The sequence below is a fragment of the Pseudomonas sp. RA_15y_Pfl1_P11 genome (assembly GCF_963970975.1).
Classification (GTDB): Bacteria; Pseudomonadota; Gammaproteobacteria; order Pseudomonadales; family Pseudomonadaceae; genus Aquipseudomonas; species Aquipseudomonas tritici.
In genome coordinates this window covers 56,348-171,690 of the sequence record NZ_CAXAOY010000002.1, presented here as the reverse complement: position 1 = coordinate 171,690, position 115,343 = coordinate 56,348, and the positions used below count along the sequence as shown (strand labels likewise).

The window sequence follows — 115,343 nt, the reverse complement described above, 5'->3', positions numbered from 1 at the left end:
GAAGTGCTGGTGGCTGCGCGTGAGCGCCTGGCCAATGCGCCGGCACCGGTACTGGCTGCGCTGGACGATGTGCTGGCGATTGCCGAGCAGTTGTCGTCACGGTTCCCGCAGCTGCCGCTGTATTTTGACCTGGGTGAGTTGCGCGGCTATCACTACCACACCGGTGTGGTGTTCGCGGTGTTTGTACCAGGGGTCGGCCAAGCCATCGCCCAAGGCGGTCGTTATGACGATATCGGCGCCGATTTTGGCCGTGCGCGCCCGGCCACCGGCTTTTCCACCGATTTGAAAACCCTGGTGACCCTGGGGCGTGCTGAGGTCGAGCTGCCGTCTGGTGGCATCTGGATGCCCGACAGTACGGACGCAGCACTCTGGCAGCGGGTTTGCCAGTTGCGCAGTGAAGGTCAGCGCGTTGTCCAGGCCTTGCCTGGTCAGCCATTGGCCGCCGCCCGTGAAGCGGACTGCGACCGGCAATTGATTCTGCAGAACGGGCTTTGGCAAGTATCGCCACTGGCTTCTTGAGTTTTCCTGCCGGCCATCGCCGGCACCAAGTTTGCGCGAATGAGGACAAGTGTTATGGGTAAGAATGTCGTAGTCCTGGGCACCCAATGGGGTGATGAGGGCAAAGGCAAGATCGTTGATCTGCTGACCGAACATGCTGCCGCCGTAGTGCGCTACCAAGGTGGCCACAACGCTGGCCACACCCTGGTCATCGATGGCGAAAAAACCGTTTTGCACCTGATCCCGTCGGGTGTGCTGCGCGAAGGCGTGCAGTGCCTGATCGGCAACGGCGTGGTGGTTGCACCTGACGCCCTGTTGCGCGAGATCACCAAGCTGGAAGAGAAAGGCGTGCCGGTGCGCGAGCGCCTGCGTATCAGCCCGTCCTGCCCGCTGATCCTGTCCTTCCACGTAGCGCTGGACCAGGCCCGTGAAAAGGCCCGTGGCGAGCTGAAGATCGGTACTACTGGTCGCGGCATCGGCCCTGCGTATGAAGACAAGGTGGCTCGTCGTGGCCTGCGTGTTGGCGACCTGCTGAACATGCCGCGCTTCGAAGACAAGCTGCGTGAGCTGGTGGATTACCACAACTTCATGCTGGTGGGTTACTACAAAGAGGCGGCCATCGAGTTTGAAAAGACCTTGGCCGAGTGCAAGGAATACGCTGAGCTGCTCAAGCCGCTGATGCTGGACGTGACGGCTGAGTTGCACGACCTGCGTCGCGCTGGCAAGGACATCATGTTCGAAGGCGCCCAGGGTTCGTTGCTGGACATCGACCACGGTACCTACCCGTACGTGACCAGCTCCAACACCACCGCGGGCGGCGTTGCGACTGGCTCGGGCGTTGGTCCTATGTTCCTGGACTACATCCTGGGCATCACCAAGGCTTACACCACCCGTGTAGGCTCAGGTCCATTCCCGACTGAGTTGTTCGACGAAGTCGGTGCGCACCTGGCCAAACAAGGCCACGAGTTCGGCGCAACCACCGGCCGTGCTCGTCGGTGTGGCTGGTTCGACGCCGTTATCCTGCGTCGCGCTATCGATGTGAACAGCATCTCGGGCATCTGTCTGACCAAGCTGGACGTACTCGACGGCTTGGAAACCATCAATATCTGCATCGGCTATAAAGATGCAGAAGGCAAGGACGTTGCCCCGACTGACGCTGACAGCTACGTGGGCCTGCAGCCTGTGTACGAAGAAGTGCCGGGCTGGACCGAATCGACCGTGGGTGCCAAAACCCTGGAAGAGCTGCCAGCTAACGCTCGTGCCTACATCAAGCGTGTTGAAGAGCTGATCGGAGCACCCATCGACATTATTTCGACAGGTCCGGACCGCAACGAAACCATCGTTCTGCGTCACCCGTTCGCTTAATAAGCTGTTGATGTAAAAAGCAAAGGGCTCCTAATGGAGCCCTTTGTCGTTTCTGTCGCCTTAGCGGCACGACCTTTGCTTTGGTTCTCTCTTTCGCGGTGCTATCAAATTAATGGCACCCGTGGTCGAGGGATTCCCGATGTCTGCCGTTCTCTCATTGTTACAAAGCCGTCTGTTGCGGCCGGTGTTCGTTACCCTAGGTATCGCTCTTTTGGTGCAAGTGCTGGTAGCGGTTGCTCTCACACGCAGCACGGTCACGGCGCTGGAGGCTGATCTGGGCAATCGCCTGGGCATCGATAGCCAGAAACTGTCTGGTGAACTGGCGCAGGCTGGTAAAGAAGTCACGTCCAGTCTGGATAGCTTGTCTACCAGCACCCGTCAGCGCCTGACAGCAGGGCTTTCGACCCGCCTGCAAGAAGAGCAGAAGCAGCTGCGTGCGACCCTGGAAAAAGACCTGCAAGACTCTGCCAATGACATGGCGCAACTACTGGCCTCTGTAGCGCCTCGCGCCATGTGGGACAGCGACGTGCCGACGTTGTCGGAGTTTGCGCGCCGTGCGCAGCGCAATCCCAACGTACTATTTGTAGTTTATGACGACGCCGCGGGTGAGCATTTGACCCGCTACCTGAATCGCGAGAATCCGATCAACCAGGCGCTGCTGGCCAAGGGAGTGGGTGATCGCGCATTGGATAAGGTGCTCGACGCTGCCAAGAACGACCCTTCCGTGTACTACGTCGAGGCGTCTATCAGCCCCAATGGGGTAGAAATTGGCAAAGTCCGCATGGGCGTTTCGACCGTGTCGGTTGAAGCCGACCTGCAGGCACTGGACAAGCGTTTCGCGGCGCTGATTGCCAGCGGCGATCAACTGGTCGGCGACAGCCTCAAAGGCGCGTCGGCTGATAGCGCGGCCGCCATGGGCGCCCGCCTGCAATCCGCGCAAGCTACGGCCACCCAGATGACGGCCAATACCGCCAGCGCCGTTCAGGAGGCTGCTGGCACCTTGCGCTGGCGCATCGGCATGGGGCTCGCGCTGGTCGGTCTTGGTGTATTGCTGCTGATCGCCATCGTGTTGGGGCGCCGTGTCGTCAACCGCTTGAAGCTGCTGATCGCAGCCATGGATGACCTGGCGGCGGGTGAGGGCGACCTCACCAAGCGTGTGCAGATCAGCAGCAAGGATGAAATCGGCGACATGGCCTCGGCGGTCAATCGCTTTGTGGATAAGTTGCAGCCTATCGTCCGCGAGGCGGGGGATGTGGCCCAGCGTACTGGCGTGGAAATCGGCGCCATGACCTTGCGCAATGCCGGTGCTGATGCGGCGGCGGGCTTGCAGCGTGATGAAGTGGCCGAGAGCTTGCGCGCGCTGTCGCAAATGGCAGACGAAGCGCAAGCCGAAAGCCATGCGATGCAGGCGGCGCTGCAGCAGGTGGTGGATATTCGCCAGGCCACGGATGAGAACTCGCGGACTTCGGCGCAGGTCGGCAGTTTGATCGAGGCGCTGGCGGGCCAGGTGCAGGCAGGCTCCCAAGTGATTGAGCGTCTGGCCCAGCAAAGCGAGCAGATCGAGGTGGTGCTGACCGTGATTCACGGCATCGCCGAGCAAACCAACCTGCTGGCGCTCAATGCGGCGATCGAAGCGGCCCGCGCGGGTGAGACCGGTCGCGGCTTTGCCGTAGTGGCAGACGAGGTGCGCGCGCTTGCGAGTAAAACCCAGAGCTCCACCGGTGATATCCAGGCGCATATCGTGGCGTTGCAGCAAGGCGCTCGTGAGGCGGTGGAAACCATCGGCAAGGCCGGACGCCAGGCTGATGAGGGTTTGCTGGTGCTGCGCGATAGCGTGCGCTTGCAGCAGACGGTGCAGGCCTCGGTGGAGCAGGTCCATGCGGCGATTGGCTTGGCGACGCGCGCGGCTGAGCATCAGGCGCAGGGCGCGCATGCGGTGCGTGGTCGCGTTGAAGTGATCCATGCCCAGGCTGAGCGTGCTGCGCAGGCGGTGGTGGAGACGACGGCCAGTGGCAAGGTGCTGGATGGGTTGGCGGCGCAATTGAAGGCAAGCCTGGGACAGTTCCGGGCCTAGCGTCGCCTGTTCCGGCGTCATCGCGAGCAGGCCTGGCTCCCGCCTTGGAATGCATTCCAAATGTGGGTGTCGGGCTTGCCCGCGATAGCGGTCTCAGCGGCTCAGATACATCCGGGTCGTCAGCAGGTACACCGGCAACCCCGACACCAGTATCAACAACGCCGCATATGGCGCCGCCGCTGCAAACTCGACATTCGAAGTGTGCGCCCACACCGCCGTCGCCAATGTATTCAACCCGGTCGGGCTCAGCAGCAACGTCGCCGTCAATTCCTTCATCGCATCCAGAAACACCAGCGCAAACGCTGCACCCAATGCCGGGAAAATAATTGGCAACGTCACTCGGCAAAACGCACTGAGCGACGACGCCCCCAGCGTACGTGCGGCCTCTTCCAGCTGCGGCGCGGCCCTGTTCAGTGCTGTGCGAATCGGCGCCTGGGCCAGTGGCAAAAACAACAACGCATAAGCGATCAACAACAGTGCCGATGTCTGATACAGCGCCGGCACGTAATGCAGGGCGAAATACACCAGCGTCAGCGCAATCACAAGCCCGGGCAGGGCGTGCAACAGATACGGCAGGCGCTCGGCCCAGATTGCCAGTTGGCCTTTGTAACGCACCACTAGCAGGCCCACTGGCACCGCCAATACTAAGCACAGTGCCGCACCGCCGAGAGAAAGTGCCAACGAAGACAACAACGCTTCACTGATCTCATCCACCGGGAATGCGGCGGAAGAGCCCACTGCCAACCAGTAACCGAGCATCCCCAGTGGTATGCCGCTGCCGATTATCGCCAGTACCAGGCAATACGCCTGGCCCAGCGGTGCCCACTTACCTAGTCGAACCTGCTCGGCGTGCCGCGCTGCGCCTTGGCCTATGCGCACATGTCGGCCGTTGCCGCGCACGCGCAACTCCAGCCACAACAGCGTCAGGCACATCACCAGGAGCACTGCCGAGAGCATTGCGGCGTTGGCATTGCTGAATTCCAGTTCGAATTGCTGGTAGATCGCGGTGGTAAAGGTCTGCAGTCCGATAATCGAGAGCGCGCCGAATTCCACCAGCATGTGCAGCGCGATCAACAGTGCCCCGGCCAGCAGCGATGGCCATAGCAAAGGCAATGTGACGCGCAAGAACACGCTCCAGCGATTCAGCCCCAGAGTGCGGGCCGACTCTTCCAGTGAGGGATCAAGGTTGCGCAGCGTCGCCGCCACTGGCAAAAACACCAGCGGGTATTTCGACAAGCTCATCACCAGGATCGCGCCGCCGAGCCCTTCGAAGTTGGCGCTCAGCGAGACCCAGGTAAAGCTGCTGACAAATGCCGGCACCGCAAATGGCAGGCATAAAATCACGCCCCATATGCGTCGTCCCGGCAGGTTGCTGCGCTCCAGCAGCCAGGCCAGTGACAGGCCGATCACGCCGCATGCCAGCGTCACGCCGACCATCAGCGCCAGGGTGTTGCGCAGCAGCCCGAACACGTACGGGCGCCACAGCAGGTGCACCGCTTCCGCCCAGCCGGCCTGCCATGCCTTCAGCCCGACATACGCCAGCGGCAGCAGGCTCAGGCCAACCAGCAACAGCACGGGCAGTAACAGCCAGATAGAAGGGCGCTTGCGCTTTGGGCTGAACCCCCTGCGCGTGGCAGGGGCGGATAGCGATGGGTTCATCAGTTCAAGCCAACGTCACGTTCCAGTTCCAGGGCTTCTTCGGCGTTGCCCAAGTCGGCAGGGGTGACTTTCGGAGGTTGCAGCTCACTGAAAGGCTTGAGTCCGCGCTTGGATTCCATGCCTTTGCGCAGCGGGTACTCAGCCGAGGTGTTGGTGATCACGCGTTGGCCTTCTTCGCTGGCCATAAACGCCAACAGTTGCTGCGCTTCCTTGGGGTGCTTGCTGGATTTCAGCGCTGCAGCCGAAGACACGGTGATCAGGCCGCCCGCATCGCCATTGGTGAAGTAGTGCAACTGGGAGTCCAGGTTGGTTTTTTCTTTCTTCAGCGCGAACCAGTAGTAGTTGTTCACCAGCACCGTGGCCACTTCGCCGTTCTCCACGGCTTTGAGGGCGACCATATTATTGCTGTACACCTTGCCGAAGGCACGCAGGCCGGTCAGCCATTCTTCGGCGGCTTCGCGACCGTGCAACTTGATGATCGCCACGGCCTGCTCCTGGAATGCGCCACTGGTGGGCACGAAGCCAACCTTGCCTTGCCACTCGGGGCCGGCGAAATCCAACACCGATTTCGGCAGGTCTTTTTCAGCAATCAGTTTTGGGTTAAAGGCCACGACGCGGGTGCGTGCGGTCACGCCCATCCAGTCGCCATTGGCGCCGACATAATCCTTGGGCAATACGTTGAGGGTGCTCGCGTCGATTTTGGCCAGCAGGCCTTGTTCGCCGAGTTTGTTCAGTGGTGGCGATTCTTCGGTGTAGATCACGTCGGCAGGGGAGCGGTCACCCTCTTCGACGACCTGGCTGGCCAGTTGGTTGCTGCTGCCTTTGCGTACGTTGACGTGAATGCCGGTCTTGGCTTCGAAGGCCTTGGCGAGTTCATCACCGACTTCTTTGTGCTGGCCGTTGTACAGGGTCAGGGAGGCCTTATCGGCGGAATAGGCGGTGGGCGAGAGCAGGGTCAGGCCGAGCAGAGTGATGGTCAGGCCACGCAGAAGGGATGTCTTGAGATGGGTATCGCGGATCATCATCCGGGTTGTTCCTCACTTGTATTCAACAAATACTTACAAGGATAAACGATAAAACTTCTCAAGTGCGGGCGAGGGGGGAATCGCTGGGGAAGTTTCCACGCTAATGTTTTCAATCCCCGGAAACGAAAAAACCCGCTTTCGCGGGTTTTATCTGAATTTGGTGCCCAGGAGAAGACTCGAACTTCCACGACCTTGCGATCACCAGCACCTGAAGCTGGCGTGTCTACCAATTTCACCACCTGGGCATTATCAAGCAACGTTGCCGCTGTCGATGGGGCGAACTATACGGCGGGGTTTTTGATCTGTAAACCCCTGATTCGAAAAAATAAATCGGGTTTTGCTTTAAAAATCAAAGGCTTGAAACGAAAAAACCCGCTTTCGCGGGTTTTATCTGAATTTGGTGCCCAGGAGAAGACTCGAACTTCCACGACCTTGCGATCACCAGCACCTGAAGCTGGCGTGTCTACCAATTTCACCACCTGGGCAGCATCAACAACGTTGCCGTCGTCGATGGCGCGCACTATACGGAGTGGTATTTGTACTGTAAACCCCCGCTATCAAAAAAAACTGGAAAATATCACCGCCGGGCGTGCAAGCTGCATTTCGGAAGCTGTAAAGTGCTTTTAACGGCTTGTTCGTGCCTGAAATTTCCCGTTTCAATACGCGTATGCCAAACTAACCCGTATATAGACAAGGTGAAAACTCTCTAATGGCCGATTGGCAGTCCCTCGATCCCGAGGCCGCTCGTGAAGCGGAAAAATATGAAAACCCTATTCCTAGCCGTGAACTGATCCTGGCGCATCTCGCCGATCGGGGTTCGCCTGCTAGCCGTGAGCAACTGGTTGAAGAATTCGGTCTGACCACCGAAGACCAGCTCGAAGCCCTGCGCCGCCGTTTGCGTGCCATGGAGCGCGACGCTCAACTGATCTACACCCGCCGTGGCACCTACGCGCCTGTGGATAAGCTCGACCTGATCCTGGGCCGCATTGCCGGCCATCGTGACGGCTTCGGCTTCCTGATCCCGGACGACGGCAGTGATGACCTGTTCATGAGCCCGGCGCAAATGCGCCTGGTGTTCGACGGCGACCGTGCCTTAGCCCGCGTTTCCGGCCTGGACCGTCGTGGTCGTCGTGAAGGTGTGATCGTTGAAGTGGTGTCCCGCGCCCACGAGTCCATTGTCGGTCGTTACTTCGAAGAAGGCGGTATCGGCTTTGTTGTGCCGGATAACCCGAAGGTCCAGCAAGAAGTGCTGATTACCCCGGGCCGCAATGGCGCTGCCAAGGTCGGTCAGTTCGTGGAGGTGAAAATCACCCACTGGCCAACCCCGCGCTTCCAGCCACAGGGCGATATCGTTGAAGTGGTCGGCAACTACATGGCGCCGGGCATGGAAATCGACGTTGCGCTGCGCACCTACGATATTCCTCACGTCTGGCCTGACGCTGTGCTGAAAGAGGCCGCCAAGCTCAAGCCGGTAGTTGAAGAAAAAGACAAAGAAAAACGCATCGACCTGCGTCATCTGCCGTTTGTCACCATCGACGGCGAAGATGCCCGCGACTTCGACGATGCGGTTTACTGCGAAGCCAAGCCTGGCAAGCTGCGCCTGTTCTCGGGTGGCTGGAAGCTGTTTGTCGCCATTGCCGACGTGTCCAGCTACGTGAAAATCGGTTCGGCCTTGGACAACGAAGCCCAGGTGCGCGGCAACTCGGTGTACTTCCCTGAGCGCGTGATCCCGATGCTGCCTGAGCAGCTGTCCAACGGTCTGTGCTCCCTGAACCCGAAAGTCGACCGTTTGGCTATGGTGTGCGAGATGACCATCTCGAAAACCGGCGAAATGACCGACTACCAGTTCTATGAAGCGGTGATCCACTCCCAGGCGCGCCTGACCTACAACAAGGTCAGCACTATCCTGGAAACGCCGAAAACCAGCGAAGCCAAGGCCCTTCGTACCGAGTACGCAGGCGTGGTTCCGCACCTCAAGCAGCTCTATGCGCTGTACAAGGTGTTGCTGGGTGCCCGTCACGTACGTGGCGCGATCGATTTTGAAACGCAGGAAACCCGAATTGTCTTCGGTTCCGAGCGCAAGATCGCCGCGATCACCCCGACCACGCGTAACGATGCTCACAAACTGATCGAGGAATGCATGCTGGCGGCCAACGTGGCCACTGCTGAATTCCTGAAAAAGCACGAAATTCCTGCGCTCTACCGGGTGCACGACGGTCCGCCGCCGGAGCGTCTGGAGAAGTTGCGTGCATTCCTCGGTGAGCTGGGCCTGTCCCTGCACAAAGGCAAAGATGGCCCATCGCCGAAGGATTACCAGGCGTTGCTCGCGAGCATCAAGGACCGTCCGGATTACCACGTGATCCAGACCGTGATGCTGCGTTCCCTGAGTCAAGCGGTGTACAGCGCTGATAACCAAGGCCACTTCGGCCTGAATTACGAAGCCTATACCCACTTCACCTCGCCAATTCGACGTTACCCGGACCTGCTCACGCACCGTGCGATCCGTAGCGTGATCCATTCCAAGCAAAACACCCCGCACGTCAAACGTGCCGGTGCGATGACCATTCCGAAGGCGCGGATCTATCCGTACGACGAAGCGGCGCTGGAACAGTTGGGCGAGCAATGCTCCATGAGCGAGCGCCGTGCCGACGAAGCCACTCGCGACGTAGTGAACTGGCTCAAGTGCGAGTTCATGAAGGATCGCGTGGGTGAGTCGTTCCCGGGTGTGATCACTGCGGTGACTGGCTTTGGTCTGTTCGTTGAACTGACCGATATCTACGTCGAGGGTCTGGTGCATGTCACCGCCTTGCCGGGTGACTACTACCACTTTGACCCTGTGCATCACCGCCTCGCGGGCGAGCGCACCGGTCGTAGCTTCCGTTTGGGTGACACGGTTGAAGTGCAGGTCATGCGCGTCGACCTTGACGAGCGCAAGATCGACTTCGGTATGCCTGAGAAGCCTGCCGAGGCGCCGGGCAGCCGTAAAAAACGTGGCAGCGAACCTACTGCGCCAGCCGGCAAAGGCAGGGGCACTTCCGCGAAAGCGGCAGCCGCCGAGCCTGCGCCAGCCAAGGCGGGTCGTCGCTCGTCTACCAAGGAAAAGGCTCCTGAGGCCTACCGCCCAAGCGACGCAGCGGCGAAAAACGCCGAATTGCGCAAAAGCCGCGAGTTGAAGCAGCAGTTGCTCAACGAAGCCAAAAGCGGTGGTAAAGCGGTGTCTGGGGGAAAGTCTCGCGGGGACGAAAACCCGTCGAGCAAACCAAGTAAGCACCGTAAAGGCCCGCCCAAAGCGGGTTCGACCCCCGCGAAAAGCGGTGGGTCGCGCAAACCTAAGGCCAAGTCATGAGTCTGGAAAAAATCTACGGCGTGCATGCCGTAGAAGCACTGCTGCGTCACCACCCTAAGCGCGTCAAGCAAGTGTGGCTGGCAGAAGGTCGCAGCGAGCCACGCGTGCAATCGCTGGTCGAGCTGGCCACCCAAAACAAGGTGGCTATCGGTCAGGCTGAGCGTCGTGAAATGGACGTGTGGGTTGAGGGCGTTCACCAAGGCGTGGTTGCAGACGTCAGTCCGAGCCAGGTCTGGGGCGAAGCCATGCTCGACGAGCTGCTTGACCGTACCGAAGGTGCCCCGCTGTTGCTGGTGCTGGACGGCGTGACCGACCCGCATAACCTCGGCGCTTGCCTGCGTTCGGCGGATGCTGCCGGCGCGCTGGCAGTGATTGTGCCTAAAGACAAGTCGGCCACCCTGACGCCAGTCGTGCGTAAAGTGGCCTGCGGCGCGGCGGAAGTGATTCCGCTGGTGGCTGTGACCAACCTGGCGCGCACCCTGGAGAAACTCCAGCAGCGTGGCCTGTGGATCGTGGGTACGGCAGGCGAGGCTGAGGTCAGCATTTATGACCAGGACCTCACCGGCCCGACCATTTTGATCATGGGTGCCGAGGGTAAGGGCATGCGTCGCCTGACCCGTGAGCACTGCGATTACCTGGTGCATTTGCCGATGGCGGGTAGTGTCAGCAGTCTGAACGTGTCGGTTGCTACCGGCGTGTGCCTGTTTGAAGCCCAGCGCCAGCGTGGCGCCAAGGCCAAAACCAAGCCTAAGAAATAACCAAGTCTGGCGCAGGTCGAAAATGTGGGAGCGAGCAAGCCCGCTCCCATATCTGTTTTAGGGTGTTTGGAGGATTGTTCAAATAATCACCAATCACCTTGCGCCGTTCCTCCCCCTTCTCTACAATTGCGCCCCTTGCCTTCCTGGCGGGCACCGATGTGCCTCCCTTTGGCAAGATCCATAAGTGTCATTCACTCCTTGTCTGACCGTTTTTGAGCGGCAGGCTACAACCCGTAAGGAGCATTCATGCGTCATTACGAAATCATCTTTTTGGTCCACCCGGATCAAAGCGAGCAAGTCGGCGGCATGGTAGAGCGTTACACCAAGCTGATCGAAGAAGACGGCGGCAAAATCCACCGTCTGGAAGATTGGGGCCGTCGTCAACTGGCCTATGCAATCAACAATGTTCACAAGGCTCACTACGTGATGCTGAACGTTGAATGCACTGGCAAGGCCCTGGCCGAGCTGGAAGACAACTTCCGCTACAACGATGCAGTGATCCGTAACCTGGTCATCCGTCGCGAAGAAGCCGTTACCGGCCAATCCGAGATGCTCAAGGCTGAAGAAAACCGCAGTGAGCGCCGTGAGCGTCGCGACCGTCCTGAGCACGAAGGCGCTGATAGCGCTGATAGTGATGACAGCGACAACAGCGATAACGCTGACGAGTAATCCACGGACCTTTTAAGGAGCCTATCAAATGGCACGTTTCTTCCGTCGTCGTAAATTCTGCCGCTTCACCGCTGAAGACGTGAAAGAGATCGATTACAAAGATCTCAACACTCTGAAAGCCTACGTATCCGAGACCGGCAAAATCGTTCCAAGCCGTATCACCGGTACCAAAGCACGTTATCAGCGTCAGCTGGCCACCGCTATCAAGCGCGCCCGCTTCCTGGCCCTGCTGGCCTACACCGACAGCCACGGCCGCTGAGACCGGGCAGTCGACAAGTAGTAAGGGATTGAATGCATGCGCGCCTTAGCTGAGTTCATCATGCGCGGTCGTGTGCAGGCCACTCTGGTAGTGGCTGGATGTGCAGCATTGCCGTTGTTGTATTGGTTGGGTGCTGCCGCTGGATGCCTTGTGCTCCTGCGGCGCGGTTTGCAGGGCGCCGTTGGCGTCCTGGCCCTGGGAGTGTTGGCCGCCTTGATCTGGTGGCTGCAACTGGGCGAACCCAAGGTGCTTCTGGTGCTGCTGGGGTCGTCGAGCCTTGCGTTGGTGTTGCGCGCAAGTGAGTCCTGGGTCCGCACGCTGCTGGTCAGCGTGGCATTGGGGTTGGTGTTTTCGGTGTTGATTGACGCGGCTTTCCGCCCGCAAATCGAGGCGCTGTCGCAAGAGATCGTCAAGATCCTGCCGATGGCCCTCGGGGAACTCTACCAGCAGCTGTCGGTAGATGAGCGAGCGCGACTGGCAACACTGATTACGCCGGCCCTGATCGGCCTGATGGCGGTAATGATGCAGATCGTCAGCTTGTTGAGCCTGATGCTTGGGCGATATTGGCAGGCGTTGTTGTACAACCCGGGTGGTTTTGGTCGCGAGTTTCGCAGCATCAGAATTCCCGTGGGCCCAGCGATGTTGCTGCTTGCACTCATGGTTATCGGACCGAACCTCGGTTCGCAGATGGCCTTGATGGTGCTGTTTTGCAGCGTACCGCTGATGTTCGCCGGACTGGCCCTGATTCACGGGCTGGTCGCGCAGAAGCGCCTGGCCAAGTTTTGGCTGGTGGGGTTGTACGTAACGATGTTGCTGTTCATGCAGCTGATCTATCCGTTACTCGTGGTTCTGGCCATTGTCGACGGCCTGATTGATTTTCGCGGTCGTCTGGCGCCGAAAGACGCCGATAACGCGAACGGTGAAGGTTAAAAGTTAGAGGATTTTCACATGCAACTGATCCTTCTGGAAAAAGTCGCCAACCTGGGCAACCTGGGCGACAAAGTGAACGTTAAGGCCGGCTACGGTCGTAACTACCTGCTGCCATACGGCAAAGCCACCGCTGCAACCGCTGCCAACCTGGCTGCGTTTGAAGAGCGTCGTGCTGAGCTGGAAAAAGCAGCAGCAGACAAAAAAGCTTCGGCCGAAACTCGCGCTGCCCAACTGGCTGAGCTGGAAGTGACTATCACTGCCACCGCCGGTGACGAAGGCAAGCTGTTCGGTTCGATCGGCACCCACGACATCGCTGATGCACTGACCGCCTCCGGCGTTGAAGTGCAGAAGAGCGAAGTTCGTCTGCCGAACGGCACCATCCGCAACGTAGGCGAATTCGACGTAGCCGTGCACCTGCACGCCGAAGTTGAAGCCACCGTACGCGTTGTCGTGGTAGCAGCTTAAGCAAGACCCAACTGGCTGGCACCTTGCGTGACAGCCGGTTAACATCGGGCACGATCCTGTTTACAGGTCGTGCCTTTTGTTTTTTTACACACCCCTAATTCCAAGTGGCCATGAACGATATTTCAGCTCCCGAGCAATACGATCTGCAAACCGCTGCCCTGAAGGTGCCGCCGCACTCCATCGAGGCCGAACAGGCCGTGCTCGGTGGTTTGATGCTGGACAACAACGCCTGGGAGCGCGTGCTGGATCAAGTCTCGGACGGTGACTTCTATCGCCATGACCACCGCTTGATCTTCCGCGCCATCGCCAAGCTGGCCGATCAGAACTCCCCCATCGACGTCGTGACCCTTGCCGAGCAGTTGGACAAGGAAGGTCAGACCTCACAGGTGGGCGGTCTCGGCTACCTGGGTGAGCTCGCAAAAAACACCCCGTCGGTCGCCAACATCAAGGCCTATGCGCAGATCGTCCGCGCGCGGGCAACGTTGCGTCAATTGATCGGCATTGCCACTGAAATCGCCGACAGTGCCTTCAACCCGGAAGGGCGTACAGCCGAGGAAATCCTCGACGAAGCCGAGCGACAGATCTTCCAGATCGCCGAAGCGCGGCCGAAAACGGGCGGCCCGGTCAGCGTCAACGACCTGTTGACCAAAGCCATCGACCGTATCGATACCCTGTTTAACACCGACAACGCGATCACCGGCCTGTCCACTGGCTACACCGACCTCGATGGCATGACCAGCGGCCTGCAACCGTCTGACTTGATCATCGTTGCGGGTCGTCCGTCGATGGGTAAAACCACGTTCGCGATGAATCTGGTGGAAAACGCCGTTCTGCGCAGTGACAAGGCGGTGCTGGTTTACTCCCTGGAGATGCCAGGTGAATCGCTGATCATGCGGATGCTTTCATCCCTGGGCCGCATCGACCAGACCAAAGTACGTGCCGGTCGCCTGGAAGACGATGACTGGCCGCGCCTGACCTCGGCGGTCAATCTGCTCAACGACCGCAAGCTGTTCATCGATGACACCGCCGGTATCAGCCCGTCAGAAATGCGCGCGCGCACCCGACGCCTGGTGCGTGAGCATGGCGACATTGCCCTGATCATGATCGACTACCTGCAGTTGATGCAGATCCCCGGCTCCAGCGGTGACAGCCGAACCAACGAGATTTCCGAGATTTCTCGCTCGTTGAAAGCCCTGGCCAAGGAATTCAACTGCCCAGTGGTGGCGCTGTCCCAGCTCAACCGTTCCCTGGAACAACGGCCCAACAAGCGCCCGATCAACTCCGACTTGCGGGAATCCGGAGCGATCGAGCAGGATGCTGACGTGATCATGTTCGTGTACCGCGACGAGGTGTATCACCCGGAAACCGAGCACAAGGGCATCGCCGAGATCATCATCGGCAAGCAGCGTAACGGCCCGATCGGCACCACGCGCCTGGCGTTTATCGGTAAATACACCCGGTTCGAAAACCTTGCGCCAGGCAGTTACAACTTCGAAGACGAGTAAATGAACGCCTCCAATTCCGACTGCAAAGGTCGGAATTGGTCAAATTTTGTGCTATATTCCGCGCCCGCGATTTTTCATCTCAACACCGGTCACCGTCATGCAAACAGCCAAGCCGTTATTTGACTATCCCAAGTACTGGGCCGAATGTTTCGGTCCTGCGCCATTCCTGCCAATGAGCAGGGAGGAGATGGATCAGCTTGGCTGGGATTCCTGCGACATCATCATCGTCACCGGTGATGCCTACGTTGATCATCCGTCGTTCGGCATGGCGATCATTGGCCGGCTGCTGGAGTCTCAGGGCTTCCGCGTCGGGATCATTGCGCAGCCGAACTGGCAGTCCAAAGACGACTTCATGAAGCTCGGCGAGCCGAATCTGTTCTTTGGCGTCGCGGCCGGCAACATGGACTCGATGATCAACCGTTACACCGCCGACAAGAAAATCCGCTCCGACGACGCCTACACCCCCGGCGGCATGGCCGGCAAACGCCCGGACCGCGCCAGCCTGGTGTACAGCCAGCGTTGCAAGGAAGCCTACAAGAACGTGCCGATCGTGCTCGGTGGCATCGAAGCCTCCCTGCGCCGCATCGCTCACTACGACTACTGGCAGGACCGCGTTCGTAACTCGATCCTGATCGACGCCGCCGCAGACATCCTGTTGTACGGCAACGCCGAGCGGGCCATCGTCGAAGTTGCCCAGCGCCTGTCGTGGGGCCACAAGATCGAAGACATCACCGACGTGCGTGGCACTGCGTTCATTCGCCGTGACACCCCGGCTGGCTGGTACGAAGTGGACTCCACGCGTATCGACCGTCCGGGCAAGATCGACAAAATCATCAACCCGTACGTGAACACCCAGGACACCCAGGCTTGCGCCATTGAGCAGGAAAAAGGTCCGGTTGATGATCCGGACGAAGCCAAGGTTGTGCAGATCCTGGCCAGCCCGCGCATGACCCGCGACAAAACCGTGATCCGCCTGCCGTCGGTGGAAAAAGTCCGTGGCGACGCAGTGCTCTACGCTCACGCCAACCGCGTGTTGCACCTGGAAACCAACCCAGGCAACGCCCGCGCTCTGGTGCAAAAACATGGTGAAGTGGATGTGTGGTTCAACCCGCCGCCCATTCCCATGACCACCGAAGAAATGGACTACGTGTTCGGCATGCCTTACGCACGTGTCCCGCACCCGGTGTACGGCAAGGAAAAGATTCCGGCCTACGACATGATCCGCTTCTCGGTGAACATCATGCGTGGCTGCTTTGGCGGCTGTACCTTCTGCTCGATCACCGAGCACGAAGGCCGCATCATCCAGAACCGTTCCGAAGAGTCGATCATTCGCGAGATCGAAGAGATCCGCGACAAGGTCCCGGGCTTTACCGGGGTGATCTCCGACCTCGGCGGCCCGACCGCGAACATGTACCGCATCGCCTGCAAGAGCCCGGAAATCGAATCCGCGTGCCGCAAGCCGTCGTGCGTATTCCCTGGCATTTGCCCGAACCTGAACACCGACCACTCGTCGTTGATCCAGCTGTACCGCAGCGCCCGTGCGTTGCCGGGTGTGAAGAAGATTCTGATCGCCTCCGGCCTGCGCTACGACCTCGCCGTCGAGTCGCCGGAGTACGTCAAGGAGTTGGTCACCCACCACGTCGGTGGCTACCTCAAGATCGCCCCGGAACACACCGAGGAAGGTCCGCTCAACCAGATGATGAAGCCGGGCATTGGCAGCTATGACAAGTTCAAGCGCATGTTCGAGAAGTACACCAAGGAAGCGGGCAAGGAGCAGTACCTGATCCCGTACTTCATCGCCGCCCACCCCGGCACCACCGATGAAGACATGATGAACCTGGCCCTGTGGCTCAAGGGCAACGGCTTCCGCGCCGATCAGGTGCAGGCGTTTTACCCGTCGCCGATGGCCACCGCCACCGCGATGTACCACTCGGGCAAGAACCCGCTGCGCAAGGTCACCTACAAGAGCGACGCGGTGACCATCGTCAAGAGCGAAGATCAGCGCCGTCTGCACAAGGCGTTCCTGCGCTACCACGACCCGAAAGGCTGGCCGATGCTACGTGAAGCGCTGACCCGCATGGGCCGTGCCGACCTGATCGGGCCGGGCAAGGAGCAACTGATCCCGCTGCATCAGCCGAGCACCGACAGCTACCAGAGCGCGCGTCGCAAGAACTCGACGCCGGCCGGCAGCCACAAGGTTGCGAAGGAAACCACCACCAAAATCCTCACCCAGCACACCGGCTTGCCACCGCGCGGCAGCGACGGCAGCAACCCGTGGGATAAACGTGAGCAAGCCAAGGCTGCGGCCATGGCGCGTAATAAGCAGGCGGCCAAAGAACGCACCGATGCGGCGAAGGGCAAAGGCAAGAAGCCTGCGCGCAAGCCGGTCGTGCCGCGTTGATCGCAGCCTGAATATGCAAAACGCCAGCCTCGTGCTGGCGTTTTGCTTTCTAGCGGGTGGGTAAGCTGTTTGTTAAGGTGGCGCGCATTAGATTGCTATCGCAGGCAAGCCACCTCCCACAGTGGACTGCCTTCCAATGTTGAAACCCGGTCAACTGTGTGCGGGCTTGCTCGCGAAGGCGTCAGTTCAGACACCACCTATTTCAAGGAAGATCACCCCATGGGTAACCCCCTGCTCGACATCGGCATGGACTTCAACCGCTCGCAATTCATGGCCCGCCAGCGCATTGAAAGCCAGATCAACCTGCCACGGCTGTTTGCGGCCATCGACGCTGACCCCGGCATCGTCGGCGCAGGTGTCGTGTATATCGACGCCGACTTCAATGTCGTGACGCTGCGCGAATTCAAGCCCATCTGCAGCATCAAGCCCAAGCGCATCATTCTTCGTGAAGCGCAGAAGTACATAGCCCCCGCACAGTTTGCCGATCAGGTGACCAACAATCCGCGTGAGTCTCGACTCGTGGGGGAGGCCGTCAATACGACCTTGTCTTGTGCCGGTGCGATTCTGGGCTGGATTGTGGTGTTCAGCGGCACTGTCGCCGTACCGTTCACGGGTGGCGCGAGCCTGGTAGTGGCGGGCCTCGGCGCCACCGCTGCGGCGGCCAGTACCGCGCAGTGCGTGGTCGGAGGCATGAGAACGTTCAACGAACTCAACGACCCGACCGCCAACGACGATATGGACAACGAGGAATGGTATCGCTATGCAATGCCGGTATTGGACGCGGCTTCGCTATTGGGCGTCGGCGCCTCTACCCTGACAACTGTTCGACTGTTGCAGGCTCGAAAAGCAACGACGGGTAGAAGCTGGTACGAGTTGTCCAAGGGCTTGACCCGGCAGCAACGTAAGGCGCTCACCAACGAGTTGCTAAGCCTGAAAGACCCACGCCTGAGCAATAAGCTGTTGAAGTTGCGCCAGCGCTCCGGTGAGTTGGTGAAGCGCTATTCGGCGACGCAGATCAATCACGCTACCGTTACGCAGATCAGGGATTCCCTCGGTGCCGCCATTGGTTTCACCGGGAGTGCCTTGTCCGGCAACATTCGAACCATTGCAGTAGGGTTATACGAGGAGCTTGAGTGATGGTGCGCCAAGTCTCGTTAAAAGCTTTTTTGGCTGAGTACTTCCCTGCGTTTATTTGCGCATTTTTCCTTGCCTGTTTTTCCCTATCCGCTGCCATTTCATTGGCATCGAGTACCTTTTTTCGCGGTGAACCAGAGCGAGCGCGTTATTCCTTTGTGGCGGCGGTTGTCTTGGGGCTGCTCTTGGCGTTCAGCCACTTCGTCATGATCAGGGGGAGAGCCTGGGGCGTTTGGGCCATCGTCGCCTTCTACGTGGTGTGCTTTTTGATCGTATTACCAACCTATGGCTATCGGCCGCATATGGCTGCCTATGTCATAGGGTTACTGTTCCCAATGCTTGGACTGTTGTTGCTGAACAGTAAACGCCATCGGGAAATGCGCCGTCAGCTACTGGAGATCCGCCACCTGCGCGAAGCCATGATCGCCAAGCACAAAGCCCGCTGACGGGGTAGCGTCACCACCTAGACTCATACGCACGCCACACATCAGCGCATGCACCGTTGCACTGACGACGGCGCCGTTTAGAACTCGACGCCAGCCGGCAGCCACAAGGTCGCCAAGGAAACCACCACCCAGATCCTCACTCAGCACACCGGCCTGCCGCCACGTGGTAGCGACGGCAGCAACCCGGTCGTGCCGCGTTGATTGCGGCCTGAACATGCAAAACGCCAGCCTCGTGCTGGCGTTTTGCTTTCTAGCGGGTGGGTAGGCTGTTTGTTAAGGTGGCGCGCATTAGATTGCTATCGCAGGCAAGCCTGCGATCGGGCCGGCCCGGCCACCGTCACTTTCAAGGAAGAACACTTATGAGCAACCCCCTGCTCAGCATCGGCATGGACTCCAACCGCTCGCAATTCATGGCGCGCCAGCGCATTGAAAGCGAACTTAACCTGCCGCGGATATTTGACGCCATCGACGCCGACCCCAACATCGTCGGTGCAGGCGTGGTGTATATCGACGCCGACTTCAATGTCGTCACCCTGCGTGAGTTCAAGCCCATCTGCAGCATTCAGCCCAAGCGCATCATTGTGCGTGAGGCGCAGAAATACGTCGCACCGGCGCAGTTTGCAGACCAAGTGATGAACAATGCGCGCGAGTCACGGTTGATCAGCGAAGCCTTCAACACCACCTTATCCTGCGGCGGAGCGGTGCTGGGTTGGCTGGTGATGTTAAGCGGCACCATCGCGGTACCGTTCAGCGGTGGCGCCAGTTCAGTCATCACGGTCATTGGCTACACCAGCGCCACCGCCAGTACGGCGTCATGCCTGATGGGGGCATTTCGCACCCGCAATGAGATCGTCAACCCTGGCATGAATGACTATCTGGATAATGAGGAGTGGTACCAGGCCGCTACCAAGATCATGGATGGCGCCGCCTTGGTTGGCGTGGGCGCGTCTGCGCTGACCACGGTCAAATTGGTCAATGTGGCCCGTGCGTCCACCGGCAAAACCCTGCGCCAAGTGCTCAAAGGCCTGAACGGCCAGGAGCGGGAAAAGCTGACAAAAGAGCTGCTGAAAATCGCCGACCCACAGATGTCGACCAAGATGCGCAAGCTGCTGCAACTGCGTGGCGATTTGCCCAAGCGTTTTACCCACACTCAGCTCAAGCACGCCACCATCGTCCAGCTCGGCGACGCCTTCAGTGCAGGGCTGAGCGTCTGGGGGCTGGTGCGCTCGGACAACCCCAAACAGCTCAAAACCTTGGCGATAGGGTTGTACGAGGAGCTTGAATAATGAATGGCGCTCCATCGTTGAAACCATTTTTGCTGGAACATTTCCCCTCGTTCATCGGCGTGATTCTCGCTGGCTGCCTTGGCGGCTCCGGCGCAATTTCTCTGGCAGCTGCCACCTATTTTGCCGACGTGCCCATGGCCACCAATGCCACCGTGTCCTGGTTCGTGGTGATCTTCGCGGCCTTGTTCGTGGTCAACAGCAACTTCCTGGTCGTGCGCGGGTACGCCTGGGCGGTGTGGGGCATGGTCAGCTTTTTTGTGGTGTGCCTGCTGGTGGTGCTTCCGACGCTGCAATTTCACCCTCACTGGTTTATCTACAGTGAAAGTCTGTTCTGGCCATTGCTCGGGTTGTTGCTGATCAACAGCAAGGGCTATCGGGCGATGGTCAGGAAGTTGGTTGAGGTGCGGCGCCTGCGGACGGCGGCCAAGGCTGCTTGACTGGGTAGATTCCCCACCCTCCTTCACGTCGGCGCCACAAATATGTGCGTCACTTGCACCACGGCATGCCCTTTGGCGCCGTTTTGGTGCTGTACTGCACCGGGTCCCACGATAAAGCGCAATGACGGCCGCTCTGGCATAAGTCTTGCGCGCTTTGTTTCCATGCCCTGGCTCGCAGGAGGCCGCCGTGTCGATTCATGTCGCGTTGCACCACGTTACGCATTACCGCTACGACCGCGCGGTCGAACTCGGCCCGCAGATTGTGCGTTTGCGCCCGGCGGCCCATAGCCGCACGCGGATTTTGTCCTACGCGCTGAAAGTGCTGCCCGAGCAGCATTTCATCAACTGGCAGCAAGACCCCCAGGGCAATTACTTGGCGCGGTTGGTGTTTCCGGAAAAGACCGATGAACTGCGCATCGAAGTCGATCTGGTCGCCGAGATGGCGGTGTTCAACCCGTTCGACTTTTTCCTTGAGCCTTACGCCGAAAAAATCCCTTTCAGCTACGCCGCCGATGAGCAGCGCGAGCTGGCGCCGTACCTGGAAACGCTGCCGCTGACGCCGAAGTTTGCCGCCTACCTGGCCGGCATCGACCGCACACCGTTGCCTGCCGTGGATTTTCTGGTCGGCCTCAACCAGCGTCTGGCGGCCGATATCGGCTACCTGATACGCATGGAACCAGGCGTGCAAACGCCGGAATTCACCCTGGAAAACGCCTCCGGCTCCTGTCGCGATTCAGCGTGGCTGCTGGTGCAGTTGCTGCGCAACCTCGGCTTGGCAGCGCGGTTTGTGTCCGGCTATTTGATCCAGCTGACCGCCGACGTCAAAGCCCTCGATGGCCCGTCCGGTACTGAGGTGGACTTCACCGACCTGCATGCCTGGTGCGAAGTGTATTTGCCCGGCGCCGGTTGGATCGGCCTGGATGCCACCTCCGGGTTGTTTGCTGGTGAAGGTCACATACCGTTGGCCTGTAGTCCCGATCCCTCTTCAGCGGCACCGATCAGTGGTCTGGTGGAACCATGCGAGTGCGAATTCACCCACGAAATGTCCGTAGAGCGGATTTGGGAAGCCCCGCGCGTTACCAAGCCCTACACTGAAGAACAATGGCTGGCGATCCAGGCGCTTGGCCGGCAGATCGACGGCGACCTGCTCAAAGACGATGTACGCCTGACCATGGGCGGCGAGCCGACCTTCGTCTCGATCGACGACCCCGACGGCGCTGAGTGGAACACCGCCGCGCTCGGGCCGGACAAGCGTCGCCTGTCCGCCGAGTTGTTTCAGCGTATGCGCAAACACTACGCGCCCAAGGGGCTGGTGCACTTCGGGCAGGGTAAGTGGTACCCCGGCGAACAACTGCCGCGCTGGTCACTCAACTGCTACTGGCGCCGTGACGGCGTGCCGATCTGGCACAACAGCGCGTTGATTGCCGATGAACAAGAAGATTACGGCGCGGACGGCGTCATGGCCGGGCGCTTCCTGGCCAGTGTCGCCGAGCGCCTGAAGCTGCCGGCGCGCTTTGTGTTCCCGGCCTTCGAAGACAATTTCTATTACCTGTGGCGCGAAGGCGCGCTGCCGCAAAACGTCACCGCCCAAGACCCGCGCCTGAGCGACGACCTGGAGCGCGAACGCCTGCGCAAAGTGTTCAGTCAGGGCCTGGATAAAGTCATCGGCCAAGTGCTGCCGCTGGCGCGTACGGCAGCTAATGATCGCTGGCAGAGTGGTCGTTGGTACCTGCGCGATAACCATTGCCGCCTGGTGCCCGGGGATTCGCCGCTGGGCTATCGCCTGCCGTTGGCCTCGCAGCCTTGGGTCACGGCGGCGGAATATCCGTTTGTGCATCCAACCGACCCCAACCAGGATCAGCCGACGCTGCCGACCACCACTCAGCTGCAAAGCCACGGCGAACCCGCTCCCAGCGATGAGCGCGTGCCGAAGGTCGACGAGTCTGCCGATTGGCTGACCCGAACCGCCCTGTGCGCGGAGGCTAGGGACGGGCGCCTTTATCTGTTCATGCCGCCGCTGGAGCGCGCCGAGGACTACCTGGAACTGGTGGCCGCCATCGAGGCGACCGCCGAAGAGCTGCATTGCCCGGTATTGCTGGAAGGCTACGAGCCGCCGGCTGATACACGCTTGAGCAACTTCCGCGTCACGCCGGACCCAGGTGTGATTGAGGTTAATGTGCAGCCGTCCGCCACGTGGGATGAGCTGGTAGAGCGCACCGAATTTCTCTACGAGGAAGCGCGGCAAACCCGCCTCACCACCGAGAAGTTCATGATCGACGGGCGCCACACCGGCACCGGCGGCGGTAACCACTTTGTGCTCGGTGGCGCGACGCCCAAGGACTCACCCTTCCTGCGCCGGCCCGACCTGCTGCGCAGTCTGATCAGCTACTGGCATAACCATCCCTCCTTGTCCTACCTGTTTTCCGGGCTGTTTATCGGCCCGACCTCCCAGGCGCCACGGGTGGACGAGGCGCGCAACGACGCGCTGTACGAACTGGAAATCGCCTTCGCGCAAATGCCGGAGCCCGGCGAAGAGTGCCCACCATGGTTGGTGGACCGCCTGCTGCGCAACCTGCTGATCGATGTGACGGGCAACACCCACCGCGCCGAATTCTGCATCGATAAACTCTACTCGCCGGATGGCGCCACCGGCCGCCTGGGCCTGCTGGAATTGCGTGCATTTGAGATGCCGCCCCATGCGCGCATGAGCCTGACCCAACAATTGCTGCTGCGCGCCTTGGTCGCGCGTTTCTGGCGTGAACCCTATGCGCCGCCGAAACTGGCGCGCTGGGGCACCGAGCTGCACGACCGTTTCCTGTTGCCGCACTTCATCGAGCAAGACTTTGCCGACGTGATCGTCGAACTTAACGCCGCCGGTTACCCGCTGCGCGCCGAATGGTTTGCGGCGCATCTGGGGTTCCGTTTTCCCAAAGTCGGCGACTATGCCGTCAGCGGTATCGAACTGGAGCTGCGCCAGGCCCTGGAACCCTGGCATGTGCTGGGCGAGGAGGGCGCCGTGGGCGGCACGGTGCGTTATGTCGATTCGTCCCTTGAGCGCCTTCAGGTGAAATTGACCGGGCTGCCGCCGCAGCGCTACCTGCTCACCTGCAACGGCATTCCGGTGCCCTTGCAACCCACCGGGCGAGTCGGCGAGTTTGTGGCGGGCGTGCGTTACCGTGCCTGGCAACCGGCCAACTGCCTGCAACCGACCATCGCGGTGCATGCGCCGTTGGTGTTCGATTTGCTGGATACCTGGATGCAACGCTCGCTGGGTGGCTGCCAGTACCATGTCGCCCATCCGGGCGGGCGCAATTACGACAGCTTGCCGGTGAATGCCAATGAAGCGGAGAGCCGGCGCATGGCGAGGTTTTTCCGGTTGGGGCATAGCCCTGGGAAGCTTCCGGTGCCGGCAGTCGTCATTAACGATGAGTTGCCGATGACCTTGGACTTACGGCGTTTCCCCAATAAAAATGACTAAACGCCGGTCCTGATGTGGGAGCGGGCTTGCTCGCGAATGCGGTAGATCAGCCGATACAGGTATTGACTGACCCTCCGCATTCGTGAGCAAACCCGTTCCCACAAGGGGATTTGCAGTGTTTGTTGAGTTAATCTGAGCCCCCTTGCCTCTGCCGAGCGTTCCATGTCCGATTTGCTCGACCGTTACCCGCTGACCGCGGGCACCTATCATGAACTGCTGGACGACAGCGGCGCGGTGCGTGCCCATTGGCAGCGCCTGCTCGACCACCTGAAACGCAGCACACCCGCGCAACTGGCCCAACGCCAGGCGCTGCTGACCCGGCAGATCCAGGAAAACGGCGTGACCTACAACGTCTACGCCGACCCCAAGGGCGCCGACCGCCCATGGGAACTTGACCTGTTGCCCCACGTGCTCGCAGCCGATGAGTGGCAGCACCTGTCGGCCGGTATTGCCCAGCGTGCACGGCTGCTCAATGCCGTGCTGGCCGATCTCTATGGCCCGCAGCGCCTGATCAAGGAAGGCTTGCTGCCGGCCGAACTGGTGTTTGGGCACAACAACTTCCTGTGGCCGTGCCAGGGCATCCAGCCGCCGGACGGTGCTTTCCTGCACCTGTACGCCGTGGACCTGGCGCGCACCCCGGATGGCCGCTGGTGGGTCACCGCCGACCGCACACAGGCGCCGTCGGGTGCTGGTTACGCGCTGGAGAACCGCACCATCGTGTCCCGCGCGTTCCCGGAGCTGTACCGTGATCTGCAGGTGCAGCACCTCACGGGGTTCTTCCGTACGCTCCAGGAAACATTGGTCCGACAGGCGCCCGGGAATGATCAACAGCCACTGATCGTTCTGCTCACGCCGGGCCGATTCAACGAAAGTTACTTTGAACACCTCTACCTCGCCCGCCAACTCGGCTACCCGCTGGTGGAAGGCGGCGACCTCACCGTGCGTGACAGCACGGTGTTCCTGAAAACCCTCAGCGGCCTGCGCCGGGTGCACGCAATCATGCGTCGTCTCGACGACGACTTTTGCGACCCACTGGAGCTGCGCACCGATTCAGCCCTCGGCGTCCCCGGCCTGCTCGATGCGGTGCGCCAAGGCAATGTGTTGGTGGCCAATGCCTTGGGCAGCGGTGTGCTGGAGTCGCCCGGTTTGCTCGGCTTCCTGCCGAAGATCAACGAATTTCTGTTCGGTGAAACACTGATCCTGCCGTCCATTGCCACGTGGTGGTGCGGTGAAGCGCCGGTGCTGGCCGAGGCTCTGGAAAAGTTGCCGGAGCTGCTGATAAAGCCGGCTTTCCCGTCGCAAAGTTTCGCGCCGGTGTTCGGCCGTGACCTGAGCGACGAAGAGCGCCAAGCCCTGGCCGAACGCATGCGCGCGCGGCCTTACGCCTACGTCGCCCAGGAACTGGCGCAATTGTCCCAGGCACCGGTGTGGCACACCGTGGATGACCACCTGCAACATCGCGCCATCGGCATGCGTGTTTATGCCGTGGCCAGCGCCGACGGTTATCGCGTGCTTCCCGGCGGGCTGACCCGCGTGGCCGCCGAGGCCGATGCCGAAGTGGTGTCGATGCAACGCGGAGGCGCCAGCAAAGACACCTGGGTGCTCGGCGAACGCGCAGCCGGTAGCGAACACTGGCGTGCGCAACGCGCCATTGGTGCCCATGACCTAGTGCGCCGCGATCCGTATCTGCCGTCGCGGGTAGTGGAAAACCTGTTCTGGTTTGGTCGTTACTGCGAGCGCTGTGATGACAGCGCTCGCTGGTTGCGCGTTGTGCTGGCGCGGTATGTCGATGGCGATGACGCGCTGGCCTTGCAGGCGGCCGTCGAGTTGGGCGAAAACCTGCGCCTTCTGCCGGAAGAGGGCGAATTGCCGGAGCGCCTGCTCGCGGCCTTGCTCGGTGATGACTGGCCCTCGAGCCTGCGCGCCAACCTGCAACGCTTGCAGTGGGCGGCGTCCCAGGTGCGCGGCAAGCTATCCCGGGAAAACTGGCAGGCCCTGGTGGAGCTGCAGCGCGAAGCCCTGGAACTGGAAAGCGAGACGCCGGACTTTGGCGAATTGCTGGATTTCCTCAACCGCCTGGTGATGTCCCTGGCGGCGCTGTCCGGGTTTGCCCTGGACGACATGACCCGCGATGAAGGCTGGCGCTTTTTGATGATGGGCCGGCGCATCGAGCGCCTGCAATTTCTTAGCAGCAGCCTTGCCGCCTTCCTGCGGGGCGTGGCGGTGTTCGATCAGGCCGGGCTGGAGTGGTTGTTGGAGCTGGGCAACAGCAGCATCACCTATCGCTCGCGCTACCTGGCGGTGCCGCAGTTGATCCCGGTGCTCGACCTGTTGCTGCTGGACGAGCAGAACCCGCATGCGGTGTTGTTCCAGCTCAAGCTGGTGAGCCGTACCCTGCGGCGTCTCAACGACGATTTCGGCGTACCCCGGGAAACCGGTCTCGCCCCGTTGGTGGAGCGCCTGTCGCGTTTCGACCTGGGCTGCCTGGAGAACCCGCTGTTTGGCGAATCCAGCGTGCGTGCCGCGTTGGACGGCCTGGCCGACCTGCTGCAAGCGGTGGCCGATGAAAGTGGGCAAGTGTCGGATCGCCTGGCCTTGCGCCACTTTGCCCATGTGGATGATGTCAGCCAACAAACGGTGTCGGTGTGATGAGTGCGCGCTACCAGATTTTTCACGATACCCATTACCACTACGACAGCCCGGTGTCCCTGGCCCAGCAGTTGGCGCACCTGTGGCCACGGCCGTGCGCCTGGCAGCGTTGCAGCTCGCAGCAGCTGGAGATCAGCCCGGAACCAACGTCGCGCCGTGATGAGCTGGATGTGTTCGGCAACCCGATCACCCGTCTTGCGTTCGAACGTCCCCATGACGAATTGCTGGTGAATGCCGGGCTGACCGTGGAAGTGCTGGCGCGACCGGTGCTGGATTTCCAACAATCGCCGGCCTGGGACCAGACCCGCGACAGCCTGACCTACAGCAGCCATCCCATGTCACCTGAGCTGATCGAAGCGTGCCGCTACCGCTTCGAATCGCCCTACGTGCACTTGAAGCAGACCTTCGTCGAGTTCTCCGAAAGCTGTTTCCCGCCTGGCCAGCCTTTACTGCTGGGCGTGCAGGCGCTGATGGAAAAGATCTTCAGCGAATTCACCTTCGATGCCGAAGCCACCCAGGTCGCGACGCCGTTGGTGGAAGTGCTGGAGCGCCGGCGCGGTGTGTGCCAGGACTTTGCTCACCTGATGTTGGCGTGCCTGCGCTCACGGGGCCTGGCGGCGCGCTATATCAGCGGCTACCTGCTTACTCAGCCACCACCCGGCCAGCCACGGCTGATCGGCGCCGATGCATCCCACGCGTGGGTCTCGGTGTATTGCCCGGTATCAGGTTGGGTGGATTTTGATCCGACAAACAATGTGCAGCCGGCTCTAGAGCACATCACCCTGGCCTGGGGCCGGGATTTTTCCGATGTGTCGCCGTTGCGAGGGGTGATTCTGGGGGGAGGGAGTCATGACCCGGAGGTTCGGGTGACGGTGATGCCGCTGGAGTAGAGGTGGATTGTGCCGAGCCGGTCGCGCCGATCGGGCCGGCTCAGCACAAAGGAAATTATTCAGCCGGATCTTTCGGTGTTTCCGTTTCGTCTACTGCCACTTCACCTTCCGCATCCGGGCTCAGTGCGCCCGCTTCTTCGTCAGCAGCGGCTTTCTTGCGTTGCAGTTTTTCCTCTTTCTTCTGTTCCTTGGCCAAGTCTCTCTGACGTTTGGCGAAGGAGTAATTAGGTTTGGCCATGGGCGATCCTCTAGGGTCGAAGGTGAGGGTGGGCGGCGGGCAGCTGCCTTGGGTCGCTATGGTAGCAGCTTAGCAGCGCGCTTGTGCCTCACTTACCGCAGGCGTAGGCAGCCAGCAGGCCGTTGAACAGTTGGTTGAGGTGCATGGCGTAGGCTCCAGGGGGGAATGAGCCGATCATAAGCAGGTGCCGGTACTTTGGCTGGTAGATTGTGTTGATAGGTCTGATAGCCTAAAGTTGTATACAATCTGTTGATTCAGATCATAAGCATTTCGGCCTGCTTCAGGCACCCTAGTCGCAATACGCGTTTTTAAACCCTGCCTTGGAGATTCACATGTTTGCCAAACTCGTTGCTGTTTCCCTGCTCACTCTGGCGAGCGGCCAGTTGCTTGCTGCAGAGTGCAAGGTCACCGTCGACTCCACTGACCAAATGTCCTTCAACACCAAAGCCATCGAAATCGACAAGAGCTGCAAGACCTTCACCGTCGAGCTGACTCACTCCGGCAACCTGCCGAAAAACGTCATGGGCCACAACTGGGTGCTGACCAGCGCCGCCAACATGCAGCCAGTCGCCACTGACGGCATGGCCGCCGGCATCGACAAAGACTACCTCAAGCCAGGCGATGACCGCATCATCGCCCACACCAAGATCATCGGTGCTGGCGAGAAAGACTCGGTAACCTTCGACGTGTCGAAGCTGGCCGCCGGTACTGATTACGCGTTCTTCTGCTCGTTCCCAGGCCACATCTCGATGATGAAAGGTACTGTGACCGTTAAGTAAGCCGACTCCGGTCGAAAAAAAGCGCCCCGAAGGGCGCTTTTTTGTGGGCGGTCAGTTGAACCGAGTCATCGTTCATCGCAGGCAAGCCAGCTCCCACATTCAACCGCATTTTCATGCTGGAACCCGGTCAACTGTGGGAGCTGGCTTGCCTGCGATAGCGGTCTGACAGTCAACACAAGCCTATCTGGCTCACCTCACGGCGCAAACGGCATCACCCGTTTGTGCTCAGTCTTGCGATACGTCTCACAGATAATCCGGAACGCTTCCTCACGCACCGGCTCGCCGTGCAGGAATGCATCTATCTCGGTGTAGGTCACGCCATGTGACGCTTCGTCCGGCTTGCCCGGCGACAGGTCTTCCAGGTCCGCCGTCGGCACTTTCTCCACCAACGATTCCGGCGCACCAAAGTGCCGTGCAATTGCGCGCACCTGGTTCTTCACCAGCCCGCTCAATGGCGCCAGATCGCACGCGCCATCACCAAACTTGGTGAAAAAGCCCATCACCGCTTCTGCTGCATGGTCGGTGCCAATCACCAGGCCCCCGGCCGCGCCGGCGATGGTGTACTGCGCCACCATGCGCATGCGCGCCTTGGTGTTGCCCAGCACGAAATCGCGGGATACGGCAGCCTTGCCTTCAAACGCCGCCACTTCATTGGCCAGGGCTTTCACTGCCGGGCCGATGTTCACGGTGTGGCGCTCGTCCGGTTCGATAAAGTCCACCGAGGCCTGGGCGTCGATTTCATCGAACTGGGTTTCGTAGGGCAGGCGCACGGCGATAAAACGGTAGGCGTCATCACCGGTGCTGGCGCGCAGTTCCTGCATCGCGCGTTGGGCCAACAGGCCGGCGGTCAGGGAGTCGACGCCACCGCTGATGCCCAGCACCAACGCTTTGAGCCCGGCATTGCGCAGGCAGTTCTGGATAAAGGTCACGCGCCGGGAGATTTCGGCCTCGAGGGCGGCCTGGTCTTTGAACGGCGCTTGGACCTTGAGCTGTTCAGCAATCTCACGCTGTACGGCTTGCATGATTCACTCCTTGCTAGAGATGGCAGGTACTTTGAAAACATGACGCAAGTAGGCGACAAAATTCGGGTCGGTGCAGTGGGTCTTGCCCGCTTCATCGGAGATCTTCGCGACGGGCTGGCCATTGCAGGCGGTCATTTTAAGCACGATGCTCATCGGCTCGACACCTGGAATATCGCAGGTCAGGTTGGTACCAATGCCAAAGCTCACATTGATCCGACCCCGCAGTGCGCGGAATATCTCCAGGGCCTTGGGCAGCGACAGGCTGTCGGAGAACACCAGGGTCTTGCTCATCGGCTCGATGCCCAGCTTATGGTAATGGGCGATGGCTTTTTCCGCCCATTGCACCGGGTCGCCGGAGTCATGGCGCAGGCCGTCGAACAACTTGGCGAAGTACAAATCGAAGTCGCCGAGGAACGCGTCGGTGGTGATGCAATCGGTCAGGGCAATGCCCAGCAGCCCACGGTATTCGCGGACCCAGCAATCGAGTGCGGCGATCTGGCTGTCGATCAGGCGTGGGCCGAGTTGCTGGTGCGCCATGATCCATTCGTGCGCCATGGTGCCCAGCGGCTTCATATCGAATTCACGGGCCAGGTGCACGTTGCTGGTGCCGACAAAACGCCCGGGGAAATCGTGCTTGAGCACACTGACCACTTCCTCCTGCACGCGGTACGAGAAGCGCCGGCGCGTGCCGAAGTCGGCCACTTGCAGTTCCGACAGCTCATCGCTGCTGGCATTCGCCGTCAGCCAGTCGAATTTGCGATACAACTGCTCGCGGGCCTGTTCGATGATCACGGTCTGGTAGCGGTAGCGGTTACGCACCTCGCTGACGATGGCCAGCATTGGCACCTCAAACAGGATCACATGCAGCCACGGCCCACGCAGGCGGATGAACAACTCGCCGTTCTCGATGCCGGTTTGCACGTAGCGCAGGTTGAAACGGAACAGGCCGAGGAAGCGCAAAAAATCCGGCTTCATGAAGCTGATGCGTTCCAGGAAACCCAGCTGGTCCGGGCTCAGGCTCAGTTCGGCGAGGCGTTCGATCTGGTAGCGGATCTCCGCCAGGTACGGGCGCAGGTCTTCGCTGTTTCGGCAACGAAACTCCCATTCAACTTCCACGTTGGGGTAGTTGTGCAGCACCGCCTGCATCATGGTCAGCTTGTAGAAGTCGGTGTCGAGCAAGTTCTGCACGATGCGATCGGCAAACACACTCTCGCTCATAGCGGGAATCTCCAGACGGGTCGGCAATGGGCGCCGACCTTTACGCACAATTAGGGAAGAGGGCTAGTGGCGCATAGACCTGTGTTGTTTTGCCAGTGATTTTTTCGGTAAGGCCACTGGCGCCATCGCAGGCGCTATAGCACCTGCTCCATCATCCACTTCACAAACTCACGCACCTTGGGCACTTCCGCCGAATGTTCGGGGTAGGCCAAGTAATACGCATCCTGGCTCGGCAGCGCATGCTGCCAGGGGATCACCAGCTTGCCTTCGGCCAACTCTTCTTCCACCAGAAAGCGCGGCAACAACGCCACGCCACAGCCCACCTGCGCTGCACGAATACACATATAGAACGTGTCGAATCGTGGCCCGTGGTAACTGTGCTCTGTCTGATAGCCCTGGCTGGCGAACCAGTCATGCCAGCCCTGCGGCCGTGAGGCGTTTTGCAGCAGGACCAGATCGCTGAGTTGCGTGGGATCGGTGAACGGCTGCGCGGGCAGGCTTTCCGGTGCACAGACAGGTACAAGCTCTTCGCTGAACAGCTTCAGGCTCTCGGTGCCGGGGCGTGAGCCCTGGCCAAAGTAGAAGGCCATGTCGGCCTTGCCTTGCAAAAGCTCGTCCGGCGCCTGCTCATTACACAGGTCTAGATGGATCTGCGGGTGACGCAGCCGCCATCCCTTGAGGCGCGGTACCAGCCAGCGCGCGCCGAAGGTGTAGGGCGTAGACACCCGCAACACTTCGGTCTCGCCGCCGTAGGAACGCAGGTAGTGGGTGGACATCTCCACCTGCGTGAGGATCTTGCGCACTTCCACCAGGTACAGGTCGCCCGCTGGCGTCATCTGCAAGCGGCGGCGCACCCGGCGAAACAGCAGGTGTTGTAACAACTCTTCCAACTGCGCCACCTGCTTACTCACCGCGCTCTGCGTGAGGTTCAGTTCCTCGGCGGCGCGGGTGAAACTCAGGTGGCGGGTGGCGGCTTCGAAGCACTGCAAGGCAGTGATCGAGGGCAAATGTCTTTTATTGAGCACGGCACGCCTCTTTTTATTCTTTGCATGAATAAACGGAATGATATCTCGCCTAATCGTCGTTTGTTGGCACGTCTTGGGCCAGCTACAAATAAGCTCTGGATCGCCGTGTCTGTCGGCGGCGCTATTTTCTGTTTTGAACATTGAAGGAGTGACCCATGGTTGCCGCATTGCTTGATCGTCTCGGGGTAAACCCGGCGCTGTACCAGTCTGGGAAACAACCCGTGCATTCGCCGATCGATGGCAGCCGTATCGGCAGCGTGAACTGGGAAGGCGCCGCCGAGGTAGAGCAACAGGTCAGTCGCGCTGAGCATGCATTCCAGGCCTGGCGCAACGTGCCCGCACCGCGCCGCGGCGAACTGGTGCGTCAGTTCGGTGATGTGTTGCGCGAGTACAAGGCCGATCTCGGCGAACTGGTGTCCTGGGAAGCCGGCAAGATCACCCAGGAAGGCCTGGGCGAAGTGCAGGAAATGATCGACATCTGTGACTTCGCCGTCGGCCTGTCGCGCCAGCTGTACGGTTTGACGATCGCCTCCGAACGCCCGGGCCACCATATGCGTGAAACCTGGCACCCACTGGGCGTGGTCGGCGTGATCAGCGCCTTCAACTTCCCGGTCGCCGTGTGGGCGTGGAACACCACCCTGGCGCTGGTGTGTGGCAACGCGGTGATCTGGAAACCCTCGGAAAAGACCCCGCTTACCGCCTTGGCCTGCCAGGCGCTGTTCGAGCGTGTGCTGAAGAAATTCGACGGCGCTCCCGAGTACCTCAGCCAAGTGATCATCGGCGGCCGCGACGCCGGCGCCGTTCTGGTGGATGACCCGCGCGTCGGGTTGATCAGCGCCACCGGCAGCACCCGCATGGGCCGCGAAGTGGCACCGAAAGTCGCCGCACGTTTTGCCCGCAGCATCCTGGAGCTGGGCGGCAACAATGCAATGATCCTCGGCCCAAGCGCCGACCTGGACATGGCCGTGCGCGCCATCCTGTTCAGCGCCGTCGGCACCGCCGGTCAGCGTTGCACCACGCTGCGCCGACTGATCGCCCACGAATCGGTGAAGCAGGAAATCGTCACCCGCCTCAAGGCCGCCTATTCCAAGGTGCGCATCGGCCACCCGCTGGAAGGCAACCTGATCGGCCCACTGATCGACAAACACGGCTTCGAGAACATGCAGGATGCCCTGGAGCAAGCCTTGAGCGAAGGCGGCAAGGTGTTCGGCGGCAAGCGCCAACTGCAAGACACATTCCCTAACGCCTACTACGTGTCGCCGGCCATCGTCGAAATGCCCGAGCAAAGCGACGTGGTGTGCACTGAAACGTTTGCGCCGATTCTTTACGTGATTGGCTACACCGATTTCGCTGAAGCCCTGCGTCTGAACAACGCCGTGCCGCAAGGTTTGTCGTCATGCATCTTCACTACCGATGTGCGCGAAGCCGAGCAGTTCATGTCGGCCGTGGGCAGTGACTGCGGCATCGCCAACGTCAACATCGGCCCGAGCGGCGCGGAAATCGGCGGTGCGTTTGGCGGTGAGAAAGAGACGGGCGGTGGGCGTGAATCGGGCTCGGATGCGTGGCGCGGGTATATGCGGCGGCAGACCAATACGGTGAATTACTCGCTGGAGCTGCCATTGGCCCAGGGTATTACCTTCGACTGATCTCTCAGTCGGAGTGAGGTCAAAATGTGGGAGCTGGCTTGCCTGCTCCCACAGTTGATTGGGTTTACAACCCTGAAATGGTTGTTTGTTAGGTCTCATCGGAGTCTGGCAATGGCACTGCGCGAAACATGTTTGTGGGAACACCTCACCCCTGGCAGGCCGGATCGCGTCGCGCTCAAGGGCGAGGTCAACGTGGATGTGTGCGTGATCGGCGCCGGGATCACAGGGCTGTCGGCGGCCGTTCACTTGCTGGAGCAGGGTAAAAGCGTTGCCGTGCTGGAAGCCCACCGCACCGGCCATGGCGGCTCGGGGCGTAACGTCGGGCTGGTCAACGCCGGCCTGTGGATCCCGCCGGACGAGATCGAAGCCGGTTTCGGCGAGGCGGTGGGCAGCCAGCTTAACCGCATGCTGGGCGCGGCGCCGTCGCTGGTGTTCAGCCTGATCGACACATACAACATCGATTGCCAATTGCGCCGCGAGGGCACGTTGCACATGGCGCACAACGCCCGTGGCGAAGCGGATTTGCGCAGTCGTGAAGAACAATGGAAGCGCCGGGGCGCGCCGGTGGAATTGCTCACCGGCCAGGCATGCGAGCAAGCCACTGGCACTCAGAAAATCGCGGCAGCCTTGCTGGATCGGCGCGCCGGCACCTTGAATCCAATGGCTTACACCAGTGGTTTGGCGAATGCGGCTGTCGGCCTAGGCGGACAGTTGTTCGACCATTCCCCGGTCACCCAACTCGAGCGCCAAGGTGCGCACTGGTCGGTGCAGACGGCCCAAGGCTCAGTGCAGGCTGGACAGGTGGTCATCGCCTCAAATGCCTATACCGAAGGCGAATGGACCGAACTGCGGCGCAATTTCTTCCCCGGTTACTACTACCAGGTCGCGTCGGTCCCGCTGACGGGGGACGCCGCCCAGCAAATCCTTCCCGGCGGCCAAGGCTCGTGGGATACGCGCCAAGTGCTGAGCAGCATTCGCCGCGATGCCGATGGCCGCCTGTTGCTCGGTAGCCTGGGCAACGGAAACCAGAAACCGGCTTGGTTCCTCGAGGCGTGGGCCGATCGGGTGCAGCGGCATTACTTCCCGTACCTCAAATCGGTGCAGTGGGACTATACCTGGACCGGCTGCATTGCCTTCACACCGGACCACTTGATGCGCCTATTCGAACCCGCCCCTGGCCTGGTGGCAGTAACGGGCTATAACGGACGCGGCGTGACCACCGGCAGCGTGGTCGGCAAAGCGTTTGCCGACTACTTGTGTCACCAGAATCCACAGGCATTGCCGATTCCCTTCGCGCCCATGCAACCGCTGGCCGGGGTCGGTCTGCGCAGCTGTCTTTATGAGGCCGGTTTTTCGCTGTATCACGCAGGCCAATGTCTGAGGATCGTGATCTGATCAGCGAAGTACCGCTCAAAAGCCTGCATTTTCTTAGTCGGCTACTAATCTGTATTGGTGCAAGTCGTAGCAGTCACGCACTGTAAATGTGCAGTTCCGTTACGTCATTTGTTACAGCTGTAGGAACTGTCGTTTATCGGGTTGGTTGCAGGTGCGACCTGCCGAGGTTGTACTTTTTCGATCCGCTGGTTGCACCTTGTGATGCTAGACGGTTGCACGTCCTTGCGAATGGCGCTGAAACACCTGCAATAACAATGACACCGTGTCTTTTTGAAGAATAAAAACGTAGTGGCACGCGCCTTGCTCTGAGCTTTCAGTGAAAAGTTTGAACGCAAGTTGTCGTGCCAAAAATCAAAAATATCGGAGCACTACTCATGTCCCAGACGTTTTACAAGAAAGGTTTCCTGGCCCTCGCCGTTGCAGCGGCGCTGGGTGTTTCTACGTTTGTTCAAGCTGATGTGAAGATTGGCGTTGCGGGGCCGATGACTGGCGCCAACGCCTCATTCGGTGAGCAGTACATGAAGGGTGCCCAAGCGGCAGCCGATGCGATCAACAAGGCCGGCGGCATTAACGGTGAACAGATCAAGCTGGTTGCCGGCGACGATGCCTGCGAACCCAAGCAGGCCGTAGCCGTCGCCAACCGGCTGGTCGACCAGGACAAAGTGATCGGCGTGGTCGGGCACTTCTGCTCGTCGAACACCATCCCGGCGTCCGAGGTGTATAACGACGCGGGCGTGATCGCCATCACCCCAGGTTCCACCAACCCACAAGTGACCGAGCGCGGCATGAGCGCAATGTTCCGTATGTGCGGGCGTGACGACCAGCAAGGCATCGTCGCCGGCGATTACATCGTCGACGTGCTCAAGGGCAAGAAAATTGCCGTGATCAATGACAAGGACACCTACGGCAAAGGCCTGGCTGACGCCACTGCTGCCCAGTTGACCAAGCGCGGCGTCAAGCCGGTGCTGGAAGAAGGCCTGACCCGTGGCGAGAAAGACTTCAGTGCGCTGGTCACCAAAATCCGTTCTACCGGCGCTGATGTCGTGTACTTCGGCGGCCTGCACCCGGAAGCCGGTCCGCTGGTTCGCCAACTGCGTGAAGCCGGCCTGAAAGATGTGAAGTTCATGTCCGATGACGGCGTAGTGACCGACGAATTGGTCACCACCGCAGGCGGCAAGCAATACGTGGACGGCGTCTACATGACCTTTGGCGCCGACCCGCGCCTGTTGCCCGAAAGCAAGGCCGTGGTGGAAGAGTTCCGCAAAGCCGGCTACGAGCCTGAAGGCTACACCCTGTACGCCTACGCTTCGCTCCAGGCCCTGGCCGCCGGCTTCAACGGCGCCAAGTCCGACAAAGGCGAAGACGCCGCCAAGTGGCTCAAGGCCAACCCTGTGAAAACCGTGATGGGCGAGAAGACCTGGGACGCCAAGGGCGACCTGAAAGTCTCCGACTATGTGGTTTACCAGTGGGACAAGGAAGGTAAATACCACCAGTTGGAAAAGCAGAAGTAAGGCTAGTCAGCACCTAACCAATGTGGGAGCGGGCTCGCTCGCGAAAGCGGTCTGTCAGGTAGCAAATGTGCTGACTGATACACCGCATTCGCGAGCAAGTCGAAGCGTCGAACCGCCGCTTCCACAGGGGAGTGGTGTCGTGATCGATATCTGTCTTTTCCTCCAGAAGCGCCGCACACCCACCGGTGTGCAGGTGCTCACCGCGTGAGATTGCGTTATGGATGGTATTTTCCTGCAGCAACTGGTCAATGGCCTGACCCTCGGGTCGGTCTATGGCCTGATCGCCATCGGCTACACAATGGTCTATGGCATCATTGGCATGATCAACTTCGCCCACGGCGAGGTTTATATGATTTCCGCTTACCTCGCGGCGATCAGTCTGGCACTGCTGGCTTACTTCGGCATCGAATCCTTTCCGCTGCTCATTCTTGGCACCTTGGTCTTCACCGTCGTCGTCACCGGCGTTTACGGTTGGGTCATCGAGCGTGTCGCCTACAAACCGCTGCGTAACTCCACCCGCCTGGCACCGCTGATCAGCGCCATCGGGATCTCCCTGATCCTGCAGAACTACGCGCAGATCGCACAGGGCGCCAAGCAACAAGGTATTCCAACCTTGCTGGCAGGCGCCTGGCGTGTCGACATCGGCACCGGGTTCGTGCAGCTCACGTACACCAAGGTGTTCATTCTCGTGGCGGCGTTTGCCGGGATGGCGTTGCTGACCTACATCATCAAGTACACCAAGCTCGGCCGCATGTGCCGCGCGACCCAGCAAGACCGCAAGATGGCCTCGATCCTCGGCATCAACACCGACCGGGTGATCTCCTATGTGTTCGTCATCGGTGCCGCCATGGCGGCCCTGGCCGGCGTGCTGATCACCCTCAACTACGGCACCTTCGATTTCTATGCCGGCTTCATCATCGGCATCAAGGCGTTTACCGCAGCGGTACTCGGCGGCATCGGCTCCCTGCCAGGGGCGATGTTGGGCGGGATTATCCTGGGTATCTCCGAGTCGCTGTTCTCGGGGTTGATCAACTCTGACTACAAAGACGTGTTCAGTTTCTCCCTGCTGGTGGTGATTCTGATTTTCCGTCCTCAGGGCCTGCTTGGTCGCCCACTCGTGGCTAAGGTGTAAACATGTCTGCTGCCAAACCAATCGATATCAAGAAAAGTGTGGTCGATGCAGTCCTTGCCGGGCTGATTTCGCTGATCATCTTCGGGCCCATCGTCGGTGTTGTCCTCGATGGCTACAGCTTCAACCTGGAACCGGCCCGCGTCGGCGTGATGGTCGCGATTGTAATGCTCGGCCGGTTCGCCATGAGCCTGTTCCTGCAAACGCCCAAGGGTATAAGAATCCTGCAGGGATTAGAGAGCAGCGGCTCCGGCGTGCACGTGCAGAAACCGGACTATAAATCGCGGCTGCGCTGGATCATTCCGGCACTGATCGTGATCGCCATCGTGTTCCCGATCTTCGCCAACAAGTACCTGCTGACCGTGGTGATCCTCGGGCTGATCTACGTGTTGCTCGGGTTGGGCTTGAACATCGTGGTAGGCCTGGCTGGCTTGCTCGACTTGGGCTACGTGGCGTTCTACGCCATCGGTGCCTACGGCCTGGCGCTGGGTTATCAATACCTGGGCCTGGGTTTCTGGACGGTGCTGCCACTGGCGGCCATCGCGGCGGCGCTGGCGGGGTGCATCCTCGGGTTTCCGGTATTACGAATGCACGGTGACTACCTGGCTATCGTGACCCTGGGCTTCGGTGAGATCATCCGCTTGGTGCTTAACAACTGGCTGTCGTTTACCGGCGGTCCGAATGGCATGCCCGTGCCGTCACCGACCTTCATGGGGTTGGAGTTCGTGCGCAAGGCCAAGGATGGTGGGGTGCCCTTTCATGAGTTTTTCGGCATCGATTACAGCCCTAATTTCAAGTTCATTTTTATCTACATCGTGTTGTTCATCGTGGTGATGCTGGTGCTGTACATCAAGCATCGTCTGACCCGCATGCCGGTCGGCCGTGCCTGGGAAGCGCTGCGCGAAGATGAAATCGCCTGCCGCTCCATGGGCCTGAACCACGTACTGGTCAAGCTCTCGGCGTTCACCATCGGCGCGTCTACCGCGGGCCTGGCCGGGGTGTTCTTTGCCAGCTACCAGGGCTTCGTCAACCCGTCGTCATTTACCTTCTTTGAGTCGGCGTTGATTTTGGCCATCGTGGTCTTGGGTGGCATGGGTTCGACGGTCGGCGTGGTGATTGCGGCCTTCGTATTGACCGTCGCGCCTGAACTGCTGCGCAGCTTCTCCGAATACCGCGTGCTGCTGTTTGGCGTGTTGATGGTGGTGATGATGATCTGGCGACCACGCGGCCTGATGCGGATCAGCCGTTCCGGTGTGACGCCACGTAAGGGGGTAGCGCCATGAGCAAGGAAGTCGTCCTCCAGGTGGAACACCTGATGATGCACTTCGGTGGCATCAAGGCTTTGAGTGATGTGAGCCTCAAGGTCGAACGCAACTCGATCTTCGCCCTGATCGGCCCCAACGGCGCAGGCAAGACCACGGTGTTCAATTGCCTCACCGGCTTCTACAAAGCCAGCGGCGGCAAGATTGAACTCAATGTGCGTGGCAAGCAGACAAACGTGATCCAACTGCTCGGGGAGCGCTTCAAAGCCGTCGACTTTGTCTCGCCGAAGAGCTTCCTCAGTCGGGTCTACTACAAGATGTTCGGCGGCACCCATCTGGTGAACCGTGCTGGCCTGGCGCGAACCTTCCAGAACATTCGCCTTTTCAAGGAAATGTCGGTGGTGGAAAATCTGCTGGTCGCCCAGCACATGTGGGTCAACCGCAGCATGCTCGCCGGTATTCTCAACACCAAGGGCTACCGCAAAGCCGAAAGCGATGCCCTTGACCACGCCTTCTACTGGCTGGAGGTGGTGGACCTGGTGGACTGTGCCAATCGCCTGGCCGGCGAACTCTCCTACGGCCAGCAGCGCCGCCTGGAGATCGCACGTGCCATGTGCACGCGGCCGCAGATCATCTGCCTCGACGAACCGGCAGCAGGCCTCAACCCCCAGGAAACCGAAGCCCTCAGCGCGATGATTCGCCTGCTGCGCGACGAACACGACCTCACGGTAGTGCTGATCGAACACGACATGGGCATGGTGATGAGTATTTCCGACCACATCGTGGTGCTGGATCACGGCAACGTGATCGCCGAAGGCGGGCCGGAAGCGATCCGAAACGACCCGAAAGTGATTGCCGCCTACCTGGGCGCCGACGAAGAGGAGCTGGTATGAGCGGACCTATCCTCGAAATGAAGGACCTGGACGTGTACTACGGTCCGATCCAGGCCCTCAAAAAAGTCTCGCTGCATATCAACGAAGGCGAAACCGTCAGCCTGATCGGCTCCAACGGCGCGGGCAAGTCCACGCTGCTGATGTCGATCTTTGGCCAGCCACGGGCCGAGTCGGGGCAGATCCTCTACAACGGCGTCGACATTACCCACAAGTCATCGCACTACATCGCCTCCAACGGCATTGCGCAGTCGCCGGAAGGGCGGCGGGTGTTCCCCGACATGACCGTCGAGGAAAACCTGCTGATGGGCACCATCCCGATTGGCGACAAGTTCGCGCAGGAAGACATGCAGCGCATGTTCGAGCTGTTCCCACGTCTCAAGGAGCGGCGCAACCAGCGCGCTATGACCATGTCGGGTGGCGAACAGCAAATGCTCGCCATCGCCCGCGCGTTGATGAGCCGCCCAAAGTTGTTGCTGCTGGACGAGCCAAGCCTGGGGCTGGCGCCGATTGTGGTGAAGCAGATCTTCTCGACCCTGCGCGAGTTGGCGGCGACCGGGATGACTATTTTCCTGGTGGAGCAGAACGCCAACCATGCGTTGCGTCTGTCGGATCGGGCGTATGTGATGGTTAACGGTGAGATTCGCCTGACGGGTACTGGTAAGGAATTGTTGGAAAACGAGGAAGTGCGCAACGCCTACCTCGGCGGGCACTAATCTAAATAACGACGCAGCACCCACTGTGGGAGCCCACATAAAAGCGGCTCCCGCAGTCTTTTTAGTGCTATCCACAGACGGTTCTGGAAATTGTGGAAAACAAATCCAGCCGCCCTCTAAAGCGCGACATATAGCCGCCACAAATCCCTGTTTTGTCACAGTTTTGACTTGTCCCCACCCACTGTGGAACCGGCTGTGGGTAACGTGGTAGTAGCTGGCTGAAAGCCTTTAAAACCGTGACTTGCAGCGAGTCGCTTGTTTTTTGATCAGCGGCTTTTTCTCAACCGCCCGAGGGCTTTGTCAACCTGTTTATAGACACAGGTATATGACCGAAATATGTCCCGCCAGCCTGTGGATAAGTCTGTGACTAAACTCTGGAAAGACGGCCGCAGAGGCCGGAATGACTGGCCTGGAGCCATCGTTCTGCTTTCCGGCCTGTCGGTGGGTCTACATACGCCCCGTCTAAGGTCAAGCAAAAAACTTTCTAAACCCCCTTGTAACCCTTGTGTATAGAGGCCTGGGGCTTTTTGCACTTGCCCCCAAAGACTGTGGGCGCAGTTGTGGATAACCTGCGCGTATATGGCTGCAAGCCACGGTTCATGAGGCTTTGCGCGCAATGGTTAAAAAGTGATCAGTCGCGCATGAAGTTATGCGCTTAGCGGTTGCCGCCACTGCGGCGTCAGGGCATTCTGCTGGCTGATTTTTTCCCGATGCCCGCAAGGAGAACACCATGTCCGACACGCTGTTTATTACTGGCGCAACCTCAGGTTTCGGCGAAGCCTGTGCTCGTCGTTTTGCAGACGCCGGCTGGAAACTGGTGCTGACTGGCCGGCGTGCCGACCGCCTGAATGCGCTGGTCGAAGAGCTTTCAAAGCAGACCGAAGTGCATGGCCTGGTGGTGGACGTGCGTGACCGCAAGGGCATGGAAGACGCCATCGCCAACCTGCCGCCGTCGTTCGCCAAGCTGCGCGGGCTGATCAACAACGCCGGCCTGGCCGTGGGCACTGACCCGGCGCCCAAGTGCAGCCTCGACGATTGGGAAACCATGGTCGACACCAACATCAAGGGCTTGTTGACCACCACCAGCCTGCTGCTGCCGCGCCTGATCGCGCATGGCCGTGGCGCCGGGATCATCAACCTGGGCTCCATCGCCGGCAGCTACCCGTACCCAGGCAGCCATGTGTATGGCGGCTCCAAGGCGTTTGTTAAGCAGTTCTCGTTGAACCTGCGTTGCGACCTGCAAGGTACCGGCGTGCGCGTGACCAACATCGAGCCCGGCCTGTGCGAGAGCGAGTTTTCGTTGGTGCGCTTTGGTGGTGACCAGGCGCGGTATGACGCGACTTATGCTGGTGCCGAGCCGATTCAGCCGCAGGATATTGCTGACACGATTTTTTGGGTCATGAATACGCCGGCGCATGTGAATATCAACCGGTTGGAGTTGATGCCGGTGAGCCAGACTTGGGCTGGGTTTGCGATTGAGCGCGGGGCCAAGTAAAGCTCTAGATAGCGCCGCCTGCTTTGCGAGCAAGCCCGCTCTCACATTCGCCTGCATTCCAAAGGTAGGACGCGGTCAAATGTCGGAGCGGGCTTGCTCGCGAAGAGGCCCTGAAAGTCAGGCCAGATACCGGGTCAGACCCTGATAGCACGTTGCCAAATGATAAGGCGTAGTCGACGGCATATCCCGTCGACTCACGACGCCCTCGGCATCCAGGCATTCATTCCAACCCTTCTCATGCAGAAAATGCTGTTGCAGCGCCAGCAATTGGCGCTGTAGCACCGCTTCGCTGTCCGGCCGCAAGGTCAGTGCCCGCAGGTATTCGGCCTGGGCCCAGATACGTTGGGTGCCGTCACGCATCGTGCCGTCCAGCGCCAGCATGCCGCTGACTGCGCCGCTGACGTTATCCACACCCTGTTGCTCGGCGTAGGCGAAAGCCCGGGTCAGCGACGCATGCAGCGGCGTACCGCGCAGTACATCTGAAGATTCCAGCAAGAAGAACCACTCGAACTGGTGTCCCGGTTCGAACCAGTTATCCACAGCGCCCAGCGGTTTTTCCATCATCACGCCGTGCTGGCGGTCGATGAAACGCTGTTGCATGGCTGTCGCCAGTGCCAGCAGGGCTGCCTGCACGTGGGCATCTTCACGCACCGCGAGGGTGGCGAGGAAACCTTCGGCCAAGTGCATCAACGGGTTTTGCAGCGGGCCGGATTTAAGCGATGACCAGTTGCGCTCCAGCACGGCTTCATACAGGCCGTCGCCTGTGGAAAACCGCTCGGCGACCACTTCCAGGGCCGCATTGAGCACCGATTCCACCAGCGGCGCACGCACCTTGGCCCAGTAATGGGCGCAGGCGAAGATGATGAAGGCGTGGGTGTACAGGTCTTTGCGCTTATCGAGCGGCTGGCCGGTGGGATCGATGCTGTAGAACCAGCCACCGTGCTCGGCGTCGTGGAAGTGCTGTTGCAGCGAACGGAACAGAACAGCTGCGCGCTCCTCGGCGAAGGCTGCGCCAGGCTCGTCGATCAGACTGGCAAACAGGTACAGCTGCCGCGCGCAGGCCATGGCGCGGTAGCGTTGTGGGGGCAGCGGCCGGTGATCGGCATCCAGCGCCTCATAGGGCAGCGCCAGCTCGGCGTTCCAGCCCGGGCCTTGCCAGAGCGGGACGATCAGGCTGTGGAAGTGCGTGAGCACGGTGTTCAAGGAGGGTTGGGAAGCGCTGGGCATTGGCTGGCGTCGTCACGGCAGGGGTGTAGGCGCGCATGGTAGCAGAGGGGCAGTTGTAAGTTGTGAGCTACAAGCTGCAAGTTGGCGCAAATCGGCGTCTACTTGCAGCTTGTAGCTTGCGGCTTTTAACTGGCAAGCAACCAAACCCCAGTCGCCGCCGACGCCGCCCCCGCAACCCGTACCAACGGCGCCGCAGCCGCCGGCAGGAAACGCACTACCGCATAACCCGCCGCGTGCAACACTGCCGTTGCGCCCACAAACCCAGCCGCATACGCCCAAGGGTTGGACATGTCCGGCAGCTCCAATCCGTGCGCTACGCCGTGGAACAGCGCGAACAATGCTGTCGCCCCCACCGCCACAAACAACGGCAGCCGCACCGCCAGCGCCACCGCCAGGCCCAGGGCCAGCACCGATGCAGCAATCCCGCTTTCCAGCGCTGGCAGTGCCAAGCCTTCAAAACCCAGCACGCCGCCAATCAGCATGGTGCCCACGAAGGTGCACGGCAATGCCCAGCGGGCGGCGCCTTTTTGTTGGGCGGCCCACAAACCGACGGCCACCATGGCCAACAAGTGGTCAATGCCACCCAAGGGATGGCTGATGCCGGCCACCAGGCCGTTGTCGCCGTGGCCCGGGTGAGCGAAGGCGAGGGCAGGGGCCAGCAGCAGGGCGGCGGCGGTGAAGAGTTTCTTGAGGCTCATAAACAGGCTCCTTGAGGGTTGGTCAGGCGGCGGTCAGCAGGCCTTGGCGTTCGATAAAGGCGACGATGTCATCCAGGCCGACACCGGTTTTCTGGTTGCTGAACACAAAGGGTTTACCGTTGCGCATGCGCTGGGTGTCGCTGTTCATCAGCTCCAGCGAGGCGCCCACCAGCGGTGCCAGGTCGATCTTGTTGATCACCAGCAGGTCGGATTTGCAAATACCAGGCCCGCCCTTGCGTGGCAGCTTGTCGCCGGCAGACACATCGATCACATAGATGGTCAGGTCCGACAGCTCGGGGCTGAAGGTGGCCGAAAGGTTGTCGCCGCCGGACTCCACCAGGATCAGGTCCAGGCCGGGGAAACGGCGGTTGAGCTGATCCACGGCTTCGAGGTTGATCGAGGCGTCTTCACGGATCGCCGTGTGCGGGCAGCCGCCGGTTTCCACGCCGATAATGCGCTCCGGCGCCAGGGCTTGGTTACGCACCAGGAAATCGGCGTCTTCGCGGGTATAGATGTCGTTGGTGACCACTGCCAGGTTGTAGCGATCACGCAGCGCAAGGCACAGCGCCAGGGTCAGGGCCGTCTTGCCGGAGCCCACCGGGCCGCCGATGCCAACACGTAAAGGTTGTGAGTTCATGTCTGTGTTCTCCTAGGAACGGAACAGGCGGCTGTACTGGCGCTCGTGGGCCATGCACGCCAGGGACAGGCCGAAAGCGGCGCTGCCGAAATGGGTAGGGTCGATGCGGCTGGCGTCCTGCTGGGCTTGTTGCAGCAGCGGCAGCAGTTCGCTGGTCAGGCGCTGGGCGGCTTGCTGGCCGAGGGGCAGGGTTTTCATCAGCACGGCCAATTGGTTTTCCAGCCAGCTCCACAACCACGCCGCCAGGGCATCAGCGGGGCTGATGCTCCAGGCGCGAGCGGCCAGGGCCCAGCCCAGGGCCAGATGCGGCTCGGCGCACCGCTCAAGAAATGCGCGGGCGGCGTCGTCCAGTTCCGGCAAGCCGCTGAGTAATTGCTGCAGCGAGTAGCCCATCTGCCGGCTCTCCTGATACAGCTCGCGGGTCTCGCGGCTGGCGCGATGCTCATCACACCATTGCGCCAGGCGCGGCCAATCCTCATCAAAGGCCGCTTGGCAATGTGCGAGCAGCAACGGTGCTTCGAAACGCGCAAGGTTGAGCAGCAACTGATCGCTGATCCAGCGTCGTGCAGTGGCCGCATCATTGACACGACCGTTCTCCACCGCCATTTCCAGGCCCTGGGAATAGCTGTAGCCGCCAATCGGCAATTGCGGACTGGCCAGACGCAACAGCGCCCAGGCTGGGTTCATAGACGCACGCCGAACTGATGCAGCTTGGGTGGGTAGTTGAAATCTTCATCGCCATGGCGCGAGTGATGGTGGCCGCCGCCGTAAGCACCGTGCTCCGGCTGGAAGGGCGCTTCAATGGTTTCGGTCTGCGCACCCAGCTGTTCGAGCATGGCCTTGAGCACGTAGTCGTCTAGCAGGCGCAACCAGCCGTCCCCTACCTGCAACGCCACATGGCGGTTACCCAGGTGATACGCCGCGCGAGTCAGTTCAAATGCGCTGCTGCAGGTGACGTGCAGCAGATGTTCAGGTCGGGCGCATACGCGTACGACGCGTCCGTCTTCAGCCTGTAGGAATTCGCCATCGTGCAGCGGCGGCTGGCCGCGCTCCAGGAAAAGGCCAACGTCTTCACCGTCGGCACTGAAACAGCGCAGGCGACTTTTGCTGCGTGCTTCGAAATTCAGCAGCAACTCGGCGGCCCAGAGGGCTTGAGGGGCTATTCGGCGGTGGATCACCAGCATCAGGAAGCTTCCAGCTATGAGCGATAGCACAGCTAGAGCAAGGGCCTTGCCAATGTCGATAGAGAGTAGGAATTGCCTGTAGGCAAGGGCGGTAGCGCCACTAAATGGAGCGAGGAAGGATTCTCTGCGTGCGCCAAAGTGGTGCGCGATTTTACTGATTGCACGCGCGATGGGCGTTTTCAGATTTTCCCTACAGGGCATGAGGATTCGGCATTCATCCGGTTACCTGCGAGATCATTAGTCTGTGCGCCGTGTTTACTCCACTGCGACGTTCATCATGTTCAAGTCATTTTGTTGCCTGGTTATTGTCAGTCTGTCTTTCGCCCTTTCATCGGCTTCGGCCAACCTGAAAGGCCATCCCCCTTTCAGCGCTTCACACAAAAAAGCGACTATCGACGATGTGGTCGACCGCGCCCACGAACTGCTGGGTACGCCTTACAAATGGGGTGGCACCTCGGCAGAGCAGGGCTTCGATTGCAGCAGCCTGCTGGTGTATCTGTTCAAGACTCAAGCCAACATCCGAATACCGCGCACCACAACGGCAATGCAACGTTCGACGGCTGCGACGGTCAAGCGCAACGCGCTCCAGCCCGGCGACGCGGTGTTTTTCAGAGGAAACGGAAGCGGCCAGGTCAGCCATGTGGGCCTTTATATAGGCGAGGGTAAATTTATCCATTCACCGCGCAGCGGCAAAAACATCCGTATCGATTCACTGAGCAACCGCTATTGGAACAAGCACTACACCATGGCCAAGCGTTTCCATTCGGCAGGCTGATTGCGTTATTCGGTGCTGCCCAGGCCTTGCCAGTGCTTCAAACCGATAAAGATAAAGCGCAATTGTTGTGTGATTTTCGCCTGCGGCGTGAGGTGGGCGGGCAGGGCTTGGGCTGGCGGGTCGATGATGTCGGGAAGGGTGGCGAACACACTTTTGACGATCAGGTCGGCCATCACGTGCAAGCCTTCGGCGTCCAGGTGCTGCAGTTTGGGCATGAAGGTGAGGTCAGCCGCCAGGTCGCGAGTGATGTCTTCGCGCAACGCCGCGATGGCTTGGCGCACGGCCAGGCAGCCGCCGTATTGCTCGCGGGCCAGGAACAGGAATTGCGAACGGTTGGCCGAAACCACATCGAGAAAGATCCGCACGGAGGCATCGATAATGCCGCCCATCACGAATTCGTTGTGGCGCACCAGGCGGATCGTAGCGCGAAAGGTCTGGCCGACCTCACTCACCAACACAAGCCCAAGCTGGTCCATATCGGCAAAGTGGCGATAAAAACCGGTGGGCACGATGCCAGCTGTCTTCGCCACTTCGCGCAGGCTCAGGCTGCCAAACCCACGGCCACATTCCATCAGATGGCGGGCTGCGTCCATCAAGGCGAGGCGGGTCTGTTGCTTCTGTTCGGCGCGGGGCAGCATGGGCGGGCAGACTTTGTTGGCAAGTACAGCGACGCACTCTAGCAAAACAGCTTTGCCGGCGTCGAACTTGGCGCGGGAAGTACGTGACGCGATCTACAGGAAAGCAAAAGCCCGATCGACAGATCGGGCTTTTTTCTGGGCCACCACAGGGTCAGCTCTGTGCTTGATGCAGTTCTTGCAAACGGTCAGCACCGCCTTCAACCAGGCCTTTCTGTTCCAGGCGATCACGGCCACCTTCGGCGACAGCATTACGTTCCAGCAGGCGATCAGCACCACCTTCAACCAGGCCTTTCTCTTCCAGGCGGTCGCGGCCGTTTTCGGTCAGGCCTTCGGTGTAAGCGCGTTTGTTGGCTTGCTCCGAACCATTTTCAGCAACAGCGCCTTTGGCGTAGTCACGGTTCTCTTCTTCTTGCGAGCCGCTGCGAGCGACGGTCTGGCTGAAATGAACGGCATCGGCTTTGACTTGTGGGGTGGCCTGTTCAACGGCTGGCAGGGCAAAGGCACTGGAAGCCAGGATGGATAACAGGACGGTAGCGAGTACTTGGCGTTTCATGATGGGTTGCTCCTTGGGAGGGCGATAAACTGGGTACAGGGCTAATGCTACTCTCGATAAGTCGATATAAAAGTTCATAAACGCAATGGTAATAATCAACAGAATTGATTGTTCTGAGCGGAGGCTCTAGGCCGGGCCTCTCAAGCCCGCGGTTTTGCACCGGTGTGGGTATTTTCGACACGCCCGTGGGTAACAATGGTGCGCTGTCGTAGGTGGATTCTGTCGAAGTGGTCAGAAATTGATGTTTTTCCCGGCAAGTGACCGATTGGGTTAAACCCCCAGACGGTTTGCCAGTCGTAGTCGTATAAGCTGTCCATAAAGGCTGTGAACCAGCCAGTCGTATTCAGGAGTCCCGTGCAATGACGCGCACTCGTAAAATCGTCGCTTGGAGCTGCGCCAGCGTCGTTCTGTTAATTGCCGGGGTGGTATTGGTTCTGGTGTTCTTTGACTGGAACCGCATCAAGCCGCCCCTCAATGCCAAGGTTTCCGAAGAGCTGCATCGACCTTTTGCCATCAACGGCAACCTCGCGGTGGTGTGGGCACGTGAGCCCGATGAAGGTGGTTGGCGCGCCTGGGTGCCGTGGCCCCATGTGATTGCCGAAGACCTGACCCTGGGCAACCCCGACTGGTCGAAAACCCCGCAGATGGTCACGCTTAAAAAGGTCGAACTGCGCATTTCGCCGCTGGCGTTGCTGGTGCAGCGCGTGGTGATCCCGCGCATTGACCTCACTGAGCCGAGTGCGCAATTGCAGCGCCTGGCCGACGGCCGCGCCAACTGGACCTTCAAGTTCGACCCTAAGGACCCGAACGCCGAACCCTCCAACTGGGTGGTGGACATTGGCGCCATCGGCTTCGACAAGGGCCACGTGACCCTCGACGACCAGACCCTCAAGACCCAGCTGGATGTCATCATCGACCCGCTGGGCAAACCCGTGCCCTTTGGTGAAATCGTCGGCGACGCCGATGCCAAGAAGGCTTTGGAAAAGGGCTCGGCGCCGCAGGACTATGCGTTCGGCCTCAAGGTCAAAGGCCAGTACCACGGCCAGAAACTCGACGGCACCGGAAAGATCGGCGGCCTGCTGGCGTTGCAAGACGCGGCCAAGCCGTTTCCTTTGCAGGCTCAAGTCAAGATTGCGGACACCAGCATCGCCCTGGCCGGCACCCTCACGGATCCGCTGAATCTGGGGGCCCTGGACCTGCGCCTGAAACTCGCAGGTTCCAGCCTGGGCAACCTCTACCCACTGACCGGCGTGACCTTGCCGGATTCGCCGGCCTATTCCACCGATGGCCATCTGATCGCCAAGCTGCACGAAGCCAACGGCGCGTCGTTCCGCTACGAAAACTTCAACGGCAAGATCGGTAACAGCGATATTCACGGCAGCCTTGGCTACGTTGCCAGCCAGCCGCGCCCCAAACTCAGCGGCGCGTTGGTGTCCAACCAACTGCTGATGACCGACCTCGCCCCCCTGATCGGCGCCGACTCGAATGCCAAGCAAAAAGCCCGTGGCGGCGATAGCAAACAACCCGCGACCAAAGTGCTGCCGGTGGAAGAGTTCCGCACTGAGCGCTGGCGTGTCATGGATGCCGATGTGGCGTTCACCGGCAAGCGCATCGTGCACAGTGCCGATCTACCCTTCACCGACCTCTACACCCATTTGGTGCTCAATGACGGCGAACTGAGCCTGGAGCCCCTGCGTTTCGGCGTGGCCGGCGGCAAGCTGGATGCACAGATTCGCCTGAACGGGCGCACCGCACCGATGGAAGGTCGTGCCAAACTGACTGCGCGTAACTTCAAGCTCAAGCAGCTGTTCCCGACATTCGAACCGATGAAAACCAGCTTTGGTGAACTCAACGGCGACGCCGAGATTTCCGGTCGCGGCAACTCCGTGGCGGCATTGCTGGGCACCTCCAACGGTGACCTGAAGATGCTGATCAACGACGGCGCCATCAGCCGGGGCCTGATGGAAATCGCCGGGCTCAACGTGGGCAACTACGTGGTGGGCCGATTGTTTGGCGACAAGGAAGTGAAGATCAATTGCGCCGCGGCGGACTTCGGCATCAAGACTGGCCTGGCGACGACGCGGTTGTTTGTGTTTGATACCGAGAACGCCATTATCTATATCGATGGCACGGCGAACATGGCCACGGAGCAACTGGACTTGACCATCAACCCCGAATCGAAAGGTTTTCGACTGTTCTCCCTGCGTTCACCGCTGTACGTCAACGGGCCGTTTATCAAGCCGAATGCCGGTGTGAAAGCCATTCCTCTGGCGCTGCGTGGCGCGGGCATGGTGGCGCTGGGTGTGATCGCGGGGCCTGCGGCCGGTTTGCTGGCACTGATCGCACCCAGCGCCGACGCGCCTAACCAGTGCGCACCTTTGCTGCAACAGATGCGCGAAGGCAAAGCACCGAAAACAGTCAAAGGGTGATTGCTGAAAATCACCCGCTTGCCCATTAATCAAACGATGTGTCGCAACAGCGCTAGCGAACATTCTGCGCCAGCGCTGTTGCGACCCTAGGCAACCTGGGTCGCAAACCTGCCCACCGCATCGACCACTCGTTTGGCGCCATCCTGAATCTCAACAATGACGTGGCCAGCCTGGGTGGCGAGTTCAAGGCCTTGCTCTGCTTGGGATTTGCTGTTTGCCATCTCGGCGACGGTCTCATCCACCAGCTTCTGGTTCTGCAAGACAACCGATGCAATTTCTTCGGTAGCCGTGCTGGTGCGCCCAGCCAATTGCCGAACTTCATCCGCCACGACCGCAAAACCGCGCCCCTGCTCACCTGCGCGCGCAGCTTCAATCGCAGCGTTCAATGCCAGCAAGTTGGTTTGCTGGGCAATACTACTGATCGTCTGAATGATCGAGCTGATCAACAATGACTGCTTGCCGAGCGCTTCAACGCCGCCAGAGGCCGCCTGCATATCAACAGCGACTTTGCGCATGGTGTGCATCGTGTCGTTCACCACGACGGCGCCGCGCTGAGCCGTCACGTCAGTCTGCTGGGAGATTTCAAATGCAGTTTGGGCGGCTTCACTGACGGCTTGTTCACGGGCCACTTGGTCGGTGACAACCGTCGCAAACTTAACGACCTTGCAGAGTGTGCCTTCGGTGTCGTACACCGGGTTATAAGTCGCCTCCAGCCATACAGTCTGACCGCGACTGTCAATTCGTTCGAAGCGGCCAGCAACAAATTCACCCTTGTTCAACGTTGACCAAAAATCCTTGTAGTTCTGCGACGAGATTTCTTCTGGCTTGCAAAAAATACGGTGGTGACTGCCTTTCGCTTGGCTCAAGTTGTAGCCCATGGCTTTTAAGAACTGATCATTCGCGGTGAGCACATGCCCGGATAGATCGAACTCGATCACCGCCGTCGAACGCAGCAGCGCGTCAATGAACGAGGCGTTTTCCGAGGCTTTTTCTACGCGGGACGTAATGTTGGTCGCATAGCAAGCGATATGACTTAACAGGCCAGTCGCATCGGTTATCGGCTGCCAATGAGCATGAATCCACACTAACGAACCGTCAGCATGCAGGTAACGGTATTCGTCAGAGATCGATTTACCTGCGGCGATGGCGGCTCGAAAGTTGTGAAAGCACGGCAGCTTGGAGACGTACTGGGGGACGATATCGGCCATGGCACGGCCCAGAAGCTGATTCTGGGTATAGCCCAAGGCCTGTGCGAAGTTGTCGTTGCAGGCGGTAATTTTAAATGTCGAATCGATACTCAACGTCAGCATTTCATGGCTGAGTCCATCACGCAGTTGTCGCAGCTGCGCCAGCTCGGCTGTCTGAGATTGAAGCTGGTTCTTGATTTTGGTATTGAACATGGGGAAACCGCCTGTTGGGTCTTGATAAGGCTATCGGCAAAGTCAGCAGCTTGTTGAGTCCTTTGTGACGCCTAAGCAGCGCTGAAAAACGCAACTTTCGCAGTAAGGCGATCCGCCAACTGCGCGAGTGCCATGCTCGCCGTTGCCACTTGGCGTGAGCCGGTGGCGGACTGCACGGTGGAGCCGTGAATACGGTTGATGTTTTGCGCCACGTCTTCGGCCACGCTGTTCTGCTGCGAGGAGGCACTGGCGATTTGGGCGTTCATGTCCCTGATCGCACCCACCTGCTCGCTGATCTTGGCTAACGCACTCTGCGCCCTGCGGGTTTGCGCCACGGTTTGGCTTGCCAGCTCGCAGCTGTCACGCATGGTTCGCGAGGCGGTTTCAGTGCCCACTTGCAGCGTGCTGATCATCTCCCGAATTTCCTCGGTCGACCGCTGAGTCCGGTTGGCCAGCGAGCGCACCTCATCGGCGACTACCGCAAACCCGCGCCCATGTTCTCCAGCCCGCGCAGCCTCAATGGCGGCGTTCAGGGCCAGCAAGTTGGTTTGCGCAGCGATGGCGTTGATAACATCGATCACTGACTCGATCTTTTCGCTGTGTTTGGACACCTGGTTCACGGTGCCTGTGGTCTGCTCCAGCGTGACGGCCAGTTGTTCGATGGCCTGTGTGGTGCTAGCCACCAATCGATTGCCGCTTTCCACTTCTATATCAGCCAACCGGGACGCCTCAGCTGCCTGCGCGGCATACCCTGAGACTTCATTCACCGTTGCCGCCATTTGCGTGATGGCGGTGGCCACCTGCTCGGCTTCACGGGTTTGCAGGCTGATCTGGTCATTGTTGGCCGATGAGGTGGCAGACAATTGAGTCGACGAGTGATTGACCTCTTGGGCCGCCCTGCGCACTTGCTGGATAGTCTCTGCCAGGTGGCTAAGTGCGTCTTTTAATACGCCCATCACGCTATTGGGGTACTTCGTGGCAATCGTCTGATTCAGATCACCCGCAGCCAACCGCGCGATGGCTAATGCAACTTCCGTAGGCTCTGCGCCCAGCGTGGAGTTGACGAAGCGAATAATCACCGCCGACAACATAATGCTCAACAACAGGGCAATGCCGGTCGCGATGATCATCAGCGTACTGAACTGGCTGGCAGTGGCTTGCACCGCGCCAAGCTTCGCCTTGATCGACGCCTCTTCATAGTCGATCAGCGCATTCACGCGCTTGAGCCACTCGCTGTATTCCAAAGACGTTTGACGCATCAGCAGCGCTTGGGCTCCCGGAATATCGCCCGCTTGGCGCAGGGAGATTATCGCCTGGGTAGATGTCAGGGTTTGTTGTTCGATGGCCTTGATGGCGCTCAGCAATCGAACCTCTTCGGCGGTCACGCTGGTGCCTTTGAACAGCTGGTCCATAGGGGCCGCCGAGTCGGAGTAGGCCTTTTCCAGGGCTCGAATCTCATCCAAGTGTTTTTCCAGGTCCGCTTTGTTCGCCACCAGCACCGCATCCCGGATCGCAATGGCACGGTTATGCACGCTGCCACGGAAATTGATTGCGTAGCGCTGTACCTTCGCGGCGTTTTCGCTGACGTCGCCCAACGTGGAATCAATAAACGCCACGCGCTGAATGCCGATGGCAGTGATCACTACGAGAAGCGCCAGTATGGCCGCGAAGCTCAGCCCTATACGTGTGGCCAACGAAAGCGTTTTTTTCATGGCTAGCTCGGAAATTCGCCCTGCACTGGGCTGAGTTGATGCGAGTGGCACTATTAGCCACTCACGTTGAGTTCATTGACGATACGTCGACGCAATAGGGTCCATCCAGTTAGCAATACTCACTGCATTGATAGCTATGTGCTATCAGGCGAGGCCGCCGAGCTGGCTCCATCAAAAAACTAAATTCGCAGCGGTGTGGGTGCCCGTTGTCAGCGATGGATTTTGAGCATATCGTGCTATAAAACTTATACAGGAAGCGACTCATTGTACAAGAATTCGCGGTGGCCACTGACGCTTTATTTTGAGGGCGAGTGCCCACTTTGCGCTCGAGAAATCAAGCTTCTGAGTGCGCGCGCTACACCCGAACGCCTTCTATTTGTGGATATCAGCGATGCTGCCTTCGACGCCAACGCGCTGGGGTTCACGCGTGCACAAATGGAGGCATCACTGCACGCCAGGTTTGACGATGGAACCTGGGTCACCGGGCTGGACGCTACGCTCTGGAGCTGGCGAGCAGCGGGGCTCGGTATCTGGGCAGCACCGTTATCGTGGCGGTTGACCCGGCCATTTTTTAACGTGGGCTATCGTCTTTTTTGCCGCTGGCGTCCGCATTTGGCCTGGCTGCCTCATCCGGATGGCAGCGTTCGCTGTCGCAGTGGGCGCTGTGCAGTGCCAGCCCCCCAACCCCCACCTGGCAGCCGGACGCCGCCGGTCAGAGTTATTGATGAAGAACGCTAACCGTTTGTGCCTGATCTTGGGTGATCAGCTATCGTTCGATCTCGCCTCATTGCAGGGCTTGGATGCCCAAAGCGATACCGTGCTGCTTGTCGAGGTGATGGAGGAAGCCAGCCATGTCCCTCATCATCCGCAAAAAATCACCCTGATCTTCAGCGCCATGCGCCATTTCGCCGAGGCGCTGCAGCAGCGGGGCGTTCGCGTGCAGTACGTTGCGCTCGATGATCCAGACAACACGGGGTCAGTGCCGAGCGAGTTACAGCGGTGGCAGGCGCTGATGCAAGCAGACGAAATACACATCACCGAATGCGGCGACTGGCGCTTGGAGCAATCGCTCAGGGACTGTGGCTTAGGCATAACGTGGCATTGCGACAGTCGTTTTCTCTGCACACGCACCGAGTTCTCCAATTGGGCACACGGCAAAAAGCAGCTGCGCATGGAATTCTTCTACAGAGAAATGCGGCGCAAGAGTGGATTGTTGCTCAAGGGTGATGGCAGCCCGGTCGGAGGTGCCTGGAACTTTGATGCAGAAAACCGCAAGGCGCTACCGAAGGGGGTTAGGCCTCCCTCACCCGCCCGATTTGCGCCCGACCCGATCACCCAGGAAGTGATGGCGTTGGTGGGCAAACATTTCGCCAGTCACTACGGCTCCCTCGACGCATTCGACTACCCGGTCACCCACGCCGACGCCCAGGCCCTGTGGGAATACTTTCTCGACTGGGGCTTGGCAGCCTTCGGCGACTATCAAGACGCCATGGCCAGCGACGAGCCTTTTCTGTTTCATGCCCGTATCAGCGCTGCGCTGAATATTGGCCTGCTCGATCTGCGTCAGTTGTGCGGCGATGTGGCGTCAGCCTACGAGTCGGGCAGCATTGCACTTAACGCTGCCGAAGGCTTTATTCGACAACTGATCGGCTGGCGAGAATATGTCCGAGGCGTCTACTGGCTGAAGATGCCTGACTATGCCGATGGCAATGTGTTCGGCAACACACGCTCGCTTCCAGCGTTCTACTGGACAGGCGAGACACAGATGAACTGCATGCGCCAAGCAATCAGCCAAAGCCTTGAGCATGCCTACGCTCACCATATCCAGCGGCTGATGGTCACCGGCAATTTCGCTCTGCTCGCCGGCATCGCACCGAGTCAGATTTGCGAATGGTACTTGGCCATCTACATGGACGCCTTCGACTGGGTGGAATTGCCCAATACCTTAGGCATGGTGATGCACGCCGATGGCGGTTACCTGGGCTCCAAACCCTATTGCGCAAGTGGCCAATACATCAAGCGGATGTCCGACTATTGCCGGGGCTGCGCCTACAAGGTGAGCGAAAGCACCACCGACGATGCTTGCCCTTTCAACGCGCTGTATTGGCACTTTCTGATGCGTCACGGTGACCGCTTACGCGGCAATCAACGCATGAGCATGATTTATAAAAATCTCGACCGTATGGCTGAATCCAAACAGCAGGCACTTTGGCAGCGTGGCCAGTGGTTGCTAGACACATTGGACGCCGGTGAGTCATTTTGAAAAAAACCAACGCTGACTCACCGCCGCCCACACAGACAAAAAGGGCGCGCTGGTTATCCAGCGCGCCCTTTTTGGTATTCCGGTTTTTTGGTATTACAGGCTTTCGAGAATATCCGCCATGTCGTCGGCGTGCTCTTCTTCCTGGGCCAGGATCTCCTCGAAGAGACGGCGCGTGGTCGGATCTTTGTCACCGATGTACTGGATGATTTCACGGTAGCTGTCCACCGCGATCCGTTCGGCCACCAGGTCTTCGTAGACCATTTCCTTCAAGCTGTTACCTGCCACGTATTGAGCGTGGGAGTTTTTCGACAGCAGATCCGGGTTGAACTCCGGTTCGCCGCCCAACTGCACGATGCGCTCGGCGAGTTTGTCGGCGTGCTCGGCTTCCTGAGTGGCGTGCTCGAGGAATTCTTCTGCGGCTACATGGGCTTTGACGCCGCTGGCCATGAAGTAATGGCGCTTGTAGCGCAGTACGCAGACCAATTCAGTGGCGAGCGAGCCGTTGAGCAAGCGGATGATTTCTTCGCGGTCGGCGTCGTAGCCTTCGGTCACGGCACCGTTTTCGACGTTCTGGCGGGCGCGTTGGCGCAGGGTTGCTACGTCAGTCAAGTTTGCTTCAGTCATCTCAATCTCCTGGTGCTAATCCGGTTTTACGCCACGCTCTACCGGCGTGATCGCTCCACGTTGTGAGTGTTGGCTGAAGCAAAAAGTTTTATCGAATTTACCCTGGGCTTCATCTACATGACTTGAGGTTGGCCTACGCTGCAGGGCAACTGCGCATTTTCGAGGCCGTTCGCACCATGCCGAAGTCGTTAGCCACGTGTTACCCGTTGGTGCTAGTACCCGGCATGCTCGGTTTTGTGCGCCTGGGACTGTTTCCCTATTGGTACGGCATTGTTCCTGCACTACGCGCGGGGGGCGCCCAAGTGTATCCAGTGCAGGTGGCGCCGCTCGATTCCAGCGAAGTGCGCGGCGAGCAATTGCTGGTGCAGATCGAGCGCATCCGCCGCGAAACCGGAGCCGCCAAGGTCAACCTGATCGGCCACAGCCAGGGCTCGCTCACCGCGCGATATGCGGCGGCCAAGCGACCGGAGTGGGTGGCGTCGGTGACGTCGGTGGCTGGGCCTAATCATGGTTCGGAGCTGGCCGACCATATCCACACCCATTATCCCGTCGACGGCGCCAAGGGCCGGATCATGAGCGCGCTGTTTCACCTGGTTGCCTGGGTGATGGGCGTGCTGGAAACCGGCTATCGCGGTCCGCGCTTCAAGACGGATCTGCAGGCGTCCCATAGGTCCCTGACCAGCGCGGGTGTGGCGCTGTTCAATCAGCAATATCCACAAGGATTGCCCGAGACCTGGGGCGGGCAGGGCGCCGAAGAGGTCAATGGGGTGCGCTATTACTCGTGGTCCGGCACCTTGCAGCCGGGCATCACTGACCGTGGTCGTAACCTGTTCGACGGTACGCACCGCAGTTGCCGTTTGTTCGCCCGCAGCTTTGTGCGGGAAAAGGGTCAGTGCGATGGCATGGTAGGGCGCTATAGCTCACACCTGGGGTTGGTGATCGGTGATGACTACCCCTTGGACCATTTCGATATCGTCAACCAATCGCTGGGCCTAGTGGGAAAGGGGGCCGAGCCTATTCGGTTGTTTGTCGAGCATGCACAAAGGCTCAAGGCTGCTGGGGTGTAGCTGTGAGAGCAGGCTGTGTTCAGGCATTACTGACGGGGGTAGTCCATCGCTCCGACAAAATCACCCCGCCCAACGTCAGCAAACCGCCCACCAGGTGGTACAGCGCCAACTTTTCCTTCAACACCGCCGCCGCAATCAGCGCGGTGATCAACGGCAGCAGGTTGAAAAACAGCGTGGTGCGGCTCGGGCCCAAGGTCTTCACTGAATGCATCCACGCCAGCGGCGCCAGCATCGAGGCCAGCAGGCACGCATACAGCACCAGTGGAATATTCGCCCAGCCAAGGCCGGCTTTTGCCGAGAACAGGAACAGCGGAAACAGCACCACCACGGCCACCAGCACCTGCAAATACAGCAACACCAAGGGTGGCAAGCGCAGTTGCCATTTTTTCAGCAGGGTGCTGTAGACCGCGTAGGCCAGGGTGGCGACCAGCATCATGCCGTCACCCAGGTTGACCCCGTGTTGCAGCAGTACGCCCAGGCTGCCCGCCGACACCACCACGACTACGCCGGCAAACGACAGCACAGCACCGGTCAGTGCGCCGTAGGTCAGGCGCTGGCCAAGGCTGATGATGGCCGCCGTCAGTGCCATCAACGGCATCAGCGACAGGATAATGCCCATGTTGGTGGCGCTGGTCAGCGTAGCGGCGTAATACGCCAGGCTCTGGTACACCGCCATGCCCAGCACGCCGAGGATGAAGATCTTGCCCAGGTTCGGGCGGATCAACGGCCAGTTGGCAATCACCGGCTTGAGCATGAACGGCGTAAACAGCAGCGCGGCCAGCAACCAGCGGTAAAAACCGATTTCAGCGGGAAAGATCGAACCCACCGCCAGTTTGTTGACCACGGTGTTGCCGGCCCAGATAAAAATGGCCAGCAGGGGATAAGCGTATTGCATCGAAAGAAACCAGGCGTGTTGATGAGGCAGGATTATCCCTTGTCTGGATTGAAGCTTATACTTCGATCCAGACAAGTGACCGCTGTATCCAGACAAAATGGCCAAGCACAACGTACGCCTTCAGGATTTCCCCCAGCTGCCGAGCCCGGTGTACTTGCGCTATTCTGATTTCGCCCCGGACACTGAATGCACCCCGCACCAGCATTTCTGGGGCTCGCTGGATTACTCCGCCAGCGGCGTGATGCGCATGGAAGTGGGCGGCAGCCGCTTCATGTCACCGCCGCAATACGCGGTGTGGGTGCCGCCGCACACCGAACACAGCTCCTACAACGCCGAGGCGATTGTCTACCACTCGGTGGGCCTTGCCCCGGAACTCTGCGAGGAGCTGCCGCAACAGCCTTGCACCCTGGCCATCAGCGATATCCTCAAGGCCATCCTTCGCGACTTCGCACAGCGCGACGTGCATATGCCGCAGACCGCATCCGATATCCGCCTGGCCCAAGTGCTGGTGGACCAGCTCAAACAGGCGCCGATCCACGAGTGCTTCCTGCCCTACGCCCGCCACCCCGGGTTGCTCGCAGTATTGGAAGGCATGCAGACCGACCCCGCAGACAACCGCCCCCTGGCACATTGGGCCGAGCAGATACACGTGAGCGAACGCACCCTGGCGCGTCAGTTTGTGCGCGAACTCGGCATGAGCTTTGGTGAATGGCGCCAGCGCCTGCGCTACCTGGCGGCCATCGAAGCCCTCGACAGCGAGCGCAGCGTGCAACATGTGGCATTCGACTTGGGCTACAGCACCGCCTCGGCTTTTATCGCCATGTTCCAACGCCAGGCGGGTTGTACCCCGGAGCATTATCGGCGCACGCATATACGCAGTCGGTGAAGATGTAGCAGGTTTTGACTACACTGCTGGAAGGCCGTGCTCTCCGGCACGGTAACAGGGAGAAAACTCCATGAAGATGCTGCGAATTCCGCTGTTGATGATGGGCCTGCTGTTGTGTTCCCAGGGCTTTGCCGCCACCGCCCAGCAAAACAAAATGACCACCTGCAACGCTGAAGCCTCCACCAAGACGCTCAAGGGCGACGAGCGCAAGGCCTTCATGAAAACCTGCCTGTCCGCCCCGGCGGCCAACGACGCCAAGACCCTGACCCCGCAGCAGCAGAAGATGAAGGATTGCAATGCATCGGCGAAAACCAAGACGCTGACGGGCGATGCGCGCAAAACCTTTATGAGCACTTGCCTGAAAGGCAGCTGAGTACGCGAATCTCCTGTGGGCTTGCTTTCGAAAGCCGTTTTTCGTTCAACACATCAGTGACTGAACCACCGCCTTCGCGAGCAAGCCCGCTCCCACACTGGCCGTGTTCACAACACTAAGACCTCTCGCTTGATTTCCCCAAGGCTGGCAGACTGCCCATCCTTTAACGCCGTTCGTTTTGAGGCTGTATGCCAACGTTTTCTCAGCGTCATGTGTTGTTGCAGGCCAGCTACATCATCATTTTCGGCGGATTGCTGCTGGTACTGCCGCTCAAATTGCTGCCCAGCCTGCTGGCCGGCCTGCTGGTCTATGAGCTGGTCAACATGCTCACCCCCCAACTGCAACGGCTGATCGAAGGTCGGCGCGCGCGTTGGCTGGCGGTGGCTCTGCTTGGCACCCTGATCGTCAGCGTACTGACGCTGATCTTTGCCGGCGCCATCAGCTTCCTGCTCCACGAAGCGGAAAATCCCGGAGCTTCCCTCGACAAATTCATGGGCGTGGTCGACCGCGCGCGCGGCCAACTGCCGCCGTTTCTCGATGCTTACCTGCCCGCCAGCGCTGCCGAATTCCGCGTGGCCATCGGCGATTGGCTGAGTAAACACCTGAGCGAACTGCAGCTTGTTGGTAAGGATGCCGCGCATATGTTCGTCACCCTGCTGATCGGCATGGTGCTCGGCGCGATCATCGCCTTGCAGCGCGTGCCCGACCTGACCAAACGCAAACCCTTGGCCGCCGCCCTGTTTGATCGCCTGCACTTGCTGGTCCAGGCCTTTCGCAACATTGTTTTCGCCCAGATCAAAATCGCCGCACTCAACACCGCATTCACCGCTGTATTCCTAGCCGTGGTGCTGCCGCTGTGCGGGATTCACCTGCCGCTGACCAAAACCCTGATCGTGCTCACCTTCCTGCTCGGCTTGCTGCCGGTGATCGGCAACCTGATGTCCAACACCCTGATCACCATCGTCGCGCTGTCGCTGTCGATCTGGGTGGCGGTGGCGGCGTTGGGGTATCTGATTGTTATCCACAAGGTCGAGTACTTCCTCAACGCGCGGATCGTGGGTGGGCAGATCAGTGCCAAATCGTGGGAGTTGTTGCTGGCGATGCTGGTGTTTGAAGCCGCGTTTGGTTTGCCGGGGGTGGTAGCGGGGCCGATTTATTATGCGTATTTGAAGAGTGAGCTGAAGCTGGGCGGGATGGTTTAGGGGCAGTTGCGAGTGGCGAGTTGCAAGCGGCAAGCGGCAAGCGGCAAGCGGCAAGCGGCAAGTAAAAGCGGGTTTGCGTTTGCTTGGGGCCAATCGCACCCATCCCGCAACAGTTGTGCGAAGTCGTGGAGCGCTACGGCGTCACTACTGAGTAGGGGGGAAGATGTACGCAGGTCAAAATGTGGGAGCGGGCTTGCTCGTGAATGCGGTGGATCAGTCAGAGCAGCTTTGACTGACACTTCCCTATTCGCGAGCAAGCCCGCTTCACACATTTGAACCGCAGTGTTTCAGCAGCCGTATCGCTTGCTCGCCTCAATCGCCAGCCCGCTGCCGATGCTGCCAAAGATATTCCCTTCCACATGCCGCGCATTTGGCAGCATGGCCGAGATGCTGTGACGCAGTGCCGGAATCCCGCTGGAACCGCCGGTAAAGAACACCGTGTCTACCTGCGCCACACTGACCGATGCATCGTTGAGCAACTGCGTCACACTGCCGCGCACGCGCTCCAGCAAGCCGTCGATGGCCGACTCGAACAGCGCCCGGCTCAGCTCCACGCTCAGCCCCGGCTCAACCCGGTCCAGCGCCACATGGCGGCTGTCTTCATGGGTCAGCTGGATCTTGGTTTCTTCCACTTCCATCGCCAACCAGTGCCCGGCGCGCTGTTCGATCAGCTTGAACAGGCGATCGATACCACCGGTGTCCTCGATGTCATAGCGCATGCTGCCCAACGCCAGCTGGGATTTCTGCGAGTACACCGAGTTGATGGTGTGCCAGGTGGCGAGGTTCATGTGATGGCTGGTGGGCATGTAGGCGCCACTTTTCATGCGGCTGCCGTAGCCAAACAACGGCATCATGCCTTGCAGGCTCAGTTGTTTATCGAAGTCGGTACCGCCGATGTGCACGCCGCCGGTGGCGAGGATGTCGTCGTGGCGGTTGTCGTTGTGACGACGGTCCGGCGACAGGCGCACCAGCGAGAAGTCTGACGTACCCCCGCCGATGTCGACGATCAGTACCAGCTCTTCCTTCTCGATGGTGGACTCGTAGTCGAAGGCGGCGGCAATCGGTTCGTACTGGAACGAGATGTCCTTGAAGCCGATCTTGCGCGCAACGTCGACCAGGGTGTTTTCCGCTTCCTGGTCGGCCATCGGGTCGTCATCGACGAAAAACACCGGGCGGCCCAGCACCACTTCTTCGAACTCACGGCCGGCGTTTGCTTCGGCGCGGCTCTTGAGTTGGCCGATAAACAGCGCCAGCAAGTCGGTGAAGGGCATTGCGGTGCCGAGCACGCTGGTGTCGTGCTTGATCAACTTGGAACCCAGCAGGCTCTTGAGCGAGCGCATCAGCCGGCCTTCGTAGTTTTCCAGGTACTCATGCAGGGCCAGGCGGCCGTAGACCGGACGACGCTCCTCGAAGTTGAAGAACACCACCGACGGCAGGGTGATTTTGTCGTCCTCCAGCGCGATAAGCGTTTCCATGCCGGGACGGATCCAGCCGACGGTGGAGTTGGACGTGCCAAAGTCGATACCGCAGGCACGGGCTGGGGATGGGTTTTTCATGTCTATCAGGTTCCGGTCGAAAAACGGCCGCGCAGTGTATGCGAGTCGAAGGCGGATGCGTAGGCCGGCCATCCGTTTAATCAAGCTTGAAACCTGGGGATTTGCCCCAATATCTGCTGCATACGGCAAGTGCCGAAAACATTTTGACGCACCCCCAGGCCACAAGACTCTACAGGTGCAATACAGCGCACGTTGTGCCCCGGGCTGTGCGATCTCGATTTAGGAGGGTGAACCGCCGATGGATTTCAAAGACTACTACAAGATTCTGGGTGTCGAGCCGACGGCCGATGACAAAGAAATCAAGGCCGCGTATCGCAAACTCGCGCGCAAATATCACCCGGATGTGAGCAAGGAGAAAGACGCCGAAGCCAAGTTCAAGGACGCGTCCGAAGCCTATGAAGCGCTTAAAAGCGCCGACAAGCGCGCCGAGTACGACGAGCTGCGCAAATACGGCCAGCATGGCCAGCCATTCCAGGGGCCACCAGGCTGGCAGAGCCGTGGTGGCTATGGCGGTGGTGGTGGCGGTGAGGATTTTTCGGACTTCTTCAGCTCCATCTTCGGCTCCCGCGGCGATGCCTTTGGTGGCGGCCAGCGTCGCCCTGCCGGGCGCAAGGGCCAGGATGTGGAGATGCAGCTCACGGTGTCGCTTGAAGAGACGCTGTCGACCGAGTCCAAGCCGATCAGCTTCCAGGTGCCGCAATACGACGCCTCGGGCCGGCATGTGAGCAATACCACCAAGAGCCTGAACGTGAAGATCCCCGCCGGCGTGGCCGACGGTGAGCGCATCCGCCTCAAGGCGCAAGGCGCGCCGGGTATTGGCGGTGGGGCCAATGGCGACCTGTACCTGATCATCAAGTTTGCGCCGCACCCGAAGTTTGAAGTGGAAGGTGAAAACCTGATCATCAACTTGCCGCTGGCACCTTGGGAGCTGGCGCTGGGCACGGAAGTGGCAGTCCCGACCCTCACCGGCAAGATCAACCTCAAGGTTCCAGCCGGCAGCCAAAATGGTCAGCGCGTGCGCGCCAAGGGGCATGGCTTGTTGAACAAGGCCGGGGAGCGCGGCTTCCTGTACATACAGCTCAAGGCCGTGATGCCCAAGCAGGCGGATGACGAGACCATCGCCCTGTGGCAGGAATTGGCGAAAAAAGCTGCGTTCAATCCACGAGAACACTTCTAAACCTTCATCGCTACATTTATCTACCGTCGAACGCCCGAGTGGGCATGATGTGCTGACGCTCCATTTCACAGGAGCGACATCATGCCCGACCTCTCGGCGACGCAGCCGGCTACTCAGAGCCTGCACCGCACCTTTCTTGAGCAATCAAGCCCCGCCTGGTTGATCAACGCCACCCCCGAACGTCGCACTGCCCTAAAAGCAGCCCCGGCCGCACTGCCCGACTTCTATCGCCAGGCATCGGCGTCCCAGCGCAAGACCGTGCGCGCGTGTTTCACTCAGCGCTTTGCTGCACAGACCGCGCTCGACAAAGCCATGTCGACCCTGCAAGACATCGACACCTTTGCCGCCCCCTTATTGGCCAAGGCCTTGAAAGACACCTACAAGGTCGAACTGGACCTCAACACCACCTTGTTGTGCCTCAATAAACCGATCGAGGTCGGCATACTCGCTATCGAGATCAGCCGTTTCGAGGTGTCGCGCCTGCCCTTGTTGCAGGCGGCGCTGCACAGTTTTGAAGCCCGTGAATGCGAAGCGGGCGCCTTTCATCATTCGTCGGGGTTTCTGGTGCCGGGGGCGACGCCGGGCCACTTCGAAACACTTGCCACCCCGCTGACGGTGACGCAGTTCATCCGTCTGTGCCGCACGTTGGACGTGGGTGCGAAATATCAGCGCTACCTGAAAAACTACCTGCAACCTGCCGAGCCGGGCGCGGAGCAAGCGTTGCGCGACACATTCATCAGCGCCCAAAAAGCGGCCCTGGCTGCCGCAGCCGAGCAGGCACTGCTGAGCAACGATATCGAGCCTGCCGATTACCGCTTGATGCAGAGCGTGATCGAAGGGTCGCTCAACCCCAAAGTCAACGGCAAGCCCGTGTGGTTTCGCGACCTTGGCTTGATGAATAAGCGCATGACCGGCTGCCTCGCCTTTGTCATCTGCGAAAAATATCGTTACAGCGACGACGTCATTCTCTACATCCCCAACGACCCGCAGCACCCGCTCAAGCGCTTTACCTGGGCGCAACTGACGGCCACCTTCAAGCAGCGCTTTACTGCGCGCGACGCCACAGCCCCAGATGACGGTAGCCCGACGGCCTACCAGCGGTTTTTCAGCCAGTTCGTGGCTTACAGCGACCGACCTGCGTATTTCAGCCAATTCACGGAAGACGCACCGGCCCGCTCTTTTGGCGAGGCCCTGTTACCTCATGTATCGTTGTTGACGGAGTTGGCCCAGGGCTTCAATCCCTTTCGCGTATTCACCGATATCAAGGAACTGCCACCCGGCCCACCGCCTGTCAGGGAAGCCAACCCTGACCCCTTTCTCGCGCCCACCGCGTTGACGCGCGCGGGCCACGGCATTTGGGCGGCCAACGTCGACCTGTGGCACTACCTCTTCGAGCAACACCGCGACAAAATGATCGGCGACGCGCGCAGCCATGCCGTCCCCACGGCAGACGTGGACGCGCGGGTGCGCTCGGAGAAGCTGGCGCGCTTGCTCAACATCGGCATGCTGGTGTTGAACACGGTCTCGATGTTCGTCCCGGTGCTGGGCGAAGTGATGATGGGGGTGATGGCGGGCCAGTTGTTGTACGAAACGCTTGAAGGTTCGTTGGAATGGAGTGAGGGGGATCGCCAGGCTGCCAAGGTCCACCTGGTGGACGTGGCCGAAAACCTGGCACTGCTCGGGGCGATGGCGGCAGGCGGTAAAGTCGCGGGCAAACTGCTTGCGGCCAAACCCGAACCGGTGATCGAAGCGCTGGCACCGGTGACCTTGCCTGGGGGGCAGGGGCGGCTGTGGAAACCTGCATTCGACGGCTACGAAAGCCCTGACGTATTGCTCGCGGATGCCGCGCCCAACGCGGCGGGCCAGTATCATCAGGCGGGCAAGACCTACATCCGTCAGTCGGGTAAGGTCTACGAAAAAACCTACGACGAAAGCCTGCAACGCTGGCGGATCAAGCACCCTGCCGACCCCGACGCCTATCAACCGCCACTCACGCACAATGGCGCCGGGGCCTGGCGCCTGACCCATGAACAGCCGTCGAGCTGGAACCGGGTCACGCTGTTGCGCCGCATGGGGCCGGTGACGGACGGTTTCACCGATGACCAATTGTTGGCCATCGCCGACATCGCTGGGGCCGGCGATCACACGTTGCGCAAAATGCACTTGGACAACCAACCGCCGCCGCCTGAAGTGGCAGACGCCTTGCGGTTGTTCAGCGTGGAGCGGGATGTGGCACAAGTGATCGAGCAAGTGAGCAGCGGTCGGGCGGTCGATGGCCGTTATCTGTATGTATTGCCACTGGTCACCGAGTTGCCGCGCTGGCCTGCGGGCAGGACGCTGCGCGTGTTTGACGGGCCGGGCCTGAGCGGACGCTCACAGACCTATGGTGTAGAACGCATCAACAATGCCTTGAAGCAGCGACCGACGATTCGCATCAGCCGTGCCGACGTACTGAACGGTCAATTACCGTCGCATATCCTGGCGGCGCTGGATGAGTCGGAAGTGGTCGACCTGCTTGGCAGCGAGCCGGCGCGGGTGCGCGATAACCGCGCATTGGAGTTCAGCAAACAACTGGCTGACTACGCCCGCACCCGCCAACCGGCAATATTCGACAGCTTGTACACCGGCACCCGGCGCACGCCGCCGAGGGTGGCCAAACTGCAACGGCTTTACCCTGGCCTGAGCGAATCCGCCGCGCATACCCTGCTCGACGAAACCGACACCGAACAATTGATCCGCCTGCACGACACCGGGCGCGTGCCGTTGGAGATGCAAGAGCGCGCGCGCTGGTATGTGCGCCAGGGCCGGGTCGGCCACGCGTTTGCTGGCCTGCACATGGAAAACCTGACCTCGGCCGACAGCAAGCGCTTGGCCTTGCACACCCTGGGACACTTGCCGGGCTGGTCGGGCCAACTGCGACTTGAGGTGCGCGAAGGCAGCATCGACGGCGCTTTGCTTGACAGCATCGGCAGCGAGACCGCCGCGCAACGCAAATACTTGGTCAAGAAAGGGCCGCGCTACCAAGCATTCAACGCGCGCGGTGAGGCCCTTAACAGCCTCACGCAGCACGGTGATAGTTTTTACGATTCGATCATGCACGCCTTGCCGGATGATGCGCGTCAGGCGCTGGGTATGCCGCAGGTCAGCCAAAGCCTGGCGTTACGTCGAGCAATCATCGACTACGCGGTGGAGCATCGCCAGGCGTCGGCGCAGATCGTTGAAGGCCATGTGCGAGGTCAACCTTGGTTCAAACCGCCGCAGCGGATTTCGCCGAGGCTGATCGGCTACCCCGCCAGCGGTCGCGGCGAGGGCATGATGGCGTCGTTGGCCAGCCGGGTGCGGGCGGTTTATCCACAACTCACGGAGGACGAAGCCAATGGATTCATCCTCAGGCGCATGACCGCAGGAGACGACGAATCGCAAATCTACAACCTGCTCAATAATCGTATGCGCGAATGGCAAACGCTGGAGAGTACCCTCGACCAATGGGCCGGCGCGCCTTCGGCCGAATTGATGCAGGGATTTTTCGCGGCAATGGGCGGCAAGCGACAGGTCGTTCAGGCGATCAAAGCCTGCTGGCGGCGTTCGCCCCTGGCCGAACGAGCGCGTTTTGCCGAACTGGAGATATTTACCGATGAGCCCTTACCGGCGTTAACCGCAGACTTTTCCCATGTACGCACCTTGACCCTTAGCGGTCGCGGGATCACCAATGCCACGGTTGAGCAGGTGCTCGGCTATTTTCCGCAGATTGAAACCCTCAGGCTGGTGGCCAACACTCCCGATCTGAGTGCGGTTCCCGCGGCGCTGGAGCACATGCCGCACCTGACGAATTTGAGCACCGCCTCGAATTTTCCGTTGGAACAGATGCAGGTAATGCGCCTGGGCAATCTCACCGGTTTGCGGGAACTCAGCCTGGAGTGTGCGTTGACGTCCGGGCAGGTGCTGGATGTCAGCCGTCTGAGCCAACTGCGCAGGTTAAAACTCGGCAGGGCCTTCCAGTGGAGGTTCCCGACCGGCGTATTTCAATTGCCTCTGCTGGAACGTCTGGACTTTTCCAGCTCATCGATCAGTACGCTGCCGCCCGAGATGTTCCAGCCGGGGCGTGAGCGGCTGTGGTCGGGGCTGACCATGAATTGGTCGCACATCAGCCGAGAGCAGTTCCTACCGGCGTTCGCCTACGTGACCCGTCACGCCGAACACCTGTTGGACCTGGAGCAAATGGTCCGCAGTTACTGCGAGGGCGAACTGAGCCGGCTGCAATGGCAGGGCCACGACGAACTGAGCTATATGGGTCTGATGGAGCAGCGTCAGGCATTGTTCGAAGCGTTCAAGGCACAGGTGAGCGGCTTTCAGGCGCGGTTTAATGCCATGGAAGCCTTGAGCACCGAATACGCCGAATTGAACCGCACACTGGATGACTGGAGCCACACCCTCGACACCTCGGGCGAAGGCATGCGGCGCTCCAATTTGCGCTTCACTTTGCGGGCGTGCTGGTACAACGGCCTGCTCAAGCGCTTCGGTACCGCGCAACGGTCATCAAAATTGGTCGTGCGCGCGTTGGCCGTGAGCGAACTGCCCGAGTTGGCGCCCGAGGGCTTTGCCCATGTCGAGACGTTGCAACTGATCGGTGCACGCGTGCCGCCTGCACAGTTGGCCCGTTTCATTCAGAATTTTGCCAACGTGCGCACACTGGACCTCAGCAATTGCGCCCTCGTCGAGTCGCCGCTGACGCCGGGTGCGCTGCCGTCGCTTGCGCACCTCAACCTGGCAGATAACCCGATCATCGCGCTGGATGTGAGCGCCATGCCGGGTTTACAAGCGCTTAATCTTAGCCGCACAAAACTGCAGAGTTGGCCGATCGGGGCGCAAAACCTGACGCAACTGTCTTGGCTGGATTTGCGTGATAGCCAGCTCACCCACGTGCCGCAGGTCGCTCTGGACCGCGATGGATTGGTCATTGCCAGCAACCTGACCGGGGCGCCGCTGGACCCCGCCACCCAGTCGGCATTCGCGGCGGCGCAGCAGCGGGTTGAGGACGCTTACGGTCTGGCGCATGGCGCCCTGGGCCGGTTTGCCTTGGAGGACGTTCCGGACGCGTTTCCACCGATCGAGACCGGTATGACGGTTATCCAGCGGTTACTGCCTCTGCCATCGGACGCCGCAGGCCGCGCGCTATCGGTTGAGCAGCGCCTGCAACGCCTTAACCCTGCGCTGCAACCTGACGCCTTGCACGCCTGGGCACAGCATCTGCAGGCCGATGGCGCCACCGAGCTGAGCATTCACTTGCGTGTTCTGGAGTGGGAGCGTTCGTCGCAGACGTTGACCCGTGAACTGAATGATTGGATGTTTATCCGCGAAGCCCACGGTCACGGCTGGCGGGTTTCGTCCCAGACACGCCGATGGGCGGCGCAACGCATTCTTGAGTCCTGGCGCAGCAGCCTGTTGCCGGGCGAGGCCGTTGAGCGCGCGCTGGTACTGGAGGGCGTCCAGGTCGGCGATTTGCCTGGATTGCCCACCGGCTTCACCCACGTTGAAAGCTTGAACCTGACGGGCGTCAGGTTGACCGAGGACGGCTCCAACGGTTTTCTGCACGCATTTCCTCAGCTGCGTACGTTGATGCTCAACGGCAACCTGCTGGTGGAGGTGCCCGAGGCTGTCAGCCGCATGGAACATCTGCAGCGCCTGGAACTGTCGACCAACCCACTGATAGACCCCGCGCGCCTGTACCGCGCATTGGCCACGATGCCACAACTGCGGTGGCTGGATCTCAGCCATTGCAACCTGGAAACGTTCGATATGCAGGCGTTCCCGCATCTGCAAACACTCGATATTGCCAGTAACCGACTGACAGACTGGCCCGCAGGCGTCTTGCAGCATGCGGCCTTGAACCGACTGAATCTGAGCCTCAACGAAATCGATGTAATTCCGCCCCTGGCGCTTGAGGGTGGCCATGACGCATTGATGTTCGGTACCGATCTTTCCGGCAACATGCAACTGCCGCGCGAGGCGCTGGAGCGGCTGCAAAACTATGCCGAGCGCACCGAGCGCACTCATGCGCTGGGCTTTTCCAGGCGCGAGTTGCGGCAAATGCTTGAGCAACTTGACAGCCCGACGAGCAGCGAAGACGAGGACGCGCCGGCCGAACCCGATGAAGTGCTTGAACCGGTGCAAGCCACGCCAGCAGAGCGCGATCCGTGGTTTGAAACACTGGAATCTGAAACGCTGCAAGAACATCGCGGGCTTTGGGATCAGTTAGAGGCGGAGCCGGACAGCGCGGCGTTTTTTAATCTGCTGAAGATGTTGCAGGACACCAAGGAATTCAGGGTGGCTCGCGCCGACCTGACACGACGCGTATGGCGGGTACTCAAGGCCGCGGGCGCTGACACTGAGCTGCGGCAAACCCTATTCGGCATCTCTAATACTCATGGCACCTGCGTCGACGGACGTATTCTTACCTTCAGCGGGCTGGAGGTGAAGGTTTACGAGCACGACACTCTGTTTGGGATCGACCCGTCGCGGCTGGATCTCAAGGGGCCGGCGCTGTTGAAGCTGTCCCGGCAATTGTTTCGTCTAGGGCAGGTTGAAGCGTTGGCGTCCGCAGAAATTGCACGGCGTGCCCACCCTGACGAGGCCGAGATTCGCCTGGAATACCGTGTGGGATTGCAGTCCAGACTGGACCTGCCGGCCCAGCCCGCGCATATGAACTATGGCATGCCGCTCCCGAGGCAGCAGCTGGAGGCTGCGGTCCAGAGCGTATTGGCCGCGGAGAGCACCCAGGCGTTTTTCCACGAACTGGTCGCGCGTGGCTACTGGGTTGATTACTTACAGCAGAAATACCCCGAGACGTTCGCGCAGTGGCAGCGCAGCCGTGACTCGAGGCTGGATGCACTGGAAAGCGCCCATCCACAGTTCGATCAGGATTACACGAATGCCTTGAACGCGCTCTACAGTCAGGTGGAGGAGGAGCGCTATCAAACCCTGCTCGACTTGTCGCAACGTGAGGTGGTGGCCCAGGCCGGGGACCAGCCCGGCCCATCGCGGGCTGAAGTGCAGCCGCTGGGCTGACGTTCAAAACAGGAAATACCGCTGGGCCATCGGCAGCACGTCCGCCGGTTCACACCACAGCAGCACGCCGTCGGCCTTGACCTGATAAGTTTGCGGGTCCACTTCAATATCCGGCAGGTAATCGTTGTGGATCAAGTCGGTTTTCTGCACGTCGCGGCAGCCCTTGACCACGGCGATCTGCTTTTTCAAACCCAGGGCTTCGGGCAATCCGGCGTCCTGCGCGGCCTGGCTGATAAAGGTCAGGCTGGTGGCGTGCAACGAACTGCCGAAGCTGGCGAACATCGGGCGGTAGTGCACCGGCTGCGGCGTGGGGATCGAGGCGTTGGCATCGCCCATCAGGCTTGAGGCAATCGCGCCGCCCTTGAGGATCAGGGTCGGCTTGATGCCAAAGAATGCCGGGCGCCACAGCACCAGGTCGGCCCATTTGCCGACTTCGATGGAACCGACGATATGGCTGAGGCCGTGGGTGATCGCCGGGTTGATGGTGTACTTGGCGATGTAGCGCTTGGCGCGGAAGTTGTCGTTGCCGGGGCCGTCGCCGGGCAGGGCGCCGCGCTGTTTTTTCATCTTGTCGGCGGTCTGCCAGGTGCGCGTGATCACCTCGCCCACGCGGCCCATGGCCTGGCTGTCGGAGCTGATCATCGAGAATGCGCCGAGGTCGTGCAGGATGTCTTCGGCGGCGATGGTCTCGCGGCGGATGCGGCTTTCGGCGAAGGCCACGTCTTCGGCAATGCTCGGGTCGAGGTGATGGCAGACCATCAGCATGTCCAGGTGTTCGTCGATGGTATTGCGTGTGAACGGCCGCGTCGGGTTGGTGGAACTGGGGAGCACGTTGGGGAAGCCGCAGGCCTTGATGATATCCGGCGCGTGCCCCCCACCGGCACCCTCGGTGTGGTAGGTGTGGATGGTGCGGCCCTTGAGCGCGGCCAATGTGGTTTCGACAAAGCCGGACTCGTTGAGGGTGTCGCTGTGGATCGCCACCTGCACATCGTATTGGTCGGCGACGCTCAGGCAGTTGTCGATGCTCGCGGGCGTGGTGCCCCAGTCTTCGTGCAGCTTCAAACCGATGGCGCCGGCCTTGACCTGTTCGATCAACGGCTCCGGCAGGCTGGCGTTGCCCTTGCCGGTAAAGCCGATGTTCATCGCAAACGAATCGCTGGCCTGGAGCATGCGCGCCAGGTGCCAGGGCCCGGAGGTGCAAGTGGTCGCGTTGGTGCCGGTGGCCGGGCCGGTGCCGCCGCCGATCATGGTAGTGACGCCGCTGGTCAGTGCTTCTTCGATCTGCTGCGGGCAGATGAAATGCACATGGCTGTCGATGCCGCCGGCGGTGAGGATCATGCCCTCACCGGCGATCACTTCGGTACTGGCGCCGATGGCCATGGTCACGCCGGGCTGGATGTCCGGGTTGCCGGCCTTGCCGATGGCGTGGATGCGCCCGTTCTTCAGGCCCACATCGGCCTTGACGATGCCCCAGTGGTCGATGATCAACGCGTTGGTGATCAGTGTGTCGACGACTTCATGGGCGAGTAATTGGCTTTGACCCTGACCGTCGCGGATGACCTTGCCGCCGCCGAATTTGACTTCTTCGCCGTAGACGGTGAAGTCCTGTTCGACTTCCACGAACAGGTCAGTGTCGGCCAGGCGGACCTTGTCACCGACGGTGGGGCCGTACATGTCGGCATATGCCTGACGGATGATTTTCATAGCCTCGGTCCTCGGATATGAGCTGCGAGCTTTAAGCTGCGAGCTTCAAGAAAAAGCAGGTGTGGCGCCACAAGCTGCTCTTTCTTGCAGCTTGCAGCTTGATGCTTGCAGTCGACCTAAAGCTCGCCCATGACTCTTCCCGCAAACCCATAAACTCGCCGCATTCCGCTCAGGTCGACGAGTTCGACAGTCCTCGCCTGCCCCGGCTCAAACCGCACCGCCGTTCCCGCCGGAATATTCAAGCGCATGCCACGGCTTGCCGCGCGGTCAAACGTCAGCGCGTCATTGGTCTCGAAAAAATGGTAGTGCGAACCCACCTGGATAGGCCGGTCGCCGCTGTTGGCCACACTGAGGGTGACGGTGCGCCGGCCCACGTTGAGTTCGATGTCGCCAGGCTGGATCTGATATTCGCCAGGAATCATGCAGGTTGCCCCAGGGTCTTGAAGTAGATAGCGGTCGGGCTGTAGCGCCCGTCCGGGCGTTGGCAGTAGTCGGGCAGTTCGCCGATCTTGGTGTAGCGCAGCGACTGGTAGAAGGCTTCGGCGCCGGAGCCAGCCTCGGTGTCCAGGTACAGCAGGCCACGTTTGTGCTGGCGGGCAGCGAGTTCCAGGGTGTTCATCAGTTGCTGGCCCAGGCCATGGCGCCGTGCGCGGCTGTGCACCAGCAGTTTTTGTACTTCGGCGCGGTTCAGGCCGTTGGCTTTCTGGCACAGCGCCAACTGCACGCTGGCGATGACCTGCTCGTCGCGCACCACCACCCACAGCAGCAGGCTGGCGTCTTCAATACTCGCCTGCACGCCGTTCAGATACGCACGCGCTTGAGCCTCATCGAAATCGGCCATGAAACCCACTGAAGCGCCATGCTTGACCGCGTCCAGCAACAGCTCGATCAAGCCCAGGCGGTAGTGGGCAAAACTTTCAGTATGGACTCGACGCAGTTGAGCCGCGTTCATCGATGTCACTCCTGGGGCGGTTCTGCGCCCGGATTCAAGGCAAGCTGCATAAAGGTGAGGTCGAGCCAGCGGCCAAACTTGATACCCACTTGCGGCATCTGCCCGGTGGTGATGAACCCCAGGCGTTCATGCAGGCGGATCGAGGCCTGGTTGCTGCTTTCGATGGCGGCGACCATCACGTGTTTGCCGCAGGTGCGCGCGCGTTCGATCAAGCCTTCCATCAGGCGCGGGCCCAGGCCCTTGCCGCGTTGGTCGCTGCGCACATACACCGAGTGTTCGACGCTGTAGCGGAAGCCCTCGAACGGGCGCCAGTCGCCAAACGCGGCGTAGCCCGTGACTTCGCCGTTTTCCACCGCCACCAGGACCGGATATCCCAGAGCCTGGCGCGCGCTGAACCAGGCTTTACGGTTGGCCAGGTCCACCGGTTGTTCGTTCCAGATCGCCGTCGTATTCAGCACCGCATCGTTGTAGATGTCGCGAATCGCAGGCAGGTCCTGCTCGGTTGCATCACGAATCATGGCCGGCCTCTTACGCAATGGGTTGGTGGACGGTGACCAGCTTGGTGCCGTCGGGGAAGGTGGCTTCGACCTGGACATCCGGGATCATTTCCGGGATGCCTTCCATCACCTGCTCGCGGCTGAGCAGGGTGGTACCGTAGTGCATCAGCTCGGCCACGGTGCGGCCGTCGCGGGCGCCTTCCATCAAGGCGGCGCAGATGTAGGCGATGGTTTCCGGGTAGTTGAGCTTCACCCCGCGCGCCAGGCGGCGCTCGGCTACCAGGCCGGCGGTGAAAATCAGCAGTTTGTCTTTTTCCCGTGGGGTCAGGTCCATGGTTCAAGGTCTCTCTTAGGCAGCATTCTTATCAACAATGGAGATCCCGTGTGGGGGCGAGCAAGCCCGCTCCCACATGTTTGATCTTCATGTGCTCCAGATTCTCGGTGATACCGCTTCCCTGCCTAATACGGCCGGGCGCAACACGCGCCATAAATCGATCAGCCACCCCCGTGCCAGCAGCGCTTCGCTGGCCAAACAACGGGCCACCAGCAAGCCGGGCAATTGGGTGAGGTCGCCGCGTACCGCGTTGGGCAGGGCGCGGCAGGTTTCCAGTAATTGAGGGTCAATATCGGCGGTCAGCAACAGCGTGGCAAACACCGGTTGCCCGTCCAGGCCGATAGGTGAATCGAGCAAACCGTCGGCGCCCACAATGCGCTGGCGCTCATGCCAGAGCAACTGGCCGTCGCGGCGTATATCCAGGTGCGACTGGAAGTGGCCCAGGTCAAAACGCTCGCCACTGGCCGGGCGACCGAGGGCGACCACGTCCCAGTAGAACAGCCGCGCATCGCCTTGCAGCTCAATGCGCGTGGTGAGTTCGGCCTGGGCGGCGCTGAATACAATGGTTTCCTGGGGCAGCCACTCCAGCGTCGCGCCGGCTTCGACCCTGAGGTCGAGCTGCTGAAACGCCGGCCCGTTGGCGCGGTACCACTTGGCCGCGCCGGGGCTGGTCAGCTGCGCCCAGGCACCGGCACCGACGTGGGCGCTGATGTCCAGGCGATCGCCACCGGCAATCCCGCCCGGCGGGTGCACGATGATGTGCTGGCACACCTCGGGGCCTTCGGCGTACAGGTGTTTTTGCACGCGCAGCGGGCCGAGGTGGCGACGCATCACCGGGCGCGTGGTGTCGCCGAAACGCGCGTAGCCGAGTTCCAGCTCGGCGTGCCAGCTGGGGGTGAACAGGGCGCAAGTAAGGGGCAGGTTCATGGTGTGTGCTTATCGTCAGGACGCTACAGGTTAGATCGTAACCAGGCCGCGTACACCCTCGTTTTCCATATTTTCACCACGGCCCTGCTGCACGATTTCACCCCGGGACATCACCAGATACTGGTCGGCCAGTTCCGCGGCAAAGTCGTAGAACTGCTCGACCAGCAGGATTGCCATATCGCCACGCTCAGCGAGTTTCTTGATCACCGCGCCGATCTCCTTGATCACCGACGGCTGGATGCCTTCGGTGGGCTCATCGAGGATCAACAGGCGCGGACGGCTGGCCAGCGCCCGGCCGATGGCCAGCTGTTGTTGCTGGCCGCCGGACAGGTCACCGCCACGGCGATGCTTCATTTGCAGCAACACCGGGAACAATTCGTAGATGAAGGCGGGCACTTCCTTGGCTTCTGAGCCCGGAAAACGCGAGAGCCCCATCAGCAGGTTTTCTTCCACTGTCAGCCGGCCAAAAATCTCCCGGCCCTGGGGCACGTAGGCAATCCCGGCATGCACACGCTGATGCGGCTTGACCCCGGTGATGACCTTGCCTTCCCAATTCACCACGCCTTCCTTGGAGGGCAGCAGACCCATCAGGCATTTGAGCAGAGTGGTCTTGCCTACGCCGTTACGGCCCAGCAGGCAGGTGACTTCGCCGATCTTCACGTCAAAAGACAGCCCGCGCAGGATGTGGCTACCGCCGTAGTATTGGTGCAGGTGTTGTACTTGTAGCATTGGAACTCCGTTAGTTAGGCTTCAAGCGGCTTGCGACTCAAAGCTGGCCGATTTATCTGCCCAAATACACCTCAATAACCCGCTCATCGGCCTGCACCTGCTCCAGCGACCCTTCGGCCAGCACGCTGCCTTGGTGCAACACGGTCACGTGGTCGGCAATCGAACCGACAAAGCCCATGTCATGTTCCACCACCATCAGCGAGTGCTTACCCGCCAGGCGCTTGAACAGTTCGGCGGTGAATTCGGTTTCGGCGTCGGTCATGCCCGCTACCGGCTCGTCCAGCAGCAACAGTTGCGGGTCTTGCATCAGCAGCATGCCGATCTCCAGGAACTGCTTCTGGCCGTGGGACAGCAAGCCGGCCGGGCGCTGTGCCGACGCGGTGAGACGGATGGTGTCGAGCACTTCATCGATACGGTCCTTCTGCTCGCCGCTCAGGCGTGCGCGCAGGCTGGCCCACACCGATTTATCGGTCTTCTGCGCCAGCTCCAGGTTTTCAAACACGCTCAGGGCTTCGAATACCGTGGGCTTCTGGAACTTGCGCCCAATGCCAGCCTGGGCGATCTGCACTTCGCTCATACCGGTGAGATCGAGGTTTTCGCCAAACCAGGCGGTGCCATGGCTGGGGCGGGTCTTGCCGGTGATCACGTCCATCAGCGTGGTCTTGCCCGCGCCGTTGGGGCCGATGATGCAGCGCAATTCGCCGACGCCGATGTACAGGTTCAAATCGTTGAGTGCCTTGAAGCCATCGAAGCTGACGCTGATGTCTTCCAGGGTCAGGATGGTGCCGTGGCGGGTGTTCAGGCCCTTGCCGGCGGCCTGGCCAATGCCGATGGCATCGCGGCCGCTGCCTGCGTCGAAAATAGGTTCAAGCATGACGTTCCTCATTTCTTCAGCAGACCGATAACGCCCTTGGGCAGGTACAGGGTGACGATGATGAACAGCGCCCCGAGGAAGAACAGCCAATATTCCGGGAAGGCCACGGTGAACCAACTCTTCATGCCATTGACCACCCCTGCGCCCAGCAGCGGGCCGATCAACGTCCCGCGCCCGCCCAAGGCCACCCACACCGCCGCTTCGATCGAGTTGGTCGGCGACATTTCACTGGGGTTGATGATGCCCACTTGCGGCACATACAACGCCCCGGCCAACCCACACAACACCGCGCTCAACACCCACACGAACAGCTTGAAGCCACGTGGGTCGTAGCCGCAGAACATCAGGCGGTTCTCGGCGTCGCGCAGGGCGGTCAGCACCCGACCGAACTTGCTCTTGGCCAGGCGCCAGCCGATGTACAGGCTCGCCACCAGCAGCAGCACCGTTGCCACAAACAACACCGCCCGCGTGCCCGGCTCTGTAATCCCAAAGCCGAGAATGCTGCGGAAATTGGTGAAGCCGTTGTTGCCGCCAAAACCGGTCTCGTTGCGGAAAAACAGCAGCATCCCGGCGAAGGTCAGGGCCTGGGTCATGATCGAGAAATACACGCCCTTGATCCGCGAGCGGAAGGCGAAGAAACCAAAGACCAGTGCCAGCAGACCGGGCGCCAGCACCACCAGGCACATGGCCCAGAGGAAGTGCTCGGTGCCGACCCAGTACCAGGGCAATTCGGTCCACGAGAGGAAGGTCATGAACGCCGGCAATTCATCGCCGGACGCCTGGCGCATCAAGTACATGCCCATCGCATAGCCGCCCAGGGCAAAGAACAAACCGTGGCCGAGAGACAACATACCGGCATAGCCCCACACCAGGTCCAGCGCGAGGGCGACGATGGCGTAGCAGAGAATCTTGCCCACCAGCGTCAGCGTGTAGGCCGACACATGCAGCGGGTGTTCCGGCGACAGCAAGGAACACAACGGCAGCGCCAGCAGCAGGGTCAGGATCACTGCGCCGACGGCAACCGTCACCTTGGGGCCGGCCTTTTGCGCGGCCGTAAGCATCAATGGCTGGTTCATCAGTCGATCACCCGTCCTTTCAGTGCGAAGAGTCCCTGCGGGCGTTTCTGGATAAACAGAATGATCAGCGCGAGGATCAGGATTTTGCCGAGCACGGCACCGATCTGGGGTTCCAGGATCTTGTTGGCGATGCCCAGCCCGAAGGCGGCCATGACACTCCCGGCCAACTGGCCGACGCCGCCGAGCACCACGACGAGGAACGAGTCGATGATGTAGCTCTGGCCCAGGTCCGGGCCGACGTTGCCGATCTGACTCAGCGCCACACCGCCCAACCCGGCAATGCCGGAACCCAGGCCAAACGCAAGCATGTCCACGCGGCCTGTCGGTACGCCGCAGCACGCGGCCATGCTGCGGTTCTGGGTCACGGCACGCACGTTGAGGCCCAGGCGGGTTTTGTTCAGCAGCAGCCAGGTCAGCAGCACCACGCACAAGGCGAAAGCGATGATCACAATGCGGTTGTACGGCAGCACGAGGTTGGGCAGCACTTGAATCCCGCCCGACAGCCATTCGGGGTTGGACACTTCGACGTTCTGCGCGCCGAACACCAGGCGCACCAACTGGATCAGCATCAGGCTGATGCCCCAGGTGGCCAGCAGGGTTTCCAGCGGTCGACCGTACAGGTGACGAATCACCGTGCGCTCCAGCGCCATGCCGATGGCAGCGGTGACAAAAAACGCCACCGGCAGCGCGATCAGCGGGTAGAACTCGATGGCTTGCGGCACGTAGCGCTGCATCAGCATTTGCACAACGTAAGTGGAGTAGGCGCCGAGCATCAGCATCTCGCCGTGGGCCATATTGATCACGCCGAGCAGGCCGAAGGTGATCGCCAGGCCCAGGGCCGCCAGCAACAGAATCGAGCCCAGGGACATGCCGCTGAAGGCCTGGCCGAGGAGCTCGCCGACCATCAACTTGCGTTTGACCTGGGCCAGGCTGGTTTCGGCGGCGGTGTGCACGGCGGCATCGGTTTCGACGCCTGGGGCCAGCAGCGCCTCAAGGCGGGTGCGGGCCAGCGGGTCGCCGGTGTTGCCGAGTAAGCGCACGGCGGCAAGGCGCACCACGGGATCGGGGTCGACCAGTTGCAGATTGGCCAACGCCAGGCTGAGTGCCGTGTGCACGTCCTCGTCTGTTTCGGCGGCGACCTGCTTGTCGAGGAATTTCAGCTGCGCAGGTTGCGCGCTTTTTTGCAGGGTTTGCGCGGCGGCGAGGCGCACCTTGGGGTCGGCGGCGAGCAGTTGCTGGCTGGCCCGTACGTTGTCGATCAAGCCGCGCAGACGGTTGTTCAGGCGGACGGTTTTGATCTCGCCGTTGACGGTGAGTTGGCCTTGTTGCAAGGCGTCCACCAACTCGATACGCGCCGGGTCAGGCTGCGCAGCCCAGTCCTTCAGGAGCTTGGCTTGTTGGGTCGGGTTGGCAGACAGGAAGTCTTCGGCGTCGCTGGCGTGTGCGGCCAAGGGCAGCAACAGCAGCGCGGCGAGAATGAAGCGGTAGAGGGCAGTGGGCATAACAAAGTGTCCTGATCATGCGCGGTCTAACTGTGGGAGCCAGCTTGCTCGCTCCCACAGTTAGACCGGGTCGGGCTTAGTTACTTTTCACCGCATAATCCGGCTTCTTGTCATTGCCAGGGATATACGGGCTCCACGGCTGCGCCCGGATCGGCTCCTGGGTCTGCCACACCACCGAGAACTGCCCGTCAGCCTGGATCTCGCCGATCATCACGGGTTTGTGCAGGTGATGGTTAGTCTTGTCCATGGTCAGCGTGAAGCCGGACGGCGCAGCAAAGGTCTGCCCGGCCAGTGCTTCACGCACTTTGTCGACGTCGGTGGACTTGGCTTTTTCAGCCGCCTGCGCCCACATGTGGATGCCCACGTAAGTGGCTTCCATCGGGTCGTTGGTCACGGCTTTGTCGGCGCCCGGCAGGTTGTGTTTCTTCGCGTAGGCTTTCCAGTCGGCGACGAATTTCTTGTTGACCGGGTTCTCCACCGACTGGAAGTAGTTCCAGGCAGCGAGGTTGCCCACCAGCGGCTTGGTGTCGATGCCGCGCAGTTCTTCTTCACCCACGGAGAACGCCACCACCGGTACGTCGGTCGCTTTCAAGCCCTGGTTGGCCAGCTCCTTATAGAACGGCACGTTGGAGTCGCCGTTTACGGTGGAGATCACCGCGGTCTTGCCGCCCGCCGAGAATTTTTTGATGTTGGCCACGATGGTTTGGTAATCGGCATGGCCGAACGGGGTGTAGACCTCTTCGATATCTTTATCCGCTACGCCTTTGGAATGCAGGAACGAGCGCAGGATTTTATTGGTGGTGCGTGGGTACACGTAGTCGGTGCCCAGCAGGAAGAAGCGTTTGGCGCTGCCGCCTTCTTCGCTCATCAGGTATTCCACTGCCGGAATCGCCTGCTGGTTCGGCGCCGCACCGGTATAGAACACGTTTGGCGACATCTCTTCGCCCTCGTATTGAACCGGGTAGAACAGCAGGCCATTGAGTTCTTCGAACACCGGCAATACCGACTTACGCGACACCGATGTCCAGCAACCGAACACCACGGCGACCTTGTCCTGAGTCAGCAACTGGCGGCCTTTCTCGGCGAACAGCGGCCAGTTCGACGCCGGGTCGACGACCACAGGTTCGAGCATTTTGCCGTTTACCCCGCCCTTGGCGTTGATCTCGTCGATGGTCATCAACGCCATGTCTTTGAGCGACGTTTCGGAGATCGCCATGGTGCCGGACAGCGAATGCAGGATGCCGACCTTGATGGTCTCGGCAGCCTGGATCGTCCAGGTCATGCCCATGGCGGCAATGGATGCCGAAAGAGTGAAAGCCTTGATCAAGCTGCGACGCTTCATGGTGCGATCTCCGTGACCGATATTTTTATGGGTGGCAGATGAGGGACGTTGCACAGGTGATAGCAAGGGGTGTGCCGAAGTCGCAAAAGCCTTGAACAGACGGCGTGGAGGGGTAGCGCAAGGGTGCGTAGCGCACCAATGTGGCTCCCGGTTGCAGCGGTTGGGCACGCGTCTGTGCCGTAATGGTGCGCTGCCAACGCCCGGACAACGGTGAGCGCTGATCCCGGTGGCTACTTATCTACCGATTGGAAGACGCCCCCCGCCGCAAGAATGAGGGGCCGGGCGCTATGCCCAGGCATTCTTTCAAGGAGTTGAAATGGCTATCAGATTGTCACGTGAAGAACGCGCTGCGAGTTCGAACCGGGGGGCGGCCACGTTGCCGCCGCTGAGCCCTGCGTTTGTGAATGAGGCGGACGCCGCCTACTGGGCACACCAGGCAATCGGCGACCGGCGCGACGTCGAATACGGCGGGGTGATTGTGCGCAACCCCGCCGGTGACTATTTCGCGACTCAGCCGGTGCCGGGTGGGGGGATGCAGTTTGATCTGCGCGCGGTATTGGGCATCGGTGCCGATGGCTACTATCTTCAGCCAGCGGGCTATACCTGTGTCGCCAGCTACCATTCGCACCCCGCGCAGCACGCTGCGATTCTGCAGAAAAACCCCAGTTTTGATGAGCGCATGGCCAAGGCTTTCCTGGGGTTCTTGTCTGGAGTGGACTTTTACCGGGATGTGCATGACCGCGATTTTTTCCCGTCATCCTACTTGTCCGGCCCGGATGGTTCATTGATTTGCCATACCCCCGCCGGTTCACCGGCGGAGTTCAGCTTTGCGTTGTGGGTGCAGGCTGGAAAACCGCCCAACAACCCGGTTGGGGTGTATGGCAGCTTTGATCAGTTCGTCAAAAAAGTTTCCAGCTTCGGCTCGTTAAGCCTGGTTGTGCCTACCGCATTGTGGGGTGGCTCCGTGGGCCGAGTGCCGGCCGATTGGGTGGTTTTCGAACCCTTTACGTCATCAGCGCTGACCGAGCAGCCGTTGTTCACTGCCGTCTTCGACCAGGTGCCGTTGGCGCTGGCGGCGGCGCTCTCTACACCGTCGGCACAGCCTGCGGAGCCGCACGTTGGCGTTGTGCTCAAGCACATCAGCAAGGACCGTTATATCGCGACCCTCGCGTCGCCCAAGCGTGAGCCTTTGTTTGCGCTGGATGCGTTGTTTCCAAAGGGGCCTGGCGGAGCGTTGGTGTTGCCTGCCCAGTATCGTCTGGAGGCCATTTACTTCAATGACTGGTACGAGAAGGATGCCGTGGCGGCGAAAGAGCGCTGGCTGGCCAGCGCGTTCTTTTCTCCTGCACAGGTGGTGGCCGCTATTCGTCAGGGGCACAGTACGCTGGCCCTGCAAAACCCCAGTCGCGGTCTTGACCTCTACATGCGTGCCCATGACGACGCGTTGCTTAAACTCAAGGTGCCGTCGACAGCACGGGTTACCGAACTGTTCAAGTCAGATAGCGACGGCGTAATCAGTGACAACGGCGCCCAGGCTGCACTGGTCGCCGGTACGCTGACACCGCGCAACTATTTACGCAGGGTGATCGAAGCCACTGAACTGTGGGTGGTGCAGGCGGGTAAGTTATGGCGTGATGTCGGGCGCGTGGATACGCACTCGCCGCTGTTGGCCCCGGAGTATCCGCCGGCCTTTGGCCGCTCGTTTCTCAGTGCTCGTGATGCGGCTCTGCACGCCCATGAACAAATCGGCAGCCGACGCAGCCTCTATTACGGCGGGTATGTGCTCAAGGGGGTAGACGGCCGTTTCGTGGTCACGCCGCCCCTGGAAAGCATGGGACATCCGTTTTCGTCCACGCTGTTTTTTCCCGCGGGTGACCAAGGGGCGCTGATCCCGATGGAGGGTTATGAGCTGCACGCCCGCTACGGCTCGCATGTGGCGCTGTCGATGGTCCATCCGAACTGGGTTATGCGACGTGGCTGGACGCAGGAAGAAGCGCTGATCAACCTGCAAGTGTTTTCCGATGACGAGATGTACTCGATCATCTCGGATGAAAGGGTGGCCTACCTGTCCGGGGCGCAAGATTGTTTGTTGGAGTTCGCCCCGAATCATTCGCCTCAGGAAAAGTTGCTGCTGGCCAATATTGGCCCGCTGGCTGGGGAGAACCGACTCGGGCGGCGACTCGATCGCGGTGATATCAGGCCGGCCGATTGGGTGCGGAGACTGGCGGTTGCAGGGGAGTTCAAAATCATCCAGGGCAACAAGTTGTGGGGCCCACGTGGGGCCGTCTACAGTGATTGGTCGCCCAACTTCACCTATGCAGCCAGGTTCGGACCACTCGATTACGTCCTCTACAGTGCCGTGTTCTCCAGTGGCGATGATGCTGCGCGTAACCTGCATGCGCGTTTGCAGGGACGCACAGTTCCCGAGCCGGCCTGCTATGCGTACATCCTTAAGCATAAAGACCTGCCGCAGTACATTGCGACCGAAGCGGTAGGCGCCGTCAACGCAGGTGAGCTGTTTAAGTTCAATCGCTTGTTCTCTCGCAACCTACGTAATGAGCCGATATTGCCCGAGGGCTATGAGATGCACGCCTTGTTCCGGTCGCAGCATTGGTCGCCGCCGTGGCTGAAGGGGGCGAATGCGTGGTTGACGCTGTATTTTGTAAGGCCGGGAGTATTGCTGGCCGCGTTGACCGAAGGCCTGCGCGATAGAGCGCAGAGTCTGCCGGTTTACTTTTCCAACTTGGACGGTGCGCTTTTGCGCTATCAGCCATCATTGATCGACGTGAAAGTCGGTGGCCTGGCGGACAACCTGCTGGGGCTCGCAAGCATGCAGTTGGAGTCCGGCAAGAAAACGGCGTTGGAGTTTGTCCGGGAATGGATCGCCAAGGGCATGCTTTACGTGGTGCGCGGCAGTCAGCTCTGGGATACGAGCGGGCAGGTCAAGCCGACGTGGAGCGGCTATGAAACGCTGGCGCCTCGACGCCTGAGCCCGGCGTTTGCCTCAGCGGATGATGCGGCACGCCATGCCGCGGTTGCGGTTGGCAGCAGGCAACGCCGGACCTACGGCGGCGTCATCCTCAGGCTGACCAATGGCCTGTTTGTGGCGACTGAACCGTTGGTGGTCCCGGCTCAAGGCCCAACACTTGACTGGATCTACCCTGACCCTGTGATTGCGACTGGGCTCTATCCAGGGGGCGCGACCCTTGCGGCTTTCTATCAGTCCCGGATGGAACAGGAGGTGCAGATACTGTTGTCGGCGTCTCAAAAAGCCCTTTATCAAAGCATGATCCCCACGGCGGTTTTGTGCAGGCTGCTGACCCGTGAAGCGCACGTTAAACGCCAGTATGTGTTCGGGCCAAATGGCACGATCCTCAGTTACCAGTTGACGAACGATGTCGAGGAAACGCTGTTGAGAAACAAGTTGGCCGCTACATCCCCTGGCGCTGGCGACTTGAGTGATAACCCTATCGAACGACAACTGCGCAGTGGAGCACTGCTACCGCAGGCATTTATCGATCAGGCGGCACGGGCCGGCGATTTGCGTGTGGTGGAAGGCAATGCAGTGTGGGGCAGTCCCAGGCGGATACAAATCGGGTTTGTGCCGAATCAGTACCGCGCTGCCCCATTGGAGGTGCGCGATGCTGGAGCCGACTCACCGTGCGGCCCGATCTTTACTCGCGCACTCGATGCGGTTCGGCATGTCTACCGTAATTGGAACGCACAGGCTCAGGTTGCCGTCGGTTATGTGCTCAAGGCGTTTGGCAAGGAGTTGTACATGACGACCCTGCCGCTTGTCAGAGACCGTTATGACGATTTGAAACCGGTCTTTGTCAAGGGCCAACTCCCCCAAGGCTATGTGTTGGCGGGTTTGTACCTGTGTGCGTCGACCGAAACCATCGCTGCCGCCGACGATGAAATGGCTCAGCACTTCTTTGCCCCTCCGGTCATCTCCAAAGCGTTGTCATTCATGACGACGCCACGCAACGGCGAGGCATTGCCGCTGTACCTGCTATGCGCTGACCGTGCACTGCTTTGGTATACCGTGCCCAAGACCGCGCCCGTGTCCGAATGGGCAAGGAATGTGAGCCACGATTCGGCGCGACTGCGCGATGGCTCATTAACCGTACGCGACTATGTGCGCCGGCTGGCAGCCATGGGGGAGTTGCGTATCCGGCTCACCAGTGAAATATGGGGCCGCAAGGAGCGGGTCACGACGCGATGGTGGCCCAAGCGGTCGCCGCATTCGTTCACTGCCGACCCCCATTTCCATTCATTCTGCGGGCCGTTGTTTTTTTATGCCGATGACGCAGCCCGTTACGCTCAGCGATTGATCGCGCCCTTTGCCGGTAAATCGTATTTAGGCGCGGTGTTGATGCCTGCGAAAATGACCGGGTTTGTCGCGATCGATCCCGTGGAGGACCGGTCCGGTTTTGGTAACAGTACGCTGGAGTTGCTGTTCTGGAAGGGGCATGCCGGGTTCGACGTGCCGGCTGAGAATGTGCTGCGTAATTACAAAGTTGCGGCGGTGCATGCCTTCTACAAGTCAATCCCGTCGAGGCCCAACCTCAAGCCGCTTGACCTCGTCCTGTTACCTAATTTTATCTCCCACGACGTACTGAACAGCTACCTGTCTGTGGTGCTGAGTAACCAGCCCGACGCCGGGCGTATTTACCTGTCCTGCCAGGGGGGGGCCCTACTCAAGTACATACCGGCGCTGACGGCGGCCGAGTCGATGATGCTCAGCGCCCGGCCCGCGCCTTCCCCGAGTGCGCTGGTCAGTCGTTTGAGGCGACTGGGCAGCCTGTCGGTGCTGGTCACTGATGCTTTCTGGAGAAAGCGTGGGCCGTTGGGTGATGAATGGGCAGCGATAGATCCGGATGCAGGCGAGCTCTGGTATGGCCATCAAAAAGATGAGCTTTGATGACGGCGTTTGTGCGCTTCATCGTGAACCTGAGACCGGTTGATGCTGGCCAAAAAAGCGTGACAGCACCAGGCGGTCCAGCGCCCACACGACGATCAGCGATGCACCCACCAGCGGAAAAATGATCGCCAGCCCGAGCATGATCACCATCGCGGTTTTCCATTTCGGCAGGTCATGGCGTAACGGCGGAACTCCCAGGCCACCCTGTGGCCGACGCTTCCACCAGATCACCACACCGCTGACGGCGCTGAGCAGGATCATCAGGCAGATCAGCAACACGATGATCTGGTTGATCGGGCCGAACATCTTGCCTTCGTGCAGCATCACGCCGGTTTCGGTGGCGCGGGCGACCAGGTTGTAGTGCGCCCAACGCACATCGGCGAGTACCTTGCCGGTGTACTGGTCCACATGCAGGGTGGCGTCGTTGCGCGGGTCGTTGGCGAACACCGCAAGGGTGAACACGCCTTCGGCGGTGGTAGGGAAGGTGATGCTGTAGCCGGGCTCGACCTTGCGCGCGGTGGCCAGGTCGACCACCTGTTGCAGGCGCAGGGTCGGCGCTGCCGGCGCTGAGTGCATCGCGCCGTGGTTCATGTGCTCGGCGTGGTCGCCGGACATGGGCATCGGGGTGTTTTCCAGGGCCCAGGGCACGGTCTGTTGAGTGGCGGTGTTGAGCACGCGCGCCTGTTGATCGGACTGCGGCACGTCGTTCCACATGGCCGCCGGGAATGTGTTCCACAGGTCAGCGTATTGCTTGCCCCAGAAGCCGGTCCAGGTCATGCCGCTGAGCAGCATCACCAGCAACAGTGACGCGCCCCAGAAGCCGGTGACCGCATGCATGTCGCGCCAGAACACCCGGCCACGACGGCTGAAACGCGGCCACAAAACGCCTGCCGAAGACTTGCCGCGCGGCCACCACAGGTACAGGCCCGATACCACCAGCATCACCCCCCAGCCTGCGGCGAGTTCCACCAGACGGTCGCCGACGGTACCGATCATCAGCTCGCCATGCAGCGCACGGGCGATGGCTTGCAGGTTGTATTTCGAGTCCTGCTCACCGAGCACGGTGCCGCGATACGGGTCGACGAAGACCGTTACTTCGCGGCCGCCGTTATGCATCACGAACTGCGCGCTGCTGGTGGCGTTGGCCGGCGGCAGGTATTTGCTGATTGAGCCCTGAGGGTAAGCGGCCTTGGCGCGTTGCAGTTGTTCGTCGGCGCTCAGGGCATGTTCGGCGGCTGGCACGGTGAGCAGGTTGCCGTACATCAGCGGGTCGAGCTGGGGTTTGAACAGGTAGATGATGCCGGTGAGGGCCAGCAGCACCATGAAAGGGGCGACGAAGAGGCCGGCGTAGAAGTGCCAGCGCCAGGCCAGGTTGTAAAAGGAGATTTTTTGAGTGCTCATCAGGTGCTCCGCAAAGGCTTTAAAAGTTTTTGTCAGTTGTGCCGCCTTCGCGAGCAAGCCCGCTCCTACATTTGAAATGCATTCCAACTGTGGGAGCGGGCTTGCTCGCGAGGCTTTTAGAAGCTCATGTCCACCTTGGTCCACAGGGTACGACCAGGCTCCTTGATGGCCTGCGGGTCATTGGCCGGGTAGCCGAACCCGGCGTTGCCGGCCAGGTTCAAGTGCTCGGCGTAGGCCTTGCCAAACAGGTTGTCGACGCCGGTGCTGACCTTGAAGTGCTTGTTGATGCGGTACGTCGCGTTCAACGAGAACACGCCGAAACCGCCGCTCTTGTCGAAGTCCTTACCGACCACGTTGCCCTTGTTCTGGTCGATGCGATTTTGCGCGGCGACCACGCGCCACAAGGCGCCGGCACTCCAGTCATCCTCGCTGTAGGTGAGGCCCAGACGTGCGTCCAGCGGCGGCATTTGCGGCAGCGCCTTGCCGTCGCTGCTGTTCTTGCCCCAGGCGTAGGCGAGGGTGGCGTCGGCTTTCCAGTTGCGTGTCAGCTTGTACGCCGCGCCCAGTTCGCCGCCCATGATGCGGGCGTCGACGTTGCGGGCCTGGGAAGTCGTGCCCATCATCCCTGGCCGGTAGTCGAACAGGATGAAGTCCTGCACCCGGCCGATGTAGCCCGAGGCCCAGGCTTCAAGCGCCTCGGCTTTGTATTGCGCGCCGAAGTCGAGCTGGGTGGTTTTCTCCGGCTTCACACCGTCAAAGGCATTCGCCGAACCAGCCGCGCCGGTGTTGGGGGAAAACAGCTCCCAATAATCCGCAAAACGCTCCGAGTGGCCCAGGCCCGCGTAGAGGGTGGTGGGGCTGTCGGCCAGGTCGTGTTCATAACGCACGAAGCCCGATGGCAAGGTGTCAGCGCGGGTGTCGTCGGCGGTCGGATTGGCGCGAGTGCTCATGCCGGAGCCTGTGGTTTGCCGGAAGTCCTTGGCCGAGGCACGATCCAGGCGTGCGCCAGTGATCAGGCGGTCGCGGTCGGCGGCGTACCACGTGAGTTCGCCGAACACGCCGTAGTTGTGGAAGTTGGCATCCTTGACCTTGGGCAACTCCTTGTAGGTGTCGATGCCCATGCTGCTGCGCTGGCGGTGTTCGTTGGTCTGCGCGTCCAGGCCGCTGATCAGTTGCACATCGGCCCAGCGCCAGGTGGCCTTGATCCGCGCGCCGAGGGTACGCCGGTCGACGTTGGAGGCCATCGGCCCGGCCATCATGCCGGTGCCCGACGGTGTGCGCAGGCTGTAGTTGTCCATCACGTGGTCAGCGTAGTTGTAGTAGACCTGGGCCTCGACCTTATCCAGCACCTCGCCGATGTTGGATTTTTCGAAACGCAGCCCCAGGCTTTCGCGCAGGAACTGCGAGCCGTCCATGCCGCGCCCGGCGTAGCGTGCCTCGCCATCGCCACGGCCGGCGGTGAGTTCGAGCAGCGTGTCGGCGCCGGGGGTGAAACCGACCGCTACATCACCGTTCCACTTGTCATAGCGCGAGGCGACGGTGTCGTTATTGCCGTCCTTGTAGTCATCGGCATGCGCCTGGTTGCCGACCACGCGCACATAGCCCAAAGGCCCGCCGGCAGCGGCATCGATGACCTTGTCGAAGCGTCCGTTGGCGCCGGCCAGCACACTGGCATTGAGGCGCGTGCCCAGCTCGCCGAATGTCTCCGGCTCGCGCTCGAACAACACCGTGCCGGCGGATGCGCCGGGCCCCCAGAGTACGGTTTGCGGGCCTTTGATCACGGTGAGCTTGTCGTAGGTTTCCGGCGAGATGTACGAGGTCGGCGCATCCATGCGGCCGGGGCAGGCGCCGAGCATCATGCTGCCATTGGTGAGGATATTCAGGCGTGAGCCGAACATCCCGCGTAGCACCGGGTCGCCATTGGTGCCGCCGTTGCGCACCAGCGCGAAGCCTGGGATGGTCTTGAGGTAGTCACCGCCGTCACTGGCGGGCACGGGTTGGCGCGGGTCCTTGGGGTTGGTGACCACGGTCAACGGTGAGCTGGGAGCGATTGCGGTGATCACGGTGGGGCTGAGCTCGTGCTCAGCATGCTCATCGGCATACGCCTGTGGAGCCAGGAGTGCGCCGCATAGAACGGCGAACACAGGCGTGCTTCCCAAACGGGTGTCAGCAGAAAACCTGGACATGACAAATTCCATCAATCAATCGTAAACAACACGGCCAGCAGCCTGCGGCTGTCTGTCTAAAGTCGGCCGGGGTGAAGTAACGGTGTGAAGTGCTTACGAAGCGATGGGCGGCGCGCGGCTGCGGGCGCCGGGGAAGATGCTCTGCCGGGCGTGGCCCAGGCGCGTTGCGGGGACAAGGGCGTTGGCTGGCGGCGGGGTGCCTAGGGTGACGTGGGAAACGCTGCCGGGCAGGGCGGGGCAGCTGAAGAGCAGGTCGCAATAGCCGCACTTTGCCCAGAGTGCGTGGTGTTCGTCAGGGGCCTTTTTGTGATGGGAATCGCCATGGTCGCCTGGCATCTCCATCGACATGCTCATCGACATACCGGCGTGATGATCCATCGGCATCGCTTGGGAAATCAGCGGACCGATAAAGATCATCAGCATGGCGAACAGGCTGATCCAACTGCCGCGCATTACGCGGTGGCGTGGAGACAGCCTGGCGCGAGGGGCGCCCATCTGGAGTCTGCCTATTGGGCGTGTTTATGCGCGTGTGTGGCCATTGGCGGCACTTTCTGTACCGACACTTGCACCTCGACCTTGCCGGCCTTTTCGAAGGTCAGGGTCAGCGGGAATTGCTTGCCGTCGGCCAACAGGCTGCGATCCTTAAGGCCCAGTAGCATCACGTGATACGCCATCGGCGCAAAGGTCAGCTCGCCCTTGGCGGGGACGGCGACGCTGGGCACCTGCTGCATCTTCATCAAGTCGCCCTGCATCACATGCTCATGCAGCTCGGCCTTGTCGGCCACCGGCGTCTCGACGCTGAGCAGACGGTCCGGGGTCACTCCGGTGTTATGAATCACGAAATACGCCGCGACAGTCGGCGCGTTGGGCGGCAACTCCTGGGACCAGGGGTCGCTGACCAGCAAGTCGCCGGCCTTGTAGTCATCGGCATTGGCAGCACTGAACACCGGCAGCAACAACGCGGCCAGAAGCAGGGAAGATTTAAGCATGGCAGTTCTCCAGAACGGTTCTAAACGCAGTTCACTTGCGAAGGATCAGACCGTTGGAGACGCGCGCGGGTTGAGACTCGGCCATTGCTGGCGCGGGGTAGGGTTTTGCAGCTGGGGCGGCGGCAGGCTTTGCACCGCCTCGAACCGCGTGACATACAACTGCGGCATATGCCCCGGCAACGCCACCAACGGCGCCGAGCCCGAGCAACACCAGCAATGCTGCATGGCGGAGTGATCGTCCTGTTGCGGCGCCGGAATTTCCAGCTTGCCCAGGGCGATGGTCTTCAGGCTGGCACCATTGGAGGAGCAGAAACTGCCCCACATCAAGCGTTTGATCGGATCGTCTGATTGCTGCATCGCGCTGGCCATCGGCATGGCAAAGGCGTTGAACAGCGCTGCCAGGCAGGCGATCCAAGCGATTGCAAAGCGTTGACGGGCCATGGCGGATAATCCGTAGGGTTAAACGATCAGGGGGATATTTAGCCTGATCGGTGGGGATAAGTAAAAAGTGTGGGTGTGGTTTGGTGTCGCAGTGACTGGTTACAGGATAGACGGGAACCACGGATTGCCAATTTTTGCAGATTAGGCGCGATGCTCAAGGCGCTGCGCAAACCTGTGGGAGCTTGCTTGCCTGCGATGGCATCGGGATCTGCGCATTTTTTAATGGCTTAAGAGCAATTTGTAGTGAGCGGGCTTGTCCCGCGCTGGGGACTGCGAAGCGGCCCTAAAACCTGGCATCGCGTGTTACCTGAAAAAACGCGGTGGCCTTATTGGGGCCGCTTCGCAGCCCAGCGCGGGACAAGCCCGCTCACTACATTGTGTCGACAGCGTCGACACAATGGGTGACGTAGAGTCGCAAATTATGCAGTGGGAACTCCGTGGACCTGCATATCAACACCCAGTGCTTTTCTAATCACCGCAAAAATTGCCGCGAGGTTATCCATGCTTGGATTGCCACTGGCCGACAGCATTCGGTGCAGGCTTTTACTCGGTTTGGCCGTTTCTTTCGCAAGGCCTTCAAAGCCTACTGTGGCGTTGACCAGATCACGCAGAATGACACGTGAAACTTCCGGCTCACCATTGAGAAACAACGTAGCAGCCTCATCAAGGAGAGCCTGGGCAAATTCAGGGTCGCGCTGAGCACGTTCGGCGATGGTGTGTTTGTAGCTGCGGGTGAGCGCCATGTCGGTTACCTCTGTTGTTTCAATTTCTTGTCACGCTGATGTTCATTGATCAGCGACTTCACGACTTTGATATCGCGTTTTTGACTGGACTTGTCGCCACCACCGAAAAGGATGATTAATCGGTGGGCTTCTTGTATCAGATAGATTCGCAGGCCTGGTCCCCAGTCGATGCGGTATTCGCCCAACCCATCGAACCACTTGATGTTGCTGGTGTTGCCCATTTCAAGTCGAACCAAAGCGGTGGAAACTCTGGTGGCTGCCGGCACACTCAAGGATGAAAACCACTCATTGAACGGGCTGGACTGGTTATCGCGTCGGTATTCTTCAATCTCAATCATTAGCCGTCCTGAAGGTAACAAATAGGTTACTAGTCAAGCAAGCGAGCGATCCTGACTTACCGAATGAAATTTGCCAACGCGGTGAGTGTTTCATCAGGCGACAAGAATTCCCGATCTACTTGAGCCAGCACGGGCCGCTTCAACACCAGTACCGGTACTCCGCGCTCCCGTGCCACTTCCAGCTTCGGCTCGGTCGCGGTGCTGCCGCTGTTCTTGCTGATCAGCACATCAATCTGCCGTCGCTCAAACAACGCCCGTTCGTCTTCGATCAAAAACGGCCCACGCGCCCCGATCACTTCACACCGCTCATTCCCCGGATACACCTCCAGCGCGCGCAGCGTCCAGAACTGGTCCTGCGGGATTTCATCGAGGTGTTGCAGCGGTTCGCGACCCAAGGTGAAAAGGGGGCGCTTGAAGGGCTTCAACGCTTCGATCAATTGAGCCCAATCACTGACCTCACGCCAATCATCCCCCGCCTGCGGCCGCCACGCCGGTCGGCGCAGGGCCCAACACGGTACACCGCACACCTTTGCAGCCTCGGCGGCATTGCGGCTGATCTGCGCGGCATACGGATGGGTCGCATCGAGCATCAGGCTAATCCCCTCATCCCGAACAAACTGCGCCAAACCCTCAGCGCCACCGTAACCGCCGACCCGCACTTGGCAGGTCAGGTCAGTAGGCACGCGGCCAACGCCGGCCAAACTGTAGATATGTTCCGGGCCCAAGGTCCGTGCAATGGCCAGCGCTTCAGTCACGCCGCCCAGCAGCAGGATGCGTTTCATCGCGGCTTGACCACTTCCAGCAAGGTGATCGGCAACGCCTGGCGCCACGTATCGAATTCCCCCAGCGGCTGAGCCTGAGCGACATGGATGCGCGTCAGTTCGCCGCCATGCTGGACGCGCCAGTTCATCAAGGTCATTTCACTTTGCAGGGTCACTGCGTTGGCGACCAACCGGCCGCCAGGACGCAGGTGTTGCCAGCAGGTGTCGAGCACGCCTTCGCGAGTAACGCCGCCGCCGATGAAGATGGCGTCCGGTGCTTCCAGGTCGAGCAACGCATCGGGGGCCTTGCCGCGAATCAGTTGCAGGCCGGGCACGCCAAGGGCGTCGCGGTTGTGTTCGATCAGGCCTTGGCGACCCTCGTCGGCTTCAATCGCCAGCGCACGGCAACTCGGGTGTGCACGCATCCATTCAATCCCGATGGAGCCGCTGCCCGCGCCCACATCCCACAGTAATTCGCCGGGCATCGGCGCAAGGCGGGCGAGGGTCATGGCGCGGACATCGCGTTTGGTCAGTTGGCCGTCGTGTTTGAACGCCGAATCCGGCAGGCCGGCGAGGCGCGACAGGCGGTGTGTGTCGTCAGACACCAGGCAGTCGATGGCGACGAGATTCAAATCGGCGACCGAGGTGTGCTCCCACGACTGCGCCAGCCCGTCGATACGCCGCTCATTCGCGCCGCCCAGGTGTTCAAACACAGACAAACGGCTAGGGCCGAATCCGGACTCACTCAGCAACGAGGCAATCAACGCAGGGCTACGCCCGTCATTGCTCAACACCAACACGCGCACACCACTGGCCAGATGCGCCTTCAACGCCGCCAACGGCCGCGCCACCACGGATAGCGTCACCACCTCCTGCAACGGCCAACCCAACCGCGCCGCCGCCAACGATACCGACGAAGGCGCTGGCAAAATCAGCAGCTCATCCGCCGTCACCTGTCGCGCCAAACTCGCCCCCACGCCGTAAAACATCGGGTCGCCACTGGCCAGCACACACACAGGCTCGCCTCGCCGCGCCAGCACAGGCTCCAGCGAAAACGGACTCGGCCACATTTCGCGCTCGCCACGAATGCACACCGGCAACAGGTCCAACTGGCGTTGACCCCCTATAATCCGCGAGGCGCGCAACAGGGCATGCCGGGCATTCCTGCCCAGCCCTTTGAAGCCGTCTTCACCGATGCCTACAACCGTCAGCCAGGGCGACATATGAATTCCTTGAACGACATCCGACGGGCAGGCTTTTCATGCCGCCGGACAAAGCAGGCATAATACCGCGCCTTTACCCGCGAACCGGTAGCCCCGTGAACCAGACGCCCGCTGTGAATACCTTGCGCCCCTCGGCTTGTCCGGGGTTGCTGCGTATTGTCCAGGCGCTGGACGGCGGCATTTGCCGGATCAAATTGGCTGGCGGATCAATCACCGCCGCGCAAGCCCACGCGGTCGCCGACGCGGCCCAGGCCTATGCGGGTGGGGTGATCGAGGCGACCAACCGCGCCAACCTGCAGATTCGCGGGATCGGCGCCGAGCAGGACGCGTTGATTGCCATGCTGCTGTCCGCCGATCTCGGCCCGAGCAACGCCGCCGGCGACGATGTGCGCAACCTGATGCTCAGCCCCAGCGCCGGTATCGACCCGCAGATGCTGTTCGACACCCGCCCGCTGGCCGATCAGATCCTCGCCACCCTGCAAAACCACCCACGTTTCCATGAGCTGTCGGCCAAGTTCGCTGTGCAGTTGGATGGCGCAGAGGCCCTGGCGATGCTCGAACATCACCATGACCTGTGGCTTTCGGCGTTTGTACGCGAGGGTGAGACGCTGCTCGCGTTCGGCCTGGCCGGTTGCCCGGGGCTGGATGCGCCGCTGGCGGCAGTGCCTCTGACGCAAGGCCACGCGCTGGTGGTGGCCGTGCTGGAAGTATTTTTAGACCTTGCTACCCCAGAGCAGACCCGAATGCGCCATCTGCCTGTGGATACTTTGCTGAGCCGTCTAACTCTGCCGCTGCTGCCAGTCGACAGCTTCCATCGCCCGCCCAGCGGCGCTTTGCTGCACCTCGGCACTTATCCACAAGATCAAAAAAATCAGTTCTACGTCGCCGCCATCGCACCTCTGGGTCGCCTGGACTCGACGATGCTCAACGGCGCCGCGCAACTCGCCAGCGAGTACGGCGACGGCACCTTGCGCTTCACCCCCTGGCAGGGCGTGCTACTGCCCTCCGTCGAAAAACCTCACGCCGTGACCGAACGCCTGGCGCAGTTGGGCTTTCTCTGCTCCATCGACCAACCCCTGGCGCGCATGAAAGCCTGCACCGGTTCCAGGGGGTGCGGCAAAGCCCTGGCCGACACCAAGGCTGATGCGGTGCAACTCGCCGCGCTGAAACCCGATCACGACGTGCACCTGTCCGGCTGCCCACGTTCCTGCGCCGCTGCGCACGTCGCGCCGGTGACTTTGCTGGCCGTGAGCCCCGGCCACTACGACCTCTATTTCCGCGAAGCAGCCCATCCCGGTTTCGGCCGGCTGCACGCGCGCAACCTTTCCATTGAAGCGACGGGCGCCTTGCTGCGCGCTCGCCCACGGAGCAACACCGATGATTGATTACATCCGCGACGGTCAGGAGATCTATCGCAACTCCTTCGCCATTATTCGCGCGGAAGCCAAGTTGGACCGCATCCCGGCCGACCTGGAAAAACTCGCGGTGCGCGTGATTCATGCCTGCGGCATGGTCGATGCCATCGACGGCCTGCAGTTCTCCGAAGGCGCAGGCAAGGCCGGGCGCGATGCGTTGGCCGCTGGCGCGCCGATTCTGTGTGATGCGCGGATGGTGTCCGAAGGCGTGACCCGCACGCGCCTGCCGGCCAATAACCAAGTGATCTGCACCCTGCGCGACGACAGCGTGCCGGAGCTGGCACGGGCGTTGGGCAACACCCGTTCCGCTGCCGCCCTGGAACTCTGGCGCCCGCACCTTGAAGGCAGCGTGGTGGTGATCGGCAACGCGCCGACCGCGTTGTTCTACCTGCTGGAAATGCTCGATGCCGGCGCACCGAAACCGGCGTTGATCCTCGGCTTCCCGGTAGGTTTTGTGGGCGCCGCTGAATCCAAGGCGATGCTGGCCGCCGACAGCCGCGGCGCGCCATTTGTGATCATGCAGGGCCGCCTGGGCGGCAGTGCGATGGCCGCCGCAGCGGTGAATGCCCTGGCCACGGAGGTCGAATAATGCAGGCACGCGGACGTTTGATCGGCTTGGGCGTTGGCCCCGGTGATCCCGAACTGATCACCCTCAAGGCGCTGCGCCTGCTGCGCGAATCGCCTGTCGTGGCGTACTTCGTGGCCAAGGGCAAGAAGGGCAACGCCTTCGGCATAATCGAAGATCACCTGGTGCCGCAGCAGACCCTGATGCCGCTGGTGTACCCGGTGACCACCGAAGCGCTGCCGGCGCCGATGTCCTACGAGCAAGTGATCAGCGATTTCTACGACGCCGCCAGTGCCGACGTCGCCGCGCATTTGGACGCTGGCCGCGATGTGGCGGTGATCTGCGAAGGCGACCCGTTCTTCTACGGCTCCTACATGTACCTGCACGACCGTCTCGCCGAACGCTACGAAGCGCAAGTCATCCCAGGGGTGTGCTCGATGCTAGGTGGCGCCTCGGTGCTGGGGGCGCCGTTGGTGTATCGCAACCAGAGCCTGTCGGTGTTGTCAGGCGTGTTGCCACATGACGACCTCAAGCGTCGCCTGGCGGATGCCGACGCGGCGGTGATCATGAAGCTGGGCCGTAACTTCCCCAAAGTGCGTCAGGTGCTCGCAGAGCTCGGCCTGGCCGGGCGTGCGCTGTATGTGGAGCGCGCGACCATGGCGAACCAGAAAATCGTGCCGTTGGACCAGGTGGAGCCGATGTCGTCGCCGTACTTTTCGCTGATCATCGTGCCTGGCGAACGGTGGCAAGGTTGATGCGCCCGGCGATTGTCATCCTGGGGCAGGGCAGCCTGGCCACTGCGCGCCAGATCCAGCAGGTTTACCCTGGCGCAGTGATCCACGGCTTGGCCGCACGTGTTGAAGGGGCTGACCAGGCCTATAGCGAGTTCGGCGCGACCCTGCGCCAGCTCTATCAACAAGGCACGCCGCTGATTGCCCTGTGCGCCGCCGGCATCGTCATTCGCACCCTGGCGCCATTACTGCTGGAAAAAGGCGAAGAACCCGCCGTGCTGGCCGTGGCCGAAGACGGCAGTGCTGTAGTGCCGTTGCTCGGTGGCCTTGGCGGGGTGAATGTCATGGCCCGCGAAATCGCCGCTGCCTTGAACGTTGCCGCTGCAATCACCACCAGTGGTGAGTTGCGTTTCGGCACCTGCCTGCTCAATCCGCCCGCGGGGTATGAACTGGCGGATCTGGAGCTGGGTAAGCGTTTTGTCTCGGACCTGCTGGCCGGCGAAAGCGTGCGCATCGAAGGCGCGGCGCCGTGGCTGGCGCAGGCCAACTTGCCGCAGGATCAACAGGCGCGCCTGGCGATTCTTGTGGGCAGCGCCGAGCGCACGCCGGCGGCCAATGAGTTGCTGATCTATCCGAAGAATGTATGTGTGACCTGCAAACCAGGCGCTCAGTTGGGTGAGCGTGTGCGCAGGGCATTGCATGAGGCGGGTATCGCCGTGCAATCCCTGGCCTGCTTGCTGGCCAGTGATACGCAGATGGCCGAAGCATCGTTGCATGAAGCGGCTCTGGAACTCGGCGTACCGCTGCGGTTTGCCAGCGTTACCCAGAACGCCGATATCCTCATCAACGTTGCCGAGCAACCGCTGGACTTGGCGCAAATCGGTCGCCCCCGTGGCCGACTGGCCGTGATCGGCCTGGGCCCTGGGGCTGCCGAATTGATGGTGCCGGCGGTGAAAGCCGAACTGGCGCGTTGCAGCGACGTGCTTGGCTACGAAACCTACGTGCGCATGGCCGGGCCGTTCCGCGACGATCAGGTGCAGCACTGCACCGACAACCGCGAAGAAATGCAGCGTGCGCGCCACGCCTTCGAGCTGGCCGCGCAGGGCCGTTCGGTGGTGGTGGTGTCGTCCGGCGACCCTGGCGTATTTGCCATGGCCGCCGCGGTTATCGAGGCCTTGCACGAGTCCAGCGACCCGGCCTGGCATCAGGTCGACCTGGAAATCCTGCCCGGTGTCTCGGCCTCCCTGGCCACCGCCGCCCAGGCCGGTGCGCCGTTGGGCCATGACTTCTGCGTGATGTCGTTGTCGGACAACCTAAAACCCTGGTGGATCATCGAAAAGCGCCTGGACCTGGCGTCCCAGGCCGATCTCGCCCTGGCGTTCTACAACCCGATTTCCCGTTCGCGGCCGTGGCAACTGGGGCGTGCCCTGGAAATCGTCGCGCTGCATCGCACGCCGCACACGCCGGTGGTGCTGGGCCGCGATATTGGCCGTCCGGGGCAGACTTTGCGTGTCACCACGTTGGGGCAACTGACGCCGGACCAAGTGGACATGCGCACCATGGTGCTGATCGGCTCGTCCACCACCTGCACATTCCCCCGTGCCGGTGGCGGTGAATGGGTATACACACCGCGCTGGTACGGCGAGAAAACTGCCTGCTGAAAACGGCCCGCAGGTTGCCGGAAAGCTCCGAATGATCCAGGGATTTTCCTGGCGTTGTTCGGGGCTTTTTCTTTTTTTTGCGACGACGTCTGGAAACTCACCCGTTACGCCGCGCGATTGCTGGACGCGGTGGTTTGACGAGGTGCGTCAAGGGATGTTTGTCGTCTGGCAAGCCCGTCGGTGGGTGGACTAGGGTGGACATAAGCCCCGAATTGGGGTGCTTGTGGAGAATCAAAATGGAGCGACATCACAGAAGGATCAACAGTACAAAAAGGCGCAAATTGATTGCTGCCTACAAACTGCCGGGAGCGCCAGGAACGCTGAAGGCATTGCCGCTGGACACTAGGGACGATTTCAACGCGGCGGTGGTCAACAACAGCGTGATTTCGTTTGCCGATGGCCTGTCGGGCCTGAACCGGGAATACATTCGCAAGAGCTATCTGCTGGCCAGCAGCTACGTCAGCGATGTGTTGAAAATCCAGCGCGGTACCGAGGTCTGGTACGAGGAATTTATCAAGGTGATGGTCGGTTTGGGCTGGCTGCCGGTGCGCAGCCGTTTCGAGCGGGTCTCACGTTCGGGCAAGGGGCTGACCGTGCAGTTGGCGGTGTTGAATATCATCGGCGCCATGCTGGCGTCGACGTCATTGTCGGCAGCGTTGCTCGCGGCTTTGCCTAAATTGGCCGCCGATGCATTGGAGGCATTGAAGCAGACGCCTGCGAATTTCGAGCTGTTCAAACGCAACAGCGCGGTACACCAGGGCGGTGATTTCGGCCTGGCGTCCTGTGCCGAAACAGAGGGTGAATTGATGATGGTGCTGGTGACCTACAGCACCCACAGCGTGAGTAAACAGGTAGGGCTGCCATTCCTGGAGTGGGACAGTTCTTCGTTCGAGGCCTTCAGCGGGCAGACGTGCCTGGTGCTGAATACCTCGGTGGTCAACGAAAAGACTCTCCAATTGATGCGCGAGAGCGCGGGTGACAAGGTGCAACTGGCGATCGCCAAGTACCGGATCTAGGGCACCAGGTAGCCGCGCACCCCGGTAAAGATGATTTGCGCGGCCAAGGCGCACACAAACAACCCCATCAACCGACTGACAATCTGCAAGCCCTGGTCACCGAGGATGCGTTCGATACGGTTGGACAGGTACAGCACCACGCCGACCGTGAGGCTGGCCAGGGCGATGCTGAGGATGGCGGTGAGCTTGTCATCCCAGTGCGGCTGGCTCACACCCATCACCAACAGTGCGCCAATGGTGCCGGGGCCGACGGTGAGGGGAATGGTCAGCGGTACGATGGTCACGTCCTGCTGCACGTTGTCGGTCTGCACAGCCGATTTGCCTTGGGCCATGCCCAGGGCCGAGATAAACAGCACACTGCCGGCGCCGATGCGGAAGGCGTCGACGGTGATGCCGAACACGCTGAAAATCACCCGGCCGAACAGGTAGAGCAACACGCTCGAGACCAGGGTCGCCAGCGCCACTTTCCAGGCCAGGCGCCGCCGCTCTTTGCTGGAGTACCCGCGAGTGAGGCTGATAAAGCAGGACAGCACGAAGAAAGGGCTGTAAAGCACCAGCATTTTCAGGTAGACGCTGAATAACACGTGGAGCATGTGAGTGGCTCGCGGGCGGAAAAAGTGTTGAGAGTCTATCAGGCGACAGAGACCAAATGTGGGAGTGAGCAAGCCCGCTCCTACATGGGTTCTGCATTACACGTCAGGAGGGCGCGTGCTCTAGACGCTGCTGACGCTGCGCCACCCAAAACTCCACCAACTCACGCAACTGCGACAACTCCACCGGCTTGGCCATGTGCCCGTCCATACCAGCCTGGCGTGCGCGCTCTTTATGTTCCGAAAGGATATGCGCCGTCAGCGCCACCACGGGTGTGCGAATGCGCTGGTGGCTGACTTCCCACGCACGCAGTTGCTGAGTCGCCGAGAAGCCATCGAGGATTGGCATTTCGCAGTCCATCAACACTAGGTCATAACGCTGGGCTTTCATCGCCTCCAGCGCTTCCTCGCCGTTGCTGGCGGTGTCCGGGTTGAGGTTGAGCTTGCCGAGCATGCCACGGATCACTTTAGTGGAAATGCTGTTGTCTTCGGCCACCAGGATGCGGAAATCGCTGGGTACGGTGACGGCGGCTGGTGCGCTGAGCACCGCGCGCGGTTGCACGTTGCCCTTGCTGCGCTGGGTCAGTTCATCCGCCAAGGTCGTCTTGAGTGTGTAACCGGCGACTGGCTTGGCGAGGATACGTTTGATCCCGCAATTGCGCGCGATGATCTTGCTTGGCGCATTGCTGATGCCTGTGAGCATGATCAGCAGGATGTCGTGGTTCAGGCTTGGGTCTTCCTTGATCTTTGCCGCCAGTTGCATGCCGGTCATGCCGGGCATGTTCTGGTCCAGCAGCACCACGTCGAAGTAGTCACGCAGGTGCGCCTTGGTGCGCAGTAACGCCAGGGCTTCCTTGCCCGATGGCACGGCGCTGACGTTAAGGCCCCAGGCCGAGCATTGCTGCACCAGCACTTTGCGGCAGGTGTCGTTGTCGTCCACCACCAGCACCCGCGCGCCTTTGAGCGGGCCGTCTAGGTCGGAGGTCGGGTGTTCCAGGCGTTCCGGGTCCAGCGGCAAGGTCAGCCACAGGGTGCTGCCCTGATGGCTGCCGCTCTTGATGCCGAACTCGCCGTTCATCAGCAGGATCAACTGACGGGCGATAACCAGGCCCAAGTGGCCGTTCAAGCGGGTGGCCGAGAAGAAATTCTTGCTGTGCAGTTCGCTGTGCAGAAGGGCGTCGCGCTCGGCCGCTTCCATCGGCAGGCCGCTGTCCTGGACGGCAATGCGCAGGCGTGGCGTGGTGCTGCGGTCGTCCAGGGCAACCACGATCAGCACTTCGCCTTCGTCGGTTTTTTTCAGGGCATTTTCCAGCAGGCTCAACATGGCCTGACGCAAGCGCGTCGGGTCGCCGCTGATCACGCGGGGCACCTGGGGCTGGATAAAGCTGATCAGTTCGACGTTCTGCTGTTCGGCCTTGGCGCGGAAGATGCTCAGGCAATCTTCGATCAGCGCGTTGAGGTCGAACTGCACGTCGTCCAGTTCGATCTGGCCGGACTCCAGCTTGGAGATGTCGAGGATTTCGTTGATCAGGGTAAGCAGTTCATTGCCCGCGCTGTGGATGGTTTGCACGTAGTCGCGCTGTTTCACCGACAGCGGCGTGCCCAGCAGCAGCTCGGTCATGCCTAGCACGCCGTTCATGGGTGTACGGATTTCGTGGCTGATCTTGGCCAGGAACTCGGCCTTGGCGGCGATCTCGGCATTGCTCGCTGCCAGGTCGCGACTGAGGCTGAAACGTGCCTCGACAATCGCGCGCTGGCGTTCGCCTAACGCCAGGCTCATCAACAAGCCGCTGAGGCAGATGAACGCCAGCAGCGTGACTATCAGGCCCTGGGGCGAAATCATCGTCAGGCCAAGCAGCGCCGGCAGGATGATCAGCGTACCGATGTTGAATACCACCATTGCCGCCACGAACAAGCGTGCCGGGCGGTAGCCTTTCTGCCAGTGATAGGCCGAGATAAACAGCATGCTCAAGCCAGCCAGGGCCACCAGCGCGTACGTGATGATGTTCAGCGGCAGGGTGTTGACGAACAACAGCAGCAGGCCGCACAGCACGATGATCAGGATATCGGCCATCAACAGCTTGTTCAGTGGATGTGGGCCCAGAGGCATGAAGAAACGGTAGGCGAACATCAGCCCGCAGGGCGCGGTCAGTAGCAACGCCAGGTAGGCGCCCGGTGTCTGGATTGCATGCCAGTTCGGCAGCCATGGGCCCAACAGGTTCAGCAATAGCGCCAGGCTGAGCATCAACAGCGCTTCGCAGGCCGCCAGCCACAGGCTGCTGCGCGATCGGTGGTAGGCGAAGCGCGTGAGGTTGTGCAGGATCAGCATCAGCAGGCAGCCGAACAATAGCCCGTAGATCAGCGTCTGGGTCTGGTCGGCGGCGGCGAGCACAGCCGGTTCCAGGGTGATATACGGGCGCAGTTCGTGCTCCGAGACCAGGCGCAGGTAAACCTCTAACGGTTTCTGGCTCTGGGGCATCGGCAGCATGAAGTCGCTGCTGGGCAACGGCCGCTCAGTCTGGGGCTGGCGCGTGCCGGTGCTCTGTTGTTCCACCAGGGTATCGCCGTCCAGTACATAGAGGTTCAGGTGGGACAAATCCGGGGCAAATACCCGCAGCACTTGCTCGTGCTTGCCGGGTTGCAACTTAAAACGTATCCACAGCGCGCCGTTCGGTTGCGCGGCGCTAATGCGGTCCAGTTCGATGGGGCTGAATTGATTGGTGTAGCGTGGGGAGCGGATGTCGCTGAGCTGCAGGTCGGCCTGTTCATCAAGCAATACTGCCCAGCCACTGCCTTGCGCGGCGGCCTGGGCCGGGAACAGGCAGAGCAGCGTCAGCAGGCTGACAGTAAAACCTATGGCGATCCTGAGCCAGCGCACGGCGAAATCCCTTCGTAGGTTGAGGCACGTCGTAACTATGCGCGGGGAGGCCTGTATACGGCAAGGGCCTGAGGCCCTTGCCTAGCCGAACGGATAGCTACTGACGTCGGCTGCTTAGCTGTTTTCGCCACGTTCGCGGGCGATGGCGCGGTAGCCGATGTCCTTGCGGTAGAAGCAGCCTTTCCAATCGATTTTCGCGGCCAGCTTATACGCTTGCTGCTGCGCGGCGTCGACACTGGCGCCCATGGCGGTGGCGCACAACACACGGCCACCGGCGGTCACGACCTGGCCATCCTTCAGCGCGGTGCCCGCATGGAACACCTTGCCTTCCAGCGTAGCTGCAGCGTCGAGGCCTTCGATGACGTCGCCCTTGGCGTAGTCGGCAGGGTAACCACCGGCCGCCAGCACAATGCCAACGCTCGGACGTGGGTCCCACTGCGCTTCAACCTTGTCCAGGGCCTGGGCCAGGGCGGCTTCCACCAACAGCACCAGGCTCGATTGCAGGCGCAGCATCACCGGTTGGGTTTCCGGGTCGCCAAAGCGGCAGTTGAACTCGATGACTTTCGGGTTGCCGGCTTTGTCGATCATCAAACCGGCGTACAGGAAGCCGGTGTAGACATTGCCCTCATCGGCCATGCCACGCACGGTTGGCCAGATCACCAGGTCCATCACGCGCTTGTGCACGTCGGCGGTGACGACCGGGGCAGGGGAGTAGGCACCCATGCCGCCGGTGTTCGGGCCGCTGTCGCCGTCGCCGACGCGTTTATGGTCCTGGCTGGTGGCCATCGGCAATACGTTCTTGCCGTCTACCATCACGATAAAGCTGGCTTCTTCGCCGTCGAGGAACTCCTCGATCACCACGCGGGAACCTGCGTCACCGAAAGCGTTGCCGGCGAGCATATCGCGCACGGCGTCTTCGGCTTCTTGCAGGGTCATGGCGACGATCACGCCTTTACCAGCGGCCAGGCCATCGGCCTTGATCACGATTGGCGCACCTTTTTCACGCAGGTAAGCCAGGGCCGGCTCGATCTCGGTGAAGTTCTGGTAGTCGGCGGTCGGGATCTTGTGGCGCGCCAGGAAATCCTTGGTGAACGCCTTGGAGCCTTCCAGCTGGGCAGCGCCGGCGGTTGGGCCGAAGCAGTCCAGGCCACGGCTGCGGAACAGGTCCACCACGCCGGCAACCAATGGGACTTCCGGACCGACGATGGTCAGGGACACATTCTTTTCAGCAAAGTCGGCCAGTTGCTCAAGGGCGAGCACGTCGATAGCAACGTTCTCGCACTTGGCTTCAATGGCGGTGCCGGCGTTGCCGGGTGCAACGAACACTTTCTGGACGCGCGGGTCCTGGGCAACTTTCCAGGCCAGGGCGTGTTCACGGCCACCGCTGCCAATGATAAGGACGTTCAAGTCAGACTCCTTCGGAGGAAGTTACAAGCTGCAAGCTACAAGTTAAGAGCAATCTGCATTGCTCTGAAGTGCAGCATGCGACTTTGAATTTTAGAGGCTGCAAGCAAGATCAAAAGCGGCAAAGTCCTGCTTTTACTTGTCGCTTGCAGCTTGAAACTTGCCGCTCCACGCTAGTGGATTAGTGACGGAAATGGCGCATGCCGGTGAAGACCATGGCGATGCCGGCTTCGTCAGCGGCAGCGATGACTTCAGCATCACGCATCGAACCACCCGGCTGGATGACGGCGGTAACGCCGGCTTTTGCGGCATTGTCCAGGCCATCACGGAACGGGAAGAACGCATCGGAAGCCATTACCGAACCCACGACCTGCAAACCGGCGTGTTCAGCCTTGATCGCGGCGATACGCGCCGAGTTCACGCGGCTCATCTGGCCGGCGCCGACGCCGATGGTCTGGCGGTTCTTGGCGTAGACGATGGCGTTGGATTTAACGTACTTGGCCACTTTCCAGGCGAAGATCAGGTCGTTGATCTCTTGCTCGGTCGGTGCGCGCTTGGTCACCACTTTCAGGTCTTCGCTGCCGATCATGCCGATGTCGCGGCTCTGGACCAGCAGACCCCCGTTGACGCGCTTGTAGTCCCAGGCAGCGGCGCGGTCAGCCGACCACTCGCCGCAGGCCAGCAGGCGCACATTGGCCTTGGCGGCGACGATGGCGCGGGCTTCTTCGCTGACGCTTGGCGCGATGATCACTTCGACGAACTGACGCTCGACGATCGCCTTGGCGGTCTCGGCATCCAGTTCACGGTTGAAGGCGATGATGCCACCGAAGGCCGATTCGGTGTCGGTGGCGTAGGCCAGTTCGTAGGCCTGGCGAATGCCGCCTTCAGCGTCCGGGCTCACGGCCACGCCGCACGGGTTGGCGTGCTTGACGATCACGCAGGCCGGTTTGACGAAGCTTTTCACGCATTCCAGCGCGGCGTCGGTGTCGGCCACGTTGTTGTAGGACAGCTCTTTACCTTGCAGTTGGGTCGCGGTGGCGATGCCGACTTCGGCCGGTTTTGCCTCAACGTAGAACGCCGCGCTCTGGTGCGGGTTCTCGCCGTAGCGCATTTCCTGGGCCTTGATGAACTGGCTGTTGAAGGTGCGCGGGAACTGGCTGCGGCCTTCGGTCGAGAGTGTTTCAGCGGCCTGGTTCACGGTGCCCATGTAGTTGGCGATCATGCCGTCGTAGGCGGCGGTGTGTTCGAACGCCTTGAGCATCAGGTCGAAACGCTGGGCGTAGGTCAGGCCACCGGCTTTCAGGCTTTCTAGCACCTGGGCGTAGTCGCTGGCGTTAACCACGATGGCCACGTCTTTGTGGTTCTTGGCCGCCGAGCGCACCATGGTTGGGCCGCCGATATCGATGTTTTCGATAGCGGTCGGCAGGTCGCAGCCTGGCTTGTTGATGGTGGCTTCGAACGGGTAGAGGTTAACGGCCACCAGGTCGATCGGCTTGATGCCGTGCTCGGTCATGATTGAGTCGTCGATACCGCGACGGCCGAGAATGCCGCCGTGGATTTTCGGGTGCAGGGTCTTGACCCGACCGTCCATCATTTCTGCGAAACCGGTGTAGTCCGCCACTTCCACTGCGGCCACGCCGTTGTCCTGCAGCAGTTTGAAGGTCCCGCCCGTGGAGAGGATTTCCACACCCAGGGCTTCCAGCTCCCGGGCAAATTCGAGGATCCCGGTCTTGTCGGAAACACTGATCAAGGCGCGGCGGATCGGCAGGCGGGTAGTCTGGTCGGTCATTTCAATTTCCATCAAAAGCAAAGGAGTCAGCAAAAAAGGCGACCGGTTTTACGCGGGCGCCTTTCTGTTTGGATTGAATGCTTACAGCAAATCGTATTGTTTGAGCTTTTTGCGCAAGGTGCCACGGTTGAGGCCCAGCAACTCACTGGCTTTGGTCTGGTTGCCCTTGACGTAGTTCATCACGCTTTCGAGCAAGGGCGCCTCGACTTCGGAGAGCACCAGGTTGTACACGTCCGTGACGGAAGCGCCCTCAAGGTGGGCGAAATAATTGTGCAGCGCCTTCTCGACACTCCCGCGAAGGGTTTGGCCTTCTTCGCTCGGCGTGTTGAGGTGCTGTTTCAAATTGACGTTGTCGCTCACGGGTGTTGTTCCACTCACTAAAGTCTCGGTCATCATCGTCATGCGGCCACCCCCTTTGCATCCCCTGTTTCCAGGCTGTTGTCACGTTCGGCGAAGAACTCACGAACGGTGGCGACCTGTGCCTGCGTTTCATCCAAACGATTGAACTGGGCGCGAAACTCCTTGGCGCCCGGCAAGGTTGCGAGATACCAGCCGACATGCTTGCGAGCAATGCGCACGCCCATCACGTCTCCGTAGAAGACGTGCAGGGCATTCAAATGCTCTAGCAGAATACGTTCCACCTCGACCAACCCTGGCGCCGGTAACACTTCGCCGGTACGCAGGAAATGCTCGATCTCACGAAAAATCCACGGACGCCCCTGGGCGGCCCGGCCAATCAACAAACCATCGGCGCCGGTTGCGTGCAGTACGCGCCGGGCTTTCTCGGCTGAGTCGATGTCGCCATTGGCAAACACCGGCATCGACACCGCCTGCTTGATCGCAGCAATGGTGTCGTACTCGGCTTCACCGGTGTAAAGGTCGGCGCGGGTGCGGCCATGCACCGCCAGCGCTGTAATTCCTGCCTGTTCGGCGATCTTCGCCACCGTCAGGCCGTTCTTGTTATCCCGGTCCCAACCGGTACGAATCTTCAGGGTGACCGGCACATCCACTGCGGCGATAACGGCCTGCAGGATCTCGGCAACCAACTGCTCATCTTTCAATAGCGCGGAACCGGCGGCCTTGTTGCAGACCTTCTTGGCCGGGCAGCCCATGTTGATATCGATGATCTGCGCCCCCAACTCCACGTTGGCCCGGGCCGCATCCGCGAGCATCTGTGCATCTCCCCCGGCGATCTGTACCGAGCGTGGCTCGGGATCACCTTCGTGGATCATGCGCATCCGCGATTTGCGGGTGTTCCACAAGCTCATGTCGCTGGTGACCATTTCCGAGACTACTAGACCCGCGCCCAAACGTTTGCACAGCTGACGAAAGGGCTGGTCAGTGACGCCCGCCATCGGGGCGAGAATCAAGCCGTTCTGCAATGTGTATGGGCCGATGCGTACCGCCGACATAGGACTTCCCTGTTGTGGGGCCGGATCATTAGAGTTCGAAAAAGGGTTGGCATGATACCCGCTCTCGATGACTGGATAAAGGCTGAATTGGATAAAATCTGAACAGTTATTTTCTTATCGCCACCGGTTTGGTTGCCGATGGTCCAGCCATTCAATCCAAGATGCGGGCCTTGATTTACTCGGGCGAGTGAAAGCTCAGGCTGTAATTCACGGCTTTATTGCCCGGATCGAGGATGTCCAGGGAGATATGAATCGGGACCTGCGATGGCATTTCGCTAACGCCGGCCAATTCGCCGCTGAGGTATTCGGCGGGTTTGAAGCGACGACTGGCAATCAGGCCGCCGTTCAAGTCGGCAAAACGCAGCTCCAGCAGCGGGAAGGGCTGGGAGAACATCGCGCGGTTGTAGATGATCGCGTCCACTACCAGCGCCCCGGCGAAGTCCGGATGGCTGCGCACCACCAGGTTGCTGCTCTTGATATGGGCAATATCGACCCGCGACGGCACGGTGCAGCCCAGTGTAGGGCACAGTTCCTGGAACCAGGGGCGATAGGCGTCCTGGCGGGCCAGATCGTCGAATTGGTAGGCGATGTACTGGCCTGCGAGACTGGCGGCAGCGATCAGTACCAGCAACAGCCAGATCAGGCGACGGCCCAGGCTGGCCGGACGCTTTTGCGCGTAGAGGTGCAGCGGGTCGTCTTCGAGATCCAGCAGTTGGTCGTCGTGCACACTCGTTTCGGCGCGCGGGCGCTTGCGCCGGGGTTTGGGGCGTTCTTCGGGTTCAACGTCATCGGCCGACTGGGTCAATGGCGTGAACGGCGGATCGGTATCGTCATTTTCTGGCGTTGAACGCAGTGGCGGTTCATCGTCGATATCGTCGGTGTGGAGCGACATGGACGGTTCGGTGCGCAGCTTGGTCGCAGGTGCGTTCGTCGGCTCGGCTTTGGCTTCAGTGCTTTGGCCGCGCTCTTCAGGCGGTTCGCTGAACAGGCTGGCGGCCCATTTTTCTTCTTCGGTTTTAACCGTGTCGCGGCTGGCGCTGAAGGATTCTTCTTTTTGGTGACGCTCGGCGCCGGGCTGGCGACGTTCTGCACCCGCCGGCAGCGTGTGCTGAATCTCGCGACGTTCCAGCTTGGCCAGTTCTTCGTCCAGGTCAAGGTTGTCCAGGTCGAGCTCTTCGGCGGCCCACTGCTTCTGGCTGATTGCCCGCGGTGCCTCAAGTGTGATGTCTGGAACAGGCTCGGCAGCAGGCAGATCAGGCTGCGGCGCCGGCACTGGGCCGCGCTGCTCCAGCAACTGGCGAGCCGCATTGAACACTTGCAGGCACGAGCCGCAGCGCACCACGCCGCGGGCCACGCTCAATTGGGCGTGGTTGACGCGAAAACGCGCTTGGCAATGCGGGCACTGGGTGACGAAACTGTCGGTCATGCGGCCATCCGATTCAGGCAAGCGCTCATTCTAGCGCCGACGACCACTGATGCGTACCCAGCCATCACGGTTAGCGATGGGGTCCAGTTCGAAATCCCGCGCGTAGGCAGCGGCGACGTCTTCGCCTTGCTCAGCGAGGATGCCCGACAGCGCCAGGCGGCCGCCCGGCTTGACCAGGCTGGACAGCTGCGGCGCCAGGGACACCAGCGGCCCGGCGAGAATGTTCGCCACGAGCACATCGGCCTGCACCTGGGGCAATTGCTCTGGCAGGTAGAGCGGGAATTTGCTTTCAGCAATGTTGTTGCGTCCGGCGTTATCGCGGGAGGCTTCCAGGGCCTGTACGTCGATATCGGTGCCCACAGCTTCCTTTGCGCCGAGCAGCAGGGCGGCAATCGCCAGGATGCCCGAGCCGCAGCCGAAGTCCAGCACGTGGCTGTCGGTCAGGTCCTGGCCGTCCAGCCATTCCAGGCACAGTGCGGTGGTCGGGTGGGTGCCGGTGCCGAACGCCAGGCCCGGGTCCAGCAGCAGGTTGACGGCATCCGGCTCAGGCGCGGCGTGCCAGCTTGGCACGATCCACAGGCGCTGGCCGAAACGCATCGGCTGGAAGTTGTCCATCCAGCTGCGTTCCCAGTCCTGGTCTTCGATCACTTCGCTGTGATGCTCCGGCAATGGGCCGCCGGTGAGCAATTCCATGTGGGCCAGCACGGCGGCAGCGTCGGTGCCGTCTTCGAACAGGGCCAGCAAATGGGTGTGGGACCACAGCGGGGTGGTGTTGAGTTCGGGTTCGAAGATCGGTTGGTCTTCGGCGTCCATGAAGGTGACCGAGACAGCGCCCACTTCGAGGAAAGCGTCTTCATAGGTTTCGGCTTGTTCTGGGCTGATGGCGAGACGGACTTGCAGCCAAGGCATGGCGGGCACCTTTGAGAAAATGAGTGTGCAGCGGGGTGGGGCTGCGAAAGGGCGCAAGTTTACGCGAGCGGCGGGCAGAAGACGACACCACTGACTGCACTGCGTTCAAATGTGGGTCCACAAAATCCAGGTGATCCAGAAACAACAAAACCGCCCGAAGGCGGCTTTGTTGGGTGGAGCACTTACTGGTTGGCCAGCTTGTGTTCCAGGTAGTGAATGTTCACACCACCCTCGCAGAAGCCTTCATCGCGAACCAGGTCCCGGTGCAGCGGGATGTTGGTCTTGATGCCGTCGACCACGATTTCGTCCAGGGCGTTACGCATACGGGCCATAGCCTCGTCGCGGGTAGCGCCCCAGGTGATCAGCTTGCCGATCAGCGAGTCGTAGTTGGACGGAACCTTGTAGCCGCTGTACAGGTGCGAATCGACGCGAACGCCGTTGCCGCCTGGCGCATGGAAATGCTTGACCAGGCCTGGACTTGGCATAAAGGTTTTCGGGTCTTCGGCGTTGATCCGGCACTCCAGGGAGTGGCCGTGGATCTTCACGTCGTCCTGTGTGAAAGACAGCACGTTGCCAGCGGCGATGCTGAGCATCTCCTTGACGATGTCGATACCGGTGACCATCTCCGAAACCGGGTGCTCTACCTGCACACGAGTGTTCATCTCGATGAAGTAGAAACGACCGTTCTCGTAGAGGAACTCGAAGGTACCGGCGCCACGGTAGTTGATGTCGATGCACGCCTTGACGCAGCGAGCCAGCACTTCCGCGCGGGCTTTCTCGTCCAGACCCGGTGCCGGCGCTTCTTCCAGCACCTTCTGGTGACGACGTTGCAGGGAGCAATCGCGGTCGCCCAGGTGGATGGCGTGGCCCTGGCCGTCGGACAGTACCTGCACTTCCACGTGACGTGGGTTGGTCAGGTACTTTTCCAGGTAGACCATTGGGTTGCCGAACCAGGCGCCCGCTTCGGAGCGCGTCTGCTTGGCGGCCTCGATCAGGTCTTCTTCCTTGTGCACCACGCGCATGCCGCGACCACCACCGCCACCGGCGGCCTTGATGATTACCGGGTAACCGACTTCGCGACCAATGCGCAGAGCGGTTTCCTCGTCTTCAGGCAGCGGGCCGTCGGAGCCAGGAACGGTGGGCACGCCGGCCGCGATCATGGCGTCCTTGGCTGAGACCTTGTCACCCATCAGGCGAATGGTGTCGGCTTTCGGGCCGATGAAGGCGAAGCCGGATTTTTCCACTTGTTCGGCGAAATCGGCGTTTTCCGCGAGGAAGCCGTAACCCGGGTGGATGCCATCAGCGCCGGTCACTTCAGCGGCCGCGATGATGTTCGAGACTTTCAGGTACGAGTTCGTGGCCAGTGGCGGGCCGATGCAGATGCTTTCGTCCGCCAGTTTCACGTGCATCAATTCGGTATCGGCCGTCGAGTAAACAGCGACGGTCTTGATGCCCTCTTCCTTACAGGCGCGCAGGATACGCAGCGCGATCTCGCCGCGGTTAGCGATCAGGACTTTTTGCAGTTTCTTCGCAGGTTTCAACATCGAAGGCGCTCCGCGGTTCAAACGATGGTGAACAGCGGCTGGTCGTACTCAACCGGCTGACCGTTTTCTACCAGGATGGATTCGATGACGCCGGCTTTCTCAGCGGTGATGTGGTTCATCATCTTCATCGCTTCAACGATGCAGATGGTGTCGCCCACTTTCACCGTCTTGCCGACTTCAACGAAGGCTGGCGAAGTGGGTGCCGGGGTGCGGTAGAAAGTACCGACCATTGGCGACTTGACCACGAAACCGTTCAGCGCAGGCGCTGCGGGTGCTGCAGGTGCGGCGGCAGCAGGTGCGGCGGCCGGAGCAGCAGCGGCCGGAGCCGGCGCTTGCATCTGTGGCGCGTAGAACTGTTGGGCTGGCGTCTTGCTGTGACGGCTGATCCGTACGGACTCTTCGCCTTCCTTGATTTCCAGCTCGTCGATACCGGATTCTTCCAGCAGCTCGATCAGTTTCTTAACTTTACGGATATCCATGAATCATCAACTCCCAAGGGTCGGTCAGGGGCGCTTGGCCGGTTGTTCAAGCTGTTCCAGGGCGGCCTCCAGGGCCAGTCGGTAACCGCTGGCGCCAAGGCCGCAGATCACTCCTACCGCTACGTCGGAGAAGTAAGAGTGATGGCGGAAAGGTTCACGTTTGTGCACGTTCGACAAATGCACTTCGATGAATGGGATGCTCACCGCCAGCAGCGCGTCACGTAATGCAACGCTTGTGTGCGTAAAAGCGGCGGGATTGATCAGGATAAAGTCCACGCCTTCGCCGCGCGCGGCATGGATGCGATCAATCAATTCGTACTCGGCATTGCTTTGCAGGTAGAGCAGATGGTGGCCGGCTTCACGCGCCCTGCGCTCAAGATCGAGGTTGATCTGATCCAGGGTAACTGCCCCGTAGACGCCCGGTTCACGGGTGCCGAGCAGGTTCAGGTTGGGTCCGTGAAGAACCAGTAAGGTCGCCATCGGCTGTTCCTTGTTATTGATGTGAGTACGGCAGAACCCGGCGACTATGCCGCAAAGCCTTTGTGACTGTCCAGTTCTATGCAGTAGGCAGCACGATTAGCGAGGATAGCGAAAAGTATGTGACCAAGTAGTGGGTTCTGGTCATTGATAATACGGTTCTGAGTGCACTGAAGATCAAATGTGGGAGGGAGCAAGCCCGCACACATTTCTGATCTCCATATGATTTTGGATCGTCGTGAGGCGGGAGATCGGATTAGACACGGAAGGCTTGCACCGCAGTATTGAGCTGCCCACCGAGGACCAACAAGTGCTCGCCCTGGCGGCGTCCCTGACCAATGCGCAGCAAGTTATCCTCACCCATCTGATGAATCCGCTCGCTGTTATCGCGAATCTCACTCACGGCCCCACTCTGCTGCGCCGTCACATCGGCGATGCGCACGGCGGTGTCGGAAATGGTCTGGATCGCGCCGACGATCTCATCCAGTGCTCCGTCCGCCGCCTGGGCCTGCTGGGCGGTGGCTTCGGCGTGTTCGACCTGGGCGCGCATGCCTTGCACGGATTGATGGGCGGCGCTTTGCAGGCCGGCAATCAGGGTCTGGATCTGCGCCGTGGCGCCAGCGGTGCGTTGAGCCAGGGAGCGGACTTCGTCGGCGACTACGGCAAAACCACGTCCGGCTTCACCGGCACGGGCGGCCTCGATGGCGGCGTTGAGGGCCAGCAGATTGGTCTGGTCGGCAATCGCGCGAATCACCGTGAGCACGCCGCCGATGGTGGCGGATTCTTCGGCGAGTTTTTCGATCATCTGCGCGTTTTGCTGCACTTCACCCACCAGGGCGTGCAGCCCGGTCAGGCTCAGGCCGATCACGCGTTGGCCTTGCTCTACCGCTTGGCCGGCACTGCGACTGGCGTCCGCGGCCTGGCTGGCATCGCCGGCGACTTGCTGGATGGTCGCTTCCAGTTCCCCCAGCGAGTCGCGGATCTGCGCGGTATCGCCGGCTTGGCGTTCGGCGCCGTCATGCAGGCCGCTGCTCAGTTCGGCAAGGGCGCGGCTGCTGCCGGCAACTTCCTCGGCGTTGCCGCGAATAGTGCCCACCAGGTCCACCAGGTAGGCGCGCAGACGGTTCAAGGAGGCTTCGATATCGTGCAGCTCGCGGTTGGTCTTGCCCAAGGCAATCGGCTGGCTGAAGTCGCCTTCGGCCCAGGTCGATAAGGCCGGTGCCAAGTTGGTCAGCACCCGCGCCAGGCGGCGTTGCAAGGTGTCGATCAACAGCGCGATCAGCAGGATCAGGCCGATCATCACGCCTTGCAGCAGGCGCACTTCGCCCTGGATCTTGCCGTGCTGCGCGCGCACCACGGGCTCCAGACCGGCGATGGCTTGCTGCACGGCGTTGATTTTCAGGTGGGTAGCGGCGGCCAGTTCGGCGCGTTGCTGGATCTGTTCGCGAGTGCGCTTGAGTTCAGCAGGGTAGCGTTTCAGCAGGCTATTGAGTTCGCGCTTGAGGTCGACGCCGGTGTCCTGTGCTTCAGTTTTTTCAGTGTTTTCCAGGCCCATCAGCGCGGAAAAATCATCCGCGCTGGATTCGGCGCTGGCCTTCACGCCCAACAGCGGCAGTTGTTCCAGCACATCCGCCTGGCTGCGGATATTGCCGACTTCGCGCTCCACATCATCAGCCAGTTCCGCGCGCCCGCTGCTCACCAGTTTGTCGCGGGCCAGCGACAGTTTGGCCAGATGCTGGGACGCCGCCAGCAGTGGCGGCAGGTAACGTGCGGCCTCTGCAGAGTTGACGCCGATGGCGTACTGGCTCAGTTGCTCCAGGTTCGCGCCGAGTTCGCGCTCGGCTTGCAGCAGCAGGGCCTGTGGGTCACCCGCTAATTTGCCGGCGGCGAGCAGGTCGGTCTTGCTGAAGGCATCCAGGTCCACCAGGCTGGGGCGCACGTTTTGCGCCAGGTCGACGGGCAGTTGATCCAGATCCAGCAACAGGCTTTCCAGGCTCTGGCTGGCGCTGCTCAGGCGCAGGGCGTCGCCGCTGGCCATGTAATCGTCAATATTGCGCGCGGCCTGGTTCTGAAATGCCTGCGACAGGCCCAGGTAGCGCTCCATCAATAAATACGGCCGTTCCAAAGCGCGCTGCGACCACCACAGCGTCGCCCCGAGCGCCAGGCACACGGCCACCAGAAGAAGGGTATTGAGATTGGTCAGCAGCTTCAGGCGCATGCGTGGTTTCAACCGACAGCAAAAGATAAGTGCCTGAAGTTATTGCGTTTCTATTACAGCGTTATGACTGAATTGGTGAATTCAGGTGAAAAGATGGCACTTTGCCTTGGCGTGTGCGTCCCTTGCACGCGGTTACGCCCGGCATTCTTGGCACGGTACAGCGCTTCATCGGCCTGGGCGGCCATCATCAGGCTGTCGGAACCGTCGCCCAGTTCCACCAGCCCTGCACTGAAGGTGCACCACAAATCCTCGGGCTGGGCCGGGTAGTGGATTTCCGCAAAGCGCTCACGGATTTCATCCAGCACCTTGCAGGCCGATTCCAGGTCGGTGTCTGGCATCACGATGGCGAATTCTTCGCCGCCGTAGCGCCCGATGTAGTCGGTCTTGCGCAGTCGCTGCTTGAGAAACAGCGCCAGGCTCTTGATCACTCGGTCGCCCATGGGGTGGCCGTGGCTGTCATTGACCCGCTTGAAGTGGTCGATATCGAGCATGGCAAAGCTCAGCGGCTTGTTTTCGCGGCGCGCGCGGAAGCTGCAGTCTTCGAGCAATTGCAGGATATGGGTGTGGTTGTACAGGCCGGTCAGGCTGTCGCGCACCATCCGTGCCTTGAGGTTGCGCGCACGTGCCGCGCGGTTGCGCACGGTGGTGATCAGGTGGCGCGGCTTGATCGGCTTGGTGAGGAAGTCGTCGCCGCCTTCACTCATGGCGTCCAGTTGCTTGTCCAGGTCGTCCTCGGCCGAAAGGTAAATGATCGGCACGCTGACGTAGCGGTCGTTGTGCCGGATGACCTTGGCCAGTTCGGTACCGGTACAGGCGGGCATGTACATGTCGAGGATGATCAGGTCCGGTTGGAAATCCGCCAGCTCGGCCATGGCCTGGATCGGTTCGATCAGCGTGCGGGTGACGATGCCTGCACTGTTGAGCAGCCGCTCGGTGTGCAGTGCCTGCGCCCGCGAGTCATCGATGATCAGCACTTTATACGGCTCGTACTGGGCGACGCAGGTCAGTACTTCGATTTTTTCCAGCAGGCTGGAGGCTTCCAGGGTGCCGGTAAGAAATTCCTGGCCCCCGGCGCGCACGGCGGCCAGGCGAGTCGGCGTATCGGTTTCGTGCAGGCTGAAAAACAGCAGCGGCAGCTTGTGCTCCAGGCCTTCCTGGGCTTCGGCGGCAAGCTTGAGCCCCAGCCCTGCGCCGCAGAAATCCACATCCATCACAATCGCCGAAGGCAAGCGCTCGGCCATCGACGCGCGAAATGCCGCCACGCTGTCGAGGGATTGGGCGCTCATGCCAAAGAATTCCAGTTGCTTGGCCAGGCGCTCGGCGCGATCGTGATCGGCCAGCATCACGTAGATTGGCTTGCGCATCGGCGGCAGGAAGGTGTGTTCGAACTGGTCGCCCTGGCGCAGTCCAGTGCGCGACAGGCGCTGCATCAAGCGGTTGAGTTCGGTGATCAGTTGGCTGCTCAGGCGGCCACGGTTGTCGTCCACCGCTTTGAGTGATTCGCCGATATGCCGCGCCAATTGGCCGTGCTCGGGTTGTTCGAAGCGCTCGGCAAAGCGCAGCAGGCGCAAATTGGCTTCGCTGAGTTCGCAGAGGTCGGCGCTGGACCATTCGCTGCGTTGCAGGCGCTGCCAGATCTCAAGAATTTGACGTGCCTGATGAATTACCCGCTGGGCAAAATGCTGCTTGAGACGCTCACGGCTGGGGTCTTCTGGCTCGGTCATATCCTGACTACTAGTTAGGGGGCACGCTGAGGTCCAATAATGGCTCTATGCTAGCACTATCTTTCCGATGGAATGAGTGTCTTGCGTCAATAAACTGCTCTTCCCTGATAGTCATTTGCTGACCCAGTGGTCGCGCAGCGGAAAAAGCGTGCATCCTTTATAGTCGAACTCTCCCTGTTCGCCAGTTTGGCGAAAAGCCCC

At 60.6% G+C, this 115,343-nt stretch carries 92 protein-coding genes, 2 tRNA genes and 5 pseudogenes (1 of these 99 cut by a window edge); 44 read left to right on the top strand and 55 right to left on the bottom strand.

All coding sequences use genetic code 11. The features are described 5' to 3' along the window. The 3 genes from AACY44_RS02955 to AACY44_RS02945 all read left to right on the top strand — a co-directional run. On the top strand, positions 1-519 hold the 3' portion of the coding sequence (locus AACY44_RS02955) for an ATP phosphoribosyltransferase regulatory subunit (protein WP_339435817.1). 669 nt of this gene lie to the left of the window's left edge; 519 of the gene's 1,188 nt are visible here — the last part of the coding sequence; its start codon lies beyond the left edge, outside the window; its stop codon occupies positions 517-519. A 54-nt stretch (positions 520-573) separates the two neighbouring features. Continuing rightward, entirely contained in the window at positions 574-1,863 is a 1,290-nt protein-coding gene (locus AACY44_RS02950) for an adenylosuccinate synthase (protein WP_339415659.1), read from the top strand. A gap of 139 nt (positions 1,864-2,002) precedes the next feature. Next, a complete protein-coding gene (locus AACY44_RS02945) occupies positions 2,003-3,937 on the top strand; it encodes a methyl-accepting chemotaxis protein (protein WP_339415660.1) in 1,935 nt (644 codons plus the stop codon). 93 nt (positions 3,938-4,030) lie between these two features. Here the strand turns inward: AACY44_RS02945 and AACY44_RS02940 are convergent, their stop codons facing one another. The 4 genes from AACY44_RS02940 to AACY44_RS02925 form a co-directional block, all read right to left on the bottom strand. After that, positions 4,031-5,596 (bottom strand): ABC transporter permease, encoded by a 1,566-nt coding sequence (locus AACY44_RS02940; protein WP_339415661.1) that lies wholly within the window; start codon positions 5,594-5,596, stop codon positions 4,031-4,033. After that, a complete protein-coding gene (locus AACY44_RS02935) occupies positions 5,596-6,621 on the bottom strand; it encodes an iron ABC transporter substrate-binding protein (protein ID WP_339415662.1) in 1,026 nt (341 codons plus the stop codon). Before AACY44_RS02935 ends, AACY44_RS02940 begins: the two co-directional genes overlap by 1 nt. A 158-nt stretch (positions 6,622-6,779) precedes the next feature. Next, a tRNA-Leu gene (locus AACY44_RS02930) sits at positions 6,780-6,866 on the bottom strand. A gap of 153 nt (positions 6,867-7,019) precedes the next feature. Beyond that, positions 7,020-7,106, bottom strand: a tRNA-Leu gene (locus AACY44_RS02925). A gap of 224 nt (positions 7,107-7,330) precedes the next feature. Between AACY44_RS02925 and rnr the strand changes: the two genes are divergently transcribed. The 16 genes and pseudogenes from rnr to AACY44_RS02850 all read left to right on the top strand — a co-directional run bounded on the left by rnr (position 7,331) and on the right by AACY44_RS02850 (position 27,274). Further along, positions 7,331-9,967, top strand: coding sequence for a ribonuclease R (gene rnr / locus AACY44_RS02920; RefSeq protein WP_339415663.1), 2,637 nt, complete (start codon positions 7,331-7,333; stop codon positions 9,965-9,967). Further along, a complete protein-coding gene (rlmB, locus tag AACY44_RS02915) occupies positions 9,964-10,725 on the top strand; it encodes a 23S rRNA (guanosine(2251)-2'-O)-methyltransferase RlmB (RefSeq protein ID WP_339415664.1) in 762 nt (253 codons plus the stop codon). Before rnr ends, rlmB begins: the two co-directional genes overlap by 4 nt. 246 nt (positions 10,726-10,971) lie before the next feature. Next, a complete protein-coding gene (gene rpsF / locus AACY44_RS02910; RefSeq protein WP_003236224.1) occupies positions 10,972-11,394 on the top strand; it encodes a 30S ribosomal protein S6 in 423 nt (140 codons plus the stop codon). A 28-nt stretch (positions 11,395-11,422) separates the two neighbouring features. After that, positions 11,423-11,653, top strand: coding sequence for a 30S ribosomal protein S18 (gene rpsR / locus AACY44_RS02905; protein ID WP_002551829.1), 231 nt, complete (start codon positions 11,423-11,425; stop codon positions 11,651-11,653). 36 nt (positions 11,654-11,689) lie between these two features. Then, the gene (locus tag AACY44_RS02900) at positions 11,690-12,583 is read left to right on the top strand and encodes a hypothetical protein (protein WP_339529772.1); all 894 of its coding nucleotides are present in this window, start codon (positions 11,690-11,692) and stop codon (positions 12,581-12,583) included. Between the two features lie 18 nt (positions 12,584-12,601). Beyond that, positions 12,602-13,048 carry a 50S ribosomal protein L9 gene (rplI, locus tag AACY44_RS02895; RefSeq protein WP_003171376.1) on the top strand — a complete coding sequence of 149 codons (447 nt, stop codon included), beginning with the start codon at positions 12,602-12,604 and terminating at the stop codon, positions 13,046-13,048. Between the two features lie 110 nt (positions 13,049-13,158). Then, positions 13,159-14,553 (top strand): replicative DNA helicase, encoded by a 1,395-nt coding sequence (gene dnaB, locus AACY44_RS02890; RefSeq protein ID WP_049710289.1) that lies wholly within the window; start codon positions 13,159-13,161, stop codon positions 14,551-14,553. 97 nt (positions 14,554-14,650) lie between these two features. Further along, positions 14,651-16,954, top strand: a complete 2,304-nt coding sequence (locus AACY44_RS02885; RefSeq protein WP_339415667.1) for a YgiQ family radical SAM protein — start codon at positions 14,651-14,653, stop codon at positions 16,952-16,954. Positions 16,955-17,173: 219 nt separating this feature from the next. After that, the gene (locus tag AACY44_RS02880; RefSeq protein WP_339415668.1) at positions 17,174-18,091 is read left to right on the top strand and encodes an NAD synthetase; all 918 of its coding nucleotides are present in this window, start codon (positions 17,174-17,176) and stop codon (positions 18,089-18,091) included. Continuing rightward, entirely contained in the window at positions 18,091-18,534 is a 444-nt protein-coding gene (locus AACY44_RS02875; RefSeq protein WP_339435819.1) for a hypothetical protein, read from the top strand. Before AACY44_RS02880 ends, AACY44_RS02875 begins: the two co-directional genes overlap by 1 nt. Positions 18,535-18,615: 81 nt before the next feature. Further along, positions 18,616-18,720, top strand: a pseudogene (locus AACY44_RS27625) (hypothetical protein); the annotation flags it as partial. A gap of 173 nt (positions 18,721-18,893) precedes the next feature. Next, positions 18,894-19,820, top strand: a complete 927-nt coding sequence (locus tag AACY44_RS02870; protein WP_339415670.1) for an NAD synthetase — start codon at positions 18,894-18,896, stop codon at positions 19,818-19,820. Further along, the gene (locus AACY44_RS02865; protein ID WP_339415671.1) at positions 19,820-20,257 is read left to right on the top strand and encodes a hypothetical protein; all 438 of its coding nucleotides are present in this window, start codon (positions 19,820-19,822) and stop codon (positions 20,255-20,257) included. Before AACY44_RS02870 ends, AACY44_RS02865 begins: the two co-directional genes overlap by 1 nt. A gap of 187 nt (positions 20,258-20,444) precedes the next feature. After that, positions 20,445-23,735, top strand: a complete 3,291-nt coding sequence (locus AACY44_RS02860) for a transglutaminase family protein (RefSeq protein ID WP_339435820.1) — start codon at positions 20,445-20,447, stop codon at positions 23,733-23,735. A gap of 162 nt (positions 23,736-23,897) precedes the next feature. Further along, positions 23,898-26,384: a circularly permuted type 2 ATP-grasp protein gene (locus tag AACY44_RS02855; protein ID WP_339455636.1), complete on the top strand. Its 2,487-nt coding sequence runs from the start codon at positions 23,898-23,900 to the stop codon at positions 26,382-26,384. Beyond that, the gene (locus AACY44_RS02850; RefSeq protein ID WP_049710283.1) at positions 26,384-27,274 is read left to right on the top strand and encodes a transglutaminase family protein; all 891 of its coding nucleotides are present in this window, start codon (positions 26,384-26,386) and stop codon (positions 27,272-27,274) included. Before AACY44_RS02855 ends, AACY44_RS02850 begins: the two co-directional genes overlap by 1 nt. A gap of 55 nt (positions 27,275-27,329) precedes the next feature. Here AACY44_RS02850 and AACY44_RS02845 read toward each other — a convergent pair whose 3' ends face one another. Continuing rightward, positions 27,330-27,512, bottom strand: coding sequence for a hypothetical protein (locus AACY44_RS02845; protein WP_339415674.1), 183 nt, complete (start codon positions 27,510-27,512; stop codon positions 27,330-27,332). 332 nt (positions 27,513-27,844) lie between these two features. Between AACY44_RS02845 and azu the strand changes: the two genes are divergently transcribed. Then, the gene (gene azu / locus AACY44_RS02840) at positions 27,845-28,291 is read left to right on the top strand and encodes an azurin (RefSeq protein WP_010213586.1); all 447 of its coding nucleotides are present in this window, start codon (positions 27,845-27,847) and stop codon (positions 28,289-28,291) included. A 194-nt stretch (positions 28,292-28,485) separates the two neighbouring features. Here the strand turns inward: azu and nadE are convergent, their stop codons facing one another. From nadE to AACY44_RS02825, 3 genes are all read right to left on the bottom strand, one after another. Further along, a complete protein-coding gene (nadE, locus tag AACY44_RS02835) occupies positions 28,486-29,313 on the bottom strand; it encodes an ammonia-dependent NAD(+) synthetase (RefSeq protein ID WP_339427244.1) in 828 nt (275 codons plus the stop codon). A gap of 3 nt (positions 29,314-29,316) precedes the next feature. After that, the gene (pncB, locus tag AACY44_RS02830; protein WP_339427243.1) at positions 29,317-30,531 is read right to left on the bottom strand and encodes a nicotinate phosphoribosyltransferase; all 1,215 of its coding nucleotides are present in this window, start codon (positions 30,529-30,531) and stop codon (positions 29,317-29,319) included. 134 nt (positions 30,532-30,665) lie between these two features. After that, positions 30,666-31,556, bottom strand: a complete 891-nt coding sequence (locus tag AACY44_RS02825) for a LysR family transcriptional regulator (protein WP_339415677.1) — start codon at positions 31,554-31,556, stop codon at positions 30,666-30,668. A 155-nt stretch (positions 31,557-31,711) separates the two neighbouring features. Here AACY44_RS02825 and amaB point away from each other — a divergent pair, with 155 nt between their 5' ends. From amaB to AACY44_RS02785, 8 genes are all read left to right on the top strand, one after another. Further along, on the top strand, positions 31,712-33,202 hold the full coding sequence (gene amaB, locus AACY44_RS02820) for an L-piperidine-6-carboxylate dehydrogenase (protein WP_339529768.1): 1,491 nt from the start codon (positions 31,712-31,714) through the stop codon (positions 33,200-33,202). 111 nt (positions 33,203-33,313) lie between these two features. Continuing rightward, positions 33,314-34,597, top strand: a complete 1,284-nt coding sequence (gene amaA / locus AACY44_RS02815; RefSeq protein ID WP_339415679.1) for an L-pipecolate oxidase — start codon at positions 33,314-33,316, stop codon at positions 34,595-34,597. Positions 34,598-34,971: 374 nt separating this feature from the next. Further along, positions 34,972-36,108, top strand: coding sequence for a branched-chain amino acid ABC transporter substrate-binding protein (locus AACY44_RS02810; protein WP_339415680.1), 1,137 nt, complete (start codon positions 34,972-34,974; stop codon positions 36,106-36,108). 217 nt (positions 36,109-36,325) lie between these two features. Continuing rightward, on the top strand, positions 36,326-37,240 hold the full coding sequence (locus AACY44_RS02805; RefSeq protein WP_048727385.1) for an ABC transporter permease subunit: 915 nt from the start codon (positions 36,326-36,328) through the stop codon (positions 37,238-37,240). 2 nt (positions 37,241-37,242) lie between these two features. Further along, positions 37,243-38,520 carry a high-affinity branched-chain amino acid ABC transporter permease LivM gene (livM, locus tag AACY44_RS02800; RefSeq protein WP_339415683.1) on the top strand — a complete coding sequence of 426 codons (1,278 nt, stop codon included), beginning with the start codon at positions 37,243-37,245 and terminating at the stop codon, positions 38,518-38,520. Next, positions 38,517-39,392, top strand: a complete 876-nt coding sequence (locus tag AACY44_RS02795) for an ABC transporter ATP-binding protein (RefSeq protein ID WP_339415684.1) — start codon at positions 38,517-38,519, stop codon at positions 39,390-39,392. Before livM ends, AACY44_RS02795 begins: the two co-directional genes overlap by 4 nt. Next, the gene (locus tag AACY44_RS02790; protein WP_339415685.1) at positions 39,389-40,105 is read left to right on the top strand and encodes an ABC transporter ATP-binding protein; all 717 of its coding nucleotides are present in this window, start codon (positions 39,389-39,391) and stop codon (positions 40,103-40,105) included. Before AACY44_RS02795 ends, AACY44_RS02790 begins: the two co-directional genes overlap by 4 nt. Positions 40,106-40,835: 730 nt before the next feature. Further along, positions 40,836-41,600 (top strand): SDR family oxidoreductase, encoded by a 765-nt coding sequence (locus AACY44_RS02785; protein WP_339415687.1) that lies wholly within the window; start codon positions 40,836-40,838, stop codon positions 41,598-41,600. Positions 41,601-41,717: 117 nt separating this feature from the next. Here AACY44_RS02785 and AACY44_RS02780 read toward each other — a convergent pair whose 3' ends face one another. From AACY44_RS02780 to ureE, 5 genes are all read right to left on the bottom strand, one after another. Beyond that, entirely contained in the window at positions 41,718-42,827 is a 1,110-nt protein-coding gene (locus tag AACY44_RS02780) for an AGE family epimerase/isomerase (RefSeq protein ID WP_339415689.1), read from the bottom strand. A gap of 125 nt (positions 42,828-42,952) precedes the next feature. Next, positions 42,953-43,525: a HupE/UreJ family protein gene (locus AACY44_RS02775; protein ID WP_339415691.1), complete on the bottom strand. Its 573-nt coding sequence runs from the start codon at positions 43,523-43,525 to the stop codon at positions 42,953-42,955. A 22-nt stretch (positions 43,526-43,547) separates the two neighbouring features. Next, positions 43,548-44,162 (bottom strand): urease accessory protein UreG, encoded by a 615-nt coding sequence (gene ureG / locus AACY44_RS02770; RefSeq protein WP_065874333.1) that lies wholly within the window; start codon positions 44,160-44,162, stop codon positions 43,548-43,550. Positions 44,163-44,174: 12 nt separating this feature from the next. Beyond that, complete coding sequence (locus AACY44_RS02765) at positions 44,175-44,849, bottom strand: urease accessory protein UreF (protein WP_339415692.1); 675 nt, start codon at positions 44,847-44,849, stop codon at positions 44,175-44,177. Further along, on the bottom strand, positions 44,846-45,346 hold the full coding sequence (gene ureE / locus AACY44_RS02760; RefSeq protein ID WP_049710268.1) for an urease accessory protein UreE: 501 nt from the start codon (positions 45,344-45,346) through the stop codon (positions 44,846-44,848). The genes AACY44_RS02765 and ureE overlap by 4 nt, the downstream gene beginning before the upstream one ends. A 277-nt stretch (positions 45,347-45,623) precedes the next feature. Between ureE and AACY44_RS02755 the strand changes: the two genes are divergently transcribed. Next, positions 45,624-46,121: a C40 family peptidase gene (locus tag AACY44_RS02755; protein WP_339415693.1), complete on the top strand. Its 498-nt coding sequence runs from the start codon at positions 45,624-45,626 to the stop codon at positions 46,119-46,121. Positions 46,122-46,126: 5 nt separating this feature from the next. Here the strand turns inward: AACY44_RS02755 and AACY44_RS02750 are convergent, their stop codons facing one another. Together AACY44_RS02750 and AACY44_RS02745 are read right to left on the bottom strand one after the other, a co-directional pair. Then, the gene (locus tag AACY44_RS02750) at positions 46,127-46,759 is read right to left on the bottom strand and encodes a TetR family transcriptional regulator (RefSeq protein WP_307387336.1); all 633 of its coding nucleotides are present in this window, start codon (positions 46,757-46,759) and stop codon (positions 46,127-46,129) included. Between the two features lie 151 nt (positions 46,760-46,910). Continuing rightward, positions 46,911-47,312, bottom strand: coding sequence for a hypothetical protein (locus AACY44_RS02745; protein ID WP_339415700.1), 402 nt, complete (start codon positions 47,310-47,312; stop codon positions 46,911-46,913). A 359-nt stretch (positions 47,313-47,671) separates the two neighbouring features. Here AACY44_RS02745 and AACY44_RS02740 point away from each other — a divergent pair, with 359 nt between their 5' ends. Next, entirely contained in the window at positions 47,672-49,741 is a 2,070-nt protein-coding gene (locus AACY44_RS02740) for an AsmA family protein (RefSeq protein WP_339435822.1), read from the top strand. Positions 49,742-49,827: 86 nt separating this feature from the next. Here the strand turns inward: AACY44_RS02740 and AACY44_RS27620 are convergent. From AACY44_RS27620 to AACY44_RS27605, 4 genes and pseudogenes are all read right to left on the bottom strand, one after another. Then, positions 49,828-50,262 (bottom strand): annotated as a pseudogene (locus AACY44_RS27620) (methyl-accepting chemotaxis protein); the annotation flags it as partial. Between the two features lie 102 nt (positions 50,263-50,364). After that, a pseudogene (locus AACY44_RS27615) lies at positions 50,365-51,051 on the bottom strand (PAS domain-containing protein); the annotation flags it as partial. Positions 51,052-51,212: 161 nt separating this feature from the next. After that, positions 51,213-51,920 carry a methyl-accepting chemotaxis protein gene (locus AACY44_RS27610; protein WP_445261926.1) on the bottom strand — a complete coding sequence of 236 codons (708 nt, stop codon included), beginning with the start codon at positions 51,918-51,920 and terminating at the stop codon, positions 51,213-51,215. Positions 51,921-52,343: 423 nt separating this feature from the next. Continuing rightward, positions 52,344-52,853: pseudogene (locus AACY44_RS27605) on the bottom strand (MCP four helix bundle domain-containing protein); the annotation flags it as partial. Between the two features lie 264 nt (positions 52,854-53,117). Between AACY44_RS27605 and AACY44_RS02725 the strand changes: the two are divergent. Together AACY44_RS02725 and AACY44_RS02720 are read left to right on the top strand one after the other, a co-directional pair. After that, a complete protein-coding gene (locus tag AACY44_RS02725; protein WP_339415705.1) occupies positions 53,118-53,591 on the top strand; it encodes a thiol-disulfide oxidoreductase DCC family protein in 474 nt (157 codons plus the stop codon). Beyond that, positions 53,578-55,116 (top strand): cryptochrome/photolyase family protein, encoded by a 1,539-nt coding sequence (locus AACY44_RS02720; protein ID WP_339415831.1) that lies wholly within the window; start codon positions 53,578-53,580, stop codon positions 55,114-55,116. The genes AACY44_RS02725 and AACY44_RS02720 overlap by 14 nt, the downstream gene beginning before the upstream one ends. Before the next feature lie 93 nt (positions 55,117-55,209). Here AACY44_RS02720 and AACY44_RS02715 read toward each other — a convergent pair whose 3' ends face one another. Further along, positions 55,210-55,740 (bottom strand): ferritin-like domain-containing protein, encoded by a 531-nt coding sequence (locus AACY44_RS02715; protein WP_065874325.1) that lies wholly within the window; start codon positions 55,738-55,740, stop codon positions 55,210-55,212. Positions 55,741-55,916: 176 nt separating this feature from the next. Between AACY44_RS02715 and AACY44_RS02710 the strand changes: the two genes are divergently transcribed. Then, positions 55,917-56,807: an esterase/lipase family protein gene (locus tag AACY44_RS02710; RefSeq protein ID WP_339415706.1), complete on the top strand. Its 891-nt coding sequence runs from the start codon at positions 55,917-55,919 to the stop codon at positions 56,805-56,807. A 19-nt stretch (positions 56,808-56,826) separates the two neighbouring features. Here the strand turns inward: AACY44_RS02710 and AACY44_RS02705 are convergent, their stop codons facing one another. Further along, a complete protein-coding gene (locus tag AACY44_RS02705; RefSeq protein WP_339427239.1) occupies positions 56,827-57,702 on the bottom strand; it encodes a DMT family transporter in 876 nt (291 codons plus the stop codon). Positions 57,703-57,799: 97 nt separating this feature from the next. Between AACY44_RS02705 and AACY44_RS02700 the strand changes: the two genes are divergently transcribed. The 3 genes from AACY44_RS02700 to AACY44_RS02690 all read left to right on the top strand — a co-directional run bounded on the left by AACY44_RS02700 (position 57,800) and on the right by AACY44_RS02690 (position 60,163). Then, on the top strand, positions 57,800-58,588 hold the full coding sequence (locus AACY44_RS02700) for an AraC family transcriptional regulator (protein WP_339529763.1): 789 nt from the start codon (positions 57,800-57,802) through the stop codon (positions 58,586-58,588). Between the two features lie 70 nt (positions 58,589-58,658). Continuing rightward, a complete protein-coding gene (locus tag AACY44_RS02695; RefSeq protein WP_339415711.1) occupies positions 58,659-58,961 on the top strand; it encodes a PsiF family protein in 303 nt (100 codons plus the stop codon). Positions 58,962-59,149: 188 nt separating this feature from the next. Next, on the top strand, positions 59,150-60,163 hold the full coding sequence (locus AACY44_RS02690; RefSeq protein ID WP_339415712.1) for an AI-2E family transporter: 1,014 nt from the start codon (positions 59,150-59,152) through the stop codon (positions 60,161-60,163). Positions 60,164-60,450: 287 nt separating this feature from the next. On the opposite strand, the gene AACY44_RS02685 is transcribed toward AACY44_RS02690, so the two are convergent. Then, on the bottom strand, positions 60,451-61,719 hold the full coding sequence (locus AACY44_RS02685) for an Hsp70 family protein (protein ID WP_339415713.1): 1,269 nt from the start codon (positions 61,717-61,719) through the stop codon (positions 60,451-60,453). Between the two features lie 238 nt (positions 61,720-61,957). Here AACY44_RS02685 and AACY44_RS02680 point away from each other — a divergent pair, with 238 nt between their 5' ends. After that, positions 61,958-62,896, top strand: a complete 939-nt coding sequence (locus AACY44_RS02680; RefSeq protein WP_339415715.1) for a DnaJ C-terminal domain-containing protein — start codon at positions 61,958-61,960, stop codon at positions 62,894-62,896. 81 nt (positions 62,897-62,977) lie between these two features. Further along, positions 62,978-69,961 (top strand): NEL-type E3 ubiquitin ligase domain-containing protein, encoded by a 6,984-nt coding sequence (locus AACY44_RS02675; protein WP_339529760.1) that lies wholly within the window; start codon positions 62,978-62,980, stop codon positions 69,959-69,961. Positions 69,962-69,964: 3 nt separating this feature from the next. On the opposite strand, the gene ureC is transcribed toward AACY44_RS02675, so the two are convergent. The 11 genes from ureC to urtA form a co-directional block, all read right to left on the bottom strand. After that, positions 69,965-71,665 carry an urease subunit alpha gene (ureC, locus tag AACY44_RS02670; RefSeq protein ID WP_339529759.1) on the bottom strand — a complete coding sequence of 567 codons (1,701 nt, stop codon included), beginning with the start codon at positions 71,663-71,665 and terminating at the stop codon, positions 69,965-69,967. 116 nt (positions 71,666-71,781) lie between these two features. After that, positions 71,782-72,087 (bottom strand): urease subunit beta, encoded by a 306-nt coding sequence (locus AACY44_RS02665; RefSeq protein ID WP_339415718.1) that lies wholly within the window; start codon positions 72,085-72,087, stop codon positions 71,782-71,784. Further along, a complete protein-coding gene (locus AACY44_RS02660; RefSeq protein WP_339415720.1) occupies positions 72,084-72,617 on the bottom strand; it encodes a GNAT family N-acetyltransferase in 534 nt (177 codons plus the stop codon). Before AACY44_RS02660 ends, AACY44_RS02665 begins: the two co-directional genes overlap by 4 nt. Before the next feature lie 5 nt (positions 72,618-72,622). Then, positions 72,623-73,135: a GNAT family N-acetyltransferase gene (locus tag AACY44_RS02655; RefSeq protein WP_339427233.1), complete on the bottom strand. Its 513-nt coding sequence runs from the start codon at positions 73,133-73,135 to the stop codon at positions 72,623-72,625. A 10-nt stretch (positions 73,136-73,145) separates the two neighbouring features. Next, entirely contained in the window at positions 73,146-73,448 is a 303-nt protein-coding gene (gene ureA / locus AACY44_RS02650; protein ID WP_339415724.1) for an urease subunit gamma, read from the bottom strand. A gap of 87 nt (positions 73,449-73,535) precedes the next feature. After that, positions 73,536-74,375, bottom strand: coding sequence for an urease accessory protein UreD (locus tag AACY44_RS02645; RefSeq protein ID WP_339415726.1), 840 nt, complete (start codon positions 74,373-74,375; stop codon positions 73,536-73,538). Positions 74,376-74,405: 30 nt separating this feature from the next. Then, positions 74,406-75,104 (bottom strand): urea ABC transporter ATP-binding subunit UrtE, encoded by a 699-nt coding sequence (gene urtE / locus AACY44_RS02640; RefSeq protein WP_339427231.1) that lies wholly within the window; start codon positions 75,102-75,104, stop codon positions 74,406-74,408. 52 nt (positions 75,105-75,156) lie between these two features. Beyond that, positions 75,157-75,990: an urea ABC transporter ATP-binding protein UrtD gene (gene urtD, locus AACY44_RS02635; protein WP_339415728.1), complete on the bottom strand. Its 834-nt coding sequence runs from the start codon at positions 75,988-75,990 to the stop codon at positions 75,157-75,159. After that, positions 75,987-77,054, bottom strand: a complete 1,068-nt coding sequence (urtC, locus tag AACY44_RS02630; RefSeq protein ID WP_339415730.1) for an urea ABC transporter permease subunit UrtC — start codon at positions 77,052-77,054, stop codon at positions 75,987-75,989. The genes urtD and urtC overlap by 4 nt, the downstream gene beginning before the upstream one ends. Then, positions 77,054-78,556, bottom strand: a complete 1,503-nt coding sequence (urtB, locus tag AACY44_RS02625; RefSeq protein ID WP_339415732.1) for an urea ABC transporter permease subunit UrtB — start codon at positions 78,554-78,556, stop codon at positions 77,054-77,056. Before urtB ends, urtC begins: the two co-directional genes overlap by 1 nt. A 76-nt stretch (positions 78,557-78,632) precedes the next feature. Continuing rightward, on the bottom strand, positions 78,633-79,898 hold the full coding sequence (gene urtA / locus AACY44_RS02620; RefSeq protein ID WP_065874307.1) for an urea ABC transporter substrate-binding protein: 1,266 nt from the start codon (positions 79,896-79,898) through the stop codon (positions 78,633-78,635). A gap of 316 nt (positions 79,899-80,214) precedes the next feature. Here urtA and AACY44_RS02615 point away from each other — a divergent pair, with 316 nt between their 5' ends. Then, complete coding sequence (locus tag AACY44_RS02615) at positions 80,215-84,822, top strand: DUF4329 domain-containing protein (RefSeq protein ID WP_339438029.1); 4,608 nt, start codon at positions 80,215-80,217, stop codon at positions 84,820-84,822. A gap of 18 nt (positions 84,823-84,840) precedes the next feature. Here the strand turns inward: AACY44_RS02615 and AACY44_RS02610 are convergent, their stop codons facing one another. From AACY44_RS02610 to cbiE, 9 genes are all read right to left on the bottom strand, one after another. Then, a complete protein-coding gene (locus tag AACY44_RS02610; RefSeq protein WP_339427227.1) occupies positions 84,841-86,223 on the bottom strand; it encodes a PepSY-associated TM helix domain-containing protein in 1,383 nt (460 codons plus the stop codon). Between the two features lie 116 nt (positions 86,224-86,339). Next, positions 86,340-88,409 (bottom strand): TonB-dependent copper receptor, encoded by a 2,070-nt coding sequence (locus AACY44_RS02605; protein WP_339506200.1) that lies wholly within the window; start codon positions 88,407-88,409, stop codon positions 86,340-86,342. Positions 88,410-88,502: 93 nt separating this feature from the next. Then, positions 88,503-88,904: a DUF2946 domain-containing protein gene (locus AACY44_RS02600; protein ID WP_339415739.1), complete on the bottom strand. Its 402-nt coding sequence runs from the start codon at positions 88,902-88,904 to the stop codon at positions 88,503-88,505. An 11-nt stretch (positions 88,905-88,915) separates the two neighbouring features. Next, positions 88,916-89,398 carry a copper chaperone PCu(A)C gene (locus tag AACY44_RS02595; RefSeq protein ID WP_339415741.1) on the bottom strand — a complete coding sequence of 161 codons (483 nt, stop codon included), beginning with the start codon at positions 89,396-89,398 and terminating at the stop codon, positions 88,916-88,918. 45 nt (positions 89,399-89,443) lie between these two features. Continuing rightward, positions 89,444-89,839: a DUF2946 domain-containing protein gene (locus AACY44_RS02590; protein ID WP_339427226.1), complete on the bottom strand. Its 396-nt coding sequence runs from the start codon at positions 89,837-89,839 to the stop codon at positions 89,444-89,446. Positions 89,840-90,258: 419 nt separating this feature from the next. Next, positions 90,259-90,582 (bottom strand): helix-turn-helix domain-containing transcriptional regulator, encoded by a 324-nt coding sequence (locus tag AACY44_RS02585; protein ID WP_049710234.1) that lies wholly within the window; start codon positions 90,580-90,582, stop codon positions 90,259-90,261. Between the two features lie 5 nt (positions 90,583-90,587). Beyond that, positions 90,588-90,920: a type II toxin-antitoxin system RelE/ParE family toxin gene (locus AACY44_RS02580; protein ID WP_339415743.1), complete on the bottom strand. Its 333-nt coding sequence runs from the start codon at positions 90,918-90,920 to the stop codon at positions 90,588-90,590. A gap of 56 nt (positions 90,921-90,976) precedes the next feature. Further along, a complete protein-coding gene (locus tag AACY44_RS02575) occupies positions 90,977-91,702 on the bottom strand; it encodes a cobalt-precorrin-6A reductase (RefSeq protein ID WP_339415745.1) in 726 nt (241 codons plus the stop codon). Further along, the gene (gene cbiE / locus AACY44_RS02570) at positions 91,699-92,904 is read right to left on the bottom strand and encodes a precorrin-6y C5,15-methyltransferase (decarboxylating) subunit CbiE (protein WP_339415746.1); all 1,206 of its coding nucleotides are present in this window, start codon (positions 92,902-92,904) and stop codon (positions 91,699-91,701) included. Before cbiE ends, AACY44_RS02575 begins: the two co-directional genes overlap by 4 nt. A gap of 38 nt (positions 92,905-92,942) precedes the next feature. Between cbiE and cobG the strand changes: the two genes are divergently transcribed. The 5 genes from cobG (at position 92,943) to AACY44_RS02545 (ending at position 98,292) form a co-directional block, all read left to right on the top strand. Then, positions 92,943-94,289 (top strand): precorrin-3B synthase, encoded by a 1,347-nt coding sequence (gene cobG / locus AACY44_RS02565; RefSeq protein ID WP_339415747.1) that lies wholly within the window; start codon positions 92,943-92,945, stop codon positions 94,287-94,289. Further along, positions 94,282-94,908, top strand: a complete 627-nt coding sequence (locus tag AACY44_RS02560; RefSeq protein ID WP_339529755.1) for a precorrin-8X methylmutase — start codon at positions 94,282-94,284, stop codon at positions 94,906-94,908. Before cobG ends, AACY44_RS02560 begins: the two co-directional genes overlap by 8 nt. Beyond that, positions 94,908-95,639, top strand: a complete 732-nt coding sequence (locus AACY44_RS02555; RefSeq protein WP_339415749.1) for a precorrin-2 C(20)-methyltransferase — start codon at positions 94,908-94,910, stop codon at positions 95,637-95,639. The genes AACY44_RS02560 and AACY44_RS02555 overlap by 1 nt, the downstream gene beginning before the upstream one ends. Next, positions 95,639-97,276 carry a precorrin-3B C(17)-methyltransferase gene (gene cobJ, locus AACY44_RS02550; protein ID WP_339529753.1) on the top strand — a complete coding sequence of 546 codons (1,638 nt, stop codon included), beginning with the start codon at positions 95,639-95,641 and terminating at the stop codon, positions 97,274-97,276. Before AACY44_RS02555 ends, cobJ begins: the two co-directional genes overlap by 1 nt. A gap of 236 nt (positions 97,277-97,512) precedes the next feature. Further along, on the top strand, positions 97,513-98,292 hold the full coding sequence (locus AACY44_RS02545) for a hypothetical protein (RefSeq protein ID WP_339415753.1): 780 nt from the start codon (positions 97,513-97,515) through the stop codon (positions 98,290-98,292). Here the strand turns inward: AACY44_RS02545 and AACY44_RS02540 are convergent. The 13 genes and pseudogenes from AACY44_RS02540 to AACY44_RS02480 form a co-directional block, all read right to left on the bottom strand. After that, complete coding sequence (locus AACY44_RS02540; RefSeq protein WP_003171467.1) at positions 98,289-98,885, bottom strand: MarC family protein; 597 nt, start codon at positions 98,883-98,885, stop codon at positions 98,289-98,291. The two genes, AACY44_RS02545 and AACY44_RS02540, sit on opposite strands and share 4 nt — an antisense overlap. A 103-nt stretch (positions 98,886-98,988) precedes the next feature. After that, positions 98,989-101,760 carry a hybrid sensor histidine kinase/response regulator gene (locus AACY44_RS02535; RefSeq protein WP_339529751.1) on the bottom strand — a complete coding sequence of 924 codons (2,772 nt, stop codon included), beginning with the start codon at positions 101,758-101,760 and terminating at the stop codon, positions 98,989-98,991. Between the two features lie 114 nt (positions 101,761-101,874). Then, positions 101,875-103,167, bottom strand: coding sequence for a phosphoribosylamine--glycine ligase (gene purD / locus AACY44_RS02530; protein ID WP_339415755.1), 1,293 nt, complete (start codon positions 103,165-103,167; stop codon positions 101,875-101,877). Positions 103,168-103,345: 178 nt separating this feature from the next. Next, positions 103,346-104,953 (bottom strand): bifunctional phosphoribosylaminoimidazolecarboxamide formyltransferase/IMP cyclohydrolase, encoded by a 1,608-nt coding sequence (purH, locus tag AACY44_RS02525; protein WP_339415756.1) that lies wholly within the window; start codon positions 104,951-104,953, stop codon positions 103,346-103,348. 81 nt (positions 104,954-105,034) lie between these two features. Next, complete coding sequence (fis, locus tag AACY44_RS02520) at positions 105,035-105,355, bottom strand: DNA-binding transcriptional regulator Fis (RefSeq protein WP_002555375.1); 321 nt, start codon at positions 105,353-105,355, stop codon at positions 105,035-105,037. Next, positions 105,352-106,365 (bottom strand): tRNA dihydrouridine synthase DusB, encoded by a 1,014-nt coding sequence (gene dusB, locus AACY44_RS02515; protein WP_339529749.1) that lies wholly within the window; start codon positions 106,363-106,365, stop codon positions 105,352-105,354. Before dusB ends, fis begins: the two co-directional genes overlap by 4 nt. Positions 106,366-106,540: 175 nt before the next feature. Next, the gene (locus AACY44_RS02510) at positions 106,541-107,791 is read right to left on the bottom strand and encodes a DUF3426 domain-containing protein (RefSeq protein ID WP_339415758.1); all 1,251 of its coding nucleotides are present in this window, start codon (positions 107,789-107,791) and stop codon (positions 106,541-106,543) included. A 30-nt stretch (positions 107,792-107,821) separates the two neighbouring features. Further along, a complete protein-coding gene (prmA, locus tag AACY44_RS02505; protein WP_339415759.1) occupies positions 107,822-108,700 on the bottom strand; it encodes a 50S ribosomal protein L11 methyltransferase in 879 nt (292 codons plus the stop codon). A gap of 182 nt (positions 108,701-108,882) precedes the next feature. Then, the gene (accC, locus tag AACY44_RS02500) at positions 108,883-110,244 is read right to left on the bottom strand and encodes an acetyl-CoA carboxylase biotin carboxylase subunit (RefSeq protein ID WP_339415761.1); all 1,362 of its coding nucleotides are present in this window, start codon (positions 110,242-110,244) and stop codon (positions 108,883-108,885) included. Positions 110,245-110,261: 17 nt separating this feature from the next. Next, positions 110,262-110,723: an acetyl-CoA carboxylase biotin carboxyl carrier protein gene (gene accB / locus AACY44_RS02495; RefSeq protein WP_012721998.1), complete on the bottom strand. Its 462-nt coding sequence runs from the start codon at positions 110,721-110,723 to the stop codon at positions 110,262-110,264. 24 nt (positions 110,724-110,747) lie between these two features. After that, positions 110,748-111,203 (bottom strand): type II 3-dehydroquinate dehydratase, encoded by a 456-nt coding sequence (aroQ, locus tag AACY44_RS02490; RefSeq protein ID WP_012721999.1) that lies wholly within the window; start codon positions 111,201-111,203, stop codon positions 110,748-110,750. 253 nt (positions 111,204-111,456) lie between these two features. Further along, positions 111,457-111,972: pseudogene (locus AACY44_RS27600) on the bottom strand (methyl-accepting chemotaxis protein); the annotation flags it as partial. Between the two features lie 1,499 nt (positions 111,973-113,471). After that, positions 113,472-115,142, bottom strand: a complete 1,671-nt coding sequence (locus AACY44_RS02480; protein ID WP_339415764.1) for a PleD family two-component system response regulator — start codon at positions 115,140-115,142, stop codon at positions 113,472-113,474. Positions 115,143-115,343: the final 201 nt, after the last annotated feature.

What these genes read in the sequence shown, in the direction of transcription:
- rpsR (WP_002551829.1), top strand. Translation starts at nt 11,423, where the DNA reads ATGGCACGTTTCTTCCGTCGTCGTAAATTCTGCCGCTTCACCGCTGAA.
- AACY44_RS02755 (WP_339415693.1), top strand. Translation starts at nt 45,624, where the DNA reads ATGTTCAAGTCATTTTGTTGCCTGGTTATTGTCAGTCTGTCTTTCGCC.
- cobG (WP_339415747.1), top strand. Translation starts at nt 92,943, where the DNA reads ATGCCGCCGGACAAAGCAGGCATAATACCGCGCCTTTACCCGCGAACC.
- AACY44_RS02705 (WP_339427239.1), bottom strand. Translation starts at nt 57,702, where the DNA reads ATGCAATACGCTTATCCCCTGCTGGCCATTTTTATCTGGGCCGGCAAC.
- AACY44_RS02665 (WP_339415718.1), bottom strand. Translation starts at nt 72,087, where the DNA reads ATGATTCCTGGCGAATATCAGATCCAGCCTGGCGACATCGAACTCAAC.
- AACY44_RS02945 (WP_339415660.1), top strand. Translation starts at nt 2,003, where the DNA reads ATGTCTGCCGTTCTCTCATTGTTACAAAGCCGTCTGTTGCGGCCGGTG.
- AACY44_RS02805 (WP_048727385.1), top strand. Translation starts at nt 36,326, where the DNA reads ATGGATGGTATTTTCCTGCAGCAACTGGTCAATGGCCTGACCCTCGGG.
- AACY44_RS02695 (WP_339415711.1), top strand. Translation starts at nt 58,659, where the DNA reads ATGAAGATGCTGCGAATTCCGCTGTTGATGATGGGCCTGCTGTTGTGT.
- AACY44_RS02850 (WP_049710283.1), top strand. Translation starts at nt 26,384, where the DNA reads ATGAGTGCGCGCTACCAGATTTTTCACGATACCCATTACCACTACGAC.
- dnaB (WP_049710289.1), top strand. Translation starts at nt 13,159, where the DNA reads ATGAACGATATTTCAGCTCCCGAGCAATACGATCTGCAAACCGCTGCC.
- AACY44_RS02605 (WP_339506200.1), bottom strand. Translation starts at nt 88,409, where the DNA reads ATGTCCAGGTTTTCTGCTGACACCCGTTTGGGAAGCACGCCTGTGTTC.
- amaB (WP_339529768.1), top strand. Translation starts at nt 31,712, where the DNA reads ATGGTTGCCGCATTGCTTGATCGTCTCGGGGTAAACCCGGCGCTGTAC.
- dusB (WP_339529749.1), bottom strand. Translation starts at nt 106,365, where the DNA reads ATGTCGGCGGTACGCATCGGCCCATACACATTGCAGAACGGCTTGATT.
- purH (WP_339415756.1), bottom strand. Translation starts at nt 104,953, where the DNA reads ATGACCGACCAGACTACCCGCCTGCCGATCCGCCGCGCCTTGATCAGT.
- AACY44_RS02555 (WP_339415749.1), top strand. Translation starts at nt 94,908, where the DNA reads ATGCAGGCACGCGGACGTTTGATCGGCTTGGGCGTTGGCCCCGGTGAT.
- accC (WP_339415761.1), bottom strand. Translation starts at nt 110,244, where the DNA reads ATGTTGAAACCTGCGAAGAAACTGCAAAAAGTCCTGATCGCTAACCGC.
- pncB (WP_339427243.1), bottom strand. Translation starts at nt 30,531, where the DNA reads ATGAGCGAGAGTGTGTTTGCCGATCGCATCGTGCAGAACTTGCTCGAC.
- AACY44_RS02585 (WP_049710234.1), bottom strand. Translation starts at nt 90,582, where the DNA reads ATGGCGCTCACCCGCAGCTACAAACACACCATCGCCGAACGTGCTCAG.
- AACY44_RS02480 (WP_339415764.1), bottom strand. Translation starts at nt 115,142, where the DNA reads ATGACCGAGCCAGAAGACCCCAGCCGTGAGCGTCTCAAGCAGCATTTT.
- AACY44_RS02870 (WP_339415670.1), top strand. Translation starts at nt 18,894, where the DNA reads ATGAGCAACCCCCTGCTCAGCATCGGCATGGACTCCAACCGCTCGCAA.
- AACY44_RS02545 (WP_339415753.1), top strand. Translation starts at nt 97,513, where the DNA reads ATGGAGCGACATCACAGAAGGATCAACAGTACAAAAAGGCGCAAATTG.
- AACY44_RS02790 (WP_339415685.1), top strand. Translation starts at nt 39,389, where the DNA reads ATGAGCGGACCTATCCTCGAAATGAAGGACCTGGACGTGTACTACGGT.
- AACY44_RS02540 (WP_003171467.1), bottom strand. Translation starts at nt 98,885, where the DNA reads ATGCTCCACGTGTTATTCAGCGTCTACCTGAAAATGCTGGTGCTTTAC.
- rlmB (WP_339415664.1), top strand. Translation starts at nt 9,964, where the DNA reads ATGAGTCTGGAAAAAATCTACGGCGTGCATGCCGTAGAAGCACTGCTG.
- AACY44_RS02900 (WP_339529772.1), top strand. Translation starts at nt 11,690, where the DNA reads ATGCGCGCCTTAGCTGAGTTCATCATGCGCGGTCGTGTGCAGGCCACT.
- AACY44_RS02590 (WP_339427226.1), bottom strand. Translation starts at nt 89,839, where the DNA reads ATGGCCCGTCAACGCTTTGCAATCGCTTGGATCGCCTGCCTGGCAGCG.
- AACY44_RS02745 (WP_339415700.1), bottom strand. Translation starts at nt 47,312, where the DNA reads ATGAAACGCCAAGTACTCGCTACCGTCCTGTTATCCATCCTGGCTTCC.
- AACY44_RS02675 (WP_339529760.1), top strand. Translation starts at nt 62,978, where the DNA reads ATGCCCGACCTCTCGGCGACGCAGCCGGCTACTCAGAGCCTGCACCGC.
- AACY44_RS02775 (WP_339415691.1), bottom strand. Translation starts at nt 43,525, where the DNA reads ATGAGCCTCAAGAAACTCTTCACCGCCGCCGCCCTGCTGCTGGCCCCT.
- AACY44_RS02780 (WP_339415689.1), bottom strand. Translation starts at nt 42,827, where the DNA reads ATGCCCAGCGCTTCCCAACCCTCCTTGAACACCGTGCTCACGCACTTC.
- ureA (WP_339415724.1), bottom strand. Translation starts at nt 73,448, where the DNA reads ATGGACCTGACCCCACGGGAAAAAGACAAACTGCTGATTTTCACCGCC.
- AACY44_RS02845 (WP_339415674.1), bottom strand. Translation starts at nt 27,512, where the DNA reads ATGGCCAAACCTAATTACTCCTTCGCCAAACGTCAGAGAGACTTGGCC.
- AACY44_RS02600 (WP_339415739.1), bottom strand. Translation starts at nt 88,904, where the DNA reads ATGGGCGCCCCTCGCGCCAGGCTGTCTCCACGCCACCGCGTAATGCGC.
- AACY44_RS02810 (WP_339415680.1), top strand. Translation starts at nt 34,972, where the DNA reads ATGTCCCAGACGTTTTACAAGAAAGGTTTCCTGGCCCTCGCCGTTGCA.
- rplI (WP_003171376.1), top strand. Translation starts at nt 12,602, where the DNA reads ATGCAACTGATCCTTCTGGAAAAAGTCGCCAACCTGGGCAACCTGGGC.
- AACY44_RS02660 (WP_339415720.1), bottom strand. Translation starts at nt 72,617, where the DNA reads ATGAACGCGGCTCAACTGCGTCGAGTCCATACTGAAAGTTTTGCCCAC.
- accB (WP_012721998.1), bottom strand. Translation starts at nt 110,723, where the DNA reads ATGGATATCCGTAAAGTTAAGAAACTGATCGAGCTGCTGGAAGAATCC.
- AACY44_RS02795 (WP_339415684.1), top strand. Translation starts at nt 38,517, where the DNA reads ATGAGCAAGGAAGTCGTCCTCCAGGTGGAACACCTGATGATGCACTTC.
- rnr (WP_339415663.1), top strand. Translation starts at nt 7,331, where the DNA reads ATGGCCGATTGGCAGTCCCTCGATCCCGAGGCCGCTCGTGAAGCGGAA.
- livM (WP_339415683.1), top strand. Translation starts at nt 37,243, where the DNA reads ATGTCTGCTGCCAAACCAATCGATATCAAGAAAAGTGTGGTCGATGCA.
- AACY44_RS02950 (WP_339415659.1), top strand. Translation starts at nt 574, where the DNA reads ATGGGTAAGAATGTCGTAGTCCTGGGCACCCAATGGGGTGATGAGGGC.
- AACY44_RS02655 (WP_339427233.1), bottom strand. Translation starts at nt 73,135, where the DNA reads ATGATTCGTGATGCAACCGAGCAGGACCTGCCTGCGATTCGCGACATC.
- AACY44_RS02610 (WP_339427227.1), bottom strand. Translation starts at nt 86,223, where the DNA reads ATGAGCACTCAAAAAATCTCCTTTTACAACCTGGCCTGGCGCTGGCAC.
- AACY44_RS02690 (WP_339415712.1), top strand. Translation starts at nt 59,150, where the DNA reads ATGCCAACGTTTTCTCAGCGTCATGTGTTGTTGCAGGCCAGCTACATC.
- ureG (WP_065874333.1), bottom strand. Translation starts at nt 44,162, where the DNA reads ATGAACTCACAACCTTTACGTGTTGGCATCGGCGGCCCGGTGGGCTCC.
- AACY44_RS02750 (WP_307387336.1), bottom strand. Translation starts at nt 46,759, where the DNA reads ATGCTGCCCCGCGCCGAACAGAAGCAACAGACCCGCCTCGCCTTGATG.
- azu (WP_010213586.1), top strand. Translation starts at nt 27,845, where the DNA reads ATGTTTGCCAAACTCGTTGCTGTTTCCCTGCTCACTCTGGCGAGCGGC.
- AACY44_RS02510 (WP_339415758.1), bottom strand. Translation starts at nt 107,791, where the DNA reads ATGACCGACAGTTTCGTCACCCAGTGCCCGCATTGCCAAGCGCGTTTT.
- urtD (WP_339415728.1), bottom strand. Translation starts at nt 75,990, where the DNA reads ATGAGGAACGTCATGCTTGAACCTATTTTCGACGCAGGCAGCGGCCGC.
- AACY44_RS02710 (WP_339415706.1), top strand. Translation starts at nt 55,917, where the DNA reads ATGCCGAAGTCGTTAGCCACGTGTTACCCGTTGGTGCTAGTACCCGGC.
- amaA (WP_339415679.1), top strand. Translation starts at nt 33,314, where the DNA reads ATGGCACTGCGCGAAACATGTTTGTGGGAACACCTCACCCCTGGCAGG.
- ureC (WP_339529759.1), bottom strand. Translation starts at nt 71,665, where the DNA reads ATGAAAATCATCCGTCAGGCATATGCCGACATGTACGGCCCCACCGTC.
- AACY44_RS02740 (WP_339435822.1), top strand. Translation starts at nt 47,672, where the DNA reads ATGACGCGCACTCGTAAAATCGTCGCTTGGAGCTGCGCCAGCGTCGTT.
- AACY44_RS27610 (WP_445261926.1), bottom strand. Translation starts at nt 51,920, where the DNA reads ATGGCGGCAACGGTGAATGAAGTCTCAGGGTATGCCGCGCAGGCAGCT.
- aroQ (WP_012721999.1), bottom strand. Translation starts at nt 111,203, where the DNA reads ATGGCGACCTTACTGGTTCTTCACGGACCCAACCTGAACCTGCTCGGC.
- urtB (WP_339415732.1), bottom strand. Translation starts at nt 78,556, where the DNA reads ATGCCCACTGCCCTCTACCGCTTCATTCTCGCCGCGCTGCTGTTGCTG.
- nadE (WP_339427244.1), bottom strand. Translation starts at nt 29,313, where the DNA reads ATGCAAGCCGTACAGCGTGAGATTGCTGAACAGCTCAAGGTCCAAGCG.
- AACY44_RS02855 (WP_339455636.1), top strand. Translation starts at nt 23,898, where the DNA reads ATGTCCGATTTGCTCGACCGTTACCCGCTGACCGCGGGCACCTATCAT.
- prmA (WP_339415759.1), bottom strand. Translation starts at nt 108,700, where the DNA reads ATGCCTTGGCTGCAAGTCCGTCTCGCCATCAGCCCAGAACAAGCCGAA.
- AACY44_RS02940 (WP_339415661.1), bottom strand. Translation starts at nt 5,596, where the DNA reads ATGAACCCATCGCTATCCGCCCCTGCCACGCGCAGGGGGTTCAGCCCA.
- urtA (WP_065874307.1), bottom strand. Translation starts at nt 79,898, where the DNA reads ATGAAGCGTCGCAGCTTGATCAAGGCTTTCACTCTTTCGGCATCCATT.
- fis (WP_002555375.1), bottom strand. Translation starts at nt 105,355, where the DNA reads ATGACGATGATGACCGAGACTTTAGTGAGTGGAACAACACCCGTGAGC.
- AACY44_RS02615 (WP_339438029.1), top strand. Translation starts at nt 80,215, where the DNA reads ATGGCTATCAGATTGTCACGTGAAGAACGCGCTGCGAGTTCGAACCGG.
- AACY44_RS02785 (WP_339415687.1), top strand. Translation starts at nt 40,836, where the DNA reads ATGTCCGACACGCTGTTTATTACTGGCGCAACCTCAGGTTTCGGCGAA.
- rpsF (WP_003236224.1), top strand. Translation starts at nt 10,972, where the DNA reads ATGCGTCATTACGAAATCATCTTTTTGGTCCACCCGGATCAAAGCGAG.
- AACY44_RS02595 (WP_339415741.1), bottom strand. Translation starts at nt 89,398, where the DNA reads ATGCTTAAATCTTCCCTGCTTCTGGCCGCGTTGTTGCTGCCGGTGTTC.
- ureE (WP_049710268.1), bottom strand. Translation starts at nt 45,346, where the DNA reads ATGCTGGTGATCCACCGCCGAATAGCCCCTCAAGCCCTCTGGGCCGCC.
- AACY44_RS02880 (WP_339415668.1), top strand. Translation starts at nt 17,174, where the DNA reads ATGGGTAACCCCCTGCTCGACATCGGCATGGACTTCAACCGCTCGCAA.
- cobJ (WP_339529753.1), top strand. Translation starts at nt 95,639, where the DNA reads ATGCGCCCGGCGATTGTCATCCTGGGGCAGGGCAGCCTGGCCACTGCG.
- AACY44_RS02680 (WP_339415715.1), top strand. Translation starts at nt 61,958, where the DNA reads ATGGATTTCAAAGACTACTACAAGATTCTGGGTGTCGAGCCGACGGCC.
- AACY44_RS02865 (WP_339415671.1), top strand. Translation starts at nt 19,820, where the DNA reads ATGAATGGCGCTCCATCGTTGAAACCATTTTTGCTGGAACATTTCCCC.
- AACY44_RS02935 (WP_339415662.1), bottom strand. Translation starts at nt 6,621, where the DNA reads ATGATGATCCGCGATACCCATCTCAAGACATCCCTTCTGCGTGGCCTG.
- urtE (WP_339427231.1), bottom strand. Translation starts at nt 75,104, where the DNA reads ATGCTACAAGTACAACACCTGCACCAATACTACGGCGGTAGCCACATC.
- AACY44_RS02575 (WP_339415745.1), bottom strand. Translation starts at nt 91,702, where the DNA reads ATGAAACGCATCCTGCTGCTGGGCGGCGTGACTGAAGCGCTGGCCATT.
- AACY44_RS02720 (WP_339415831.1), top strand. Translation starts at nt 53,578, where the DNA reads ATGAAGAACGCTAACCGTTTGTGCCTGATCTTGGGTGATCAGCTATCG.
- AACY44_RS02700 (WP_339529763.1), top strand. Translation starts at nt 57,800, where the DNA reads ATGGCCAAGCACAACGTACGCCTTCAGGATTTCCCCCAGCTGCCGAGC.
- AACY44_RS02765 (WP_339415692.1), bottom strand. Translation starts at nt 44,849, where the DNA reads ATGAACCCAGCCTGGGCGCTGTTGCGTCTGGCCAGTCCGCAATTGCCG.
- AACY44_RS02885 (WP_339415667.1), top strand. Translation starts at nt 14,651, where the DNA reads ATGCAAACAGCCAAGCCGTTATTTGACTATCCCAAGTACTGGGCCGAA.
- AACY44_RS02685 (WP_339415713.1), bottom strand. Translation starts at nt 61,719, where the DNA reads ATGAAAAACCCATCCCCAGCCCGTGCCTGCGGTATCGACTTTGGCACG.
- AACY44_RS02560 (WP_339529755.1), top strand. Translation starts at nt 94,282, where the DNA reads ATGATTGATTACATCCGCGACGGTCAGGAGATCTATCGCAACTCCTTC.
- AACY44_RS02580 (WP_339415743.1), bottom strand. Translation starts at nt 90,920, where the DNA reads ATGATTGAGATTGAAGAATACCGACGCGATAACCAGTCCAGCCCGTTC.
- AACY44_RS02715 (WP_065874325.1), bottom strand. Translation starts at nt 55,740, where the DNA reads ATGACTGAAGCAAACTTGACTGACGTAGCAACCCTGCGCCAACGCGCC.
- urtC (WP_339415730.1), bottom strand. Translation starts at nt 77,054, where the DNA reads ATGAACCAGCCATTGATGCTTACGGCCGCGCAAAAGGCCGGCCCCAAG.
- cbiE (WP_339415746.1), bottom strand. Translation starts at nt 92,904, where the DNA reads ATGTCGCCCTGGCTGACGGTTGTAGGCATCGGTGAAGACGGCTTCAAA.
- AACY44_RS02645 (WP_339415726.1), bottom strand. Translation starts at nt 74,375, where the DNA reads ATGAACCTGCCCCTTACTTGCGCCCTGTTCACCCCCAGCTGGCACGCC.
- AACY44_RS02875 (WP_339435819.1), top strand. Translation starts at nt 18,091, where the DNA reads ATGGTGCGCCAAGTCTCGTTAAAAGCTTTTTTGGCTGAGTACTTCCCT.